Annotated in this window: 110 protein-coding genes (2 of these 110 cut by a window edge); 45 read left to right on the top strand and 65 right to left on the bottom strand. The window is 63.8% G+C overall.

Annotation, left to right across the window (positions count from 1 at the left end; all coding sequences use genetic code 11):
* The 4 genes from E1H16_RS08680 to E1H16_RS08665 form a co-directional block, all read right to left on the bottom strand.
* On the bottom strand, positions 1-8 hold the 5' end (the start) of the coding sequence (locus E1H16_RS08680) for a VWA domain-containing protein (RefSeq protein ID WP_134323293.1). The gene continues 949 nt to the left of window position 1, outside the view; the window shows 8 of its 957 coding nt (coding positions 1-8); the start codon lies at positions 6-8; its stop codon lies beyond the left edge, outside the window.
* Entirely contained in the window at positions 5-937 is a 933-nt protein-coding gene (locus E1H16_RS08675; protein ID WP_134323292.1) for a DUF58 domain-containing protein, read from the bottom strand. Before E1H16_RS08675 ends, E1H16_RS08680 begins: the two co-directional genes overlap by 4 nt.
* On the bottom strand, positions 934-2,070 hold the full coding sequence (locus tag E1H16_RS08670; protein ID WP_243837796.1) for an AAA family ATPase: 1,137 nt from the start codon (positions 2,068-2,070) through the stop codon (positions 934-936). Before E1H16_RS08670 ends, E1H16_RS08675 begins: the two co-directional genes overlap by 4 nt.
* A gap of 210 nt (positions 2,071-2,280) precedes the next feature.
* On the bottom strand, positions 2,281-3,813 hold the full coding sequence (locus E1H16_RS08665; RefSeq protein WP_134323291.1) for an AMP-binding protein: 1,533 nt from the start codon (positions 3,811-3,813) through the stop codon (positions 2,281-2,283).
* A gap of 200 nt (positions 3,814-4,013) precedes the next feature.
* On the opposite strand from E1H16_RS08665, the gene acnA reads away from it, so the two are divergent.
* Both acnA and E1H16_RS08655 read left to right on the top strand, forming a co-directional pair.
* Complete coding sequence (gene acnA / locus E1H16_RS08660; protein ID WP_134323290.1) at positions 4,014-6,794, top strand: aconitate hydratase AcnA; 2,781 nt, start codon at positions 4,014-4,016, stop codon at positions 6,792-6,794.
* A 58-nt stretch (positions 6,795-6,852) separates the two neighbouring features.
* Entirely contained in the window at positions 6,853-7,572 is a 720-nt protein-coding gene (locus E1H16_RS08655) for a sulfite exporter TauE/SafE family protein (protein ID WP_134323289.1), read from the top strand.
* Positions 7,573-7,590: 18 nt separating this feature from the next.
* Here the strand turns inward: E1H16_RS08655 and E1H16_RS08650 are convergent, their stop codons facing one another.
* On the bottom strand, positions 7,591-9,447 hold the full coding sequence (locus tag E1H16_RS08650; protein ID WP_243837795.1) for an ABC transporter ATP-binding protein: 1,857 nt from the start codon (positions 9,445-9,447) through the stop codon (positions 7,591-7,593).
* A gap of 78 nt (positions 9,448-9,525) precedes the next feature.
* Here E1H16_RS08650 and soxR point away from each other — a divergent pair, with 78 nt between their 5' ends.
* Together soxR and E1H16_RS08640 are read left to right on the top strand one after the other, a co-directional pair.
* Positions 9,526-9,990, top strand: coding sequence for a redox-sensitive transcriptional activator SoxR (gene soxR / locus E1H16_RS08645; RefSeq protein WP_134323287.1), 465 nt, complete (start codon positions 9,526-9,528; stop codon positions 9,988-9,990).
* 113 nt (positions 9,991-10,103) lie between these two features.
* The gene (locus E1H16_RS08640; RefSeq protein WP_134323286.1) at positions 10,104-11,270 is read left to right on the top strand and encodes a hypothetical protein; all 1,167 of its coding nucleotides are present in this window, start codon (positions 10,104-10,106) and stop codon (positions 11,268-11,270) included.
* Between the two features lie 58 nt (positions 11,271-11,328).
* Here E1H16_RS08640 and E1H16_RS08635 read toward each other — a convergent pair whose 3' ends face one another.
* Together E1H16_RS08635 and E1H16_RS08630 are read right to left on the bottom strand one after the other, a co-directional pair.
* Entirely contained in the window at positions 11,329-12,939 is a 1,611-nt protein-coding gene (locus E1H16_RS08635) for an ABC-F family ATP-binding cassette domain-containing protein (RefSeq protein ID WP_279586364.1), read from the bottom strand.
* Positions 12,940-13,119: 180 nt separating this feature from the next.
* Positions 13,120-13,425 (bottom strand): hypothetical protein, encoded by a 306-nt coding sequence (locus tag E1H16_RS08630; RefSeq protein WP_134323285.1) that lies wholly within the window; start codon positions 13,423-13,425, stop codon positions 13,120-13,122.
* A 42-nt stretch (positions 13,426-13,467) separates the two neighbouring features.
* On the opposite strand from E1H16_RS08630, the gene E1H16_RS08625 reads away from it, so the two are divergent.
* Entirely contained in the window at positions 13,468-13,749 is a 282-nt protein-coding gene (locus tag E1H16_RS08625; protein WP_134323284.1) for a hypothetical protein, read from the top strand.
* 47 nt (positions 13,750-13,796) lie between these two features.
* Here E1H16_RS08625 and E1H16_RS08620 read toward each other — a convergent pair whose 3' ends face one another.
* The 9 genes from E1H16_RS08620 to E1H16_RS08580 all read right to left on the bottom strand — a co-directional run bounded on the left by E1H16_RS08620 (position 13,797) and on the right by E1H16_RS08580 (position 21,738).
* Positions 13,797-14,834 (bottom strand): potassium channel family protein, encoded by a 1,038-nt coding sequence (locus E1H16_RS08620; RefSeq protein ID WP_208378937.1) that lies wholly within the window; start codon positions 14,832-14,834, stop codon positions 13,797-13,799.
* 6 nt (positions 14,835-14,840) lie between these two features.
* Positions 14,841-15,182: a metal-sulfur cluster assembly factor gene (locus E1H16_RS08615; protein WP_134323283.1), complete on the bottom strand. Its 342-nt coding sequence runs from the start codon at positions 15,180-15,182 to the stop codon at positions 14,841-14,843.
* A gap of 3 nt (positions 15,183-15,185) precedes the next feature.
* A complete protein-coding gene (sufU, locus tag E1H16_RS08610; RefSeq protein ID WP_134323282.1) occupies positions 15,186-15,644 on the bottom strand; it encodes a Fe-S cluster assembly sulfur transfer protein SufU in 459 nt (152 codons plus the stop codon).
* Positions 15,645-15,653: 9 nt separating this feature from the next.
* Entirely contained in the window at positions 15,654-16,916 is a 1,263-nt protein-coding gene (locus E1H16_RS08605) for an aminotransferase class V-fold PLP-dependent enzyme (protein ID WP_134323281.1), read from the bottom strand.
* Positions 16,913-17,677: a Fe-S cluster assembly ATPase SufC gene (sufC, locus tag E1H16_RS08600; RefSeq protein WP_134323280.1), complete on the bottom strand. Its 765-nt coding sequence runs from the start codon at positions 17,675-17,677 to the stop codon at positions 16,913-16,915. Before sufC ends, E1H16_RS08605 begins: the two co-directional genes overlap by 4 nt.
* 43 nt (positions 17,678-17,720) lie before the next feature.
* Positions 17,721-18,890 (bottom strand): Fe-S cluster assembly protein SufD, encoded by a 1,170-nt coding sequence (sufD, locus tag E1H16_RS08595; protein WP_134323279.1) that lies wholly within the window; start codon positions 18,888-18,890, stop codon positions 17,721-17,723.
* A gap of 76 nt (positions 18,891-18,966) precedes the next feature.
* Positions 18,967-20,397, bottom strand: coding sequence for a Fe-S cluster assembly protein SufB (gene sufB / locus E1H16_RS08590; protein ID WP_134323278.1), 1,431 nt, complete (start codon positions 20,395-20,397; stop codon positions 18,967-18,969).
* Positions 20,398-20,464: 67 nt separating this feature from the next.
* Complete coding sequence (locus E1H16_RS08585; protein ID WP_243837794.1) at positions 20,465-21,178, bottom strand: helix-turn-helix transcriptional regulator; 714 nt, start codon at positions 21,176-21,178, stop codon at positions 20,465-20,467.
* Between the two features lie 134 nt (positions 21,179-21,312).
* Positions 21,313-21,738: a CBS domain-containing protein gene (locus E1H16_RS08580; RefSeq protein ID WP_134323276.1), complete on the bottom strand. Its 426-nt coding sequence runs from the start codon at positions 21,736-21,738 to the stop codon at positions 21,313-21,315.
* Positions 21,739-21,833: 95 nt separating this feature from the next.
* Here E1H16_RS08580 and E1H16_RS08575 point away from each other — a divergent pair, with 95 nt between their 5' ends.
* On the top strand, positions 21,834-22,775 hold the full coding sequence (locus tag E1H16_RS08575) for a COX15/CtaA family protein (protein WP_208378936.1): 942 nt from the start codon (positions 21,834-21,836) through the stop codon (positions 22,773-22,775).
* Here the strand turns inward: E1H16_RS08575 and E1H16_RS08570 are convergent.
* The 4 genes from E1H16_RS08570 to E1H16_RS08555 form a co-directional block, all read right to left on the bottom strand.
* A complete protein-coding gene (locus tag E1H16_RS08570) occupies positions 22,772-23,209 on the bottom strand; it encodes a hypothetical protein (protein ID WP_134323275.1) in 438 nt (145 codons plus the stop codon). The two genes, E1H16_RS08575 and E1H16_RS08570, sit on opposite strands and share 4 nt — an antisense overlap.
* A 135-nt stretch (positions 23,210-23,344) precedes the next feature.
* Positions 23,345-23,692 carry a hypothetical protein gene (locus tag E1H16_RS08565; RefSeq protein ID WP_134323274.1) on the bottom strand — a complete coding sequence of 116 codons (348 nt, stop codon included), beginning with the start codon at positions 23,690-23,692 and terminating at the stop codon, positions 23,345-23,347.
* Positions 23,693-23,744: 52 nt separating this feature from the next.
* Entirely contained in the window at positions 23,745-23,960 is a 216-nt protein-coding gene (locus tag E1H16_RS08560) for a hypothetical protein (protein WP_134323273.1), read from the bottom strand.
* Positions 23,961-24,078: 118 nt separating this feature from the next.
* Positions 24,079-24,996 carry a heme o synthase gene (locus E1H16_RS08555; RefSeq protein ID WP_134323272.1) on the bottom strand — a complete coding sequence of 306 codons (918 nt, stop codon included), beginning with the start codon at positions 24,994-24,996 and terminating at the stop codon, positions 24,079-24,081.
* Between the two features lie 330 nt (positions 24,997-25,326).
* On the opposite strand from E1H16_RS08555, the gene tkt reads away from it, so the two are divergent.
* Genes tkt through pgl form a run of 6 tightly spaced genes read left to right on the top strand, consistent with a single transcriptional unit; the run spans position 25,327 to position 33,714 of the window.
* Positions 25,327-27,441 carry a transketolase gene (tkt, locus tag E1H16_RS08550; protein ID WP_243837793.1) on the top strand — a complete coding sequence of 705 codons (2,115 nt, stop codon included), beginning with the start codon at positions 25,327-25,329 and terminating at the stop codon, positions 27,439-27,441.
* A gap of 24 nt (positions 27,442-27,465) precedes the next feature.
* Positions 27,466-28,560 (top strand): transaldolase, encoded by a 1,095-nt coding sequence (tal, locus tag E1H16_RS08545; protein ID WP_134323271.1) that lies wholly within the window; start codon positions 27,466-27,468, stop codon positions 28,558-28,560.
* A 13-nt stretch (positions 28,561-28,573) separates the two neighbouring features.
* Entirely contained in the window at positions 28,574-30,181 is a 1,608-nt protein-coding gene (locus E1H16_RS08540) for a glucose-6-phosphate isomerase (protein ID WP_134323270.1), read from the top strand.
* A 32-nt stretch (positions 30,182-30,213) separates the two neighbouring features.
* A complete protein-coding gene (zwf, locus tag E1H16_RS08535) occupies positions 30,214-31,890 on the top strand; it encodes a glucose-6-phosphate dehydrogenase (RefSeq protein WP_134323269.1) in 1,677 nt (558 codons plus the stop codon).
* Between the two features lie 19 nt (positions 31,891-31,909).
* Positions 31,910-32,959 carry a glucose-6-phosphate dehydrogenase assembly protein OpcA gene (locus E1H16_RS08530; RefSeq protein ID WP_134323268.1) on the top strand — a complete coding sequence of 350 codons (1,050 nt, stop codon included), beginning with the start codon at positions 31,910-31,912 and terminating at the stop codon, positions 32,957-32,959.
* A gap of 14 nt (positions 32,960-32,973) precedes the next feature.
* Positions 32,974-33,714 (top strand): 6-phosphogluconolactonase, encoded by a 741-nt coding sequence (gene pgl, locus E1H16_RS08525; protein WP_208378935.1) that lies wholly within the window; start codon positions 32,974-32,976, stop codon positions 33,712-33,714.
* Here the strand turns inward: pgl and E1H16_RS08520 are convergent.
* The 11 genes from E1H16_RS08520 to uvrA form a co-directional block, all read right to left on the bottom strand.
* Positions 33,711-34,199: a glutathione peroxidase gene (locus E1H16_RS08520; protein ID WP_134323266.1), complete on the bottom strand. Its 489-nt coding sequence runs from the start codon at positions 34,197-34,199 to the stop codon at positions 33,711-33,713. The genes pgl and E1H16_RS08520 overlap by 4 nt on opposite strands.
* Before the next feature lie 85 nt (positions 34,200-34,284).
* Complete coding sequence (locus E1H16_RS08515) at positions 34,285-34,629, bottom strand: RNA polymerase-binding protein RbpA (RefSeq protein WP_134323265.1); 345 nt, start codon at positions 34,627-34,629, stop codon at positions 34,285-34,287.
* A 74-nt stretch (positions 34,630-34,703) separates the two neighbouring features.
* Positions 34,704-34,934 carry a preprotein translocase subunit SecG gene (gene secG, locus E1H16_RS08510; protein WP_134323264.1) on the bottom strand — a complete coding sequence of 77 codons (231 nt, stop codon included), beginning with the start codon at positions 34,932-34,934 and terminating at the stop codon, positions 34,704-34,706.
* A gap of 118 nt (positions 34,935-35,052) precedes the next feature.
* Positions 35,053-35,844, bottom strand: a complete 792-nt coding sequence (tpiA, locus tag E1H16_RS08505) for a triose-phosphate isomerase (RefSeq protein ID WP_134323263.1) — start codon at positions 35,842-35,844, stop codon at positions 35,053-35,055.
* Positions 35,841-37,043: a phosphoglycerate kinase gene (locus tag E1H16_RS08500; protein WP_134323262.1), complete on the bottom strand. Its 1,203-nt coding sequence runs from the start codon at positions 37,041-37,043 to the stop codon at positions 35,841-35,843. Before E1H16_RS08500 ends, tpiA begins: the two co-directional genes overlap by 4 nt.
* A gap of 87 nt (positions 37,044-37,130) precedes the next feature.
* Positions 37,131-38,138: a type I glyceraldehyde-3-phosphate dehydrogenase gene (gene gap / locus E1H16_RS08490; RefSeq protein WP_134323260.1), complete on the bottom strand. Its 1,008-nt coding sequence runs from the start codon at positions 38,136-38,138 to the stop codon at positions 37,131-37,133.
* Positions 38,139-38,280: 142 nt separating this feature from the next.
* On the bottom strand, positions 38,281-39,255 hold the full coding sequence (whiA, locus tag E1H16_RS08485; protein ID WP_481764298.1) for a DNA-binding protein WhiA: 975 nt from the start codon (positions 39,253-39,255) through the stop codon (positions 38,281-38,283).
* Between the two features lie 111 nt (positions 39,256-39,366).
* Complete coding sequence (locus E1H16_RS08480) at positions 39,367-40,344, bottom strand: gluconeogenesis factor YvcK family protein (protein WP_134323258.1); 978 nt, start codon at positions 40,342-40,344, stop codon at positions 39,367-39,369.
* A gap of 2 nt (positions 40,345-40,346) precedes the next feature.
* Positions 40,347-41,222, bottom strand: a complete 876-nt coding sequence (gene rapZ / locus E1H16_RS08475; RefSeq protein ID WP_134323257.1) for an RNase adapter RapZ — start codon at positions 41,220-41,222, stop codon at positions 40,347-40,349.
* Between the two features lie 37 nt (positions 41,223-41,259).
* Positions 41,260-43,251 (bottom strand): excinuclease ABC subunit UvrC, encoded by a 1,992-nt coding sequence (gene uvrC / locus E1H16_RS08470; RefSeq protein ID WP_243837812.1) that lies wholly within the window; start codon positions 43,249-43,251, stop codon positions 41,260-41,262.
* A 43-nt stretch (positions 43,252-43,294) separates the two neighbouring features.
* Positions 43,295-46,354, bottom strand: a complete 3,060-nt coding sequence (uvrA, locus tag E1H16_RS08465) for an excinuclease ABC subunit UvrA (RefSeq protein ID WP_134323256.1) — start codon at positions 46,352-46,354, stop codon at positions 43,295-43,297.
* Between the two features lie 94 nt (positions 46,355-46,448).
* Between uvrA and E1H16_RS08460 the strand changes: the two genes are divergently transcribed.
* Positions 46,449-47,108 carry an MBL fold metallo-hydrolase gene (locus tag E1H16_RS08460; protein ID WP_208378934.1) on the top strand — a complete coding sequence of 220 codons (660 nt, stop codon included), beginning with the start codon at positions 46,449-46,451 and terminating at the stop codon, positions 47,106-47,108.
* Positions 47,109-47,486: 378 nt separating this feature from the next.
* Entirely contained in the window at positions 47,487-48,497 is a 1,011-nt protein-coding gene (locus tag E1H16_RS08455) for a peptidyl-alpha-hydroxyglycine alpha-amidating lyase family protein (RefSeq protein WP_208378933.1), read from the top strand.
* A gap of 217 nt (positions 48,498-48,714) precedes the next feature.
* On the opposite strand, the gene E1H16_RS08450 is transcribed toward E1H16_RS08455, so the two are convergent.
* Positions 48,715-49,503 carry an enoyl-CoA hydratase/isomerase family protein gene (locus tag E1H16_RS08450; RefSeq protein ID WP_134323255.1) on the bottom strand — a complete coding sequence of 263 codons (789 nt, stop codon included), beginning with the start codon at positions 49,501-49,503 and terminating at the stop codon, positions 48,715-48,717.
* Between the two features lie 614 nt (positions 49,504-50,117).
* Between E1H16_RS08450 and E1H16_RS08445 the strand changes: the two genes are divergently transcribed.
* Complete coding sequence (locus E1H16_RS08445) at positions 50,118-51,554, top strand: alpha,alpha-trehalose-phosphate synthase (UDP-forming) (RefSeq protein WP_243837792.1); 1,437 nt, start codon at positions 50,118-50,120, stop codon at positions 51,552-51,554.
* On the top strand, positions 51,551-52,327 hold the full coding sequence (otsB, locus tag E1H16_RS08440) for a trehalose-phosphatase (RefSeq protein ID WP_208378932.1): 777 nt from the start codon (positions 51,551-51,553) through the stop codon (positions 52,325-52,327). Before E1H16_RS08445 ends, otsB begins: the two co-directional genes overlap by 4 nt.
* Before the next feature lie 35 nt (positions 52,328-52,362).
* Here the strand turns inward: otsB and E1H16_RS08435 are convergent, their stop codons facing one another.
* On the bottom strand, positions 52,363-53,451 hold the full coding sequence (locus E1H16_RS08435; protein WP_243837791.1) for a TerC family protein: 1,089 nt from the start codon (positions 53,449-53,451) through the stop codon (positions 52,363-52,365).
* Between the two features lie 183 nt (positions 53,452-53,634).
* Entirely contained in the window at positions 53,635-54,969 is a 1,335-nt protein-coding gene (locus tag E1H16_RS08430) for an amidase (RefSeq protein ID WP_134323253.1), read from the bottom strand.
* Between the two features lie 84 nt (positions 54,970-55,053).
* Here E1H16_RS08430 and E1H16_RS08425 point away from each other — a divergent pair, with 84 nt between their 5' ends.
* Positions 55,054-55,530, top strand: a complete 477-nt coding sequence (locus tag E1H16_RS08425) for a flavodoxin family protein (protein WP_134323252.1) — start codon at positions 55,054-55,056, stop codon at positions 55,528-55,530.
* A gap of 29 nt (positions 55,531-55,559) precedes the next feature.
* Here the strand turns inward: E1H16_RS08425 and uvrB are convergent, their stop codons facing one another.
* Positions 55,560-57,665, bottom strand: a complete 2,106-nt coding sequence (gene uvrB, locus E1H16_RS08420) for an excinuclease ABC subunit UvrB (protein ID WP_208378931.1) — start codon at positions 57,663-57,665, stop codon at positions 55,560-55,562.
* Positions 57,666-57,762: 97 nt separating this feature from the next.
* Between uvrB and glgX the strand changes: the two genes are divergently transcribed.
* Positions 57,763-59,880, top strand: a complete 2,118-nt coding sequence (gene glgX, locus E1H16_RS08415) for a glycogen debranching protein GlgX (protein WP_134323250.1) — start codon at positions 57,763-57,765, stop codon at positions 59,878-59,880.
* The gene (malQ, locus tag E1H16_RS08410) at positions 59,877-61,961 is read left to right on the top strand and encodes a 4-alpha-glucanotransferase (RefSeq protein ID WP_134323249.1); all 2,085 of its coding nucleotides are present in this window, start codon (positions 59,877-59,879) and stop codon (positions 61,959-61,961) included. Before glgX ends, malQ begins: the two co-directional genes overlap by 4 nt.
* Here the strand turns inward: malQ and E1H16_RS08405 are convergent.
* Positions 61,934-62,821, bottom strand: a complete 888-nt coding sequence (locus tag E1H16_RS08405) for a PPK2 family polyphosphate kinase (protein ID WP_134323248.1) — start codon at positions 62,819-62,821, stop codon at positions 61,934-61,936. The two genes, malQ and E1H16_RS08405, sit on opposite strands and share 28 nt — an antisense overlap.
* 107 nt (positions 62,822-62,928) lie before the next feature.
* Between E1H16_RS08405 and E1H16_RS08400 the strand changes: the two genes are divergently transcribed.
* The 15 genes from E1H16_RS08400 (at position 62,929) to E1H16_RS08330 (ending at position 76,160) form a co-directional block, all read left to right on the top strand.
* A complete protein-coding gene (locus E1H16_RS08400) occupies positions 62,929-63,600 on the top strand; it encodes an SDR family NAD(P)-dependent oxidoreductase (protein WP_134323247.1) in 672 nt (223 codons plus the stop codon).
* Between the two features lie 66 nt (positions 63,601-63,666).
* A complete protein-coding gene (locus E1H16_RS08395; protein ID WP_134323246.1) occupies positions 63,667-64,146 on the top strand; it encodes an Asp23/Gls24 family envelope stress response protein in 480 nt (159 codons plus the stop codon).
* On the top strand, positions 64,143-64,493 hold the full coding sequence (locus E1H16_RS08390) for an Asp23/Gls24 family envelope stress response protein (RefSeq protein WP_134323245.1): 351 nt from the start codon (positions 64,143-64,145) through the stop codon (positions 64,491-64,493). Before E1H16_RS08395 ends, E1H16_RS08390 begins: the two co-directional genes overlap by 4 nt.
* The gene (locus E1H16_RS08385) at positions 64,490-64,675 is read left to right on the top strand and encodes a hypothetical protein (protein ID WP_134323244.1); all 186 of its coding nucleotides are present in this window, start codon (positions 64,490-64,492) and stop codon (positions 64,673-64,675) included. Before E1H16_RS08390 ends, E1H16_RS08385 begins: the two co-directional genes overlap by 4 nt.
* Positions 64,672-65,058: an Asp23/Gls24 family envelope stress response protein gene (locus E1H16_RS08380; RefSeq protein ID WP_134323243.1), complete on the top strand. Its 387-nt coding sequence runs from the start codon at positions 64,672-64,674 to the stop codon at positions 65,056-65,058. Before E1H16_RS08385 ends, E1H16_RS08380 begins: the two co-directional genes overlap by 4 nt.
* Positions 65,055-65,696, top strand: coding sequence for a DUF6286 domain-containing protein (locus E1H16_RS08375; RefSeq protein ID WP_134323242.1), 642 nt, complete (start codon positions 65,055-65,057; stop codon positions 65,694-65,696). The genes E1H16_RS08380 and E1H16_RS08375 overlap by 4 nt, the downstream gene beginning before the upstream one ends.
* Positions 65,693-66,280: a hypothetical protein gene (locus E1H16_RS08370; protein ID WP_134323241.1), complete on the top strand. Its 588-nt coding sequence runs from the start codon at positions 65,693-65,695 to the stop codon at positions 66,278-66,280. Before E1H16_RS08375 ends, E1H16_RS08370 begins: the two co-directional genes overlap by 4 nt.
* On the top strand, positions 66,277-67,359 hold the full coding sequence (locus E1H16_RS08365; protein WP_134323240.1) for an ATP-dependent DNA ligase: 1,083 nt from the start codon (positions 66,277-66,279) through the stop codon (positions 67,357-67,359). The genes E1H16_RS08370 and E1H16_RS08365 overlap by 4 nt, the downstream gene beginning before the upstream one ends.
* 44 nt (positions 67,360-67,403) lie before the next feature.
* Complete coding sequence (locus E1H16_RS08360; protein ID WP_134323239.1) at positions 67,404-68,441, top strand: phenylacetaldoxime dehydratase family protein; 1,038 nt, start codon at positions 67,404-67,406, stop codon at positions 68,439-68,441.
* A gap of 249 nt (positions 68,442-68,690) precedes the next feature.
* Positions 68,691-69,413 carry an SCO2322 family protein gene (locus E1H16_RS08355; protein WP_134323238.1) on the top strand — a complete coding sequence of 241 codons (723 nt, stop codon included), beginning with the start codon at positions 68,691-68,693 and terminating at the stop codon, positions 69,411-69,413.
* Between the two features lie 20 nt (positions 69,414-69,433).
* On the top strand, positions 69,434-70,588 hold the full coding sequence (locus tag E1H16_RS08350; protein ID WP_134323237.1) for an energy-coupling factor transporter transmembrane component T: 1,155 nt from the start codon (positions 69,434-69,436) through the stop codon (positions 70,586-70,588).
* Positions 70,585-72,183 carry an ABC transporter ATP-binding protein gene (locus tag E1H16_RS08345; RefSeq protein ID WP_134323236.1) on the top strand — a complete coding sequence of 533 codons (1,599 nt, stop codon included), beginning with the start codon at positions 70,585-70,587 and terminating at the stop codon, positions 72,181-72,183. Before E1H16_RS08350 ends, E1H16_RS08345 begins: the two co-directional genes overlap by 4 nt.
* Positions 72,176-73,081 carry an ECF transporter S component gene (locus E1H16_RS08340; RefSeq protein WP_208378930.1) on the top strand — a complete coding sequence of 302 codons (906 nt, stop codon included), beginning with the start codon at positions 72,176-72,178 and terminating at the stop codon, positions 73,079-73,081. Before E1H16_RS08345 ends, E1H16_RS08340 begins: the two co-directional genes overlap by 8 nt.
* Positions 73,078-74,421, top strand: coding sequence for a bifunctional adenosylcobinamide kinase/adenosylcobinamide-phosphate guanylyltransferase (locus tag E1H16_RS08335; RefSeq protein WP_134323235.1), 1,344 nt, complete (start codon positions 73,078-73,080; stop codon positions 74,419-74,421). Before E1H16_RS08340 ends, E1H16_RS08335 begins: the two co-directional genes overlap by 4 nt.
* A gap of 86 nt (positions 74,422-74,507) precedes the next feature.
* Entirely contained in the window at positions 74,508-76,160 is a 1,653-nt protein-coding gene (locus E1H16_RS08330) for an HNH endonuclease signature motif containing protein (RefSeq protein WP_134323234.1), read from the top strand.
* A 50-nt stretch (positions 76,161-76,210) separates the two neighbouring features.
* Here the strand turns inward: E1H16_RS08330 and E1H16_RS08325 are convergent, their stop codons facing one another.
* Positions 76,211-77,296, bottom strand: a complete 1,086-nt coding sequence (locus tag E1H16_RS08325) for a DNA polymerase domain-containing protein (RefSeq protein ID WP_134323233.1) — start codon at positions 77,294-77,296, stop codon at positions 76,211-76,213.
* 111 nt (positions 77,297-77,407) lie between these two features.
* Here E1H16_RS08325 and msrB point away from each other — a divergent pair, with 111 nt between their 5' ends.
* On the top strand, positions 77,408-77,821 hold the full coding sequence (msrB, locus tag E1H16_RS08320) for a peptide-methionine (R)-S-oxide reductase MsrB (protein ID WP_134323232.1): 414 nt from the start codon (positions 77,408-77,410) through the stop codon (positions 77,819-77,821).
* Between the two features lie 85 nt (positions 77,822-77,906).
* Here the strand turns inward: msrB and E1H16_RS08315 are convergent, their stop codons facing one another.
* The 13 genes from E1H16_RS08315 to hemE form a co-directional block, all read right to left on the bottom strand.
* Positions 77,907-79,445, bottom strand: coding sequence for an acyl-CoA carboxylase subunit beta (locus E1H16_RS08315; RefSeq protein WP_134323231.1), 1,539 nt, complete (start codon positions 79,443-79,445; stop codon positions 77,907-77,909).
* Positions 79,442-79,651: a biotin/lipoyl-containing protein gene (locus E1H16_RS08310; RefSeq protein WP_134323230.1), complete on the bottom strand. Its 210-nt coding sequence runs from the start codon at positions 79,649-79,651 to the stop codon at positions 79,442-79,444. The genes E1H16_RS08315 and E1H16_RS08310 overlap by 4 nt, the downstream gene beginning before the upstream one ends.
* Positions 79,652-79,653: 2 nt before the next feature.
* Positions 79,654-81,021, bottom strand: coding sequence for an acetyl-CoA carboxylase biotin carboxylase subunit (locus E1H16_RS08305; RefSeq protein WP_134323229.1), 1,368 nt, complete (start codon positions 81,019-81,021; stop codon positions 79,654-79,656).
* A complete protein-coding gene (locus tag E1H16_RS08300; RefSeq protein ID WP_166741678.1) occupies positions 81,018-82,718 on the bottom strand; it encodes an AMP-binding protein in 1,701 nt (566 codons plus the stop codon). Before E1H16_RS08300 ends, E1H16_RS08305 begins: the two co-directional genes overlap by 4 nt.
* Before the next feature lie 117 nt (positions 82,719-82,835).
* On the bottom strand, positions 82,836-83,699 hold the full coding sequence (locus tag E1H16_RS08295; protein ID WP_134323227.1) for an ABC transporter permease subunit: 864 nt from the start codon (positions 83,697-83,699) through the stop codon (positions 82,836-82,838).
* On the bottom strand, positions 83,699-84,643 hold the full coding sequence (locus tag E1H16_RS08290) for an ABC transporter permease (protein WP_134323226.1): 945 nt from the start codon (positions 84,641-84,643) through the stop codon (positions 83,699-83,701). The genes E1H16_RS08295 and E1H16_RS08290 overlap by 1 nt, the downstream gene beginning before the upstream one ends.
* Positions 84,640-85,617 (bottom strand): ABC transporter ATP-binding protein, encoded by a 978-nt coding sequence (locus tag E1H16_RS08285; protein ID WP_243837790.1) that lies wholly within the window; start codon positions 85,615-85,617, stop codon positions 84,640-84,642. Before E1H16_RS08285 ends, E1H16_RS08290 begins: the two co-directional genes overlap by 4 nt.
* An 11-nt stretch (positions 85,618-85,628) precedes the next feature.
* The gene (locus E1H16_RS08280; protein ID WP_166741676.1) at positions 85,629-86,609 is read right to left on the bottom strand and encodes an ABC transporter ATP-binding protein; all 981 of its coding nucleotides are present in this window, start codon (positions 86,607-86,609) and stop codon (positions 85,629-85,631) included.
* Positions 86,610-86,624: 15 nt separating this feature from the next.
* Positions 86,625-88,136: an ABC transporter substrate-binding protein gene (locus E1H16_RS08275; protein ID WP_166741675.1), complete on the bottom strand. Its 1,512-nt coding sequence runs from the start codon at positions 88,134-88,136 to the stop codon at positions 86,625-86,627.
* Between the two features lie 323 nt (positions 88,137-88,459).
* A complete protein-coding gene (locus E1H16_RS08270; protein ID WP_166741674.1) occupies positions 88,460-89,137 on the bottom strand; it encodes a TetR/AcrR family transcriptional regulator in 678 nt (225 codons plus the stop codon).
* Positions 89,138-89,301: 164 nt separating this feature from the next.
* Positions 89,302-90,072, bottom strand: coding sequence for a hydrogen peroxide-dependent heme synthase (hemQ, locus tag E1H16_RS08265; protein ID WP_134323221.1), 771 nt, complete (start codon positions 90,070-90,072; stop codon positions 89,302-89,304).
* Complete coding sequence (gene hemG / locus E1H16_RS08260; RefSeq protein WP_134323220.1) at positions 90,065-91,495, bottom strand: protoporphyrinogen oxidase; 1,431 nt, start codon at positions 91,493-91,495, stop codon at positions 90,065-90,067. Before hemG ends, hemQ begins: the two co-directional genes overlap by 8 nt.
* A 5-nt stretch (positions 91,496-91,500) precedes the next feature.
* On the bottom strand, positions 91,501-92,544 hold the full coding sequence (gene hemE / locus E1H16_RS08255; RefSeq protein WP_134323219.1) for a uroporphyrinogen decarboxylase: 1,044 nt from the start codon (positions 92,542-92,544) through the stop codon (positions 91,501-91,503).
* 151 nt (positions 92,545-92,695) lie between these two features.
* On the opposite strand from hemE, the gene E1H16_RS08250 reads away from it, so the two are divergent.
* The 3 genes from E1H16_RS08250 (at position 92,696) to E1H16_RS08240 (ending at position 95,518) form a co-directional block, all read left to right on the top strand.
* A complete protein-coding gene (locus E1H16_RS08250) occupies positions 92,696-93,289 on the top strand; it encodes a DUF3000 domain-containing protein (protein ID WP_134323218.1) in 594 nt (197 codons plus the stop codon).
* Positions 93,290-93,375: 86 nt separating this feature from the next.
* Positions 93,376-94,554: an HRDC domain-containing protein gene (locus E1H16_RS08245; RefSeq protein WP_243837789.1), complete on the top strand. Its 1,179-nt coding sequence runs from the start codon at positions 93,376-93,378 to the stop codon at positions 94,552-94,554.
* A 97-nt stretch (positions 94,555-94,651) separates the two neighbouring features.
* Positions 94,652-95,518: a hypothetical protein gene (locus E1H16_RS08240; protein WP_134323216.1), complete on the top strand. Its 867-nt coding sequence runs from the start codon at positions 94,652-94,654 to the stop codon at positions 95,516-95,518.
* Here E1H16_RS08240 and E1H16_RS08235 read toward each other — a convergent pair.
* From E1H16_RS08235 to E1H16_RS08205, 7 genes are all read right to left on the bottom strand, one after another.
* Positions 95,483-96,142 carry a response regulator transcription factor gene (locus tag E1H16_RS08235; RefSeq protein WP_208378928.1) on the bottom strand — a complete coding sequence of 220 codons (660 nt, stop codon included), beginning with the start codon at positions 96,140-96,142 and terminating at the stop codon, positions 95,483-95,485. The two genes, E1H16_RS08240 and E1H16_RS08235, sit on opposite strands and share 36 nt — an antisense overlap.
* Before the next feature lie 65 nt (positions 96,143-96,207).
* Entirely contained in the window at positions 96,208-97,446 is a 1,239-nt protein-coding gene (locus tag E1H16_RS08230; RefSeq protein WP_208378927.1) for a sensor histidine kinase, read from the bottom strand.
* Between the two features lie 217 nt (positions 97,447-97,663).
* Positions 97,664-98,920, bottom strand: a complete 1,257-nt coding sequence (locus E1H16_RS08225; RefSeq protein ID WP_134323214.1) for a HAMP domain-containing sensor histidine kinase — start codon at positions 98,918-98,920, stop codon at positions 97,664-97,666.
* Between the two features lie 9 nt (positions 98,921-98,929).
* Entirely contained in the window at positions 98,930-99,595 is a 666-nt protein-coding gene (locus tag E1H16_RS08220) for a response regulator transcription factor (protein ID WP_134323213.1), read from the bottom strand.
* Position 99,596: 1 nt separating this feature from the next.
* Positions 99,597-101,519 (bottom strand): 1-deoxy-D-xylulose-5-phosphate synthase, encoded by a 1,923-nt coding sequence (dxs, locus tag E1H16_RS08215; protein WP_208378926.1) that lies wholly within the window; start codon positions 101,517-101,519, stop codon positions 99,597-99,599.
* A 74-nt stretch (positions 101,520-101,593) separates the two neighbouring features.
* Positions 101,594-102,808 (bottom strand): class I SAM-dependent RNA methyltransferase, encoded by a 1,215-nt coding sequence (locus tag E1H16_RS08210; protein WP_134323212.1) that lies wholly within the window; start codon positions 102,806-102,808, stop codon positions 101,594-101,596.
* On the bottom strand, positions 102,805-104,841 hold the full coding sequence (locus E1H16_RS08205; RefSeq protein WP_134323211.1) for an APC family permease: 2,037 nt from the start codon (positions 104,839-104,841) through the stop codon (positions 102,805-102,807). Before E1H16_RS08205 ends, E1H16_RS08210 begins: the two co-directional genes overlap by 4 nt.
* Positions 104,842-104,950: 109 nt before the next feature.
* Between E1H16_RS08205 and E1H16_RS08200 the strand changes: the two genes are divergently transcribed.
* Both E1H16_RS08200 and E1H16_RS08195 read left to right on the top strand, forming a co-directional pair.
* Positions 104,951-105,616, top strand: a complete 666-nt coding sequence (locus E1H16_RS08200) for a potassium channel family protein (RefSeq protein ID WP_134323210.1) — start codon at positions 104,951-104,953, stop codon at positions 105,614-105,616.
* Positions 105,616-106,284, top strand: a complete 669-nt coding sequence (locus E1H16_RS08195) for a potassium channel family protein (RefSeq protein ID WP_134323209.1) — start codon at positions 105,616-105,618, stop codon at positions 106,282-106,284. The genes E1H16_RS08200 and E1H16_RS08195 overlap by 1 nt, the downstream gene beginning before the upstream one ends.
* 13 nt (positions 106,285-106,297) lie before the next feature.
* Here E1H16_RS08195 and E1H16_RS08190 read toward each other — a convergent pair whose 3' ends face one another.
* From E1H16_RS08190 to dut, 4 genes are read right to left on the bottom strand one after another with little or no spacing between them, the layout of a single operon-like run.
* Positions 106,298-106,996 (bottom strand): DUF3159 domain-containing protein, encoded by a 699-nt coding sequence (locus tag E1H16_RS08190; RefSeq protein WP_134323208.1) that lies wholly within the window; start codon positions 106,994-106,996, stop codon positions 106,298-106,300.
* Positions 106,993-107,397, bottom strand: coding sequence for an OB-fold nucleic acid binding domain-containing protein (locus E1H16_RS08185; protein ID WP_134323207.1), 405 nt, complete (start codon positions 107,395-107,397; stop codon positions 106,993-106,995). The genes E1H16_RS08190 and E1H16_RS08185 overlap by 4 nt, the downstream gene beginning before the upstream one ends.
* Complete coding sequence (locus E1H16_RS08180; RefSeq protein WP_166741673.1) at positions 107,394-108,131, bottom strand: DUF3710 domain-containing protein; 738 nt, start codon at positions 108,129-108,131, stop codon at positions 107,394-107,396. The genes E1H16_RS08185 and E1H16_RS08180 overlap by 4 nt, the downstream gene beginning before the upstream one ends.
* 28 nt (positions 108,132-108,159) lie before the next feature.
* Positions 108,160-108,600 (bottom strand): dUTP diphosphatase, encoded by a 441-nt coding sequence (gene dut, locus E1H16_RS08175; protein ID WP_243837788.1) that lies wholly within the window; start codon positions 108,598-108,600, stop codon positions 108,160-108,162.
* A 23-nt stretch (positions 108,601-108,623) separates the two neighbouring features.
* On the opposite strand from dut, the gene E1H16_RS08170 reads away from it, so the two are divergent.
* The gene (locus tag E1H16_RS08170; protein ID WP_134323205.1) at positions 108,624-109,100 is read left to right on the top strand and encodes a DUF3093 domain-containing protein; all 477 of its coding nucleotides are present in this window, start codon (positions 108,624-108,626) and stop codon (positions 109,098-109,100) included.
* 17 nt (positions 109,101-109,117) lie between these two features.
* On the opposite strand, the gene E1H16_RS08165 is transcribed toward E1H16_RS08170, so the two are convergent.
* The gene (locus E1H16_RS08165; protein WP_134323204.1) at positions 109,118-109,417 is read right to left on the bottom strand and encodes a DUF4193 domain-containing protein; all 300 of its coding nucleotides are present in this window, start codon (positions 109,415-109,417) and stop codon (positions 109,118-109,120) included.
* A 255-nt stretch (positions 109,418-109,672) separates the two neighbouring features.
* Between E1H16_RS08165 and E1H16_RS08160 the strand changes: the two genes are divergently transcribed.
* A complete protein-coding gene (locus tag E1H16_RS08160; RefSeq protein ID WP_166741672.1) occupies positions 109,673-110,326 on the top strand; it encodes a LytR C-terminal domain-containing protein in 654 nt (217 codons plus the stop codon).
* 20 nt (positions 110,327-110,346) lie between these two features.
* On the opposite strand, the gene E1H16_RS08155 is transcribed toward E1H16_RS08160, so the two are convergent.
* Positions 110,347-111,171: an inositol monophosphatase family protein gene (locus tag E1H16_RS08155; RefSeq protein ID WP_134323202.1), complete on the bottom strand. Its 825-nt coding sequence runs from the start codon at positions 111,169-111,171 to the stop codon at positions 110,347-110,349.
* 56 nt (positions 111,172-111,227) lie between these two features.
* On the opposite strand from E1H16_RS08155, the gene ppgK reads away from it, so the two are divergent.
* Both ppgK and E1H16_RS08145 read left to right on the top strand, forming a co-directional pair.
* Positions 111,228-111,986: a polyphosphate--glucose phosphotransferase gene (gene ppgK / locus E1H16_RS08150; RefSeq protein WP_134323201.1), complete on the top strand. Its 759-nt coding sequence runs from the start codon at positions 111,228-111,230 to the stop codon at positions 111,984-111,986.
* A 212-nt stretch (positions 111,987-112,198) separates the two neighbouring features.
* Entirely contained in the window at positions 112,199-113,473 is a 1,275-nt protein-coding gene (locus E1H16_RS08145; RefSeq protein ID WP_134323200.1) for an RNA polymerase sigma factor, read from the top strand.
* Positions 113,474-113,507: 34 nt separating this feature from the next.
* Here the strand turns inward: E1H16_RS08145 and E1H16_RS08140 are convergent, their stop codons facing one another.
* The gene (locus tag E1H16_RS08140; protein WP_134323199.1) at positions 113,508-114,191 is read right to left on the bottom strand and encodes a pentapeptide repeat-containing protein; all 684 of its coding nucleotides are present in this window, start codon (positions 114,189-114,191) and stop codon (positions 113,508-113,510) included.
* Between the two features lie 219 nt (positions 114,192-114,410).
* Between E1H16_RS08140 and E1H16_RS08135 the strand changes: the two genes are divergently transcribed.
* A complete protein-coding gene (locus E1H16_RS08135) occupies positions 114,411-114,599 on the top strand; it encodes a DUF7455 domain-containing protein (RefSeq protein ID WP_134323198.1) in 189 nt (62 codons plus the stop codon).
* Between the two features lie 136 nt (positions 114,600-114,735).
* On the opposite strand, the gene E1H16_RS08130 is transcribed toward E1H16_RS08135, so the two are convergent.
* On the bottom strand, positions 114,736-115,343 hold the final stretch of the coding sequence (locus tag E1H16_RS08130) for a DEAD/DEAH box helicase (RefSeq protein ID WP_134323197.1). 1,126 nt of this gene lie beyond the right edge of the window; the window shows 608 of its 1,734 coding nt (coding positions 1,127-1,734); its start codon lies beyond the right edge, outside the window; its stop codon occupies positions 114,736-114,738.

Below are 115,343 nucleotides of genomic sequence, written 5' to 3'. Positions count from 1 at the left end.
AACTTCATCGCACTACTCCTCCGACGGCGCCTCGGCGGCGGTCCGCCACAAAACGCATGATGTCGTGCAGCCAATCTCCATCGGTGCGTAATCGCAGGTGCGCGGCGCCGGAGTGCCGCAACCCGGATGCGATCTGCGCACGTTGTGCCGCAGCTTCAGCGGCGAACTTCTCCCGGGTTCGCGCGTGCGAGGTCTGCACCTCGATCTGCTGGCTCGATTCGGGATCGGTCAGCATGACGAGACCGATATTCGGCAACTCGACCTCGCGCGGATCAAGCACCTCTACCCCGATGATGTCGTGTCGGGCCTGCAATCCGGTCAACGGACGCACCCACGAGTCGTCGCCAAGAAAGTCACTGACGACGACGATCAAGCCACGCTTACGCTCCGGACGGCGCAGCTGCTCGAGCGCCGCACCCAGGTCTCCGCGGACGCCCTGCGGCGCGCGCGGTGTAGCGATCAACTTTCGGATGATCCAGTCGCCATGGGCCTTCCCGGGCAACGCCGGAATCCGAATCACGTCCTGACCTGTGGTGATGATAGCGCCGATCCGGTTTCCGCCGTGCTGGGTCAAATACACGAACGCGGACGCTGCAGCGACAGCGAGATCTCGCTTTTCGCACAGCGCCGTGCCGAAGTCCAGCGACGCCGATAGATCAATGACCAACCACGTTTCCAACTCGCGGTCGGCGATCGTCTCTCGCACGTGCGGGGTCGTGGTGCGTGCGGTGACGAACCAATCCATGCGTCGTACGTCGTCGCCTGGGTAGTACACGCGAGATTCGCCGGCCTCGCTGCCTGGGCCGGGAACAAGACCCAGGTGATTGCCGAACAACAAGCCGTCGAGCTTGCGACGAACGGTCAACTCCAGCTTGCGTAACACGACCTCGGCCTTGTCGTCACGCAGGCTGGGCGGGGGGCTGGAGCGACGGCTCATCCGGCCGCCGGACTGCTCGGAGGCTGCGGCGCAGAGCCGCCGGGCGCGCTGAATCCTGCCGGACGAGGTGCGCCGTTACCCGGCGCCGAACCATACGTGCCACTAGCCGGAGGCCGCTGCGGACCGGCCGCGCCGGCGCGAGTGGGCCGCGCGCTGACTTGCGGCACCGGCACCGCCGACAACACTCGTCGCACGATGTGGTCGGCGGGGACGGAGTCGGCGAGTGCGTCGTACGACAGCACCAGTCGGTGCCGTAGTACGTCGCCGGAGACATCGAGGATGTCTTGCGGCAGCATGTAGTCGCGCCCACGAACCAGCGCCAGGGCGCGGCCCGCGGCGATGATTCCCAATGACGCTCGAGGGCTCGCCCCGTAGGTGATCCAACTCGCCACGTCCTTGAGGCCGAGTTCCGAGGGCGTACGCGTCGCGAACACCAGCCGCACTACGTAATCGACGAGCGCGTGATGTACGAACACCTTGCCGGCCTGCTGCTGCAGCTCGGCAAGTCGCTCAACGCTCAGCACGGGCTCAGCGACCGGCGACTCGACGCCCATCCGGTAAATGATCTCTCGTTCTTCCTCGACGCTCGGGTAATCGACGTTCACCTTCATCAAGAACCGGTCGCGTTGCGCCTCGGGAAGCGGGTACACGCCTTCGGACTCAATCGGGTTCTGCGTCGCCATCACCAGGAACGGCTGCGGCATCTCATGCGTCACGCCGCCAATCGACACCTGCTTCTCCGCCATCACTTCCAGCAGCGCCGACTGCACCTTGGCCGGAGCGCGGTTGATCTCGTCGGTCAGCACGAAGTTCGCGAAGATCGGGCCCAGTTCAGTCTGGAACTCCTCGCTGCCCGGACGATAGATCCGGGTACCGACGATGTCGGCGGGCACCAGGTCGGGGGTGAACTGCAGGCGAGCGTACGTCCCGCCCACGCTGCGTGCGAGCGATTCCACGGCGAGGGTCTTGGCCACGCCGGGAACACCCTCGAGCAAGATGTGTCCCTTGGCGAGCAGGCTGACGAGCATGCGCTCGATCAGCCTGTCCTGGCCGACGATCACCTTCTTGACCTCGAGTAAGACCCGCTCGAGGTCGGTTGTCGGGCCTTCGGTCGTGGGATGTGGGTTGCTCACCCATCCTCCTAGGAGCTGGCGGTTGCGGCCTGCGGCTGAACATGAGCCGCGACATCGAACAGTATCGCGCGTCCCGTTGGTTCACGGTGGGCGCTGTTAGGTGGACGAACGGCCGCGGTGCACGGTTCCTGTACTCGTTCACCACATGCGCATGGCAACGAATCGGGGGCGGGTCGACATTCTGCCGAACCGCCCCCGTCTACTGACCACTTAGTTCACCTGGCGGTCGCGACCCTCCCAGTACGGCTGACGAAGCTTGAACTTTTGGATCTTGCCGGTCGCCGTACGCGGGATCTCCTCGCGGAACTCCACGGAGGTCGGCGACTTGTATCCGGCGAGCTTCTCCTTGCACAGCGCAATAATCGCCTCGCTGGTTACCTCGACGCCAGGCTTTGCGACAACTAGCGCCTTGATCGTCTCTCCCCACTTCTCGTCGGGTACGCCGATCACTGCGACTTCAGCAACTCCCGGGTGGTTGAAGATGGTGTCCTCGACCTCAATCGACGACACGTTCTCACCGCCGGTGATGATGATGTCCTTCTTGCGGTCTGCGATCGTGAGGTAGCCGTGCTCGTCAATCGAGCCGCCATCACCGGTGTGGAACCAGCCGCCCTCCAGGGCTTCGCTGGTCGCATCCGGGTTGTTCCAGTACCGATCGAGTACGACGTTCGCTCGCGTCAGCACCTCGCCATCATCGTTGGTGGCGATATCGACGCCGAGCGCGGGGACGCCGGCCATCGAGAGCAACTGCGCCTTCTCCTCCGATGATTTCTCGAGGTCCTCCTTGCGCAACCGGTTGATGGTCACTAGTGGTGCAGTCTCGGTGAGGCCATAGATCTGGTTGAACTCCCAACCGAGGTCGTCATTGATTCGCTGGATCGTGCGGGTGGGAGGAGCAGCACCGGCGACGGCCAGCCGCATCGTGCCCTTACCGGGCACGTCACCGCCACGCTCACTCGCCGCATCCAACACCATGTTCCACACGGCCGGGGCACCACACGCGAGGGTGATCGAATGTTGCTCAATGCGATTGAGGATTTCGTCCCCGTCGATCTTGCGGATCATCACCTGCGGTACGCCGAACGCGGTGGTGGAGAAACCCATCCCCCAGCCGTTGCAGTGGAATAGCGGAAGCGTGTGCAGGTAACTGTCGCGGTCGTTGACGCCCATGTGCATGGCGAAGGTGGTCGCGTTCACCCACAACGCGCGGTGCGTCTGTACGACGCCCTTGGGGTTGGACGTCGTCCCCGACGTGTAGTTCAAAACAGCGGCTGCGTCTTCGTCCTGCTCCCACGGCTTCGCCTCGCGCTCGAAGCGCAGCAGCGCCTCGTCCGATTCCTTGCCGATCACGAACTTGTGCTTCGCGTATACCCCACGCAGCGACTGTTCGAGTTCTTCATCGACCAGCAGGACCGTGCACCCAGCGTGCTCGACGATGAATTGAACTTCCTCGGGACGCAACCGGAAGTTGATCGGCACGTAGATACGCCCGGACGTCGGCACCGAATAGAACAGCTCGAACATGCGCCCCGCATTGTGCGACACGATGCCAACGCGCTCACCCTGAGCAATGCCAAGCTCGTCCAATCCAGCCTTGATAGCGCGCGCACGCCGAGCTAACTCGCCATACGTGATGTTCAGCGGCGGTGCGGGCTGGTCCGGTTCGTCGATGATCGCGGGCCGGTCGTGATAGACCGCTTCGGCCCGGTCGATGAAATGTTGCAATGTCAACGGCACGCGCATGGTGATACCTCCACACCTCTGGGACTCGACGTACGACATGGGGTTTGCCCTGCGGCGATTATGTCGCTCGACACGAAACTCTTCCAGTCCGGGCATGGCACAGCGCACTAACCCGGAGTAAACCAGACACTAGCGATACGGAATGATGAGTGGTTGGACGCGCGACTGCGGCCGTCGAACTCAGATGTGAGGAGATCGGTGTGACGGACCCGAGCAAGAATAGCTTCGGCGCCAGGACAAACCTGAGCGTCGGAGGGACTGACTATGAGATTTTCGACCTCACAAAGGTCGAGGGATCGTCCAAGCTGCCATACAGCTTGAAGGTCCTGCTCGAGAACCTACTGCGCACGGAAGACGGGGCCAACGTCACCGCCGCACAGATTGAAGCCCTGGGTAAGTGGGATGCGGACGCTGAGCCGTCGACTGAAATCCAGTTCACCCCCGCCCGCGTGATTATGCAGGACTTCACCGGTGTGCCCTGCGTGGTCGACCTGGCCACGATGCGTGAGGCGATGACCAGCCTCGGCGGTGACGCGTCAAAGATCAACCCGCTCGCCCCGGCCGAGTTGGTTATCGACCACTCCGTCATCGCCGACGTATTCGGACGCGCTGACGCTTTCGAGCGCAACGTCGATATCGAGTACGAACGGAACCAGGAGCGCTACCAGTTCCTGCGCTGGGGCCAGACGGCGTTCGACGAGTTCAAGGTCGTCCCGCCGGGCACCGGCATCGTGCACCAGGTCAACATCGAGCACCTTGCTCGCGGAGTGTTCGCCCGTGGCGGCCAGGCCTACCCGGACACTCTCGTGGGCACCGATTCGCACACCACCATGGTTAACGGCCTGGGCGTGCTGGGTTGGGGTGTCGGCGGTATCGAGGCCGAAGCCGCCATGCTCGGTCAGCCCGTCTCGATGCTCATCCCGCGCGTCGTCGGCTTCAAGCTTTCCGGTGCGCTACCTGACGGCGCTACCGCAACCGACCTCGTCCTGACGATCACCGAAATGCTGCGCGATCACGGTGTCGTCGGCAAGTTCGTCGAGTTCTACGGCCAGGGCGTCGCGTCCGTGCCGTTGGCCAACCGCGCCACCATCGGCAACATGTCCCCCGAGTTCGGATCGACCGCTGCGGTCTTCCCGATCGATGAAGAGACGATCCGGTACATGCGGTTCACCGGTCGCTCCGAGGAACACATCAGCCTCGTCGAGGCGTACGCCAAGGCGCAGGGGCTGTGGCACGACCCGGCCAACGAGGCGAAGTACTCCGAGTACCTCGAACTCGACTTGGCCACCATCAAGCCGTCGATCGCCGGCCCGAAGCGCCCGCAGGATCGCATCGAACTGAGCAACGCGAAGAACGCGTTCCGCGAGGCGCTGCCGGCGTACGTCGAAGACCGCGAGGGAGAAGCCGAGCAGAACGGCTCGTTCCCCGCCTCCGATCCGCCCTCGCCCGACGACAACCACGAGATCGCCGGTGCGCCGCGCGATGGCGCACACGACAGCCGCCCCAGCCGTCCCACCAAGGTGACGCTGGCCGATGGCACCGAGACCGAGATCGATCACGGTGCGGTGGTGATCGCGTCGATCACCTCGTGCACGAACACATCGAACCCATCGGTGATGGTCGGTGCCGCTCTGCTGGCGAAGAAGGCCGTCGAACGCGGCCTTAACCGCAAGCCGTGGGTGAAGACCACCCTCGCGCCCGGGTCGAAGGTCGTCATGGACTACTACGACCGCGCGGGACTCACCCCGTATCTGGAGAAGGTCGGGTTCTACCTGGTCGGATACGGCTGCACGACCTGCATCGGAAACTCCGGTCCGCTACCCGACGAAATCTCGGCTGCTGTCAACGAGCAGGATCTGACGGCCGTATCGGTGCTGTCCGGTAACCGCAACTTCGAGGGCCGGATCAACCCGGACGTGAAGATGAACTACCTGGCATCGCCGCCGCTGGTGGTCGCGTACGCGATCGCCGGAACGATGGACTTCGACTTCGAGTCCGACTCGCTCGGCACCGACACCGACGGTAACCCGGTCTTCCTCAGCGACATCTGGCCATCGCCGCAGGAGATTGAAGAAGTCATCGACGGCGCAATGTCCTCGGAGATGTTCACCCGCGACTACGCCGACGTATTCGCCGGTGACGACCGCTGGCGCGGTCTGGATACGCCCGAGGGCAACGTCTTCGAGTGGGACGAGCAGTCGACCTACGTGCGTCGTCCTCCGTACTTCGACGGGATGCCGGCCGATCCGACACCGGTGCAGGACATCGCCGGTGCCCGCGTGCTGCTGAAGCTCGGCGACTCGGTGACCACCGACCACATCTCGCCGGCCGGCGCCATCAAGGCCGACTCCCCCGCGGGTAAGTACCTACAGGAGAACGGCGTCAAGCGGCTTGACTTCAATAGCTACGGTTCACGCCGCGGCAACCACGAGGTCATGATCCGCGGCACGTTCGCCAACATTCGGCTGCGCAATGAATTGCTGGACGGCGTCCAGGGCGGGTTCACCCGCAACTGGCTTGCGGACGGCGAACAGACCACCGTGTACGACGCATCGGTCGCGTACCAGGAAGCCGGGCTGCCGCTCGTCGTGCTGGCCGGTAAGGAATACGGTTCGGGTTCGTCGCGCGACTGGGCCGCGAAGGGTACGGCGCTGCTGGGCGTCAAGGCCGTGATTGCCGAGTCGTACGAACGGATTCACCGCTCGAACCTGATCGGCATGGGCGTACTTCCGCTGCAGTTCCCAGAGGGCGAATCGGCCGCGAGTCTGGGCCTATCGGGCACCGAAACGTTCGACATCGTCGGCATCGATGCCCTGAACGACGGCGGCATCCCCAGCACGGTGACCGTGAAGGTATCGGGCGAGGGCTCCACTGGCTCGGAATTCCAGGCAGTGGTCCGCATCGACACCCCTGGTGAGGCCGAGTACTACCGCCACGGCGGCATCATGCAGTACGTACTTCGCTCGCTGCGCGACAAGTAACCGCGCGCCGCGTGCCATCGATCGCCCAGCGGCTCATTAATCCCCCGGCGGGGACGCGATGAGTCTCTGGGCGATCATCGCTATTACCGGGACCGCGATCTTCCTCGGTTCGATCGTGCAGGGCCTGATCGGGCTCGGCGTCGGACTGGTGGCTGCGCCGGTCCTGGTCCTGGTGGACCCGCACCTCATGCCCGGTGCCATGATCCTCTGCGGAGCCGTCCTGCCGATCATGACGCTGGTGCGCGAACACGACGACATCGACTGGCGCGGATTGGCCTGGGCCTTCCCGTGGCGAATCATTGGATCGGTCGTCGGCGGATGGCTCATCGCGGTCGCCAATCCGGATTCGCTCAGCATCATGGTGGGTGTCTTCGTCCTCGTCGCGGTCGGCCTGAGCATGCTGAGTTGGCGTCCGCGACCAAGCCCAGTGGCGCTGAGTATCGGCGCACTCACCAGCGGCATCGGCGGCACGGCGACGTCGATCGGCGGGCCGCCGATGGCGCTGGTGTATCAGCACCAGCACCCGTCGATGCTGCGCAGCACCCTGGCTGTCTTCTTCTTCGTCAGCAGCACGATCTCGCTGCTCACCCTCGCCATCTACGGTGAACTCGGCTGGTACCAAATCAAGGCCGGACTGCTGTTACTGCCCTTCGTGTTCCTCGGCTTCCTATGCTCACTGTGGGTACGTCGCCACCTCGATGCCCAGAAGGTTCGTCCCGCGGTGTTGCTCGTGTCCGCGGTCTCCTCGGTCATCCTCATCATTCGCGCGCTCCTCTGACGCACGCTGGTCCGCGGATCAGATCGGCTCTGGCGCGGGTGCGTACTGAGTCCGGTACAGATCGGCGTACAGCCCGCCCTCAGCGATCAGTTCGTCGTGGCTGCCGCGCTGCACCACTCGCCCACCGTCGAGCACGACGATCAGGTCCGCCTGGCGGACCGTGGACAGACGGTGTGCGATCACCAGGGATGTCCGTCCTACTAGCGCGTGGGCCAGCGCGGCCTGGACAGCCGATTCCGACTCGCTATCCAGATGCGCGGTGGCCTCGTCTAATAGAACGACCGCCGGCGCCTTCAGCAATAGCCGTGCAATCGCGAAGCGTTGCTTTTCGCCGCCCGATAGTCGGTAGCCGCGATCACCCACGACCGTGTCGAGGCCGTTCGGTAGCGAGTTCACCAGCTGGTCGATGTGCGCCGCCCGCAGAGCGTCGTACAACTGCGCCTCGCTGGCATCCTCGCGGGCGTAAAGCAGATTCGCGCGAATCGTGTCGTGAAACAGGTGCGCGTCCTGCGAAACGACCCCGACACTGTCGCGCAGAGATCGCAACTGTAGATCGCGTACATCCATGCCACCCACGCGAACAGCGCCGCTCGAGGCGTCGTACACCCGTGGGATGAGGTGCGAGATCGTCGTCTTACCTGCACCCGATGGGCCGACGAGCGCCACGAGTTGGCCTGGTTCTACGACGAAACTGACATCGTGCAGCACTCCTTGCGCGGGCGCATCGTCATGGACGTCGACTTCCTGCAGGGAGGCGATGGAGGCCTCTCTGGCGGACGGGTATTCGAAGCCGACCGAGTCAAACTCGATGGAAAGCGGGCCGCGCGGGAGCGTAGCGGCGTCCGAGCGCTCGGTAATCGCTGGAGGCAGGTCCAGTACTTCAAACACGCGCTCAAAGGATACGAGTGCGCTCATCACGTCCACCCGCACATTCGATAACGCCGTCAAGGGGCCGTAGAGCCGGGTCAGCAGCAACGCCAGCGAGACGACCGCTCCGGCATCCAGGACACCGTCCGCAGCCAGGACGCCGCCCAACCCGTACGTGAGTGCCTGGGCGAGGGCCGCGACCAGCGTCAAGGCGACGAGGAATGCCGTGCTGTACATCGCCGATGTCACGCCGATATCGCGCACCCTACCGGCGCGAGATCGGAACTGTTCGTTCTCTCGCTCCGGACGCCCGAACAAGGTCACCAGCAGCGCACCGGCCACGTTGAACCGCTCGGTCATCGTGGTATTCATGCTCGCGTTCAGCCGGTAGCCCTCCCTTGTTAGGTCGGCGATCCGGTTGCCGACGCGACGCGCGGGCAAGACGAAGATCGGCAGCAGCACCAGCGAGAGCAGCGTGATCTGCCAGGACAGCGTGAGCATGACCGCGATCGTCAGCGCCAGGCCAATGCCGTTGGACACCACGCCTGCGAGCGTGGACGTGAATGCCTGCTGAGCGCCATTAATGTCGTTGTTCAACCGCGTGACGAGCGCGCCCGTCTGCGCGCGCGTAAAGAACGAGAGCGACATGCGCTGGATGTGCTGGAAGACCAAAGCGCGCATCGCAAAGATGATCCCCTCACCGATGCGCGCAGATAGTAATCGGCTCAGCAACGACAGTCCGGCATCGAGGATGGCGAGGACGCCGATCGCAACCGCGATCCAGACGATCGTCGTGCGGCGATGCGGGTCCTCACCGGTGATCTCGTTGACGACCTCGCCGGCGAGCAGCGGCGTCGCCACCGCGATCATCGCCGCCAGCACGGTGAGCAGCATGAACCACAGCAGGTCCCTGCGGAATGGCCGCGCGAAGCCGATGATCCGTCGCCAGGACCCGGGCCGTAATCGGGCGCCGCCCGAGGTGTCCTCGCTGCCTCGAAAGGACTGCATGGTGCGCCAACTGCTATCTGACATGGAGTGCATGACTAGACTCTCGTTCATCAAGTGGACTTGATGTCAAGGAGTGAAATGTCGAACGATTCCGCCATCACGACGTGGCTCAAGCCGGGTGAACTCGCGCACCGCGCTGGAGTGGCTGTGTCGACGCTGCACTACTACGAGGAACTGGGCCTGATTACCTCTCGCCGCACCTCAGGGAACAGACGCGAATATCGGCGCGACACGTTACGTCTGGTCGCGTTTATCCGGGCGTCGCAAACATGCGGGATTAGCCTGGCGCGGATCCGGTCGGCATTGGACGAACTGCCGCACGAGCGGCCGCCGTCGAAACGCGACTGGGCACGCCTGGCTCGGCTCTGGCGCGCCGACCTCGATGAGCGCATCGCGCGACTCGTCGGCTTACGCGACAACCTCGCCAACTGCATCGGCTGCGGTTGTCTCTCGCTGACCGCCTGCCCGTATACGAATCCTGGTGATGCGTTGGCGGCCGAGGGGGCGGGAGCGCGGCGCCTGGTGGCGCGCGGGCGTGACTGATCTGTCGCGGTCACCTACCCCCACCCGAACCGCGGCTCCCATACGATAATCGGCGCCGCCGAGCACCGCGACGACGCAAGACGCCGCGGCCGGACCAGAGAAGAGGTTGCACCATGCGCGGGCGGGTACGTGCCGATATCGTCGTGTGGTCCACCTTGCTGCTGTTTACGGTGGCCGGGCTCGTCCTACTGTCTGAGGACGCGGAGCTTTCCGCCGACGCGCTCAGGTTGGTCGGGGCCAACGGCCGACCGTGGCTCGTGCTGCCGGCGGCTGCCATCGCGTGCGGCGCGTTGGCGGCGCGCGATTGGCTGATGCGGTGTTCCTGGCCGGTTCTTCAAATCGCGTGTGCGGCCACCGCAACGACCTGGACGGCGTGCCTGCTGAGCACTCGCGGCGTGGTCTATGACGGCACCGAAGTGGGCACCTCGCTCGGCAACGCGCTCAGTACCTGGCTGCACGACGTTAACGACCTCGCCGGCTGGCTAGCCCCGCTGATTGTCGGCGCGTGTGCTGCGGCCGCATGCGTACTGTTGAACGCTGCGGTGCAGTCATTGTCCGGAGGAATTCAGGCCCGCCGCCTCGCCCCGGTCCTCGCGCTCAGTCCCGTTGCCAGCTTTGTCGCTGACGGCGCTCTCGTACTATCCGTGCTATCTGTCAGCGGCGTCCTCGCGTTGAGCGCGATGGCGAGCGAACGCGGCCGTGGATTGCTGTGGTCGACGGGACTCGGCCTGGCCTCCGGTGTATTGCTGGTTGCCAGTGCGCTCGCCGGATTCGCGGGGACAGCCGCGGGGGTCGGCATGTTGTGTGTGTACTTCTTGCGACGCAGGTCGTTGATGATTCTGGTCGCCGGACTCGGCGCATTGGCGACGCTGTTGTTGACGTGGGGCGTACTCGGCTGGTCATGGCCCCAAGAGTTCGGAGAGGCATCCGCATTCCGCTTAGATCGAAGTGAGGCACTCGCGGCGGGCGCGGTCGCGGCCGCCGTGATCGTGGCCGCGATCGGCGGCCCCAGCCTGCGTGAGTCGCTGCGAAAAGTACGCGGCACACCGTCATGGCCCATCATGATCACTGGCGTTGTCGCCGCTGTGCTGGCCATGATCACCCGGCCGGTCGCGCTCGGGATACTGCCGGCGGCCGCCGTGTGGGTTCCGCTGCTCAGTGTCGCCGCCTCAGCGCCGCCCCGTGCCGCAGAGACCCCCGACGGTCCCGCCACGGTATCGATGGTGCTCACTGCCGGGTGCGGACTCGGTGTGGCGCTGGCGGCTGCACTTCTGGTGTAGTTGCAGCGTCCCGACCGCCCTCAGCGCAGCGGCGGATGCGCGCTGGACGGTGTCCGGCCTAGGCCAGCGAGATGAGGTCCGCCAGGTCCTCGGACCAGTTGTCCTCGACGCCGTCCGGCAGCAGGATCACCTTCTCCGGGTTCAACGCGCGTACGGCCCCTTCATCGTGCGAGACCAAGATGATCGCGCCGGCATAACTGCGCAGCGCATCCAGAACCTGCTCCCGGGAAGCCGGATCCAGGTTGTTGGTCGGTTCGTCCAGCAGCAGCACGTTAGCGCCGCTGGAGACGAGGCTGGCTAGAACGAGACGAGTCTTCTCGCCGCCGGACAAGGTGCCCGCCGGTTGATCGACGGAATCGCCGGAGAAGAGGAAGGCACCGAGAATCTTGCGGAGATCGGTGCTCACGGCGTCGGGCGCGGCGCGGGTGATGTTCTCCAGCACGCTCGCCGTTGGATCCAGCGTGTCGTGCTCCTGCGCGAAGTAGCCGAGGCGCAACCCGTGACCGTGCAGCACTTCTCCGGTATCGGGTTGCTCAATTCCGAACAACAACTTCAACAGAGTCGTCTTACCGGCACCGTTCAGCCCGAGGATCACCACGCGCGCACCACGGTCGACCGCGAGGTCCACATCCGTGAAGATCTCCAGCGATCCGTAGCTTTTGGAGAGTTCCTTCGCGGTCAGCGGCGTACGACCGGCCGGTGCCGGATCGGGGAACCGGACGCGCGCAACACGATCGTGCACGATCTCATCCTCGAGCCCGGCCAGCATCGCCTCCGCACGGCGGATCATGTTCTGAGCGGCGACAGCTTTCGTCGCCTTGGCACGCATCTTGTCGGCCTGTGACAGCAGCGCACCGGCCTTCTTCTCCGCATTCGCGCGCTCGCGCTTACGACGCTTTTCGTCGACCTCGCGCTGCTTGAGGTATTCCTTCCAGCCCACGTTGTAGATATCCATCACCGCGCGGTTGGCATCCAGCAGCCATACCTTGTTCACGACGGCGTCGAGCAATTCGACATCGTGACTGATCACGATCAGCCCGCCGTCGTGCCGACGTAGAAAATCACGCAGCCAGCCGATCGAGTCAGCGTCAAGGTGGTTGGTCGGTTCGTCCAGCAGCAGGGTGTCCGCTCCGGAGAACAGGATTCGCGCGAGCTCGACGCGGCGGCGCTGACCACCGGACAGCGTGCTGAGTTCCTGTCCTAAAACCCGATCGGGCAGACCAAGGTTGGAACAGATCTGCGCGGCTTCGCTCTCAGCGGCGTATCCACCGTTGGCCGCGAACTGATCCTCGAGGCGCGAATACCGATTGATCATCCGGTCCCGCTCATCGCCGTCGGCCTCGCCCATTTTTTCGGACAACTCCGCCATCTTGCGCATGAGTTCGTCCAGGCCCCGAGCTGACAGCACCCGGTCGCGCGCGGTAACCGTCAGGTCGCCGCTCTTAGGGTCCTGCGGTAAGTAGCCCAAAGTCCCCTTGCGTTGCACCTGGCCCGCGCCGGGCAATGACTCGCCGGACAACATGCGTAGCGTCGTGGTCTTTCCCGCCCCGTTGCGTCCCACGAGCCCGATCCGGTCGCCAGGTAGCACCCGCATAGTCGCGTCCGAGATCAATACGCGTGCGCCGGCGCGCAGTTCGATCTTCTCGGCATTGATCACGGCAAGGCTCACTCATTTCGGCACCAGGGGAACCAATCCATTCTAGGTGGTTCGTCCACCGACTTTCCGGGTACGCGCGGTGCTTCGCGACACGATCCGGACGCCTGCTGCAGGACCATCCGGGCCAGTCGACAGGTCAGTCGGTCCATGGCGAGGCGCCAGGCCATTGAATTGTTGGCAAGCGCGGCGTCGTTAGTCGCGGAGGGATTTGGGCAGTCGCACCAGCGGCTGATTCAAGCCAGGGCCCACCGCGCGGGTCGCGCCCTCACGCTCGTGCGCGGCTGGAGCATCCGGATCGACTTGAGTGACGCCGCGCACCGCGATGGCCGTCAGTAGCCCAATGAGGATCGCCGCGAGCACGATGCGCACCATCAGGTTGTCCAGGAACATCCAGGTGATACCGCATGCAGCCGCCCCCGCCGCGCACAAGTGCACGAAGTACGGGTTCAGTTCATCGGGGTTCGGGTCCCCGGCAGCATACGGATCAAGGAAGGACATCGCACCGAGTGTAAAGTGCCGCACGGAGCTTAGGGAGGTGGCATGCTGATCAATCGATGGCTCGCACCGCGATCGGCCGGATTCGGACTGCTGATCGGGGTCGCGGTGTTTCTCTCGCTGCATATCGCGTATGACGCCAACCTGGCCGTCACGCTGATCACGCTCCTCGCCGGCGCCGCTGTTGCCGCGGCGTTGCTGTGGCGGGTACGTCGCACGCAATTGCTACGGACTCGTCAAGCGCAGGGTTACTTCGCCGCGGCGATGATCATCGCCGCGATAGTGCTCGTCATGTTGCCACCGGGCCTTGTGTTGAGCGCATTCTGAGACAGCGGCTCGGCGATCACCGAGCCGTCATTGGCTCTGGCCGCCCGCTATTCGGGCGGGGGCCGGTGCCGTGAACCGTCGCGGACGACGATGAGCGTGTCGTTCGGCAGCAACGAGGCGACCTCATCGTCGTAGAACCGGTATCGCTGACCGCCACGTAGGACGGCCATCACCTGATCCGAACACCACTTCGGCGAACGTCCTACCTCGTCCGGATGCACCGGGCGGCCGGTAACTTCGAGGCCTTCGCCGGGGCTGAGCAAGTCATCGAGAACATCCGCCAGGCCGGGATTTATCGACGCGATGGCCAACATCCGGCCGATCGAATCCGAGGATGTCACCACATTGTCCGCGCCGCTCTGCCGCAACAGGTGAACGTTGCTCTGCTCGCGTACAGCCGCAATGATGTGCGCGTCCGCATTGAGTTGGCGTGCGGTCAACGTGACCAGCACAGCGGTGTCGTCGCGGTTGGCGGTGATGATGATTTTCTCGGCGTCCGCTACGTGCGCACGCTCGAGTACTTCGCGCCGCGAGCCATCACCGACGATCGATGCGACACCATCGGCCTGCGCCTGACGGGTCGCTTGATCGGAAGGATCAATCACCAAGATGTGATCGGCATCCTTGCCGGTGCTCAGCAAGGTGGAGACGGCGGAGCGGCCTTTCGTGCCGTATCCGACCACGACGACGTGCTTGTGCATGTGCTTCCTCCAGCGAGCCAGACGAACACGCTCGCGTCCCTGACTAGCCAACACTTCCAACGTGGTCCCGACCAGCAGGATCAGGAACATGACGCGCAGCGGGGTAATCAGCACGATATTCACCATGCGCGCGGAGTCCGACACCGGCGTGATGTCGCCGTATCCGGTGGTCGTCATCGTCACTGTCGTGTAATACACCGCATCCAGCAGGTCCACGCCCGCATCATCGACGTCTCGATATCCATCTCGATCGATGTATACCGCGAAGACCACGATAGCCACCAACAGCAGCGCGATTCCGATGCGAACCGCGAGCGAGCGAACGGGCGACAGGATCTTCTCGGGCAGCCGAAGGAATGACCTGTCGGACGAACGGAACGCCACCTCGGGTTAGATGTTGAAACCGAGTGCGCGTAATTGCTCGCGACCATCGTCAGTGATCTTGTCCATCGACCACGGCGGCATCCAGACCCAGTTGATCTTGACGTCAGCACACAACCCAGGGCCGGGACCGCCGGTGACGGCCTGGTTGACCTGCTCTTCGATCACGTCAGTCAGCGGACAGGCAGCGGACGTCAGGGTCATATCGACCGTCGCGACGTCACTGTCGTCGATGTCCATGCCGTAGACCAGGCCGAGGTCGACCACGTTGATCCCGAGCTCAGGATCAACTACGTCGCGCAGTGCCTCTTCCAGATCGTCGAGCTTCGCTGTTTTCGTATCCTCGGACATGTCTTACTTCCCCTCTGGTACGGCAGCACCCGCGCGCGCTGCGGCGTCTTTGAAAGCCATCCAACCCAGCAACGCACATTTGATTCTGGATGGGAACTTCGCGACGCCGACGAACGCCACGCCGTCCTCCAGCACATCCTCGTCCGGTTCGGCCGCTCCCTTGCTCTGCATGAGTTCGGTAAATGCCGACATCTTCTCAAACGCATCGTCGACGGAGCGGCCGGTGACGAGTTCGTGCAGTACCGACACCGACGCTTGGCTGATGGAGCAGCCGACCCCGTCGTACGACACATCATCGACGACAGTGCCGTCATCCGATAGCTGCACACGCAACGTCACCTCGTCGCCACACGACGGGTTGACGTGATGAGCCTCGCCGCCAAAAGGCTCGCGCAGCCCTTTGCCCTGCGGGTTCTTGTAGTGATCCAGGATGATTTCCTGGTACATCGACTCAACCTGCACCAAATGCTCCTAGTAGCTCACGCGGAAGAAGGCCTTGACCTTCTCTAACCCCTCGATGAGCACATCTATTTCCGCGGTCGTCGAATAAAGATAGGGCGACACGCGATTCGACGCGGCCACACCGTATCGTTCGTGCACCGGTCGCGCGCAGTGATGCCCACCACGGATAGCGACCCCGTGTGAATCGAGGATCTGCCCGACGTCGTGCGGGTGCACCTCGGCGAGTTCGAAACTCACCGCTCCCCCACGATCTTCAGTCGTGGTCGGGCCCAGAATGCGCACGCCCTTCACCGTCTGCAGCGCATCAAGCGTGTACGCCGTCAACTCACGCTCGTGCTCAGCAACCGCGTTCATCCCCAGATTCTCGAGGTAGTCCACCGCAGCACCGAGCCCAATGATCTGCACGATCGGCGGAGTCCCCGCTTCGAATCGTGCCGGCGGAGGTGCGTACGTCGATCCGCTCATCTTCACGATTTCGATCATTTCGCCGCCGCCGAGGAACGGCGGGAGCTGATCGAGCAGGTCGTACCGGGCCCAGAGCACGCCGATACCGGTCGGTCCCAGCATCTTGTGACCAGTGAACGCGACAGCATCCGCGCCGAGCGAGGCCACGTCGTACGGCATTTGCGGTACGGCCTGCGACGCGTCAACGAACATCAGCGCACCGACGGAGTGCGCCTTGTCAGCGATCGCGCGGATCGGGTTGATCGTGCCCAACATGTTGGACACGTGAGTGATCGACACGATCTTGGTGCGCTCATTGATCAACTCGTCGATACCGCTGAGGTCAAGACGACCCTCGTCGGTGATCTCGAACCACCGCAACACCGCACCGGTACGTTCGGCCAGCAATTGCCAGGGCACGATATTCGAGTGATGTTCCATCTCGGAAATCACGATCTCATCGCCGGCGCGTAGTTCGAGATCGCCTCGCACATCGCCCATCGTGCGAGCGAGCAGGTTCAGCGCCTCGGACGCGTTCTTGGTGAACACGATTTCCTCGGGCCGCGCCGCACCGATGAACTGAGCGAGCCGCGCCCGCGCGCCTTCCATCGCCTCGGTGGACTCCGCACCGAGGCGATGCATGGCGCGCGCCACATTGGCGTTGTGATGAGCGAAATGATCACTCATCACATCGATCACCGACTGCGGCTTCTGCGAGGTGTTCGCCGAATCCAGATATACCAGCGGCACGCCGTCGTCGAAGACGCGCGAGAAGATCGGAAAATCCTTACGGACCTCCGTCACGTCGTACGACGCCGGTGTGTTCACGCCTCGGCGCCCACGTTCACGAAACGCTCGTAACCGTTGGCCTCAAGCTCTTCAGCCAGTTCCGGACCACCGGACTCGACGACCTTGCCGCCGGCAAACACGTGCACGTAGTCCGGCTTCACGTAGCGCAGGATTCGCGTGTAGTGCGTGATCAGCACGGTCGCCGTGTCACCGGCTGCGTGTACCCGATTGACTCCCTCGGACACGACACGCAGCGCGTCGATATCCAGACCCGAGTCCGTCTCGTCGAGGATCGCGACCTTCGGCTTCAGCAGTTCCATCTGCAGAATCTCGTGACGCTTCTTCTCACCGCCGGAGAAGCCTTCATTCACCGACCGCTCGCTGAACTCGGGGTCCATCTTGAGGTCAGTCATCGCTTCCTTGACTTCCTTGACCCAGGTGCGCAGCTTCGGCGCCTCACCGCGTACGGCGGTGGCTGCGGTGCGCAGGAAGTTGGCCACCGACACGCCTGGCACCTCGACCGGGTACTGCATCGCCAGGAACATGCCTGCCCGGGCACGCTCATCGACCGTCATGCCCAGGACGTCCTCTCCGTCCAGCAGCACTTCACCTGAGGTGATCGTGTACTTCGGGTGGCCCGCGACGCTGTAGGCCAGCGTCGACTTGCCCGAGCCGTTCGGGCCCATGATGGCGTGCGTTTCGCCCTGCTTAATCGTGAGATTGACGCCCTTAAGAATGGGCTTGGCACCGGTTTCGGTGTTGACACTGACGTGCAGATCGCGGATCTCAAGCGTTGCCACGGTTGCTGTTCTCCTGAAAATTTCGATGTATGGCTGGAATGTCTTAGGCGTTCGATCGGGCGAGCTCGACCTCGACGGCCTCGATGAGCTTCTCCTCGATCGACGGGATGCCGATTTTCCGAATGATGTCGGCGAAGAATCCGCGTACGACGAGTCGGCGGGCCTCCTCGGCCGGAATACCGCGCGACTGCAGGTAGAACAACTGCTCGTCGTCAAACCGGCCAGTGGTCGAGGCGTGCCCGGCGCCCTCGATCTCACCGGTCTCGATCTCCAGGTTCGGTACCGAATCGGCGCGGCATCCCTCGGTGAGCACCAGGTTGCGGTTTGCCTCGTAGGTCTCGATACCTTCGGCGACCTTGCGGATCAGAACGTCACCGATCCACACGGTGTGCGCGTCCTTACCCTGTAGTGCGCCCTTGTAGTCGACGTTGCTCTTGGTCTTTGGCGCGTCGTGATCGACGAACAGACGGTGTTCGATGTGCTGCCCGGCATCGGCGAAATAGATGCCCAGCAGTTCTGCCTGGCCACCTGGTCCGGCGTACGACACGGACGTGTTCGCGCGGACGAGATCCCCGCCGAAGGTCACCGCGATGTGCTTGAACTGGGCGTCACGACCGATCCGCGCGTGCTGCGCAGAGTGGTGGAAACCGTCGTCCGCCCAATCGTCGACAACGACGACGGTTAGTTGTGAGCCGTCCTCAACCAGGAACTCGACGGTGTCGGCCAAGGTGCTCGAGCCCTGAAAGTCGAACACGATCGTCGATTTGCTGAACTTGCCGGCGACCACGACGGTGTGCGCCGCGACCGCGGCACCGGCATCGCTGCCGGTGTGCCGCACGACTACTGGCTCATCCAGGACGACGTCGCTGGGCACGGTGATGGTGCGTACCTCGTCGGCGGCATGCCACGCGCGCGCGGTCACTCGATCTGTCGGCAGGAACCCGGTGACACCTTGCTGGTCAGTAGCCGCCGCAGAGACCTCCGCAGCAACCTCGGCAGGCTTTTCGATCGACACCTCGATCTGTCCGCCGAACGCCGCATCTTTGTGCAGATCGCGCATCCGGCGCATCGGGGTGAATCGCCAGATCTCCTCGTGCCCTGACGGAATCGCGTGATCGGCGACGTCGGTGGAGCCTTCGGGGTGCAGGTGGGACAGGACCTTGTCGGTCGTCTCGATCGCCTGCGCCACGGCAGGGATATCGGTAGCAGTCATTCTCTTCTTCTCTCGTGTGGTGGCCGCTGGTAACTACTGCTGTGCGGCGCGGCAACCCTCCGCGCCACGCGGGCAGTTAGCCCACCGCGCCTTCCATCTGCAGTTCGATGAGGCGGTTCAGCTCGAGCGCGTATTCCATCGGCAGTTCCTTCGCGATCGGCTCGACGAACCCACGCACGATCATCGCCATCGCTTCGTCCTCCTCCATGCCACGCGACATGAGGTAGAACAGCTGGTCTTCGCTGACCTTCGTCACCGTCGCCTCGTGACCCATCGACACGTCGTCGTTTCGAATATCGACGTACGGATAGGTGTCCGAACGGCTGATCTGATCGACCAGCAACGCATCACACTTCACGACCGACGACGAACCGGCCGCGCGAGCGTTGACCCGGACCAATCCGCGGTACGACGCACGACCGCCACCACGCGCGACCGACTTCGAGATGATCGAGGACGAGGTGTGCGGCGCGAGGTGCACCATCTTCGAACCGGCGTCCTGGTGCTGCCCTTCACCGGCGAACGCCACCGACAACACCTCACCGCGCGCGTGCTCGCCGAGCATGAACACGGCCGGGTACTTCATGGTGACCTTGGAGCCGATATTGCCGTCGATCCATTCCATGGTCGCCCCCTCGTGCGCGTTGGCACGCTTGGTGACGAGGTTGTACACGTTGTTCGACCAGTTCTGGATAGTCGTGTAGCGGCAGCGTGCGCCCTTCTTCACGACGATCTCCACGACCGCAGAGTGCAGCGAGTCCGACGAGTAGATCGGCGCGGTGCATCCTTCGACGTAATGCACGTAGGCGTCCTCATCGACGATGATCAAGGTCCGCTCGAACTGCCCCATGTTCTCGGTGTTGATCCGGAAGTAGGCCTGCAGCGGAATCTCGACGTGTACGCCCTTCGGCACATAGATGAACGAGCCACCGGACCATACGGCCGTGTTCAGCGCGGAGAACTTGTTATCCCCGGCGGGGATGACCGAGCCGAAGTACTCCTGGAACAGTTCTGGGTAATCGCGCAGTCCGGTGTCGGTGTCAACGAAGATGACGCCCTGCTCCTCCAGGTCCTCACGGATCTGGTGGTAGACGACCTCCGACTCGTACTGCGCCGCGACACCGGCAACGAGGCGCTGCTTTTCCGCCTCCGGGATGCCGAGCTTGTCGTAGGTGTTCTTGATGTCCTCGGGCAGGTCGTCCCAGCTCGCCGCCTGCTTCTCGGTCGAGCGGACGAAGTACTTGATGTTGTCGAAGTCGATTCCGGACAGGTCGGCGCCCCACTGTGGCATCGGCTTTTTGTCGAACAAGGACAGCGCCTTGAGCCGCGTATTCAGCATCCACTCGGGCTCATTCTTCAACGCGGAAATCTCGCGAACTACCTGCTCGGACAGTCCACGCTTCGCGATCGCGCCCGCGTCATCGGAATCGTGCCAGCCGTAGTTGTACCGACTCAGGGCCTCAATGTGCTCATCCTGAGTGATCTGCACGCCTTCGGTGGTGGTCATCAGAGAACCTCGTGTTCCTTCGCTATCGAATGCTCGAGAATTACGTGTGGATAGTTTGTTGTGCTGTTTAGGTGGTCGAGGATCGCTCACGCGCGCTAAGCGTGAGCGGCCCGGTACCTGGTACGTGTGTGGTGCAGACCCCGTCGCCGCGCGCGATGGTGGCTAGCCGTTGCACGTGACTGCCGACCAAACGCGCGATGACCTCAGTCTCGGCCTCACACAGTTCGGGGAACTCGGAGGCGACGTGCGCCACGGGGCAATGTCGTTGGCACAATTGCCCCCCAGAAGCCAGCGATTCCGCCGACGCAGCGTAGCCCTCTGCCGATAAGGCGCGCGCAAGTGCCTCCGCACGAGCGAGCGGATCGTCGCCAGCTCCGTCCATCGCGGTACGACACCGTTGTTCCAGACCCACGACCTGTTCGTCCGCGAACGCACGAACGGACTGACGACCAGCGACCGCCGCGATGTGTCGTAACGCCGATACGGCGAGATCGTCATAGGTGTGCGGTAGGTCGTCTCTCGCCGCGTCGGTGAGCGCGTAGCGCCGTGCTGGACGCCCGCGCCGACCGGCCTCGATCGACGTTTCGGCGACCAGGCCATCGTTGAGCATCACGTCCAGATGTCGCCGTACGCCGGCCGCTGTCAGTTGCAGCGCCGCCGCGAGTTCGGAGACGGTCTGCGAGCCGTGATTCAGCAGCAGCCCGATGATGCGCTCGCGCGTGCCACCATCGCCGGACGCCGGAACGGCGACGGCTTCGGTAGCGGCTGGAGCGATTTTCACAACACCCATGTTACCTAATTAGTGGGGTGTCGCGATTCCATCGACTTCGTGACCTCACCGACACAGGCATGCCTAACTAATAGCGAGGCTCGCCTTACCTAAGCGAGAGCCGGGTGCGCCGATGCCGACGTCAACTACTGACTGACGTACTTCGAGAGTTGATCGCGTTCGAACTCAAGTTCGTCGATCGACGACTTCACGACGTCACCAATGCTCACGATGCCGACCATACGGCCGTCCTCGATCACCGGGACGTGCCTCACGCGCGCATCAGTCATTTGCCGCCGCAGCCCATCGACCGAATTTCCGAGCGTGGTGGTCTGTACGACCGCGGTCATGATGGCGCGCACCGGCGTGCCCTCGAGCGACGGAATGTCGCTCAAGTGGCGCACGACGTCGCGTTCAGAAACGATGCCTTCGATTACCTCGCCGTCGGCACTGACGATGACCGCTCCGATGTTGTGCTGGGCCATCACGTCGACGAGGTCCCGAATAGTCGCATCCGGCGCCATCGTGACAACCTCGGCGCCCTTTGTGCTGAGTATCTCGCTGATCTTCATGGTGCGCTCCCAGGTCGGGGACGGTGGAGGTAATGGTAGGCCTGGCGTGGCGCGCGACACAAGATTCCACTTCACAGGCCGCATACTCTAGGGGCGTGCGCATTCCTCTTCCCGCTGCCTCCGCGACCAATGTGCGTCGGCTGGCTCTGGCCAACCTGACCGCAAACATCGTCCTCGTCATCACCGGCGGCGTCGTACGACTGACCGGCAGCGGACTCGGGTGCGCACAGTGGCCAACCTGCAACGACGGCAACATCGTGCCGCACGCCGCAGCACCGGTACATACCTACATCGAATTCCTCAATCGCACTCTCTTCTTCGTCCTGGCACTGATTGCGCTCACAGCATGGCTGGTGATCCGTCGCCTGGAGCCCCGCCGCAAGGACATGTCTCGCCTGGCATTCCTGATCGGGCTCGGCATTCCGGCGCAAGCCGTGATCGGCGGAATCACCGTGCTCACCGGCCTCAACCCGTACACGGTGATGGCGCACTTGATGGCGACGATGGTGATCATCTACTGGTGCGGCGTGCTGTACAACCGCGCCCGCAATCTCGACCGAGTGGTGCCGGAGTACGCCAGTAAACCGATGCATTGGCTGGCCCGAATCCTGCTGGGTAGCACGTACCTCACGCTCGCCGCCGGCACCGTCGTCACTGGCTCCGGTCCGCATTCCGGTGATCCCGAAGCCGGCCGTACCGGATTCGACCCGGCATTCGTATCTCAGTTGCACGCCGACGCCGTCTTCCTGCTGATCGGCATCAGCATCACGGTGCTGGTCATCAGCTACATCGTGCGAGCCGACAGGCTGCGACGCGCCGCCTGGGCAATGGTGGGTGTCGAACTAGCTCAAGGTGTCGTGGGCTATGTCCAGTACTTCACGAACCTGCCTGAAGCACTTGTAGCCATACATCTTTTGCTCGCGGCAGTGCTGATGGCCTGCGTTACCTATGTCGCCGAAGAAATTCGGTACGTCCGCCTCGGCGGCGCTCGACAGGCCGAGCGCTCCGAGATGGCGCAGCCGGCGGAGTCGCTCTAGCCGGCGATCCTCAGACGGTCGCGCGCTTCACCGATACTGCCGTCGAGCGGATGCTGCACTTCACGATCCGCCCGCGCCATCGAGTGCCGCGACGCAGTCGGTTCGTTCAGGTTTTCTGATTCGCGCCCGATAGCGGCCATCCGCGCGTGCGCGAGGGTCAGATCGACCGCGAGATCATCGAGCACCTCTGCGTTGCGCCTGGCGGACGCCGAGACGACATCGAAGCCGTCCAGCACGTCGGTTAATGCCGCCTGCGCGGCGATCGCGTCGGCGTCCGTACCGAGGTGGTGCTCGTACTCATCGACCAGCACGTCGAGCAGATCGGCCAACCGCTCCCAACCGTGCGCGGCAGCCTCGGTATCGCCTACAGCATCCGAAGCGTCGCACCACGAACTGCGGCTCGCCGTCGGTCGGACCCGGGTGTACGCGCTCACGTCGCTCTCCTAGCGTCCCGAACCCCGTGACAGGGGCTGTACTGAACAGGCTAGGCGCTGACCTGCCACTCAGAGACGGTTCGGCCAGGAGTTCACGTGGAATCCGCGATCTGTTTGCTCGCCGACTGCAGCGCCTTACTTGCCGGCGGTGCGCCCGCGGCCCATCAAGCCCCACTCGTAACCGGTGGTGCGCACCGCACCCACGGCGTCGCGATCCCATTCGCCCTCGAGAACGTCAAAACCCGCGCTCGCACATGCCGTCATCGCAGTCTCGTGCGAACCAACGACCTGATCGCCATAGCGCCCGTCCTCGGCAACGACGACGATGCGACTGCGGAAGGCCGAAATGTGCTCGACGTAGACGAACTTCGCACCGCCGTGCGCCGATGCAAACCGACCGAGCCGCTTTGCGGCCGTCGAAGCTTCCTCGGACTCGTGAGCGGGGACGATGGCCGATTCGTCGGCGGCGGTTGCGTCGGTCATAGCACCAGAATAGCGTTCGGCCTGCACGACGGGCACGCCGTGTCGAGACCCGCTAGCGGCGACGTACGCCGGTGCGAGACTCGATCGCCGCGAGCCGCTCCAGCAGTAGCTCCACCCGTCGGCGGGCCGCGAGGACGGCCTCCTCGTGTCTACTGACCAACGATGGCGCGGATGGCACGCTCGGTAACCGCATCGGCGCTGCCGACAACGCTGCGAGGGCATCGCGGATCGCCGAAATGTGTTGGGACGTCGCCTCGCCGCGCACCACACTGCCCCCTCACGTCAATTGCCGTGGCGACGATGATGCTCCTTTACGCTATGCACACGGTGAATGGCACGTGGCCGACACGTGACGGATGCGCCACGAGTGAAAGGTGCAGATCCGTCTATAGAACGGCGTCGACGGCGATCAGCACGAAGACCAAGGTCAGGTAGGTGTTCGACATGTGGAACACCCGCATAGGACGGATCTGCGCACCGCGGACAGTCTGCACGTGCAGTTTGATGGTTTCCAGCAAGAACCACGCGCCCAGCACAGTGACTGTCACGCCGTACACCGGCCCGGTAGCGATCGGCCACAGCAGCACCGAACACGCCACCATCGCGATCGCGTGCCCCAGCATCTGCGCCGTAACGGTCTGGGGCTTCGCAACAACCGGGAGCATCGGTACACCCGCGGCCGCGTAATCGTCCTTGTACTTGATCGCCAACGCCCAGAAGTGTGGCGGCGTCCAGAAGAAGATCACCAAGAACATCATGACCGGAGCTAACGCGATATCTCCAGTCACCGCGGCCCAGCCGATCAACACCGGCATACAGCCCGCCGCACCGCCCCACACGATGTTCTGCGACGTACGCCGCTTGAGAATCATGGTGTACAGGACCACGTACAGCAGGATCGCCACCACGTTGAGCACGGTGGCCATCGGCGTCGTGTAGTACCAGAAGACTGCCGTTGAGAGCACACCCAGCACGACACCGAACACCAACGCATTGCGTGGCGCCACCACGTGCCGCACCAGCGGTCGGCGGCGAGTTCGGTGCATCACCGAATCGATATCGCGATCGACGTAACAGTTCAACGAGTTGGCCGAACCGGCCGACAACATGCCGCCGACCAACGTTTGCACGATCAGCCAGACACTGCCCACTCCCCCGGCGGCCAACATCATCGCGGGCACCGTCGTAATCAACAGCTGCTCGATGATGCGTGGTTTCGTCAGCGCAACGTATGCCCGCACTACATCCAGAGCGCTCCCACGCGGTTCGGATTGGGGCGCTGCACCGATCGTCTTCGTGCTCATGCGGTCGCCTCGCATGCGAGCGCACAAGGGCGCTGCCTGGCCGAGACGATGAGTTGCACGGGGGTTCGCTCTTCTACTAGAGGTTCGTAGATCGCGCGCAACAAGAAAAATAGCGCGCCAGCGTGCAAGTCTAGCCCGTACCACTCGCCAACAGCACCGACCGGCACAGTGTGACCCCTCACGCGGAGCACATTCCTGTGAGGCGAATCGCGTTCGATTCACCGAACCGAAGCCGATCGGTTCGGGAACGCCCACGTCGCCGGACTAGGCTGGGAGCGGCGCCGCGGAAATCTGCGCCCGCTGACCAGAGATGAACAAAGGAGCCCAGCTGTGACCGACCGCAGCGTCCCGCCCATGGTCTTGCCGGAGGGCTGGTCCGACCTCGACCGGCGGGCCATTGATACCGCCCGTGCCCTCGCGATGGACGCGGTCCAGAAGGTCGGCAACGGGCACCCTGGCACCGCGATGAGCCTCGCGCCCGCCGCTTACTACCTGTTCCAGCGCGCGATGCGACACGACCCCAGCGATCCCGACTGGATGGGGCGTGACAGGTTCGTGCTCTCGGCCGGTCACTCCAGCCTCACGCTCTACGTGCAGCTCTACCTCGCGGGATTCGGCCTTGAACTGGCCGACCTTGAGGCTCTGCGCACCTGGGGTTCACTCACGCCTGGCCACCCCGAACATGGGCACACCAGCGGTGTGGAGATCACCACCGGGCCGCTCGGATCCGGGCTCGCCGCATCGGTGGGAATGGCGATGGCGGCGCGTCGCGAGCGCGGTCTGCTCGACCCCGATACCGCGCCCGGGCAAAGCCCGTTCGATCACCACATTTTCGTGATTGCCTCCGACGGCGACGTCCAGGAGGGCGTGACCAACGAGGCGTGCTCGATCGCCGGAACGCAGCGGTTGGGCAACCTCGTCGTGCTCTACGACGACAACCACATCTCGATCGAGGACGACACGTCGATCGCGTTCACCGAAGACGTCTCCGCCCGGTACGAGGCGCTGGGGTGGCACGTGCTGAACGTGGACTGGACGACCGCAGACGGGTACCAGGAAAATCTGCAATCGCTCGAGGACGCGATCAACGAGGCCAAGCGGGTCACCGATCGCCCTTCGTTCATCAAGTTACGCACGATCATCGCGTGGCCGGCACCGACGATGCAGAACACCGGCGCCTCGCACGGCGCCGCGCTGGGCGCTGAAGAGGTCGCCGCGACGAAAACCGTGCTGGGTCTGGATCCGCAAAAGTCGTTCGATGTACCGGAGGACGTGCTGGCGCACGCCCGTGGCGCCGTTGATCGCGGTCGTGCCGCACACGAGGCGTGGGAGCGCGAATTCGACGCATGGCGCACCGCGAACCCGGAACGCGCTGAACTGTTGCAGCGCCTGCGCACCCGCTCCCTACCGGCGGGCTGGAGCGATGCGCTCCCGACGTTCGATGCGGATCCCAAGGGCTTGGCCACCCGTGCCGCATCCGGCAAGGTGCTGGGCGCGCTGGCTCCCGTACTGCCCGAACTGTGGGGCGGTTCGGCCGACCTCGCGGGTTCGAACAACACCACGATGGACGGCGAACCGTCGTTCCTGCCAGAGGATCGGCAGTCCACCGCGTTCCCGGGGAATCCGTTCGGCCGTACGCTGCACTTCGGCGTCCGCGAGCACGCGATGGGCAACATCCTCAACGGCATCGCGCTACACGGCGGCACCCGTCCGTATGGCGGCACCTTCCTGGTGTTCTCCGACTACATGCGACCCGCGGTCCGCCTCGCGGCCCTGATGCAACTGCCGGTGACCTACGTGTGGACGCATGACTCGGTCGGACTCGGCGAGGACGGTCCGACCCACCAGCCGATCGAGCACCTCGCTGCGCTACGCGCGATCCCCGGGCTGGACGTCGTACGCCCCGGTGACGCTAACGAGACCGCGGCCGCATGGCGCGCAGTGCTCGAGCACACCGACCGCCCCGCGGGTCTGGCCCTATCACGCCAGGCCGTGCCAACCCTCGACCGCTCGGTCCTCGCCTCGGCAGACCTCGTCTCGCGGGGCGGCTACGTCCTGAAGGACACCGAGGGCACCCCCGATGTCATCCTGATCGGGACTGGCTCAGAGTTACACCTGGCTGTCCAGGCGGCTGAGGCACTCGCCGCCGAGGGTGTAGCCGCTCGCGTGGTCTCGATGCCCTGCCTGGAGTGGTTTGATGCGCAGGATGTCGAGTACCGCGATGCCGTATTGCCACCGGCCATCCGGGCTCGCGTCAGCGTTGAGGCCGGCACGGCGATGCCCTGGTACCGCCTGCTCGGCGAGGCCGGCCGTGCCGTCGCGATCGAGCACTTTGGTGCGTCGGCCGCCGCGGGCGTGCTGTTCGAGAAGTTCGGATTCACCACCGAAGCCGTCGTCAGCGCGGCGCGCGACAGCATTCGCGCCGCCGGCGCGGACGCATCCTAGACAGAGTTTGGAGAAGCGAGGCCGATGAGCACGAACGCGAACCTGAAAGACCTGTCCGAACGTGGGGTCGCCGTATGGTTCGACGACCTGTCGCGAGAGCGAATCACCGGAGGCGGTCTGAAGGCGCTGGCCGAGGAACGGTCAGTCGTCGGCGTGACCACGAACCCGTCGATCTTCCAGGCTGCGATCAGCGGATCTGACCAGTACGACGAACAGCTCTCCGACAGCGCCACGTTAGGGCTCACCGTCGACGAGACCGTCCGCTCCATCACCACGCGAGATGTGCGGGCGGCGTGCGATGTGCTCCGGCCGATCGCCGACGCGACGGGTGGGACAGACGGCCGCGTTTCGATCGAGGTCGATCCTCGCTCCGCACATGACGAAGCGAAAACTGTCGCAGAGGCGAAGTTGCTGTGGTGGATGGTGGACCGGCCGAACCTGTTCATCAAGATCCCGGCCACGGATGAAGGAATCCCCGCGATCACGGCGACGATCGCAGCGGGTATCAGCGTCAACGTCACGCTGATCTTCTCGATCGAGCGTTACCGGCAGGTGATCGAGGCCTACCTCGCCGGCCTGGAGCAGAGGATTGCCGCCGGCGGCTCACTCGATGGCCTGGAGTCGGTCGCGTCGTTCTTCGTCAGCCGGGTCGATACCGAGATCGACGCGCGGCTCGGTGACTCGGCTGCGGCGCTGCGGGGCAAGGCCGGTGTCGCGAACGCCCAGCTTGCCTATGAGGAGTTCGAGAAGGTGTTCACCTCAGAGCGTTGGGCCGCGCTGGAGGCCAAGGGCGCACGCAAGCAGCGCCCGCTATGGGCATCTACCGGGGTGAAGAACCCCGACTACCCCGACACGCTCTACATCGCCGAGCTCATCGCTGCGGACACCGTCAACACGATGCCCGAGAAGACCATGGAGGCGTACGCCGACCACGGTGCCCCCGGGACGGCAGTGACCGAATCCTACGAATCTGCCCGTCAGGTCCTCGCCGACGTCGTTGCCTCGGGCGTCGACCTCAACGACGTGTTCGCCGTCCTCGAGCGTGAGGGTGTCGAGAAGTTCGAGACCGCGTGGGCCGAGCTGTACCAGACCGTGACCGCCGCGTTGGAGAAGAAGTAAGGAACGAACCCGCATGCACCTCGACTGCCGAGCGCCATCCGATCTATCGACGACCATCGCCGACCTCGTTCGGGACAAGATTGCCTCGGCAGTCATGGCGCAGGATCCCACGCTGTGGGGTGCGGCCGCCGAGAGCGAGGCCGCTCAGCGCCTGGGCTGGGTGGACCTGGCGGAGACCTCACGTCCACTCCTCGCTGCGATCGAGGCCCTGGCAGCCGAGTTGCGCGAGGAGGGCCTGGACCGAATCGTGCTTTCCGGCATGGGTGGTAGTTCGCTAGCGCCCGAGGTGATCTGCGCAACCGACGGGGTACCGCTGATAACCCTCGATTCGACCGATCCGCACCAGGTCGCCGCGGCGTTCGAGGCCGATCTCGAACGCACCGTGCTGGTCGTCTCATCGAAGTCAGGCACGACGGTCGAAACCGATTCGCATCGCCGGTACGCCATCGAACGCTTCAACGAGGCCGGGATCGACCCCGCATCGCGGATCGTGATCGTGACGGATCCGGGATCGCCGCTGCAAACGCAGGCCGTAGAGTCCGGCTATCGGCGCGTGTTCGAAGCCAACCCGCACGTGGGCGGCCGCTACAGTGCGCTGACCGCGTTCGGGCTCGTCCCCGCCGGCCTCGCCGGGGCCGATATCTCCAGCTTGCTGGACGACGCGGCCGAGGTGACCGAGCTACTTGGCTCCGATAACGCCGAGAACCCGGCCGTACAGCTGGGTGCGCTGCTGGGCGCAGCCGAGCGTTCCGGGTCCGAGAAATTGGTGCTCGCCTCCCGCGGGTCGGCGAACGTCGATTTCGGGGCGTGGGCCGAACAGTTGATCGCCGAATCCACTGGAAAAGACGGACGCGGAATCCTGCCTGTCGTCGTCGAGGACGCTGCTGCGCCCGGCTTCGCGCGCGCGGGATCGGACGCCGTACTCGGCCTCCTTGGACCCGGTGAGGCGCCGGTCGCTGCCAGTGGATACGCCCTGGCCACGGACGGCCCGCTCGGCGCGCAGTTCCTGTTGTGGGAGATGGCTATCGCGATCGCCAGTCGCGTCATCGGGGTAAATCCGTTCGACCAGCCCAACGTCGAGGAGGCCAAACGAATGGCCCGCGCGCTGCTGGACGAGCCGGCGGCAGAGCAGGTTTCTCCCGCGCTGGAGCAAGATTGCCTGTCGGTGACGGTGCTGGGCGGTGCCCTAGGCACCCCGACCACGCTGACGAGCGCACTATCAGCACTGTTCAGTGCCGCCGCGGATGACGGGTACGTCGCTGTGATGGCGTACCTCGATCGGCACGCTGACGTCGCGCTGCGCGCATCGCGTCCACTGATCGCGCAACGTAGCGGCCGGCAGACGACGTTCGGGTGGGGCCCACGCTTCCTGCACTCCACCGGTCAGTACCACAAGGGTGGACACCCCAACGGCGTGTTCCTGCAGATCACCGCTGACAGCTCCGAAGATGCCGCGGTCCCCGACCGGCCGTACACCTTCGGATCGCTTCAGCGCGCGCAAGCCGCCGGAGATGCGCAGGTGCTCGCCGACCAAGGCCGGCCGGTATTGCACGTGCACCTGAGCGATCGGGCAGCGGGGATCACCGCGCTGCTCGCCGCCCTGAACGCCGAAGTCGCCTAACTCCACAGCCGCACTCGAGGAGGGAGCCGCGCATGACGCCACCTGCCGCATCCGGGAAGAAAACAGCGGGCAAATCTGCCAAGAAGGATCCGAAGCGCAAAGCGTCCCGCGCGAAGTCGGCGCCGGTGAACCTCGTTGTCCCCCCGGCTGAACCGGAGCCGGAGTACATCGCCGCCACTCCGGTCGCCACCACCCTCAATCCGCTGCGCGACCCGCGCGACCGACGTCTCCCCCGCGTCCCGGAGCCTTGTGCTCTCGTCGTATTCGGCATCACCGGCGACCTCGCCCGTAAGAAACTACTGCCGGCAATCTACGACATTGCGCACCGCGGCCTCCTGCCGGCCAACTTCGTGCTGCTGGGATTCGCACGACGCGATTGGGCGGACGGCGATTTCGCGCAACTCGCTCGCGAGGCTGCCCAGCAGCACGCCCGCACGCCGTGGGATGAAAGCGTCTGGGAGCGGTTGGCCGACAACATCAAGTTCGTGCCGGGCGAGTTCGACGACGACCGGGCCTTCGACCTACTCAGCGCCACCCTCGACGCGTTGAGTTCGACGCACGGCATCAAGGGAAACGCCGCGTTCTACCTATCCGTGCCGCCGTCCTTCTTCGAGACCGTACTGCAGCAGTTACACCGCACGGGCATGGCCGACAATGAGCGCTCCGGCGGATGGCGCCGCGTGGTCGTCGAGAAACCCTTCGGCCATGACCTGGAGTCCGGAAAGCGTCTCAACGAACTCGTCGACAGAGTCTTCGGCTGGCGCGACGTATACCGGATCGACCATTACCTCGGCAAAGAGACCGTGCAGAATCTGTTTGCCTTCCGGTTCGCAAACACCATGTTTGAGCCGATCTGGAATTCGCACTATGTCGATTCGGTCCAGATCACCATGGCCGAAGAAGTCGGCATCGCGGGCCGCGCAGCGTTCTACGATCACACCGGCGCCGCGCGCGACGTCCTGCAGAATCACCTGTTGCAGTTACTCGCACTCACGGCGATGGAAGAACCCGTCCGGTTCATTCCGTCGGCGATCCGCACCGAGAAACTCAAAGTACTGCGAGCCATCACGCTGCCGACCAACTTGGAAGGGCACGCGGTCCGCGGGCAGTACCAGCCAGGATGGCTCGCCGGTGAGCGTGCCGTCGGGTACCGCGAGGAAGACGGAATCCCGGCCGACTCCACGACCGAGACGTATGCGGCCGTGACATTGCACGTGGAGACCCGACGGTGGGCCGGAGTGCCGTTCTACCTGCGTACCGGTAAACGTCTACCCCGCCGCGTCACCGAGATCGCGCTGAACTTTAAGCGGGCCCCACACCTGCCGTTCGCGCCGACGGACACTGAGGATCTCGGGCATAACCAATTGGTCATCCGGGTGCAGCCGGACGAAGGCGTGACATTGCGATTTGGGTCGAAGGTGCCCGGAACCGTGATGGAGGTCCGCGATGTAGCGATGGACTTCTTGTACGGCGAAACCTTCACCGAGTCCAGCCCGGAAGCCTACGAACGATTGCTGCTGGACGTGCTGCTCGGCGATGCGACACTCTTCCCACTCAATGAAGAGGTGGAGGCATCCTGGGCAGTGATCGACCCGCTGGAAAAGTTCTGGGACTCAACCGAACCGGCGCCCTACCGCGCGGGTGAGTGGGGACCCGCCGAAGCCGATGACATGCTGGCCCGCGACGGACGCGTCTGGCGTCGTCCCTGATGCAGAAGGGCGTAAGTCAATGACGACATTATGGGACACCACCGGAACGGCCGTTGTGCAGGCATTGGCCGCCGAACGGCGTATGGGCGGAGCGGTCACGTCCGGAAATGCGCTCACGCTGGTCGTGATGGTCGACGAGCGCTACGTCACCGACGCCGAAAAAGCCGCCGCGAAGGCTGCGGCAATGAACCCGTGTCGGCTGCTCATCGTCGTCCGCCGCGAGTTAGATGCCCCGCAGCCGAGGCTGGACGCCGAGGTCCTGGTCGGTGGCCGGCTCGGGCCGGGCGAGGCCATCGTGATGCGGATGTACGGGCGATTGGCCCTGCACGCCGAGTCGGTCACGCTACCGCTGCTGGCGCCCGACGCGCCTGTGGTGGCGTGGTGGCACGGTCCACCGCCGAGCGTCATCGCCACCGATGCTGTCGGCGTGTACGCCGACCGTCGGATCACCGACTGCGGATGGCTACGCACTGGTACCGACGCGCTACATGACCGCGCGATCGATTACGCCCCCGGCGATACAGACCTGGGTTGGACCCGCACGACCCAGTGGCGCTCAGCGTTGGCGTCCTCGTTCGATTCGATCACCGATACGCCGACCGCGCTGAAGGTGCACGGCTCGACCGATTCCCCCGCGATGTTGCTGCTGGCCGGGTGGCTGGAGAGCCGACTCGGACTGCCGTGCAAGATCCGCCCCTCACGTCAGAATGTCGGTGCTTCCGGGATTACGGGGGTGTCGATCGCATTGGCGGGTAAGCGCCGATTGAAGTTGGTCCGCGAAGGCGGCGATTTGGTGATCACTCGCACCGGACAGCGCGAGCAGCGGATGCCTATCCGTGAGCGCGATCTGGGCGACCTGCTGACGGAGGAACTGCGCCGACAAGGAGCCGACGAAACCTACGCGGACGCCCTCTCCGCCGCCGGCGGCGTGCCAGAGCTGGCTCAGCGGCGGCACCGCCGCACGCATATCTGGATTGACCCCGAACGCCCGCGCACGAAAGCCGTCACGGCCGAAATACGCCACGCGGCAGCCGCGCAAATTCGCAATGGAACTACCACGACCACCTGAGGAGAACCATTCCGTTGACTACCAGTATCGACGTCCTCGGTGACCTGCCGACCACCGCTGCGCACGCCGCAGACCTGTTCATCGCCACGACCCGGCGCCAACCCGAGGGCCCCGTACATGTCGTGCTGACCGGTGGAAGCACAGGCATCGCCGTGTTGCGGGCCATCGGCGCACGCTCGAGCGAGATCGACTGGTCACGACTGCACGTGTGGTGGGGTGATGAACGGTTCGTCCCTGCGGCGGATGCCGATCGTAACGACCGACAGGCCGACGAAGCGCTCCTCGCACACGTGCCAATCGATGCTGCCAACATCCATCGCGTGGCGGCGGCAGATGGTCCGCTCGGCGATGATCCGGACGCAGCTGCCGCGGCGTACGCCGACGAGCTGGCCCGTCATGCACCACCGGGCGAGTCGTGTCCTCGGTTCGCCGTCCTGATGCTTGGCGTAGGCGAAGAGGGGCACACGGCGTCGATCTTCCCGCAGTCGCCAGCCGCGACGGACCCGAACGTGGCCTGCGCGGTGCGGGACTGCCCGAAACCGCCGCCAACCCGGGTGTCGTTGACGTTCCCGACGCTGTCTGCCGCCAATGAGGTGTGGCTGATGACCACCGGTGCCGGTAAGGCACCGGCGGTCGCTCAGGCGATCAACGGGGCCGATCCGCTGGACATTCCCGCGGCCGGGCCCCGCGGCCGGGTACTCACCCGCTGGCTGCTCGACGAAGCCGCAGCCTCGGCACTTCCTGCCCGCGACTAACTCAGTACGGAGTCGATCGCGGCCACCAGTCGCTCATCGTCCGGGGTGACCTTCGGGCCAAATCTGGCGACGACACTGCCATCGGCGCGGACGACGAACTTTTCAAAGTTCCACTGGATGTCACCACTCGTGCCGCGCTCGTCGGAGGAGGCAGTGAGTTCAGCATAGATAGGGTGCCGGTCATCGCCGTTGACGTCGATCTTCTCGCTCATCGGGAACGTCACGCCGTACGTCGCACTGCAGAACTCGGCGATCTCCTCGGCGCTGCCTGGCTCCTGGCCGGCGAACTGGTTGCACGGGAACCCCACGACAGTGAACCCGCGACCGGCGAAGTCCTTCTGCAGTTGTTCCAGTCCCGCGTATTGAGGTGTCAGCCCGCATTTGCTGGCGACGTTGACCAGTAGCGCGGGCGCGCCACCAGTGAGGTCAGCGAGGGTCCCTCTCGTACCGTCGAGTCGGGCTATCGATTCGTCAAGAATGCTCATACCGATAATCTACGTCGGCTTCCGCTGGTGTATTGGCAGCGGGGACCGCGCGCGCCGCAGCAGAACCGGCGGTGCGGGCAGATGCCTAGGACTCGCCTCGTCGAGCCCGAAGCTTCTGCAAGGCTTCATCGAGCAACGCGGCGCCGTCCTCGTCAGTGCGGCGCTCGCGCACGTACGCGATGTGAGTCTTGTACGGCTCGGCGGTACGGGCCCCGGGAGGATTCGCAGCATCTTGCCCGGCAGGCAATCCGCACTTGGGGCAGTCCCACTCCTCGGGTATCTCTGCTTCGATGGCGAAGGCTGGTCGACAGGTATGCCCGTTCACGCAGAAAAAATCCACGCGTACCCGTGGTACCGCCTGACCGCGCTCGTTCTCCCCGCTCGGCCCGGCGCCTACGCGGCTACCCCGGATGACATTTCCGTTCGCCATGGTTATCTCATTCTCCCGTCGATCGTCGTGACGAAACGAGACCCGGCCGTCTGGCCGGGTCTCGCGACGAAGTCCTAAGGCCTGTAGAGCAGGCCGAGTACCACAATGCAGCCGACCCAGATGATCGCGCACACGACCGTAACGTAGTTCAGGTTCTTCTCGACCACGGAAGACCCGGACAACTGGGAGGTCATCGACCCGCCGAACATGGACGACAGCCCGCCGCCGCGCCCACGATGGAACAGCACCAGGACGATGAGCGCAATGCTCGAGACGATTAGGCCGATCTCGAAGAGCAGCTTCACAGACGTCGCTCCAGACGAAGTAGGTAATGCATCAAACGCAGCCCACAGGATACCCCCGCGGGCGCGTGCGGCGCGGTGCGGCTCGCTCGGAGGTGCCCGGCGAGCCGCACTGCAGGGACTACTCGGCCGATGCTCCGAAGCCGCGGCAGATCGCAGCGAACTGCTCGCCGTCGAGGCTAGCGCCGCCCACCAGGGCGCCATCGACGTCAACCTCAGCAGCCAGCGCGGCAGCATTGTCGGGCTTGACCGAACCGCCGTACAGGATGCGGACACGGTCGGCGAGGTCACCGGAGTACAGGTCGGCGAGCTTGTCGCGGATCGCCGCACATACCTCCTGGGCATCCTGCGGCGTCGCGGTCTTACCCGTCCCGATCGCCCAGACCGGCTCGTATGCGATCACGATGTCTTTCGCCTCGTCGGCGCTGATTCCCGCCAGCGATCCTTCGACCTGCGCCACGACGTACGCGACGTGCTCGCCGGCTTCACGGACATCGAGCCCCTCACCAACACACACGATCGGTGCGATGCCGTGCTTGATGGCGGCGGCCGCCTTCGCGGCGACGGTGGCGTCGTCCTCATAGTGATACTCGCGGCGTTCAGAGTGCCCGACCGCGACATAACGGCAGCCAAGTTTCGCCAGCATTGCAGCGCTGATCTCACCGGTGTACGCGCCAGAGTCGTGCTGGGACACGTCCTGGGCGCCGTACCCGACCTCGAGCTTGTCGCCGTCGACCAGGGTCTGCACTCCACGCAGGGACACGAACGGTGGCAGGACCACGGTTTCGACCGCTTCCAGGCCACGGTCATCCACGCTGAACGCAACCTTCTGTACCAGCGCGATCGCCTCGAGGTGAGTGAGGTTCATCTTCCAGTTGCCGGCGACCAGCGGTCGACGTCCGTTGTTGCTCATGCGGACTCCTCCAGAGCGGTGATACCGGGGAGTTGCTTACCCTCGAGGAACTCCAGGGAAGCACCACCGCCGGTGGAGATGTGCGAGAACCGATCCTCGCCGATACCGAGTTGACGCACGGCAGCCGCGGAGTCGCCGCCGCCCACTACCGAATAACTGTCTCCGGCGGCGATCGCCTCAGCGACACCTCGGGTGCCGTGGGCGAACGGCGCCATCTCGAAGACGCCCATTGGCCCATTCCAGAACACAGTCTTTGCGCCATTCAGCGCTGAGGCGAACAATTCGACGGATTTCGGGCCGATGTCCAACCCCATCTGCTCGGCCGGAATCGCATCGACGGGGTGCACGCTGGCCGGTGAGTCGGCGTTGAATTCCGCCGCGCACACGACGTCGACGGGCAGCACGATCTTCGCGCCGTTCTTGGCCAACAACTCCTTGCAGGTATCGATCTGGTCCTGTTCCAGCAGCGAGGTGCCGACGGTGTGGCCTTGCGCGGCGAGGAAGGTGAAACACATCCCGCCGCCAACGACGAGGGTGTCGACCTTCGGCAATAGTGACTCGATGACAGCCAACTTGTCGCTGACCTTGCTGCCGCCAAGCACTACGCCGTACGGCCGCGCGGGGTTCTCAGTGAGCCGCTTGAGTACGCGTACCTCGGCCTCGACCAACCCGCCGGCGTACGCCGGGAGAGCCTTGGCGATGTCGTACACCGAGGTCTGGGCTCGATGTACCACGCCGAATCCGTCCGAGACGTACGCAGCGTCCTCGCCGACCAATGCGACTAACTCGGCAGCGAGCGCCGCACGTTCGGCCTCGTCCTCACTCGTCTCCCGCGGGTCGAACCGCACGTTCTGAAGCAACACGACATCGCTATCGGACATGTGCTCGACGTCCGCGTGGGCCGAGGGCCCGACGAGATCAGCGGCGAGCACGACATCGCGTCCAAGCAATTCGCCGAGTTTCTCGGCAACGGGTGCCAGTGAGTACTGCGGATCGGGAGCGCCCTTCGGGCGGCCCAAGTGAGCCATCACGATCACGCGGGCGTTGCCTTCGATCAGGGCGGTCAGCGTCGGGAGCGTCGCCTCGATACGTCCAGGATCGGTGATCCGGTCGCCATCCAGCGGCACGTTGAGGTCGGCGCGGACCAGCACATTGCGCCCCACGACCCCCTCGGCCAGCAGGTCCTGAAGGTCTTTCATCTCTCTCCTTGTGTTCCGAGCCGGTTGTGTTCCGGGCCAGTGATGAGAAAAGCCCCACCCCAATCGGGGTGAGGCATCCTCAGCGACTTAGAGGGACGCGCCGACGAGTGCGACGAGGTCGACGAGGCGGTTCGAGTAGCCCCACTCGTTGTCGTACCAGCCAACGACCTTGACCTGGTTACCGATCACCTTGGTCAGTCCGGAGTCGAAGATGCAGGAGGCCGGATCGGTCTCAATGTCCTTGGATACGATTTCGTCCTCGGTGTAGACCAGCTTGCCTGCCATCGGGCCGGACGCGGCAGCCTTCTTGATGATCTCGTTGACCTCCTCGACAGAGGTCTCACGGGCAGCCTCGAACGTCAGGTCGGTGGCCGAACCGGTGGGGGTCGGCACGCGCAGTGCGTATCCGTCCAGTTTGCCCTTGAGCTCGGGCAGTACGAGCGCGACGGCCTTGGCCGCACCAGTCGAGGTCGGAACGATGTTCAGTGCCGCGGCGCGGGCGCGACGCAGGTCCTTGTGCGGCCCGTCCTGCAGGTTCTGGTCCTGCGTGTAAGCGTGGATGGTGGTCATCAGACCTTTGACGATGCCTAGGCCGTCGTTGAGCGCCTTCGCCATCGGAGCGAGGCAGTTGGTGGTGCACGACGCGTTCGAGATGATGTTGTGCTTCGCGCCGTCGTACAGGTCGTCGTTGACGCCCATCACGATGGTGATGTCTTCGTTCTTGGCCGGGGCCGAGATGATGACCTTCTTCGCGCCACCGTCGATATGCGCCTGCGCCTTCGATGCTTCAGTGAAGATGCCGGTCGATTCCACCACGATGTCGGCGCCGAGCTCACCCCACGGGAGCGCTGCCGGATCCTTCTCCGCGAACGCCTTGAAGGTGTGGCCACCGGCGGTGATGTCCGTGTCGGTCGAGGTAACGTCGCCGTCGAAGCGTCCCAGGATCGAGTCGTACTTCAGCAGGTGCGCCAAGGTCGCGTTATCGGTGAGGTCATTCACCCCGACGATCTCGATATCGGCTCCGCTGGCGACGACGGCCCGGTAGAAGTTGCGTCCAATGCGGCCGAAGCCGTTGATGCCTACTTTGACGGTCACGTGCAGGTGCTCCTCAGTTCTGGCGTCCGGCATCGTCAGAATGGCCGCGACGCTGCGGTCCGGTAATGCCTCCCCAGCCTAGCCGTGCAACGAGTCAGATCCAGCGTGCCGCGTGTGACGTCTATCAGTTTTGCGTGAGTAGTTACGGCGCGAGCATGTCGTCGGTCACGGCAGCTTCTGTGTCTGGGATGCCCAGTTCCCGAGCCTGCTTATCCGCCAACGCAAGCAAACGTCGGATCCGGCCGGCGACCGCATCCTTGGTCATCGGCGGATCGGCGAGCTGGCCGAGTTCCTCGAGGGATGCCTGGCGATGTTCCAGACGTAGGCGCCCGGCGAAGACGAGGTGCTCAGGCACGGCATCGCCGAGAATTTCCAGGGCGCGCTCAACCCGCGCGCTGGCCGCGACCGCGGCACGCGCCGAACGACGGAGGTTCGCATCGTCGAAGTTGGCTAGGCGGTTGGCACTGGAGCGGATCTCTCGCCGCATCCGCCGTTCTTCCCACGTAAGCACCGAACGGTGCGCACCGATTCGGGTGAGCATTGCCGCGATCGAATCTCCGTCGCGGATGACCACGCGATCGGCACCGCGTACCTCCCGCGCCTTCGAGACGATGCCCAGACGCCGGGCCGCACCGACCAGGGCCAGGGCCGCCTCATGCCCCGGGGCGGTGATTTCTAACGCGGCCGAACGACCCGGCTCGGTCAGCGAACCGTGCGCCAAGAACGCGCCGCGCCACGCTGCTTCACATTCGCCGCTGCCGCCGCCGACGACCGCCGGCGGGAGCCCTCGAACCGGGCGCCCGCGCAGGTCGACGATGCCGGTCTGCCGTGCGAGGGAATCGCCGTCGCGAGAGACTCGGACGACGAAACGGCTGCCTTTGCGCAGGTTGCCGCCGCTGAGCATCTGCAGGTCGGCGCCGATGCCGAATAGATCACCGATCTCGCGATGCAGGCGCCGGGCCACCGCCCCGGTGTCCAGTTCGACCTCGATCACGATGCGACCTGCCACCAGATGTAACCCGCCGGCGAGTCGCAGGATCGTGGCGACCTCCGCCTTCCGGCAAGAGGTTTTCTTGCTTTCGACCTGACACAACTCGGCTTTTACATCGGCGGTCATCGCCATCCGAAGTGACCTTCTCCCCTCGCGGCGGGGTCCCGACTGGCCCCACCTCGGCACGCCTATTGTGCCCGTAGCGGCACTCCGTCGCTATCGGATGCGCGGATCTGCTCAATCCGATAGCGCATTTCTCAACGCTCTGGCGTACTTTTCCGCATCGTGCGTGGTGCGCGACTGGTTCGACGCCAGATCCGCCACGACCAACCTCGCACCCAGACGATCACAGGCCGCTTGAAGTCCGCAACTGCCGAGGACCGCGGCTTCATCGGCGATCACGCCGTCGATACGCATGCCCGGTGCGTGATCGGTGAACACGTTGAGCAACTCCAGCGGGGTGAAATTGTCGGTCTCCCCGGGCTGCGGCGCGAGATTCAGCGTCACGTATCGCCGGGCTGGGCTCGTCTCGATGGCTCGCCGTAGATCTGGCACGAGCAGGTGCGGCAACACCGAAGAGAACCACGAGCCCGGGCCGAAGATGATCTGATCGGCGTCCACGATTGCGGCACACGCCTGCGGGCAGGCGGGCGGGTTCGGCGGGACGAGTTCGACGGATTCGACGTGACCGGGCGTCGTCGCAACGGCGACTTGCCCCCTGATTCGGTGGATGTCGCTGGGGTGCCCGGCGTCGATCCCGGACACCTGTGCGGCGATCTCCAGCGGAGCCAGCGACATCGGTAGCACCCGCCCCACCGCGCCGATGATGCGGCCGACGGCGTCTAGGGCAGCCACCGGATTGCTGCCCATGACTTCGGTTGCGCCGGTGATCAGTAGATTGCCGACGCTGTGTCCGGCAAGTGCTCCTTGTCCACCGAACCGGTGTTGCAGCATGTCGGCGATCAGCCGGTGCCAGTCGTCGTCCGCCGCGAGGGCCGCCAAGGCCATACGAAGATCGCCAGGCGGTAGCACCGGCAGTTCGCGACGAATTCGGCCGCTGGATCCCCCGTCGTCGCCGACGGTGACCACGGCTGTGATTTGCCGGGCGATTCGGCGCAACGCGCTCAGCGAAGCTGCCAGGCCGTGCCCGCCTCCCAGGGCTACCACCTTGCCGACAGAGGCCCCGCTGATGGGATTCAGTGGCGCGTAGGTCATCGCTACTCCTTACCCAAGTCGCGGTGGCGTTCGTGCACCCCCACACCTGGGCGCACCAGGCGGGCGGCCAGCCCACGCGCCATCGCGACGGACCGGTGCTTACCACCGGTGCATCCCACAGCGATTGTGGTGTAACGCTTGCCCTCGCGACGATAACCCGGCAGGACAGTGTTCACGAGTCGTTCAAGATTATCCAGGGTGTCCACGGCCCCGTCCTGCCCGAGCACATAATCGCTGACCGCGTCGTCCTGACCGGTCAGCGCGCGCAGTTCCGGAATCCAGAACGGGTTCGGCAGGAAGCGCACGTCGAACACGAAGTCCGCGTCGAGCGGTACGCCGTACTTGAACCCGAAGGACATCACCGAAAGCCTGATCTCGTCGCCGATGGGCGTATCGAATCGGCTTTCCAGCCGCCGACGAAGGTCGTGCACCGACAGGTCAGTGGTGTCGAGGAGGAGATGGGCCAGACCGCGAAGCGGCTCGATCATCGCGCGCTCAGCCGCGATCCCTTGAGTAATGGTTCCAGTGCCCTGCAGGGGATGCGCACGTCGTACGTTTTCGAATCGGCGTACCAGCACGTCCTCGGCGGCATCGAGGAACACGACGGTCGGCGCTACGCCGTCCCGCTTCAAGGTCGCGATCATCTCGATGACACCGTGCCCAAATGCGTGGCTGCGCACATCGGTCACGATCGCGACGCGCTCGATGGCTGCCTCGTCGGCTGCGAGCTGTAACACCTGCGGGATCATCGACGGCGGCAAGTTGTCGACCACGTAGAAACCGAGGTCCTCCAAGACACGAGCGGCGGTGCTGCGTCCTGCGCCGGAGAAGCCGGTTAACAGGACGACCTCGAGTTCAGAGACGTGGCTGCTGCTCACGGGCTACTCCCTAGCTTGTCGGATCACGCTATCGAGCCTATTGCGTATCGAGCACCTCGCCGGTGCGGGGATCGATTCGCGTTGGCGGTGCTTCCTCGGCGTGGAGGGCCTGGTGAATCGAACGGGCGGTGGCCGGACCGATTCCCTCCACTGTCATCAACTCGTCGACCTCAGCCTTGCGCAGGGCACGGACGCTTCCGAATTTGCCCAGCAGAGCCTTGCGTTTAGCCTCGCCGAGCCCCCGGACTCCATCTAGTTCGGACACCAGCATCGCCTTGCCGCGCTTCTGACGGTGGAAGGTGATCGCGAATCGATGGGCCTCATCACGCAGGCGCTGGATCAGATACATCGCCTCCGAGGAACGAGGCAGGATGTACGGATCGTCTTGCCCGGGCACCCAGATCTCCTCCAATCGTTTTGCGATCCCGATGACCGCTACGTCCGTGACCCCCAGTTCAGTCAGTGCATCGGACGCCGCCGCGACCTGAGGTGCGCCACCGTCGACGACGAATAGGTTCGGTGGGTACGCAAATCGGCGCGGACGACCGTCGTCCACGGCGGGCTCGTCCTTGTCATCCAACAGTCGGCGGAAGCGACGGGTGACCACCTCGGCGATCGCTGCCGTGTCATCGACCCCCTCACCGGCGCGTGCCTGGTGTACGTCGATACTTTCGCCGTCCCGCAGCGCACCGCGAATCGTGTACCGCCGGTAGTCCGATTTCTTCGGAAGTCCATCCTCAAAGACCACCAGGCTGGCGACGACGTTGGTGCCTTGCACATGTGAAACGTCGACGCATTCGATGCGCAGCGGAGCGTCGTCGAGTTCGAGCGCCTCCTGCAATTCGTTCAGCGCCTGCGATCGGGCGGTCAGATCACTGGCACGCTTGAGGCGGTGCTGATTGAACGCCTCGAGCGCGTTGCGTTCAACGGTCTGCAGCAGGTCCTTCTTCGCGCCACGTTGCGGTACACGCACGGCGACGCGCCCCTGGCGCAACTCGCTGAGCCGCTCAGTGACCGCGTCGACATCCGGCGGCAGTTCGGGCACCAGCACAGTCGCGGGCACGACCAGTGCGGTCTCCTCTGCGCCGTACACCTGCAAGAGATATTGCTCGACCAACTCGGCGGTAGTCACCGCTTCGACCTTGTCGACAACCCAGCCATGCCGCCCGCGGACTCGTCCGCCACGGACGTGGAAAACCTGCACCGACGCCTCAAGGTCGTCCTGGGCGAAGGCGACGACATCACAGTCGGTGCCGTCGGGAAGCACGATCGCGTTCTTCTCGGTCGCCTTCGACAGGGCGGTGAGGTCATCGCGCAGGCGTGCGGCTTTCTCAAACTCGAGGTTCTCCGAGGCCTGCAGCATCCGGCGGCGTAGCCGTCGTTCGATCGCGTCGGACCGGCCGGCCATGAACTCACAAAATTCGTCCACGATCTCGCGATGCTGCTCAGCATCGACACGCCCAATGCACGGCGCCGAGCACTTATCGAGATAGCCCAGCAGGCAGGGGCGTCCCATCTGTCCGTGTCGCTTGAACACGCCGTTACTGCACGTCCGGGCGGGAAACACGCGGGTCAACAGATCCAGCGTCTCGCGGATCGCCCAGGCATGGGCATACGGTCCGAAGTACCGCACACCGCGCTTCTTCGGACCACGCATCACCTGCAGCCGCGGGAACTCCTCGTTCAACGTGACTGCGAGACTGGGATAACTCTTGTCATCGCGATATCGGACGTTGAAACGCGGGTCGAACTCCTTGATCCAGGAGTACTCCAGCGCCAGCGCCTCGACCTCGGTGCCGACTACGGTCCAATCGACGCGAGTGCCGGTAGTCACCATCTGCGCCGTGCGCGGATGCAGTGCCGTGATGTCCTGAAAATACGACGACAGCCGACTGCGTAAGCTCTTCGCCTTGCCGACATAGATCACGCGATCGTACCGGTCGTAGAAGCGGTAGACGCCCGGTTCATCCGGGATGGTCCCCGGTGCGGGTCGATAGTCCGACGGGTTACTCACACCGGCCGGTCTCATCACTCCTCCACTGTATGTCTGAGGATGTATCTCTGATGCTCAACTAGCCTTTCGCCGCCTTCGCCGGGCGCTTTACCGCTTTCTTGGCGGTCTTCTTGGCAGCGCGCGCCGTGGTTGCCTTGCTCTGTGCGGGTTTGCGCGCGGATGCCTTTGGCGCGGTGACTTTCGCGGATGCGGCAGTGCCGTTCGCCTTCGCTGCCGCCACCATGGCGCGGGTGAGTGTCTTAGGTTCCGTGATCGGGACGAGGGTCGGTTCCGCGCGGCCGTCCAGCATCTCGGCGAGGAACCGTCCGGTATGGCTGCGCTCGTTGCGGGCGAGTTCCTCCGGCGTCCCCTGCCCCACGACGGTGCCACCACCGGCGCCGCCCTCCGGGCCCATATCGATCAGCCAGTCGGCGGTCTTGATGACGTCCAGGTTGTGCTCGATCGTGATCACGGTATTGCCCTTGTCCACCAGGCCCTGGATCACCAGCAACAACTTACGAATGTCCTCGAAGTGCAACCCTGTGGTCGGCTCGTCGAGGACATAAACCGTACGGCCGGTTGATCGCTTCTGTAGCTCGGAAGCGAGCTTCACGCGCTGGGCTTCCCCACCGGATAACGTCGGCGCGGGCTGACCGAGACGGACGTACCCCAATCCGACCTCCACCAGGGTGTCCAGGTGACGCGCGATCGCTGGTATAGCTGCGAAGAACTCCGCGCCTTCCTCAATCGGCATGTCGAGTACTTGCGCGATGGTCTTGCCTTTGTAATGCACTTCGAGCGTCTCGCGGTTGTACCGGGCGCCTTTGCAGACCTCGCACGGCACGTAGACGTCGGGCAGGAAGTTCATCTCGATCTTGATGGTGCCGTCGCCTTGGCAGTTCTCACAACGCCCGCCTTTGACGTTGAACGAGAACCTGCCTTGCTGATAGCCGCGGACCTTGGCTTCGCTCGTCGCGGCGAAAAGTTTGCGTACGTGATCGAATACGCCCGTGTAAGTAGCCGGGTTCGATCGCGGAGTACGGCCGATGGGCGACTGATCGACACCGACGACCTTGTCGATCTCTTCGAGGCCGTTGACGCGGGTATGTCTGCCGGGAACGAGCCTGGCGCGATTGGCGTAGTTCGCCATCGTGGCGTAGAGAATGTCATTGACCAAGGTCGACTTCCCAGACCCGGAGACGCCGGTGACTGCTACCAGACAGCCCAGCGGGAATGACACGTCGACGTTCTTCAGGTTGTTCTCCCGCGCCCCCTTAACGGTCAGTACGCGGTCCGGGTTGGGCGTGCGACGCGAGGCGGGGACCTCGAGTTCACGGCGCCCGGACAGGTACGCGCCGGTGAGCGATTTCTTGGAGCGCAGTAGATCTTTCACCGGACCGGACACCACGACCTCACCGCCATGCTCCCCCGCGCCAGGACCGATGTCGACCACCCAGTCGCTGGCGCGGATGGTGTCCTCGTCATGCTCAACGACAATGAGGGTGTTGCCGAGGTCGCGTAACCGCACGAGAGTTTCGATGAGGCGATGATTATCGCGCTGATGCAACCCGATAGACGGCTCGTCGAGTACGTACAGGACGCCGACGAGGCCGGATCCAATCTGAGTGGCGAGCCGAATCCGTTGTGCCTCGCCGCCGGCGAGGGTCGCTGCGGCGCGCGACAACGACAGGTAGTCGAGACCGACGTCCACCAGGAACCCGAGACGGGCGTGTACTTCCTTGAGCACCCGTGCGGCGATCATCGCCTGGCGGTTGTCGAGTTCTAGGGCACCTAGGAACTCCGCGCATTCGCCGATCGACAGATCGGTCACTTCAGCGATGGACCGGCCACCGAGTCGGACGGCGAGAATCTCCGGCTTGAGGCGCGTTCCCTTACATACTGGACAAGGCACGTCACGCATGAAGCCTTCGTAACGGTCCTTCGCCCAGTCGCTGTCAGTTTCCTCATGGCGGCGTCCGAGGAATGGCAACACGCCTTCGAAGTTCGCCCAGTACGACCGCTGCCGCCCGTAACGACTGCGGAACTTCACGTGCACCTGGTCCTTGGACCCGTTCAAGATGGTCTTCTGGACCTTTGGCGATAGCGCTCGCCACGGTGTGTCGAGGTCGAATCCGAGCTGATCGCCGAGGGAGCCCAGTAAGTGGACAAAGTAATCGGTCAGTTTGCCGGCCGTGGTCCAGGGCGCGATCGCACCCTCCATGAGCGTCTTATCAGGATCCGGGACGATGAGTTCGGGATCCGCTTCCTTACGGAAGCCGAGGCCGGTGCACTCCGGGCAGGCGCCGTACGGCGCGTTGAAGGAGAACGATCTCGGCTCTAGTTCGGTGACACCAAGTTGGTGGCCGTTCGGGCAGGCGAGTTTCTCACTGAACCGACGCTCACGCTCGGGGTCGCTCTCATCGAGGTCGACCTGCTCGATCACAACGATGCCCGAGGCTAGACCGAGTGCGGTCTCAATCGAGTCAGTCATTCGGCGCTTGGCCGATTCCTTGACGCTGAGGCGATCGATCACCACGTCGATATCGTGGCGCTCCTGCTTCTTCAGCTCCGGAGCGTCGGTCAGCGGATACACGACACCATCGACTCGCGCGCGGCTGAATCCCTGCGACTGCAACGACGAGAACAGGTCGAGGTACTCCCCCTTGCGACCGCGAACGACGGGTGCGAGCACCTGGAAGCGGGTGCCTTCGGGGAGTTCAAGTATCTGATCAACGATCTGCTGCGGCGATTGCCGCGCTATCACCGCGCCGCATTCCGGACAATGCGGCACCCCCGCACGGGCGAACAACAGCCGCAGGTAGTCGTACACCTCGGTGATCGTGCCGACCGTCGAACGCGGGTTGCGGTTGGTCGACTTCTGATCGATCGAGACGGCCGGTGAGAGGCCCTCGATGAAGTCGACGTCCGGCTTGTCCATCTGGCCCAAGAACTGACGCGCGTACGCCGACAAGGATTCGACGTACCGCCGTTGGCCCTCGGCGAAGATCGTGTCGAACGCCAGCGACGACTTACCCGAGCCAGACAGGCCGGTGAAGCAGATCAGTGCATCGCGGGGTAGATCGAGGCTGACGTCCCTGAGGTTGTGCTCACGGGCGCCGCGGATGACAAGTCGGTCCATGCGCACCAGAGTAATGAGCGGGCCGGACAAGATTTTGTCGTGGCCGCGACCTATGGTGAACGGCACAACCCCACGAACGGTATGGAGGCATGCGGTGACCTACAACGGCCACATCGATTCCGGGACCACGTCTGAGCCGATCAACACCAGCGCGCTGGAGATCACCAAGGCGAGCGTCGGGCCGATGGACAACAATGCATACCTTCTGCGGTGCACGGCCACCGGGAACGGGCTGCTGATTGACGCAGCGAACGAACCCGAACGGCTGGTAGAACTTGTCCGCGAACGCCTCGGGGACGGAATCCTGGAGACGATCGTGACCACCCACCGCCATCAGGACCACTGGCTGGGTCTGGAAATGCTGATGGGCGTGGTCGGCGCCGTGGCGTACGCACACCCCGAGGACGCGCCCGAACTCCCGATCCCCACCGACCCGCTGGTACACGGCGACAAGGTCAAGTGCGGGGACGTCGAACTGGACGTCATTCACCTGCGCGGGCACACCCCGGGTTCGATTGCGCTGTACTGGCGGGACCCGAACGGTAGCGGCCACCTGTTCAGCGGCGACTCACTCTTCCCCGGCGGCGTCGGCAAAACGTGGGAGCCCGGAGACTTCGAGCAGTTGCTGTCGGATGTAGAGGAGCGCATCTTCTCGCTGCCTGAGGACACCGTCGTATATCCGGGGCACGGTGACGACACGACGCTCGCGGCTGAACGCGGTTCGCTCGATGAATGGCGCGCCCGCGGCTGGTAGCCGGCACCGGCAGGCCCACCGCACATGCACCATCTGACCCCATCTGCGGGAGAGTGACGCACGATAACGGGCGATTATCGTGCGTCACTCTCCCGCAGATCGCTTCAGGTCGGCGCTCGCGCGGTTGGCACGTCGGTCAATCGCCGCAGTGGGGTCGTTCGTCATGGGCGTGAATGTACCGTCCTCCACCCGAACGCCCCTGCTGTAGACGGCTTACCGGCCTCGAACCGCGCGACCCCGAGTTGAGCTGGTCATGAGCCGCCGAGGCAGAGCGGTTGGTCCGGACCGTTGACACCGTCGGCCGGTTGGCCGATTGTGAACTAGTGGGTGACGGTCGGGAGGTCGACGACGTGACCTTTCGCAGTGATGGAGGCAGCCGTGCCGGCTGAAAAGATGAACGCGAGACTCGTCGATGACTGGGAGCAGCTGCCCGCCGGCTGGTCGCACCCCGACGTCGTGGACGTCGACATCGACGCGCACGGACGGGCATTCGTGTTCAACCGCGGCGAGCACCCCGTCATCGTCTATGACCGCGACGGATCCTTTGTGACCTCCTGGGGTGAGGGCTTGTTCACGCATCCGCACAGCCTCACCTTCGGCCCCGACGGAACCGTCTACTGCACCGACGATTTCGACCACACACTGCGGCGGTTCACCCCCGAAGGCGAACTGCTCATGATGATCGGGACGCCGGGTGTGCCTGGCGACTCCCGCGTGGACGACAGCGAGAATCACCGCCTCGACATGATGAGCACGGCCGTGCCCAAGGAGCGCAAGCACGCCGGAAGCCCATTCAACGGAGTGACGGATTGCGCCATTCTCAGCGACGGCCAGATCTACGTCTCAGATGGGTACGGCAACGCTCGTGTGCATGTCTTTGACCTCGATGGCAACCACGAGTTCTCCTGGGGCGAGGCGGGAGAGGCGCCCGGGGAGTTCACCCTGCCGCACGGGATCGCAGCCTCGCCTGACGAACAGCATCTGTACGTTGCCGACCGCGAAAACAGTCGTATCCAGATTTTCGACCGTAACGGCAAGTTCGTGGACCTGATCGCGGGTGTGAATCGGCCCTGTGCGCTCGCGTTCGGACCGGACGAACTGCTCTACGTAGCCGAACTCGGCATGCGCGCGGGCCTCGGCCCGTGGATTACCAGCACAGGACCGGACGCCCCGGGCGGCAGTTGCTCGGTATGGACCGCTACCGGCGAGATGCTGTCCCGCTGGGGATCGCCCGATCCAGCCGCAGCGGGCTCATTCTTCGCCCCGCACGGCATCGCGGTAGACGCGAATGGCGACGTGTACGTCGGCGAAGTCACCTGGTCGGCGGGCGGCCGTACCGGAGCGGTCCCGGCCGACTGCCACACTCTGCAAAAGTTCACCTGGGCCTAGGCCCACTGGCCGACCACACACTAGGTGGTGGGCTCGCGCCCACCCCAAGAAGTCCGGCGAGGATCCGCCGTGCCGTATCCACGGGCGCCCTATGCACACGTCACGCCCGATGTCGCACCGTAGTCGGTGCAACATCGGGCGCAATATGATCCGTAACCACAACCTTCGGCGCGACCGTCCTGCCCGAGATCAGGCTGACCTCCGCGGTCCTGACTCGCTATCGGAAGACTGGCGGACGTTTCTCCATGAACGCCGCGATCGCCTCGGCGTGATCCGGAGTCTTGTACGACTTCTCCAACAGGTCATGCTCGCGCTGCTGAATCAGGTTCAAATCGGTCTCGACCGCGTTCGCAGTCAGCAGTTCCTTCACAAACCGCAACTGGGCCGGCGGATTGCCGGACAGTTCGGTCGCCATATCCATCGCAACCTCAAGCACACGTTCTGGCTCGACAGCGCGGTCGACCAGGCCAAGCTGCGCCGCCTCATCACCAAGAATCGTCGTACCGCTCAGCGCAAGCCAGCTGCCCGCGCCCCAGCCGCACCGCGAAATCAGGTAGTGGGACGACGCCAGTTCCGTAACCAGCCCCATCTTCACGAAGCGCGCGGACAGTTTCGCCGTACTCGATGCGACGATCTGATCGAACGGCAGAATCATCGTCAACCCGACACCGATCGACGGGCCGTTCACGGCGGCGATCAACGGCTTCGAGCGGCGGCACAGCGCGACCCAGTCCCCCACCTGCGGCTTCTCAGGCTCCTTGTCGGCCGACTCCTCGAGGTTCTTCTCGAAGACCGCGCCAATGTCGGCGCCTGCGCAGAAACCGCGCCCGGCACCCGTGACAACGATCGCGCCGATGCTGTCGTCGGCGTTCGCGGCCTCGATCGCATCGGACATCTCCGCGCTCATCGCCGGTGTCCATGCATTCATCCGGTCGGGCCGGTTCAGCGTGATCAGCAGGACAGCGTCCCGCTGCTCGGTGAGAATCAGTTCGTACTGTTTGCTCATTCATTTTCCCTTCGTGCGAACACGCCAACGCTGTACGTGTAAGTCTCGAATCCACCTTAGCGGTCGTTCAGTCCAGGAACGAGGGTCGTGAGGTCCGTCGTGGCGACTAGGAGAACCAACACTGAGGTCCTACGGAGGTCCCCGCTACGTGGACCTCGTTCCTCTCTACTCTGGTCGATACCCGCCAGTTCGGCACGAGACCAGGCGGCACTAGAGCAGGCGACCAGCGATCGAGATGTGCGAAGTCGGTCCCAGCACGGTCCAGCGTTGCTCGAGGTGCTGAGACCGAAGGCGAACTGGCGAGTCCGATCGAGCGAACGGCCTGGAAAGAGGAAGGCACGAAGCCCGGGGTGGGTCCTGGTCCTTCGACCGATGCGGGGACGCTCTTGTGGGTCCTGATCCGCCGTTCGACAACCACCGAGGGCTTCGTGCCTGTAAGGGTTACACCGCTGTCCGGTTCGTCCTCACATGTCTGAGGGTACGACTGAAAATCCCACTCCACCAGTCTTGTTCTACGCGAGTTTGCGGCGCATGCTGGGGAGTTGGGGCCACCGAACCTCAGACCGTCCCGAGGCCGAGTCCCGCATCGTGTGAACCTAGGTAATCTCTATTACGTGTCCTCCCTGAGCGATTTCGTCGTCGTAGCAAACCGACTCCCCGTCGACCGCGTCGTCGCGCACGACGGCCAAAAGTCCTGGCGTCGGTCACCTGGTGGTCTAGTCACCGCCGTCGAGCCGCTGATGCGTAAGCAGGCCGGTTCGGCAGCGTGGATCGGATGGACCGGAGACGCATCGGAGAGTTCTGACGAGCAGTTGCCGTCCTTTGAGAATGACGGACTGATACTGCACCCCGTTCCGCTGACTGAGGACGATATCGAGGAGTACTACGAAGGCTTCTCGAACACGTCATTGTGGCCGCTGTATCACGACGCCATCGTTCCGGCCGAGTATCACCGACATTGGTGGAATGCCTACGTACGCGTCAATCGACGGTTCGCTGAGGCTGCCGCGCGCGTCGCGGCACCCGGCGCATTCGTGTGGGTGCACGATTACCAGTTACAACTCGTACCGGCGATGCTGCGTGAACTGCGACGGGACCTGCGCATCGGGTTCTTCCTCCATATCCCATTTCCACCGAACGAGTTGTTCAGCCAACTCCCGTGGCGGACTCAGATCATCGAAGGGCTGCTTGGCGCGGATCTGGTCGGTTTTCAGACCCCCGGCGGTTCCGGAAACTTCCTGCGGCTTACGCGCAGTCTGCTCGGCCTCAAACCCGCTCGGGGCGCGGTTCCGGTCGACACACGCGTGGTTCGTGCGCACAGCTTCCCGATCTCGATCGACGTCGATAGTTTCGCCGAACTCGCGGCCACTGAGTCGGTACAGCGACGTGCCGCGCAGATCCGCGCCGAGCTTGGCAATCCCGACCACATCCTGCTCGGCATTGACCGGTTGGACTACACCAAGGGAATTGGCACCCGATTAGAGGCATTCGAGGAATTGCTGCTCGAGCGCAAGGTGGACCCTGACAGCACGGTGATGATCCAGGTTGCAACGCCAAGTCGAGAACGCGTCGAGGCGTACCGGTTGCTGCGCGAGAACGTCGAACGCACCGTCGGCCGCATCAATGGTGCCTACGGCAGCGTTGGCCGCCCGGCAGTCGTCTACATTCACCGCTCGCTGCCACGCGAAGAGATTGTCGCGTTGTATCTCGCAGCCGACCTGATGCTCGTCACACCGTTCCGCGATGGGATGAATCTGGTGGCCAAGGAGTACGTCGTATGCCGATTGGACGGCACTGGCGCATTGGTGCTGTCAGAGTTTGCCGGGTCTGCGCTGGAACTGCGACAAGCATTTCGCGTGAACCCGTACGACATCGAAGGGCTCAAGAACACCTACCTCGCCGCGCTGCAGGCCGACGATGAAGAAAAGCGTAGACGGATACGGACATTGCAACGCCAGATTCACCGAAACGACGTCGCCTCCTGGGCACGCACGTACGTCGATTACATGGACGACGCCCATCAGCGCAGCCGAAAGGACTCTGGAGCGTGAACGTAGCGCGCACTGTGTTGCCGGCAGAGGCGCTACGCGCCATTGGCGACCTCGCGGCCGCCGAGATCCTGCTCGTGGCCTCCGATTTCGATGGCACCATGGCACAGATCGTGCCGGTGCCCGCCGACGCCCGTCCCGAACCGGAGTCCGTTGCGGCGCTGCGCGATCTCGCGGCCCAGCCGCACACCGATACCGCCGTCATTTCTGGCCGCGCATTGGATGTGTTGCGTGAGCTCACCGGGCTCTATGGAACGACGAATCTGGTTGGATCACACGGGCTGGAATTCGAGTCGGGACTCGAATCCACACTCTCCGCCACGGACACCGAGCGTCTCGCGCACATCAACCGGGCCGCGGACCTCGTTGCCAATGCGCACCATGGCGTCGAGGTCGAGCGCAAACCGGTGAGTACGGCGATTCACTATCGGCACGCCACAGACTCGAACATCGCCGCGATTCTCACCGACATCGAAGCCGGACCGGCCTCGATCGAGGGCGTACACGTCACCGAGGGCAAGAAGGTCGTTGAGGTCGCCGCGGTACATACCGGCAAGGGCGCCGCTCTGGACCAGTTGCGCGATCGACTCGGTGCGACGGTCGTGGTGTTCCTTGGCGACGACGTCACCGACGAGGACGCCTTCGCACGCTTGCGCGGCAGAGATGTAGGGGTCAAGGTTGGACCCGGCCCGACCTGCGCCACACTGCGAATTGCCGACACCGCCGCCGTCGCACAGTTCCTCACCGCGTTGGCCGACGCCCGTCGCGTGCGCTGACCCCGAGAGAAACGGCGGGGCCAGCAGCACGCGTGCTAGGCGTTTCCGGTCGTACCGTCGCCGTCCAACCGCGCCGCGACTTCGGCTTCGTCTCGAGCCAGCAGTTCCTTGTCCTTGTTCGACTTGCGCAGACTGAGCACGGTGGTCAGCAACAGCACCCCGACTATCACGCCCAGCGAAATCTCAATGCCAATGTGCGGCGCCCAGTCGATGCCCACCGCAGCCATTGCCTCGAAGATCAGCTTGACGCCGATAAAGCCGAGGATGATGGCCAGACCGTGTGAGAGGTACACCAAGCGGTCGAGCAGGCCACCGATCAGGAAGTAGAGTTGACGTAGGCCCATGAGTGCGAACGCGTTCGCGGTGAAGACGATGTACGGCTCCTTGGTAAGCCCGAAGATCGCCGGAATCGAGTCGAGCGCGAACAGCAGATCGGTAGATCCGATCGCCAGCATCACGATGAACATCGGCGTCAGCCACCGCTTGCCGTTGATCTTCACGATGGACTTCGACCCGTGATAATCGTCGGTCACCGGGTAGATCTTGCGGACCGTGCGGATCAGCTTGCTTTCTTGGTACTCTTCGTCCTCATCTTCCTTCTTGAAGGCGAGCTTCCATGCGGTGTACAGCAGGAAGCCGCCGAAGATGAAGAAGACCCACTGGAAACTGGAGATGATCGCAGACCCCGCCGCGATAAAGATGGTGCGCAGCACCAGCGCGATCAAAATGCCGATCAGTAGCACCCGATGCTGGTGAATCTTCGGCACCGCGAACGAGCTCATGATCAGTACGAACACGAACAGGTTGTCGACGCTCAGCGAATATTCGGTGATCCAGCCCGAGAAGAACTCAATGGAATGTTGACCGTCCACCAAGGCCCACATCCCTAGCCCGAATACGACTGCTAGCGAGATGTAGAAGATCACCCACCGGCCGGCCTCTTTTGGGCCTACCTCATGCGGGTCGCGGTCCACCACGAACAGGTCCACGGCCATCACGGCGAGCACGGCGACGATCGTGATCGCCCAGACCCACCAGGGGAAATACGGCTGGCCGGTTTCCGGGTTAGTGGACGCGAGGATCTCGCTGGTTTGGTTCAGCAATGCAGGTACCTTCCGGCTCACGGCACGCCGCTCGTGGGCAGGACTGTCCTGCGCGCGGCGTTGCTGTCGATCCGGAGGTCTCTTCCACCGCCGTCATGGGCGGCCACCAACCCGGGTCGGCGCGAACCGACCGTGGTGACGAGTGTGGTGTGCGGGAATACTCCCCTCCAACTGGACTAGGACATTATGCCCCCACGTCCTGGATCAGTCGCCGCGAGGTGCCACAACGTCGCGCACCCGAGCGATCGCCGCCCGCAGCGCGCCCTCCTGCCCAGGCGTGGTGATGATTTGCAGGCCCACCGGGAGCCCGTCAATCTCACCCGCCGGAACACTCGCACCGGGAAAGCCCGCCAGGTTCCACCGCACCGTCAGGTTGGCGGCAATCTGCGAACTGTTCCCGTTGTGGCCGCCAACGGTCATATCCCGCTCACCTATCCGCGGCGCCGTTACCCCGACCGTCGGCGACACCAGGACTTGATTCGGCTCCAGAAAATCGATCAGCGACTGCCGCCAGGCGGCCTGCTGCGCCCGGGCGGCGGCGTACTGCTCATCGCTCACGCGTCGTCCCGCGTCGATACGCGCCCACGTCGAAGGCTCGTAATCATCGCGACGCTCATCAAGCTGATGGGCGTGTACGTCGTACGCTTCGCGATTCATCACCGATGCCGCCACGCTGCGCATCTCGGGCCAGTTACCCAGCGACACCTCTGCCGTGGCATCGTCGCTGGCCGCATCGAACACCTCACGCACCAACGCCGCGACCGCGGGGTCGATGAGTGGGACTCGATCAATATTCAGCCAGGACCACGTTGGCGCGACAGCCTCGGGAACCGGTTTCCCGGTCAGTACCGACCATCCCGCCCACGCGACGTCCGCGTCGCCGGCGAGTACGCCGATCGTGTCCAAGTTCGGCGCAAGATCCTGGCTGCCCGTCGAGGGGACGTCGCCGTACGCGGTCTTGATCCCCACCGCCCCGCAGAACGCTGACGGAATGCGCACCGACCCACCGGTGTCCGTACCCAAGGCCAATGGGACCAGACCGGCCGCACTGACCGCTCCGCTGCCGGCGCTCGAGCCGCCGGTCATCCGCCCGAGATCGTGCGGATTTCGGGCGGCGCCGTCTTTGCTGACGTCCCCGGTCCCGCCGAACGCAAACTCATGCGTCAAGGTCATGCCGACGATCAACGCTCCCGCCGCGCGCAGGCTCGTCACCACCTCCGCGTCAGTCTGCGCAATGCGTCGGGCCAGCAGGCGCGACCCGGATGTCACCGGCCATCCGGCTACGTCGATAAGGTCTTTGATCCCGACGGGGACGCCGTGCAGGGGGCCGCGCTGACCCGTCGTGGCATCGAGTGCGGCCGCATCGGCCAGCACCCGCTCGCGATCAACATGCACGAACGCATTCAGATCGGGCTGGGTGCGCTCGATCGCATCCAGTGTTTCGACGGCGACGGCGAGAACGGATCGCTCATCGACCATTGCTCGGATGTCGGTCAGGCTCTTACCGTAGAACGGACCGCGTAGGGACTGCTCGATCATGTTCCGCACTCTAACCGTGGCATGGTGGGCGGCAGAAATGAGCCCAGGGCGGGTGCGCCAGCTGAACAGGAGCGTGGAACTGTCATGACCCAGGAAGCCGAAGCGGGCCGGGTGCTCGTCGTACACCACACGGTGTCGATCGGTACGGCGGCCGTCGCCGAGTCCGTCGCCGACGGACTGGCTATTGACGAGCTCGCTGGCCTGGAGGTAACGACACTGCCGGCGCTGACGGCGGGAGCGCACGACACGCTCAGCGCCAACGGGGTGATCTTGCTGTGCCCGGTGAACATCGGCTATCTCGCCGGCGCCATGAAGCATTACTTCGACCAGATCTATTACCCGTGTCTGGAAGCCACGAAGTCATTGCCGTACGCCGCGGTTCTGCACTCCAACAGCGATGCGTCAGGTGCATTGCGGGCGCTGGAGGCGATCACCACCGGAATGCAGTGGCGCCCGGTCGCCGATCCGATCGTGGTCTGTGGTGATCCCGATGCTGACACCCGCGCCGAGATCAGCGAGTTGGCCAGCACACTCGGGGCGTACGCCGCCGGCCTGATGTAACTGCCTGCCACCTCGATTCCGTGTCCGGATCAGACGCCGGCGCGGTCCATATTTCGCAGTTCCTTCTTCAGGTCGGCGATCTCATCACGCAGTCGCGCGGCAAGCTCGAACTGCAACTCTCGGGCTGCGGTCAACATCTGCTCTTGCAGTTTCGCGATCAGGTCCGCCAACTCTGCCCGCGGCAGCGACTGCACATCCTGCGGAATTACCCCGGACATCTCCCCACCGGACCCACCCGGCACGCTCTTCTTGCCGCGGGACTGTGATCGACCGCTACCGCCTACCGGAAGTTCCTCGTCCGCCTCTTGATAAATGCCGTCCAGGATGTCGACGATCTTCTTGCGCAGCGGTTGCGGGTCGATCCCATTTTCTTCGTTGTACCGTCGCTGCTTCTCGCGACGTCGCGCCGTCTCGTCGATCGCCTGCGCCATCGAGGGCGTGATCGTGTCGGCGTACATGTGCACCTGCCCGGACACGTTGCGCGCCGCGCGGCCGATCGTTTGGATCAGCGACGTACCGCTGCGCAGGAACCCTTCCTTGTCGGCATCCAGGATGGACACCAGCGACACTTCCGGCAGATCGAGCCCCTCACGCAGCAAGTTGATACCGACGAGCACGTCGAATTCGCCTTTGCGAAGTTCCTTCAGCAGTTCAACGCGGCGCAACGTGTCGACCTCGGAATGCAGGTAGCGCACCCGTATTCCTAACTCCAACAGGTAATCCGTGAGGTCCTCGGCCATCTTTTTGGTCAGCGTGGTGACCAAGACGCGTTCGTTCTTCTCGCTGCGAGTGCGGATCTCATGCACGAGGTCGTCGATCTGACCCTTCGTCGGTTTGACGACGATTTCCGGATCGATGAGGCCGGTGGGTCGGATCACCTGCTCGACGTACTCCCCTTTCGCCAGATCCAACTCGTACCGCGCCGGCGTCGCCGACAGGTAGACGGTCTGCCCGATCCGTTCGGTGAACTCCTCAAACTTCAACGGCCGGTTGTCGACCGCACTCGGTAGCCGGAACCCGTGGTCGACGAGGGTGCGCTTGCGGGACATGTCTCCCTCGTACATCGCGCCGATTTGCGGCACCGTCTGATGCGACTCGTCGATGACCAGCAGGAAATCCTCCGGGAAGTAATCAAGCAGGCACGATGGCGCCGAACCCGGCTCTCGACCATCCAGGTGCCGCGAATAGTTCTCGATCCCGGAACAGAACCCGACCTGCCGGATCATCTCGACGTCGTACTGAGTGCGCATGCGTAACCGCTGCGCCTCGAGCATCTTGTTCTGTCGTTCGAGTTCGGCCAAGCGCTGCTCAAGCTCGGATTCGATTCCCTTGACCGCGCGCTCGACCGCCTCCGGTCCGGCGGCGTAGTGGGTGGCGGGGAAGATGAAGATCTCGTCAGTCTCAGACACCACTTCGCCGGTGAGCGGATTCAGCCGATACAGGTGCTCGACCTCGTCGCCGAACATCTCGATCCGCACGGCGAGTTCCTCGTAGGCAGGAATTACCTCGATCGTGTCGCCACGCACGCGGAACGTACCGCGGCTGAACGCGATGTCATTGCGGGTGTACTGCATGTCCACCAGGCGCCGCAACAACTGCTCTCGGTCGTACTCCTCGCCCACCCGCAGCCGCGCCGACGCGTCGATGTACTCCTGTGGCGTGCCGAGACCGTAAATGCACGACACGGTAGCCACCACGACCACGTCCCGTCTGGTCAACAAGGACATGGTCGCCTTGTGCCGCAACCGTTCGACCTCTTCATTGACCGACGAATCCTTCTCGATATACGTATCGGTCTGCGGAACGTAAGCCTCAGGCTGGTAGTAGTCGTAGTACGACACGAAGTACTCGACGGCGTTGTTCGGCAGCAACTCGCGGAACTCGTTCGCCAGCTGCGCGGCAAGGGTCTTGTTATGCGCCATGACCAACGTCGGGCGCTGCAACTTCTCGATCAGCCACGCGGTGGTCGCGGACTTACCGGTTCCCGTGGCGCCCAGCAGCACCACGTTCTGTTCGCCCGCCTTGATCCGACGTTCCAGATCGCGAATAGCGGTCGGTTGGTCACCGGACGGTTCGTACTCGCTGATCACCTCGAAGGTGCCATGGGTCGGTATCAAATCTGTCTTCGCTCGCACGGGACCAGCGTACGACGACCCACGGACAGATTCCGACCTGTGAACCTGGGAGAATGATTTGCCGTGGTCGTATCCGCGGCCGTGGAGGGAATCACGCATGGAGATCTGGCCCGGAACGGCCTATCCGCTCGGCTCGACATACGACGGCAGCGGCACGAATTTCTCATTGTTCAGCGAGGTCGCCGAACAGGTCGCTCTCGTCCTATTCGCCGAGGATGGTACCGAGCAGGCCGTGACGCTACCCGAGGTCGACGGTTTCGTGTGGCACTGCTACCTCCCCGGGGTAGAACCAGGACAGAAGTACGGCTACCGGGTGCACGGTCCGGGCGATATCACGCTCGGCGAACGGACGAACCCGAGCAAGCTGCTGCTTGATCCGTATGCGAAGGCCATCTCCGGCGAGGTCGATTGGCACCCCGCTGTGTTCGGCTACGACGCCGAGGCCCCGGACCAGCCCAACAACGACGATTCGGCGCCGTACACAATGCGGTCAGTCGTGATCAATCCCTTCTTCGATTGGGGAAACGACTACCCTCCGAAGACCGCCTATCACAACACCGTGATCTACGAGGCGCATGTCAAGGGACTGACCCAATTACACCCGGACATCCCGGAGGAACAGCGCGGTACGTATGCCGCTATTGGGCACCCGGCGATCGTCGAGCACCTTCGGCGGATGGGTATCACCGCAATCGAATTGATGCCGGTGCATCAGTTCGTTCATGATCACCGGCTTCGTGAGGCCGGGATGTGGAACTACTGGGGCTATAATACGATCGGCTTCTTCGCGCCGCACAATGCGTACTCCTCGGCCGGTGACGCCGGCCAGCAGGTTCAGGAGTTCAAGGCGATGGTCAAGGCATTGCATCGCGCCGGCATCGAAGTGATCCTCGACGTCGTTTACAACCACACCGCCGAGGGCAATCATCTAGGACCAACCCTGTCGTTTCGCGGCATCGACAACGCGGCGTACTACCGACTCGATGAATCCGACCCGCGCCATTACGTGGATTACACCGGCACCGGGAACTCGCTGAACGTGCGCCAGCCGCATTCGCTGCAATTGATCATGGACTCGCTGCGGTACTGGGTAACGGAGATGCATGTCGACGGCTTTCGGTTCGATCTGGCCTCGACGCTGGCTCGCGAGTTACATGATGTCGATCGGCTCTCGGCGTTCTTCGACCTCGTGCAGCAGGACCCCATCGTGAGCCAGGTCAAACTGATCGCCGAACCGTGGGATATCGGCGATGGCGGCTATCAGGTGGGCAACTTTCCGCCTTTATGGACCGAATGGAACGGCAAGTACCGCGATACCGTGCGCGACTTCTGGCGCGGCGAGCCATCAACATTGGGCGAATTTGCCTCCAGGCTTACCGGATCCTCAGACCTGTACGCACATAACGGACGGCGCCCCGCCGCATCCATCAACTTCGTCACCGCGCACGACGGATTCACAATGCGCGATCTTGTCTCGTACAACGAAAAACACAACGAGGCCAACGGTGAGGACAATCGCGACGGCGAAAGTCATAATCGATCGTGGAACTCCGGTGTGGAGGGAAGCACCGACGACCCAGAGACCAACGAACTACGCAATCGGCGGGTACGCAACTTCCTCACCACCCTCCTGGTCTCCCAGGGCGTTCCGATGATTCTGTACGGCGACGAGTTCGGGCGCACCCAACACGGCAACAACAACGCGTACTGCCAAGACAACGAACTGACCTGGGTCGACTGGGGCACGGTCGATGAGAATCTCGCCGAGTTCACCGCCGCACTCACGCACCTGCGTCACGAGCACCCGGTCTTTCGGCGGCGCCGGTTCTTCGACGGTCACCCAGAGCCTTACGCCAAGGGCAACGCCGAACGCGACATAGCCTGGCTCACGCCGTCCGGCGACGAGATGACGCCCGAGGACTGGAACGCCGGTTTCGGCAAGGCGATCATGGTGTTCCTCAATGGCCACGGCATCAAGGGGATGAACTACCGCGGGCAGCCGATCGTGGACGACTCGTTCTTATTGCTCTTCAACGCGCACGAGGGCGACCTCGATTTCGTGCTGCCTGATCAAGACTACGAGTTCGGCTGGAATCTGGTCGTCGACACCGCTCGGGGCCAATGCGAGCGCCGCACCGACACCCTCACGGCCGGGACCCAGATCAATGTCACGGCGCGTTCGGTGATTGTGCTGCAGCAAGCCGAACCGGAATGACTCAGGTTGAGCCCGCACTGCGGGAATTGGCTGAGGCCTACGGCATCGCGGTGGCGTACGTCGGGAACGATGGCGTACGGCGGGAGGTGTCGCGCGCTACGGTAATCGCGGCGTTGGCTGCATTCGAAGTATATGTAGATTCTACCGATGACATCGCGAATGCGTTCGACGCGCGCCGTGCGCGGGACCGCGACAATCCGCTGCCCGCGTGCATCGTCGTGCGCGAGGGCGAACCCCGACGAATCGCCGCCCCCGCTGGGTCTGACGCGCTGCTGGAATTGGAGGACGGCACAGCTCTCACGCTGAACCGCGCGCGGGACGACTCGTTGGTTGTTGAAGTACCGCCCACGGTGCCATGCGGCTATCACACCCTCACGCTGAGGACATCGGAGGGCAGCATCACTAGCTCGTTGATTGTCGTCCCACGTTTCCTCGGTATGCCCGCCGGTGTCGGCAGCCGACGTGAATGGGGTTTCGCGGTTCAGATCTACAGCGTGCGCTCGCAGGACAGTTGGGCGATCGGCGATTTCGCCGACCTGGCGGCGATCGCCGAGTGGTCGGCTGCGTTGGGCGCCGGGTATGTCTTGACAAATCCGCTGCACGCAGCCGAACCGACGCCACCGATGTCACCGTCGCCGTACTCGCCGACGAGTCGCCGATTCCTGAATCCGATATATATCAGGCCAGAGTCTCTCGATGAGTACGTCGCGGCTCCAACTGAACTACGTGCGCAGATAGATCGGCTACGCACCGACCTGCTCGCGGGCATCGGAGATGCCGACACCATCGATCGTGACGCAGTGTGGACCGCAAAGAGTCGCGCGCTGAGGCTGCTGTTCGCCAACCGGACCCGCGATGGCATAGACACGCCGGATCCCGATCTCGAGGAGTTCGCAACCTGGTGCGCCATCGTCGAGGTGTGCGGACACGATTCGACAGGCTGGCCAACGGGCCTGCACGATGCCTGTGCGAATGCGGTCGACGACTTCGCGCGCACTCATCGAGGGCTGATCGACTTCTACCGCTGGCTCCAAAACGTGGCAGCCCGGCAACTCGCCGCTGCGCAGTCAACCGCACGCGAGGCCGGTATGCGGGTCGGTATCGTCACCGACCTCGCCGTAGGGGTCGGCACGGCGAGTGCCGAGGTGTGGGCCGATCCAATGACGTACGCCGCCGGCGTCACCATCGGTGCTCCTGGCGACGCCTATAACAGTCTGGGACAAGGTTGGGGCCTGGCCGCGTGGCGTCCGGATCGCCTGGAACAAACGGCATACCGCCCGTTTCGTAACCTCGTACGTGCGATGCTGCGGGGGTGCGGCGGAATCCGAATCGACCACATTATGGGGCTGTTCCGATTGTGGTGGATCCCGCCTGGCGGTGCGCCGAACGAGGGTACCTATGTGTCCTACGACCAGGACGCGATGGTCGGCGTCCTAATGCTCGAAGCGCAGCGCGCCGACGCGCTGATCGTCGGCGAAGATCTCGGTACGGTCGAAGTTTGGGTCCGCGACTATCTCGCCGACCGCGGCATTCTCGGTACGTCGGTGCTGTGGTTTGAGAACGTCGATGGCGCGCCGCTACCTCCGGAGCGGTATCGCGAGTACTGCATGGCCTCGGTCACGACACACGATCTGGCACCCACCGGCGGGTACTTGAAGGGCGCACATATCGCCGTACGCGACCAACTCGGACTGCTCGCGCGACCCGCGACCGAGGAGTACGCCGACCTCGACGTCGTGCTGCAAGGCTGGAGGGACGACCTGAGGGCGCGGGGGCTACTGACCTCTGACGACCCACCGAACGCCGACGATGGCGAGCAGAAGATCCTCGCTTTGCATCGGTATCTGGTGGCCAGCCCATCCCGGGTGCTGTGCGCAGCGCTCGGCGATGCGGTCGGCGACCTGCGCTTACAAAATCAACCGGGCACCAGCGATGAGTACCCCAATTGGCGTGTCCCGCTCACCGACGCCGACGAGCAACCGGTGCGGGTGGAAGACCTACGGGTCAGCGCTAGGGCTGCCCGCCTAGCCGCGGTCCTGCAGGCAGCGCAGGATCAGGCGGACTCGTCCAGCAGTCGCTGACGCTGCTCGGCAACATCAAAGGTGGTCGGCGGATACTCGAGGTCCATATCTCGCAGCGATTCCAGTAGTAGTCGACCAACCGCCCAGTTGCGGTACCACTTTCGGTCGGCCGGCACGGCGTACCACCGCGCATTCGAGGTGCTGCACCGTGTGAGGGCGGCTAAGTACGCGTCCTGATAGTCGTCCCAGTGCTGCCGCTCGTCGATATCGGCCGGGTTGAACTTCCAGTGTTTGTCCGGGTTATCGAGCCGCTCCAGCAGACGCTCTTTTTGCTGATCTTTCGAGACATTCAGAAAACACTTCAGGATCGTATATCCGTCGCCGACCAGGTCCTGCTCGAACGCATTGATGTCGTCGTACCGCGACTCGATCGTTTCGGTGTCCGCCATCGCGTGGACTTTCTGAATCAACACGTCTTCGTAATGAGATCGATCGAAGATACCTATTTGTCCGGGATAAGGCAGGTTATTGCGTACTCGCCACAGAAAGTGGTGTTTGCGCTCTTCGGCGGTCGGTGCCTTGAACGAATGTAAGGCGAGCGCGGATGGGTCCAACAGCCCTATGGTCTTCTTAATCACCCCGCCCTTGCCAGCTGTATCCATACCCTGCAGCACCAGCAGAATCCGGCGGTGCCGAGAATTCTCCGCATTGGCTCGCAGCCGTACCTGAAGTTCTTGCAATTCGGTGGCGTACCGATCAGTGCGCGCGACCGCCTCTTCTTTGTTCTCCGGACCGCCGGGTGTGGAGCGTGGATCGATATCGGCGAGCTTCTCGCGTGCCTCAGCTGGATCCGTCGGCACGACGAGCAATGAACGAAGATCCAGTTCTGTCGGCGCCGCTTTGTCCTTGTCCTTGCCCATGCCCGCTCCTCGGTCACCGATACTCTGGTGAGTATTGACGATAGCGATTCGCCTCATCCGCCGCTCGCTGAACATGCACCAGTAGGCACACGACGTATCGGAGAACCATGTCCCTGCCAAGATCGGATGTGCTCGTCGTGGGCGCCACAGGCGGCGTCGGCCGGGAACTCTGCGCGCGGTACGCCGCCGACGGTATCCGGGTACATGCGGTCGGTCGCGATCCGCGCCGACTCGACGCGCTAGCCGCGGCCACCGGCGCCCTCACCTACCGCGTGGACCTGACCGACGCTGACGCCGCCGGCGTGCTGGCGTCCGAACTGCGCGACTTTGGTATTCCGCTGGCGATCGCGGCGATCGGCGGGTGGTACGTCGCAGAGCCTGGCCTCGCGCTCCCTATGTCTCGATGGCAGCGCACCATCGATAGCAACCTGACAGCTCATTTCATCGCGGCGCGAACCTTCGCGCCGGTTCTGCGCGGCCCGCGGCCGGTATACCTCGCACTCAATGGCATAGCCAGCCACTATCCCTGCGAAGGATCGCTCGCAATCAGTGTTGCCGGCGTCGGACAACGAATGATGCTCGATGTGCTCGCCGCCGAAGGACGCGCCGAGGCGCTCACGTTCGCCGAACTAGTCATCGACACACCTGTGGTGCTACCCGGTGAAGACGACGATGATGACCAGCCGACTCACACCATTGCGCAGGTCCACGAAGCCATCGAGGCGCTGCGTTCCCGAGGGCCTGAGGCCGGCCTCGTCTTGCGCGCCCATCTGGGGTAATCAGTCCACCTCATCGGCGCGACACGCAACTCGCCCCGGTCGACACCACTGGATTAAGCAGGAAAGATGGGCCAGGTGACTATCTCGGACGAACCGCAGGCAAGCGCACCCACGACCGCGCAACCGCCGACGAATCCGCCGGCCGCCGCCCCGAGCGGCCTCGCGCTCGACGATGGCACGATCACCGTGTCCGAGATCGTCGTTGCCAAGATCGCCGCGCTCGCCGCCCGGGAAGTCGCCGGCGTGCACGCACTCGGCGTGGGTGCCGCTCGCTCGGTGACATCCGTGCGCGATCGGATTCCGGGCGCCGCACCATCGCCAACCGTGGGCGTGTCAGTGGAGGTCGGGCGGACGCAGGCCGCGGTCGACCTGGACATCGTGGTGGAGTACGGCACTCCGATCACACAGATCGCGCGAGACGTACGCCGACGAGTCATCAGTTCCGTCGAGCAAATGACCGGCCTACAGGTCGTCGAGGTCAACATCACCGTCGACGATGTGAACCTCCCAGCGCTCACCGATTCACGCGGCGAGCGGCTGCAGTGAGCACGCCCGAAGTGTTCCGCGATGCCGCACTAGCCGTCCCTGGCGTCCTCGGTATGCACGCCGGGCCGCATGGCACCGCAGCGACGTTCTCGACCAGTGGGCGCGTCTGGGGTGTGCGCGTCGGCCCGGACCAACTCGATGTGCACGTGATCACCGAATCCGGACGACACCTCGGCGAACTCGGCCGTGAGATCCAGTCCGCCGTCCGCGCGGTCGGCCACGACTACGCTGGTCAAATAGTCGTGCACATCGAAGACATCACCGTCCCACAACAGAATCCGCAGCCGGACGAGGCAGGCACGTCGGCGTCCCGGACCGACACCGAAGAACCACGGAGGACCCCATGAGTTCAGCGCACATCGGACTGCTGGCCGGGATGCTCATCGGCCTCGCCGCGATCATCGGCGGGTTTGCCGGATTCCTGCTGGTCACGGCCCTTGGCGCGATCGGCCTGGTGCTCGGCCGGGTCGTTGATGGCGAGCTAGACCTCGGCGGCATGACGCGCGGCAAGGGCCGCGACCGAGCATGACGTCGTCGGTCGTGTCCGCCGCACCCGAGGGCACCCCAGCCGATGCTGACCCGGCAGCTCGTGGGCTCACCCGCATTTCGCCCAACGTCGTGGAACGGATCGCTGCACACGCCTGTCACCGCGCTGATGGCGCCATCACCCCGCAGTTGCACCCGGCGGCACCCCGAGGTTCGGCACCGCGCGCCCGCGCCGAGATCAACGGCAAAATCGCGCGACTGACCGTAACCGTCGGTGTGCAGTACCCGATGCCGGTCGCGGCGTTCGCCGCCACCCTGCGCGATGTCGTGGCCGCTGATGTCGAGCGGCTGTGCGGCTTACACGTGGTCGCGATCGACGTTGAAGCGGCACCGGTCAACCTTCGACGCAGGACACGAGTGTTATGAACACAGCCCAGCGAATCATGCTGCGGGTGGTGAGCGCGCTCGTCGCTTTGGCGCTCGTCGTCGGCGGCTGCCTCGTCATTGGACAGGTCGTGGTCGGGATGACCAGCGGTAGTGACTTCCTGATCCCCACCGATGACTGGTACGACGCGCTGCGCACCACGCCCTGGGACGATTCATCGCCTGTGTACGTCGCCGTCGCGCTCATCATCGTGGGCTTCCTGTTGCTGCTCGTGGCGGCACTCGCCAAAGGGCGCCTGTTCACCCTCGCTCCCCCTGCAGACGACGTAGATGTCGTCATCCCACCTCGCGCTATCGCCCAAATGCTGCGCCGGCAGGCCGAGGCCGTGCCGGGCGTCGGGTCCGCCAGCGCAGAGTTTAGTCGCGACCTCGCCAGGATCAGCGTGACCGCACCCCTCGCCGCCATCGAGACCGTCGAGCAGGACCTAGCCCAAGCACTCAGCCACGGCCTCAAGCAACTGCCGTGGGTTCGCGTACCCCGGCTGGAGATCGAGGTCATCGGCCCACGCGAGCGCCCCCTCGTGCCTGGCGACACACCGCCGTCGGGACGCGTTGACGCACCGTCGGGCCGCGTCGATGCGACGTCTGTCGAGGCGTCGTCTGGGGGCGAGAGCCGATGAGAAGTGATCGCACCGACCGGGTGAATCGCGTCGTCCTGGGCGTGATCGGCATTGTGCTGGTGTTGTTGGGAATCGGCGGATTACTGCACAGCACCGGCGCTTTCGGCAGCGCTCGACGCGCCAGCCCCGTCGTCTCCTCCCCCACGGCTGCCTGGTACGCCGCGAACGGTTCCTGGGTGTGGCCGACCACCGCAGGAGTCGCACTCATCGTGGTTATCCTCGCGGTGTGGTGGGCATCGGCGCAGATCCGGATGCCCGGATCAAGCCGGATCGAACTCGAACGTGCCGCCGCCGGCACCGTGTCCGTCACGGGAAACTATCTGGCGGAGTGCATCGAGCAGGACGCCGCGACCCTGGACGATATCGAGCGCGCCCGCGCGCGCGTGAGTACGACCGAGTCCGAGGTGCACGTGTGGCTGACTATCTGGGTCGGACCGCCGTACGACGTGGGCCGTGCGGTCGCCCGAGTGACCAAGTCCCTACTTCCGAACGTGCGCGCCGCGCTCGATGGCCAGGCGCCACCAAGGATCCGATCACATGTGACGGTCGAGACCGCAGAATCAACCGTCTCGAGGTTGGCATGAGCGCGCTTGACCGTCCGCTGAAACCAGCGCTCGCGAAGCCGTCGAAGGTTCTGCCGACATCGGGTGATTGGGTCTTTGAGCCGAAATGGGATGGCTTCCGCGCGATTGTGCACCGCAACGGCCCAGAGATCGGCATCGACAGCCGTAGCGGCACCGACCTCACCCGCTACTTCCCGGAGTTGGTCGCCGTCCTACTCGAACAACTCCCCGAACGCTGCGTCATCGACGGCGAGATCGTGATCGAGACAGACGGCCGACTCGACTTCGATGCCCTTCAGTTGCGATTGCACCCGGCGCAATCGCGAATTGACCTGCTGGCTCAGCAAAGCCCTGCATCTCTCGTCGTGTTCGACCTGCTTGCCGTGAATGGCGAGGTCCTGCTGGACGAGCCGCTCAGCGTCCGGCGAGGGCTATTGGAGTCGCATTTGCGCGAGGTCCACGCACCGATCTTCCGCACCCCGTCCACGACGGATCCCGACGCGGCGCAGGCATGGTTCACCGATCTCGAAGGTGCCGGGCTCGACGGTCTGATCGCCAAAGATCTCACCAGTACCTACCAGCCCGGGGTACGCAGTTACCTGAAACTCAAGCACCGGCGCGATCTGGACGCCGTGGTGTGCGGATTTCGATGGCACAAGTCCGGCGACGTCGTCGGCTCACTCATGCTCGGGTTGTACGACGACACGGGAGCGTTGCACTACGTCGGCGCCTGCTCCTCGTTCACCGCGAAACGGCGTGCCGAACTCGCTGACTTCCTCGCCCCATACCGATGCGCCCCGCAGGAGCATCCGTGGCATGCCTGGCTCTCACCCGAAGACTCCACCGAACGACTGCCAGGTGGGCAAAGCCGCTGGAGCGCCGGCAAAGATCTGAGCTGGAACCCGGTGCGCCCCGAGTTGGTGGCCGAGGTCGCGTACGACCAATTCCAAGGGGCTCGGCTACGTCACCTCGCCACCTTCGTGCGTTGGCGCCATGACCGTGAACCCGCCTCGTGCACATTCGAGCAACTGCCGCAGATCGATCCGTACCCACTGGCGGGCGTGTTGGAGGCGCGCCCGGACGATACGCCGACCGACTAGAGTGGCTCACGTCACCGACGCGCCATCGTTGCAGGAGGAATGACATGGAATCGGCCGTTCCCGCACACCTGAGGGTCAAACGCACTGAGCCCGCCCGAATGCGCGACGATTGGAATCCTCCATCCCCCGCATTCAGCCCTCGGCTCTCGCCGGAGGTGACGGGCACGGTCATGGGTTATTACGGACTCCAGTACCGCGGCGAGCGGCCGACCGCCGCAGACCTGGCGCACGCGACGCTGACTGAGCGCATCGAGTCGGCCGATGGGCCGGTGTACCGCGACACCGCCGTCGTGAGGGACCCCGCGGGCTACACGAACGAGGTCTCGGTGCTGTACTGGCTCGATCAGGAACAGTTCCGGCGCTGGGAGCTCAACCACCCCTCGTGGACGGCGGCGGACCGCCCGGCCGATGGGCTGGGCTACTTTCAGGAGATCGCGCTTCCGGGCGCGAACGACTTCGAAATGATTACCGGCGGTCGCCGCCAGGAGGGCGTCGCGACGCAATCCGAAAGCATCAGTGAGCCGATCGCGGAACACGCCTATTGGGGGAGCATGCGCGATCGACTACCCTCCAGCCAGACCTCCGCTCTCGAGGCGCATGGGGAGTTAACTTTTGATGACGACGGCGACCTCGTCGTCGTCAAGCCGCACGACGGCATGGCGCTGATTCGATCCGGACAAGACTGGGTCGACACCGAGGACGAAGCACGTGCGTGGTGGCTGGAGAGGATCCAGCCGGTACTGCGCGAGGGAATGGATTTCCTGACGACACAGGGACGCCCGATCGGCTGTTACTCCAACCGGCTGATGCAGTTGAGCGCCGACGGGCAACCTATCGAGAAGACCTACGGGCACAGTTGGTGGCATTCGCTATCAGAACTCGAAGACTGGTCACGATCGCACCAGACCCACCTCAAGATATTCGGCTCCTTCGGCCAGTTCATCAAGCACTTCAAGGGTGCTGCCGGGCTGCGCCTCTATCACGAGGTTGCCGTACTCGACGCGGATCAGTTGCGCTTCGAGTACCTCCACTGCCATCCGGAAACGGGCTTGCTCGGCGCCCGGCCGAACGCGCATTTGTAGTCGTCCTGAAGCTGCTCATGAGGCCCGGCTGAGACGAACGGCCAACGAGGTGGGATTCTGGATACTGGTCTCCCCGTGGAGACCGCACATTCCGTCTCGGGAAAGCCGGTGCGATTCCGGCGCTGACCCGCAGCCGTACAGCCGGATATCCAGGCGGAATCGTGGCTCCCACCGTCGAGGTCTACGGATCAGGAGCCGGACGCGGTCCGGCTACCCCGTGGTGCCGCACCCGAAGAAAGAAGCCGGACAATGCGTTCGCTCAGAGCTCTACTCGCCACAGCTTTCGCCGTGCTCATCGGTGCCGCTGGGTCGATCATGTTGGCGGTCAGCCCCGCACACGCCGACGACATCTATAGGTACTGGGCATACTTCACCGTCCAGGACGGCGCATTCGTGCCCGCCGACACCGGTCCCGCTGACGCGACACCCGCCGACGGCTCAATCGAGGGATATCGGTACGCCGCCCCCGCCGACTTCACCAACCCGAATCTGCCACGCGCCGATCTCAGCACCGTGTCCTTCGACGAGGTGTGCGCCGGCGTGGACGCCGCCGACGGGCAGAAGCGAGTCGCCGTGCTCATCGACTACGGCGTGCAGCAGGATGCCCCCAGTGACGCCGCGCCGCCGGAGCCGCAGGCGTATTGCGCCCAGGTACCTGAGGACGCGAACGGCCTACAGGTCCTCGAATCGGCGGCGTCCGCGGTACGCACGGAGCCAGGCGGCATCGCACCTCTGCTCTGCGGCATCAACGACTACCCCACCACCGGCTGCGCGGACGAGATCGCCGAATCGGGTACCCCCGCGGATGACACCGTCGAATTCGCGATCGCTGGTTCGGATGATGACGACGCTGTGGCCAGCGAGTCCGCGTCGGACGATGGCACCAACACGCCGCTGTTGATCGGTGCTGTCGTGGTCGTGCTTTTAGTCGCTGGCGGCGGTTTCTACCTCAGCCGCCGTCGAGCCGCATAGTCCGGTTCCGTACAACGCCCATGCGCCCCCAGCACCTCGTCACCTATCCCCGCGCCCTGCATCCCGTGGCGTGGTGGTTGTGGGCGCTGGGACTCATCGCCGCCGCTAGCCGAACCACGAACCCCATCCCGCTGCTGTTCATCATCGCGGTGACCTGGTTCGTCACCTCGGCCCGCCGCCCAAACACACCCTGGGCATCTTCGTACGCGATGTTCTTCCGGCTCGCGCTCCTGGTCATCGCGATCCATCTGATCTTCCAGATGCTGTTCGCCGGCAATACTCAAGGAACCCGGCTGCTGTTCACACTCCCGGAAGTTCCGCTACCCGAATCGACTGGGCTGCGGATCGGCGGGGCGATCACGCTCGAGGCAGTGCTGACCGCGTTGTACGTCGCCCTCCAACTCGCGGCCATCTTTTGTTGTATCGGCGCGGCCAATGCCCTCGGTAGCGCCCGTCAGCTCCTGCGGTACGTCCCTGGGGCGCTGTACGAAATCGGCGTCGCCTGCATCATCGCGCTGACCTTCGCCCCCCAGCTGCTTACCGACGCGCGCCGGGTTCGCGATGCGGCTCGCTTGCGCGGCGGCCCGCACGGCCGGTTCAGGCGGCTGGGACGGCTCGCGATGCCCATGCTGGAAGGGGTATTGGAACGCTCGGTCGATCTCGCGGCAGCGATGGACGCTCGGGGCTATGGCCGCACGACGGTGCACAACCCGCGCGCGCGGCGGCTCACCATCGCGATGGTGCTCGGCGGCGCGCTCGGCTGCTGTATCGGCTTGTATGGCCTGCTCAGTGGCGCGGACGGCGCCTGGACGGGTCTGCCGATGCTGTTGGTCGGTGCTGCACTGGCGCTCGCCGGGCTGGTGCGCGGCGGACGACGCACCGGTCGTACGCGGTATCGACCTGATCCGTGGGCCCTGCCGGAATTCCTGGTGTCCGGGGCCGGTATTGCTGCAGCGACGCTGATGTTCGTCCAGGTCGGCGTGGCGCCGGAAGACCTCGTGCTGGGCTCGATCACTACAGTGCCGCCTGTCCCCGTGCTAGCTCTACTCGGCATCCTGATTGCGGCGCTCCCGGCGTTCGTGGCGCCGCCGCCACCGCGCAACGGATCCCGGTTCGGTGAGCGTCGGGGCCCCGACCCGGCCGCGGCTGTGGATCATGCCGGGACCGCGTCATGATTCGCTTCGATCGGGTGACTGTCGCCTACGCCGACGCGTCAGGCCCCGCGTTGAGCAAAGTCGAGTTCGAGATCGACGAAGGCGAGATGACCCTCGTGATGGGCCGCACCGGCAGCGGCAAGTCCACGCTGCTGCGCGCGATCAACGGCTTGGTTCCGCACTTCTCCGGCGGCACCATGGCCGGTCAGGTCACCGTGGACGGACGATCGACGCAGACGCACCGGCCCCGGGATCTAGCCGACGTCGTCGGGTTCGTGGGACAAGATCCCCTGTCCGGCTTCATTACCGACAACGTCGAGGATGAACTCGCGTACTCGATGGAATCGCTCGGGATTGCCCCGTCGGTGATGCGACGCCGCGTGGAAGAAACGCTCGATCTTCTTGGGCTCGCGGATCTGCGTGGGCGTCCGCTCGCGCATCTGTCCGGTGGCCAGCAGCAGCGAGTGGCAATCGGCGCTGTGCTCACTCCCCATCCGCGCGTACTGGTGCTCGATGAGCCGACGTCCGCACTGGATCCGCTCGGCGCCGAAGACGTGCTCGCGACGCTGCAGCGGCTCGTGCACGACCTGGGCATGACGGTGGTGCTCGCCGAACATCGACTCGAACGGGTCGTACCGCACGTGGACCGCGTGATTTACGTGCCCGGGAACGGATCGGAGGTCGAACTCGGCGTACCGCACGACATCATGTCGCGAGCTCCGATCGTGCCGCCGGTAGTTCAACTCGGGCGTATCGCCGGGTGGAGCCCGCTGCCCTTGACGGTGCGCGATGCCCGCCGACGGGCGCACGATCTGCGTGCGGGTCTCGCCGGCATTCCGGCACCCGAACACGCACCGGCGGCGCTTGGCGACGTCGTACTGGCGGTGTCCGACCTGGTGGCTGGGTTCGCTCGCCAGCCGGTGCTCAACGGCGTGGACTGCAGCGTCCGTGGCGGCGAAGTGGTAGCACTCATGGGGCGAAACGGCGCCGGGAAGTCCACCTTGTTGCGCTCGATTGCGGGACTCCATAAAGCCTCACACGGTACGGTCGCCGCCACCAACGTCGGGCTCGTGCCGCAGGTCCCCGCCGACTTGCTCTACGCACCGACCGTCGGCAAGGAATGCGCGATGTCGGATCGGGACGCACAGGCGGCGACGGGAACAACACGTGGGCTGCTGGATCGACTCGCGCCTGGAATCGCCGACGCACACCACCCCCGGGACCTGTCGGAGGGCCAAAAGCTGTGCCTCGCGCTGGCGATCGTGTTGGCCTCCGAACCGCGAGTGATACTGCTGGATGAGCCGACGCGCGGCCTGGACTACGACGCCAAGCAACAATTGGTGCGTATCTTGCGGTCGTTAGCGGCCGAGGGAAACGCGGTGCTGTTGGCGACACATGATGTCGAACTCGTGGCGGAGGTCGCCTCGCGCGTACTCCTGCTTGGCGACGGCGAGATCGTGGCTGACGGGCCCGTCGCGCAGATCGTGAGTTCCTCACCGGCGTTCGCCCCACAAACGGTGAAGGTGCTCGCACCGCAGCAATGGCTTACCCCAGGTGATGTCGCCGTCGCGCTCGCGGCAGCCCCAGCGAACAGAACGGGTGAGTCTGATGGCTGATATGCGGCTGATCCGCATCCGATGGCCGGCGGCTCTGCTGCTCACCCTCGCGAGCATCATTACCCTCGCTGCGTTCGGTTGGCCGTTCGTCTTCGAGACCGCCGAGCTCGCGCGCGCCAGTTCGCACAGTACCGACGCACCCTGGATCTTCGCCGCGGTGCTTCCGCTGATGGCAGCGATCCTGCTGGCCGAACTTAATGCGGGTCACATCGATGCCAAGGCGATAGCGCTGCTGGCGTTGCTGTCCGCGGTCGGCGGCGCGCTGCGGGTGTTCGCGCCAGGGGTTGCCGGGCTCGAGCCAAGTTTCGCCTTGATCCTGCTCGGGGGCTGCGTTTTTGGTCGCGGGTTCGGCTTCGTTCAAGGCGCGCTTTCGCTGTTTCTCGGGGCGCTCCTCACCGGCGGCGTTGGGCCGTGGCTGCCGTTCCAAATGATGGCGGCGGGCTGGGTCGGCTTCCTCGCCGGCTGTTTGCCTCGCATGCGTCCGCGCGTGGAGATCTGGTCTCTTGGTGCATTGGGATTCGTACTCGGATTGTTCTACGGGGCGCTGATGAACCTGTGGTTCTGGCCCTTCGGTTACTACGGTGATGCGCTGAGTTTCGTCGCCGGCGCGACCCCGATGGAGAATCTAGTCAACTACGGCCGCTATTACCTGACGACGTCAGCGATCTGGGACGTCGCGCGGGCGAGTTTCACACTCGTACTCATCGTGTTGGTCGGTGCGCAGATTTTACGTGCGCTGCGACGCGTATCGCGGCGCGCCGCGTTCGATGCGCCCGTCCGGTTCGAGCCCGCCGAGCCTGTGCGCCGAGTCGAGGCGATCGGCGTAGTGCGGGAATCCTTGGCCCTGAATGACACGCCGCATACTGAGCGGAGCCACGAGTTACGGAGGCACCAATGATTCAGGTCCTGGGCACGGGATCGGCCGATGGCTGGCCCAACCCGTTCTGCCGGTGCGCGTCCTGTTCGTCGGCGCGGGCGTTGGGTGTCATTCGCGCGCAGACCTCGGTACTTCTCGACGACTTCATGCTGGACTTCGGTCCTGATACCGCTCGCAGCGCCGAACGTGCCGGCGTATCGCTGGATCGGGTTCGGCACGTACTACTCACGCACAATCATCCGGATCACACAGCACCGGCGTTCTTGCTGTACCGATCCTGGGTCACCGGCGACGCCACGCTCGACGTGATTGGTCCCCCATCGGTCATTGCACACGCCCGTATGTGGCTGCCACCGGACACGCCGGTCACCTTCTATGAGGTCGTCCCGGGCGATGTACTCGACCTCGCCGGCGGACGGGTACGCGTCCTGGAGGCTGCGCACGATGACGACGCGGTGCTGTACGACGTAGCCGCTCCCAGTGGCCGGGTCTTCTACGCCACGGACACCGGTCCGCTGCCGTCCTCGACAGTGGCCGCCACCACGGGAGCGGCGTACGACGTGGTCTTTCTCGAGCAGACGTTCGGACACTTCACCGCGCACGGCACGGCTCACTTGGACCTGCCGAGTTTCGCCGATCAGCTCCGTCGGTTGCGCGCCGTACGCGCCGTCGTCGACTCAACGGAGGTGATCGCGGTGCATTTGTCTCATCACAACCCGCCACTGCCAGAACTTGAGCGCCAGCTGGCGTCGTACGGCGCGCGCGTCGTCCCTGATGGCTCGGTGATTTCGTCAGGGGCGGCGCAGACGACCCCTGTAACGCCCGAGGTGCTGCGCACACTGGTCATCGGTGGCGCACGCAGCGGGAAATCGCTCGAGGCGGAGCGAATGCTCGCAGCAGAGGACGACGTGACCTATGTGGCGACGTCGTACCCACGCTCGGACGATCCCGAGTGGGTCGAGCGCGTGACGCTCCATCAGCGACAGCGACCGGCGCACTGGACAACGCTCGAAACGCTGGACCTGACCAGCGTGCTCAGTGCGGACGGCGGCCCGCTCCTCATTGACTGCCTTACCTTGTGGCTCACTCGAATACTGGATCGGCACAACGGTTGGGACGACCACGCATGGGAATCTGGCGCCGCCGACGCGGTTGCAGCCGAAGTCAACGAACTCGTCCATGCCTGGCGCAGTACCCGGCGACGCGTCGTCGCGGTAACAAACGAGGTCGGTCAAGGATTGGTGCCGGCCGAACGATCGTTGCGCAGATTTCGCGACGAGATGGGCCGGCTCAATGCCGCTATCGCAGCGGTCAGCGACGAGGTGCGCTTCTGCGTCGCCGGCCGCGTCATTCCCGTTTGACGCTGACTCCACGCGGTTGACGAGGAGCCCCTGACCTGCGACAGGACAGCTGACGCGCGGCCCGCTGACCGCCTATAATCGAACACATGATCGAAGGACACGCAGAATGGGTGGTCCCGGGTGTGACTACCGCCGCGGATCGTTCTCCCGATCACTGTGCGCGCGAGGTCGAGACCACGGAACCTCCCGCGAGCGTGCAGGCTGCACTCCGATTGATCAACTCGGGGGTCGATGCGCTGTTAGCCCTCAATGATCACGAGGAGCTCGGGTGTCTCGACTTGCCGTCTCTCGCCGCGTCAATCCGCGCGTTCGAGAAGACCCGCAACCGTCTCGTCAGTGTGGATCATGCACTGCTCCATGCGGCCGCACGCGGTCACCTCGAGCAGTTCACTGGCGCGCGTAGCACCGCGCACGCGCTTGCCCAGATCACCCGCGTCACCCGGGCCGAGGCCAAGGAGCGGTTGCAAGCGGCCGGCATGGTGGCTCCGATTATCACGCTTGGCGGCGAGCGCCTCCCTAGCCGACTACCGGCGACTGCCGATGCTCAACGCCTCGGTGACGTGTCGGCAGCACAGGCGCGAGTCATTGGAGCGTGCATTCGTGACCTCGATGTCGCCACCGTGCAGGACGACGCCTGCCGCGATGCCGAGGCCGCGCTGGTGCAATACTGCGCGGCATTCAACCCAGCCGAACTCCGCACGATCGCCAACACGATCCTGGACGTCCTAGTGCCGGATGGCAAACCACCCCGCGACGCCTTGGTCCGGGCACGTCGCGGCGTCACTCTGGGCACCGAACGTTCCGACGGCTCGTGCACGATCAGCGGGGTCCTCACCAAGACCTTGCGGGCGAAACTGCACGCCACTCTCAGCCCGTTGGCTGCGCCGAAGCCGGCTCACGACGGTATCGGCGACGACCGTACGCACGTACAGCGCATGCATGATGCGCTCGAAGACCTCTGCGACCGCCACATTCGAACCGGTGAGTTACCCGGCAGCAACGGCGCGCGCGCCGGCGTCATGATCATCGCGCAGCTCGACGACCTAATGACGCACCTCGATCAACATGCGCAAGGCCTCGAGTTCCCTGTCACCCGATCGACTGACTCCCCTTCCTTCCGTACGAGCGACGGACGCGTCCTGAGCTTCGCTGAATTCCTCAAGCTCGCCGACAACGCCGAGGTGATTCAGACGTTCATGAGCAAAGCCGACGGAATCGTGGCGTACGGCCGCGATCGTCGTTACGCGACTCCACGGCAGTGGAACGCGCTCATCGCGCGTGATCGCGGATGCAGCTTCCCGGGTTGTGATGCACCGCCGCAATGGTGCGAAGCACATCATGTCGTTCCATGGCTGCTCGGCGGGAACACCGATCTGGACAACCTCGCTCTTGTGTGCGGTTATCACCATCGAGAGTTCGAATCGCAGGGCTGGGAGTGTCGAATGATCCGTGGGATGCCGCACTGGCTCCCACCGTCCTGGATCGATCGCGAGCGCGCCCCACTCCAGAACCATGAGCATGCCACCCGCCCGTTGCACCCTCAGCAGGTGACAAGCGCGTTGAACGACGCCTACCGCGTAGCCCAACAGGATGACGAACTCCAAGAACGCGCCTCAGGGGCGACGGCACGGCTGGGCCCGCAGCGCGTTCACATCATCACAGCGCTGCACGACCGTCAGATCAACAATGCCATCACCAGTTGGATCGAACACGCGCTGACCACCCGGCTAAACCAGTAGGTCAGCCGGCCGTCGGTCATCGACCTCGCCGAACCCGACCCTTCGAACTCCTAGGGTTCTATCCGGTTGCCGTCGGCGTCCCAATGTTCGGCAACCTTCTTACTCGGCTGAACCCGCGGAGGCTCGCCCGGCATCTTGGGATAGTCCGGCGGAAAGTTCAGCTCTCCGCCTGGATGCTTCTCCCACAGCTCCAGTAGTGGCTCAAGTGGATACGCCACCTCATCCATGTCCTGCCACGGGTCGCCGTCCGCCAGGTACTCGGGAATGTTCGCGAGCGTGTATTGCGCGGGGTCGTTCACCTCTGCGAGTCGATCCCAACTCAGCGGCGTGCTCACAGGAGCACCTGGACGCGCGCGCAGACTCCAGGCGCCGGCGATGCTTCGATCTCGATTGTTTTGATTGAAATCGAGGAACACCCGCTCGCCACGTTCCTCTTTCCACCACGCGGTCGTCACGCCGCCGTCGCGGAGTTCCAATTCACGCCCAATCCCAATTGCGGCGTGCCTAACCTGCTCGAAGGTGTACTGAGCTCGAATACGGACGTAGATATGTACGCCGCGGCTACCGCTCGTTTTCACGTAGCCACGCATCCCGAGCTCGTCCAGGAGCTCTCGAGTCACGGACGCAATCCGTTTAATATCCGTGAACGACGTGCCCGGCTGCGGATCAAGATCGAGCCTGAGCTCGTCCGGGCGGTCGACGTCCCGTCGGCGTACCGGCCACGGATGAAAAGTCAGCGTACCCATCTGTGCTGCCCACACCAATGCCGCTGGTTCGCTCGGACACAATTCGTCGGCTTGGCGACCACTCGGGAAGGTGACCTTAACGGTCTCGATAAAGTCAGGCGCACCCCGCGGGAGTCGTTTTTGGTAGAAGCCATCGGCGCCGGCGTCCTTGGGGCCGACTGCGAGGCGCATCCCCTCCCGCCAACCATCTGGCCATCGCTCCATCGCCGTCGGTCGCTGACCGATCGACCGCATCATGACGTCCCCGACAGCGGCGTAGTACTTGCACACGTCGAGCTTGGTGATCTGCGCGGTTGTCCGAGTTGCCTCGTACACGACACGATCGGGGCTGGAGACCCGCACCTCGCGTTGTCCGGCAGACACGAATGCCGCTGTCGTCTTCTTTGCCATGACGTCACGGTAGCGGGCAGGGCAGTGTATTGCGCGCGGACGTGGCCCTGAATTGCGGCGGCCGTATTGCGACGGGTGCATCTTTCGTGGCGTTCGTCGTACCGTAGAGATATGACCGAGACTCAGCAGCCAGCCGTCACCAAGTCCGAGCAGCAGTGGCGCGAACAGCTCACGCCCGCCGAGTACGCCGTACTGCGGCAGGCCGGCACCGAGCGTCCCTTCACCGGGGAGTACACCGATACCGAAACTGAAGGCGTCTACAGTTGCCGCGCCTGCGGCGCCGAACTGTTCCGCAGCGATACCAAGTTCCACAGCCACTGCGGCTGGCCCAGTTTCTTCGCGCCGTCCGACACCGACGCCGTCATCCTCAAGGAGGACGACTCCCTCGGTATGCGTCGCGTCGAGGTGCTGTGCACCTCGTGCCACTCACACCTCGGACACGTGTTCCACGGCGAGGGCTACGACACCCCCACCGACGACCGCTACTGCATCAACTCGATCTCGCTGACCCTCGAGCCCAAGTAGCGCCCGCGCAGGTCTGCGGTGGTTCAGGCCTGGATATTTCGCGCCGAACCAGGCCCAATCCACCGCAGGTGAGCCGGGTATTCCGTTAGCCTCGGAATCCCCAAGAACTCCTCCCGGGACGCCGAAGTGGTGCCGCCAGATTCGCGAACTCACACAGCAGGGCGCGGGTGTCTCTCGGATCGATAATCTCCTCCACGCCGAAATCTTCAGCGGTTAACATCGGGCTGCGCACGGCGTCCATCTCCGCGATGAGCCTGGCCCGCTCAGCTGCCGGGTCATCGCTGTTCTCGATATGCGAGCGGAACGCCGCATCAACGCCACCCTCATTCGGAAGTGACCCCCACTCTGCCGACGGCCATGCGTAGCGAATCTGCACCCGTTCCGCGTTGCTGTGCGCCGCGCCGCCGACCCCGAATGCCCGACGAATAATGATCGAGCACCACGGCACTGATGCTTGGTAGACCGCGGACGTGGCTCGAACTGCGTATCTCATGGTGCCGGCACGCTCGGCCTCGGACCCAATCGGAAGCCCTGGTTGATCGACGAGATGGACAACAGGGAGGTGGAAAGTCTCTGCCAGATCCGCGAACCATTCGGTCTTGCGAGCACCGTCCGCGGTGAATGCGGCCCCGTATCTGGCGTCGGTCGACAGAACAGCCACTGGCCAGCCGTCGAGACGAGCGAGGCCGGTAACAATGGACCTTCCCCAATTCTTACCCATCTCGAAGAACGAACCTTTATCCACGATGGTCTCGATAATCGGACGGATCGCGTGCGGTTTGCGACGATTACGCGGAATGGCAGATAACAGCGATTCGTCGCGACGACGTGGGTCGTCCGTGAGTTCAGCGCGGGGTGGCAATTCGTACACCGAACTAGGCAGATAGGACAAGAAGCGGCGAGCTTGCTCGAACGCCTCCGACTCAGAGTCCACAGCGTCCAGCACCGTGCCATTACGAGTCTGGATCGCTGCGCCGCCAAGCGACTCTTTATCGATCGTCTCGCCCTGACGCGCAACTAGCGGGGGCCCGCCGGCAAAAGCTTGGGACGTCCCCCTCACCATCACCGAGTAGTGGCTCGCAGACACACGTGCGGCGGCGATACCACCACACGGCCCCATGGCAAGTGCGACTACCGGAACAGTGGACAGGTTCGACACCAGATAGTCCCAGCCCGGATTCGCCGGTACGTAGGTGCGCCCGATCGCTTCCAGTGTCTTGATCGATCCCCCACCGCTTTCGACGAGCCGAACCAACGGGAGGCGATACTCATTAGCCAGCTTCTCCGGGTAGATCGTCTTGCCGGACTCGGTAATCTCCACCGAACCGCCACGAACCGTGAAATCATCACCCACGACGACCACTGGTCGACCATCGATCGTGCCGCGGCCACAGACCGTATTAGCCGGGACGAATGACGATCCGTCCCGTCGTCCGGCGATCGAACCCGTTTCTCTAAAGCTTTCCGGGTCGAAAAGTTGCGAGATCCGTTCACGAACGGTCTGGCGGCCTCGGTCGTGCTGTTTCTGCACGGCGTCCTCGCCGCCCATCTTTGCCGCGATCCGTTGACGTTCACGAAGATCGGCGACCTCTGCCGCCCACGAGGTTGCCTCCACGTCGGTCATCGGAGTACCGCCACGGTGTCACCCTCGTCAACCAGGTCGCCGACGGCGACGCCGACGCTCTCGATTGTCCCCGCCGACGTCGACTCGATAGGAACCTCCATCTTCATCGACTCCAAGGTGACCAGCACCGTGCCACTTGCCACCTCGGCTCCGACCGCGACGTGCACCTCCACCACACTGCCGCTGACGTCAGCTTCGACCTTCATATCTACTTCCCTTCCTTAATCAGTTTCATCAGATCCTCGACGATCCGTGTGTCATAGCCGCCGCGTTGAAACTGCGGGGAACTCAACAAGGTCTCGAGGAAGGCATGATTGGTCTTTGGACCTTCAATCCGGAACCGCTCGAGTGCGCTCGACGCTCGCTCGATAGCGCACGATCGGGTATCGGCGTGCACACACAGCTTCGCGAGCAGTGGGTCGAATACTGGCGTCACGGTGTTCCCGCTTTGGTAGGCCGACTCCACGCGAATCCCCGCACCGCTCGGCTCCTGCCAGCTGACTATCTGCCCCGGACTCGGTCTGAAGGTCAGCGGGTCTTCGGCATTGATGCGCAATTCGATTGCATGGCCCGACAGTGAAACCTCGCCGAGAACGAAGCCGGGCTCGTCGCCGCAAGCCACCCGCAGTTGCTCGGCAACGAGATCGATGCCGGTAATGAGTTCGGTGACTGGATGCTCCACCTGCAAACGCGTGTTCATCTCACAGAACACGAACGTGCCCTGCACAGTGTCGATCAGGAACTCAACGGTTCCGGCGCCGCGATACTCGATGGCCTGTCCGACGGTGCGTGCTGCTTCGTGCAGAGCCGAACGCTGTTGCACAGTGAGTCCAGTTGCGGGCGCCTCTTCAACGACCTTCTGATGACGGCGCTGTACCGAACAGTCACGATCGCCGAGCACGATGACCGATCCGTCGTTCAGACCAAGTACCTGCACCTCGATGTGGCGGGCATTCTGAATGAACTGCTCGATGACGACCCCACCGCCGCCAAAGAGCCGGTCGGCGTGAGAGTTCGCGGCGGCGTACGCCGAGCGAACACCCTCGAATGTGGTCGCTACCTGCATTCCGATTCCACCACCGCCCAATGCCGGCTTCACCATCACCGGCAGCCCGGCCGACGCCGCGACCTGCACGGCGATGTCCTCGTTATCCACTCGGCGGTAGCTTCCAGCGGCAACGGGAACCCCCATACCGGAGACGACCTCACGCGCCGCCGACTTATCTCCCATCATCGCGATGAGCTCGGGTGTCGGGCCGATCCAGACCGCCGAAGATTGGGTGATCGCCCTGGCGAAGTCAGCACTCTCAGACAGAAACCCGTAGCCTGGATGCACCGCGGATGCATCGAGCCGCGTAGCGATATCGGTGATCTTCGGCCCGTTCAGGTACGTGTCCGTGATGCGTCCGCTACCCAATGAGACCGACTCATCGGCCTCGGCCACGAACGGGAGCTCTCGATCGATCTCGTCGAAAATCGCGATCGACCGGACGCCTAACTCCTTGCAGGTCCGAATAACACGACGGGCGATCTCGCCACGATTAGCGATCAGTACAGAATCGAACAACACGCTCACCGGCCGTCATGGAACATGTTGCGAAGCTTGAATCGCTGTATTTTCCCTGTCGGGGTTGTGGGCACCTCGGGCACGACTACGACACGCTGTGGCCGCATGAACCGAGGCAGATTCTGCTCGCACCACTGGAATACCTCGACCGAGGTGAGAGATTCGGCCCCGGTGACGCAAAGCCCGATATCGTCCTCAGCGGCATCGGCGCTCGGGTAGGGAACAGCAACGGCATCACCAACGCCCGGGCAACCAGACACCAGGTCCTCCAAGTGCTGAGTAGACACATTCTCACCGCGGCGTCGAATCCGATCCCCCATCCGGTCGACGAAGTACCACAAACCGTCCTCATCGACGTACACGGCATCGCCTGTGTGGAACCACAGATTCCGCCACGACTCCATAGTCGCATCGGCCTTCCCCAGATAGCCGTCAGCGAGCAAGGACGGTGCACGAGGGCGCAGGACCAATTGACCGATCTCGCCCACGGCGCATTCCTCGTCCTCGACGTCGTGCACTCGCGCATCGAAAAATGACGTCGGCCGACCCATGAATCCTGTCTGTGTAATACCGGCGCCTGAGAACACCGGCGCTCCGAGTCTCTCGAGCGTTGACGCCATCTCGGCGTGGGTACGTCCGACATACAGTTCGTGCGGGGTTCCCTCACCTTGCGCACATTCTTCCAACAGTCCAAACATCGCGAGTCCGGCCTCGGTCTGTCCGAACCCGGTCGTCACGAAATCGAACCCGAACCGCGAAGCCACGTCCCGATGATTCCCCGGCAACGGCTGCATATGAACCTTGTTGAGGGAGTTTCGTCGATCCTCATCGCGTGGGTCCGATGCCATGAGCCACGGCACCATTACGCCCACGAGCGTTGCCGCCGTGGCTCCGGATTGGTCGATTCGATCCCAGAACTGGGAACTGCTGAACTTGCGCCAGAGCGCGACCGCAGCGCCCGCCCACACCGCTCGTGCCACATTGAAGAATGCCGCACCCACGTGGAACATGGGCAGGTCGCTGTACACGACGTCATCCTCAGTGAGGATGTGGCTTGGGTAGTACGCGTACTGGTACATCCAGCGATAACTCTCCACCACGCCCTTCGAGCGGCCCGTCGTACCCGAGGTGTAGATGATGTTCGCCGTATCCGCGTAATGCACTTTGAGGTTACGAGGCTCCGCCTGCTCGAGGAACCTTCCGCCGTCCAACGCCTCCAACGAGGCCAACTCCTGTGGCACAGCCGTGTTACGCGCCTTCGGCCAACTGGCGGCGTCGTGCAGAACAGTGACGAACGATGACGCGAGTTGATCCTTAACGTCCACGATCGCCCGAGCGAGCGACTCTTCAGTAACAAGCATTTTCGGATCTGTGTCGTCGATCTGGTACGTCAGCAAGTCGCCGAAGTACATCGTGTTGATCGGACAATACACACCGCCGGCCTTCCAGATGCCGAACATCCAGACTGCTGCGATTGCAGGATCTTCCACCAACAGACTTACCCTGTCACCTTTGGTGATCCCGGCGTCGATGAGCCGCGACGCCAGCGAGTCAGTGGTGCGCGCGAACTCGCCGTAGGTCCACCGCGTGTCTCGTTCTCCGTCGTAGAGGAACAACTTCTCGGGGTGACTAGCTGCCCACCTGTCAAGCACCTCGGTAACGATCTCGTCATCTCGCGATATCAGGTCATCGATGCTCGCTGACATGTCGTACTCCATTTCGTTAGGTCATTTATCGGGGTAAATAAACGCCGGCGTCTCGGCCTGCTTGTGCGCTATATCTAGAGATCTGCGCACCTAACCCGGTGCGGTACGGCGAGATAATCACTTACGCTTCGGATCAAGTACTCGCTGGATATCGTCACCGACAATGTTCAGCGCAAACACGGTGAGCGCGATCGCGATGCCTGGCACAAAGATCTGTAACGGCGCTTGCTCCAGGAACGTATACGAGCGGGCTAACACCGAGCCCCATGATGCAGTTGGTGGCTGAACGCCGAGCTGCAGAAAGCTCAGGCTCGCCTCCGCGATGAGCGCGAACCCCATGAGAATGGCAATCTGCACCAGAACTGGCTGAATGACGTTGGGCAGGACGTGCGGCAGGATCATGCGACGTACGCCGCGCGCTCCGAAGGACCGTGCCGCCTCTATGAATGTCTCCCCTTTTATCGCCATCGTCTGCGCCCGCGCGAGCCGAAGGATCGTCGGGGCAATCACCACCCCGACGGCTGCCATCGCAGTGATCACGTTCGGTCCGAGCGCCGCGGTAATACCGATCGCCAGGACGATCGCGGGAAATGACATGACGGCGTCAACTACACGCATGATGACCGAGTCGGTCATTCCCCCGACGTACCCCGCGAGTATGCCGAGCGGTAAGCCGATCACCACGGCAATCGACACCGCTAGCAGTGATGCCAGGATCGATACTCGGGCGCCGTAGATCATCCGGCTGAGTACGTCGCGGCCAAGGTCGTCGGTGCCCAGCGGATGGCTGCCGCTCGGTGAGAGCAGAACTGCATCCAGGTCCTGATAGTTGGGCGAATGCGGAGCCAATAGCCCGGCGAAGACTACGAGAATGGCCATCGCCGCGAGGATCGCGTAGCTGGCCCAGATCAAGGTCCGGCCCCGGCGCCTTATCTTGGTAGGTTGGGTCGGGGCAGCAGGTGCTGTATCCAGTATCGACATCAGGCAATCCTTGGATCGAGCAGCCGATACGAAATATCGACTACCAGGTTGACGAGAAGGACCACGATCGCCGCGACAAACACGATCGCCTGGATGACCGGGTAGTCCCGTTGACTAGTTGCCTCGACCACAAGGGTTCCTATTCCAGATAATCCGAAGACTGCCTCGACCACGACCGCACTGCCAAGGAGCCTGGACACCTGCAGCCCAATGATCGTCGCGAGCGGAATACCCGAGTTCTTCAATGCGTAACGCCAGATAATGACGCCTTGCGGAACCCCTTTCGCACGATGCGTCCGGATGTAATCCGCCGAGAGGTTCTCGATCATTGCGCTGCGAACCTGCCTGGCGATCTCCGCGCCGCCTACCAAGCCGAGCGCGATCGCTGGCAGTACCAGACCGTACAACGCTGCGGCGGGATCTTCGGCCAAACTAACCCCGCCCGGGCCGGGGAACCAGCCCAGCCCCAGCGCAAACACCATGATCAGCATCATGCCGAGCCAGAAGTTCGGAATCGCGATGCCCAGCGTCGATCCCGTCGTCAGGAAACGATCCAGCCGAGAATCAGGTTTGGACGCCGCGACGACGCCGCTTGGTAGGCCTACGCAAATCGCAACGACAAGCGCGAACAAGGCGAGGATCAGCGTGAGTGGCAGACGATCGAAAACGACATTAGCAACGGGCTCACCCGTTCTCAACGAGGTACCCAAATCCCCGGAGAATGCATTGATCGTCCAACTGAGGTACTGCGCTGGCAGCGATCGATCGAGCCCGAGTTCCTGCCGAATTTCGGCAATGCGCTCCGGCGTAGCGTATTCACCCGCCAAGGACACGGCTGGATCGCCAGGAATGAGCCGCTGCAACAGGAAGATGATCAGCGTTGCCAACAGCAGCGTTGGGATAGCGGATAACAGGCGCAGGCCAATGAGCCGAGAGATCCTCATGACACCACGCCATCAACAAGCGATGAGTCGTCCCCGTACAGCGCCGCGGTCCGCAGGCATGCGGACGCGTGAGCTGGCGCCACCTCGCCGAGTTTGGGCACGTCCACGGCACAGAGTTCGAGAGCATGTGGGCAGCGAGTTCGGAAACGGCATCCGGACGGCGGCGACATAGGACTCGGAATGTCACCGTCCAGGATGATCCTGTGCCGCGACGTGCCCGTTACATCTAGTTGCGCTGACAGTAACGCTTCACTGTAGGGGTGGCGCGGCCGCTCAAAGATTTCATCTGTCGGCGCCTGCTCCACAAGTTTTCCTACGTACATGACATTGACGCGATCCGCGACGTGGCCGACGACCGCGAGGTCGTGGCTAATGAACACGATCGTGAGGTGACGCTCGACCTTGAGATCCTGTAAGAGATTGAGAATCTCAGCTTGTAGCGCGACGTCGAGCGCCGCGACCGACTCGTCGCAGATCAGCATCTCAGGCTCAGATACCAGCGCACGGGCGATGTTGGCTCGCTGCTTCTGCCCGCCACTCAATTGATGTGGATATCGAGCAGCGTGCGACTCGGTCAACCCGACGTCGGCAAGCGCCGTCATCACCACGTCCGAACGCCGACGCTTATCACCGATGTTCAGCACATCCAACGGCTCACGCACGCTACTTCCGATGGTTCGACGCGGATCAAGTGCGCTGTGTGGATCTTGGAATATCATCTGAACGGAGCTGGTGAACGTTCTGCGCTGAGCGCGGGAGAACGAGGCTGTATCGTCGCCTCGCCACCGGACACTGCCGCTACTGACCGGAACCAAGCCCGTGAGCGCACGCGCCAATGTCGACTTGCCGGATCCGCTTTCCCCGATAAGACCGAGGGTTTCACCTGCGATGATGTCGACGGATACGTCGTCAACTGCTGTCACGAACTTGCGCCTGCCCACGGGAAAGCGAACGGAGACCCCGTCCAGGCTCATCAACGTTTCCATCACCGAGCACCCGCAAGCTCTAGTTCTTGCGCTCGCACGCAGCGCACGTGTCGTCGGGAATCGAGGTAGGAACGCAATGTCTGCGGTTCACCACAGACCGACTCGGCATGACTGCATCGCTCAGCGAACACGCACCCGGCGATCTCTTCTCCTGGTGGTGGCACGCGGCCAGGAATGGTCGGAAGCCGCTTGCCGCGCGAATCAGCGGATGGCAAGGCCGCCAACAGACCCGCCGTATACGGATGCGCCGGAACGGCCAGCACCTCTCGGACCGGACCTTGCTCGACGACTCTTCCTGCATACATCGTCACCATTCGGTCGCAGGTCTCGGACACGACCCCTAGATCATGCGTCACAAACAGCACGGCCATTCCTCGTTCTCGCGCCAGCCCCTTGATCAGCTCTAGAAGTTGAGCCTGAATCGTGACGTCCACAGCCGTGGTGGGTTCGTCGGCTATCAGCAGCTTCGGCGCACACGCCAACGCGATGGCGATGACCACCCGTTGGCGCATTCCGCCGGACATCTCATGTGGATACGAGCGCATCCGAGCCTGCGGATCCGGAATCCCGACCTGGTCCAAAAGGCGCACAGCCTCCTCGGCCGCTTGATGTTTGGCCATCTGCTGCCGCAACCTCAGCGTTGCGCTCAGCTGATGACCGATCGAGAACACAGGATCGAGCGCGGTCATGGGCTCCTGGAAGATCATCGCGAGTTGCGGAGTCTGCCCGGAAGGCCGACGGCCCTTCTCATTCCATAACGACGAGCCATCGAACGACGCTTTGCCATCGACCCGCGCGTTTCGCGGATCAAGCAACCCCATGAGCGCCAGCGAAGTTACCGTCTTGCCGCTGCCGCTCTCACCGACCAACCCGACAATCTCACCGTGGTCAATCTCCAGAGAAACCCCGTGTAGCGCCTGAACGCTGTCGGCTCCCTGACCGAAATGTACAACTAGGTCGTCAACTTTCAGTAGTGACACTGTCCCCACCAATCCTCAGCCGATCGTCACGCCGATGAGCTTGGGTTTGCCCAGCAGATTCGAAGTCAGTCCTGTTACGTCGTCGCTGTGGCCGATGAGTAGGTCTGAGAATGCAAGCGGCAATGCCGAGGTGTTCTCAAAGACCGATTCCGCAGCCCCGTCCAAGCCAGGTTTGCGCTTCTCCGGCTCAAGTGACTCATCCGATGCAGCCAGCGCGTCTGACATACCAGGTGTGCCAGCGCCGGCGTTATAGAACGAGTCTTCGGTAAACAGCGACCGATAGGTCATGGCAGGATCCGGCCGCCCCGTCCACACCGACAAGTAGCCTTGCGCGAGCTTGTCCACGAAGAAATCGTTCGTGGCCTGCACGAGTTCGCGCGGCATGAGGTTCACGGTGACCCCGACGTTTTCCCATTGCTGTTGGAGCACCTCGGCGGTACGTACGGTAGCCGAATCGGCGTTGGTGATGATGTCGAACTGCAGGTCGCTCACACCGGCCTCCGCCAAGAGCGACTTAGCCTTGTCTGGATCGAAATCCGCCTTCACGCTGCTCGGCGGCGTCGCCCAGTAGTCCTCGGGGACTATCCCAGCCGCAGGTGTACCGCGATCGAAGAATGCGCCCGAGAGTAAGGAATCACGATTGATGGCCAGGCTCAACGCACGCCGCACGTTCGGGTCGCTGAGTTCTTCCGAGGAGGTATTGAGGAACACGATGTTCAGCAGCATGCTGGGCGCCTGAAACAGTTCGACACCAGATGCGGCTTCGACTGTGGCCGCGTCAGATGCCGCGATCGCGAGTGCGAGGTCCTGCTGGCCCGACTTAAGTGACGTGACCCGGGTGGTCGGGTCGGTCAGCACATTGAAGTCGATGTTCTCGACCCGCACAGCTTCGCTGTCCCAGTAATCCGCAAAGCGCTTAACCTTCAGCGCCTCGCCGCGCTTCCAGTCCACATATTCCCAACCACCGGTGCCGATGGGATTCGCGCTCACGTCATCCTCGCCGGCCTTAGCGGCCGTCGGCGAGACCATCATGCCTGCGCGATCCGCAAGCACCATCAGGATGCTGGCATCCGGATCCGAAAGCTTGATCGTGACGGTCTGTGGATCGGTTACCTCGACCTCGGAGATTGACGAGAGATCGGCCGCCACGTTTGATCCTTCGCCACGACCACGCTCGAGGTTGTACTTCACTGCTTCCGCATCGAAATCGGTGCCGTCGTGAAACTTGACGCCGGTACGCAGATCCAATCGAAGTTCGGTTGGCGACACGAGCTCCCACGCCTCGGCAAGACCCGGCTGCGGCTGCATCTCAGCGTCGAACGAGATCAAGGTGTCGTAGATCGTGTACAGCATCACGTGGTCCAGCCCGGAATTTCCCTTGATCGGATCAAGAGATGAGATGTCGGCGCTGACGGCGATGCGCAACGTATCCGAGTCGCCACCCGACCCTCCGCTGCCGCATGCCGTGAGCAGCGCGAGCAGCGCGGCGATGGCCACGGCTCCTAGTCGCTTGCCTAGATTCCGCATCCTGTAGCTCCTTCGTTCGGCGCGCAGCGCGATGACCTGCGCCACATGCCGAGTTATACTGACAGGAATAAACCGACGCGTCAATAATGATCTGAAACGACGTTGAACCTTCGTCGCCGCGCTTGCGAACATGACAGTTCGCCAATATGTCGGAAGAGTATGAAGACAAGAATCGTCGACACCCCATGGTGTCGACGATTCTTCACAATTTCTGAAGACGAGACTTCTGACGACCGCTCAACTTCGACGGTTCTGTCGAGGAGGCGGCTGAGGAGTTGCGAACGCCGGTCTCGCGCCCCGTCACCGGTCGGTAGGCGTCGCGCTTAACTGCGTTTAGGTCTCTTCTTCGTACGCGTATCCGAGATCGTCGAAGACGAACCGATGAGACTTCGCATCAGTTGCTCAGTAAGCCCCTCGACGACATCCTGCTGCGATAGGCTTCCACCCTCTCGGAACCAGAACGCGGGCGATGCACACGCCTTAATCAAGGTAAAGACCGTCAAGCGCACCGGAGCCTCAACGAACGCGCCGCTGGTGATGCCTTCTTGCACCAGCTCGCTAAGGAGCTCCTCGTACCGCCGCTCGAGTTCGCGTACTTCCCGCGCACTACTGTCATCGAGGCCAACTATTCGCGGCAGCAGGATGACGTGCCGGCTGAGTTCCTCGAAATTTGTCTGAACGTGTGCCCGCAGAGCCTCGCGCATCCTCTCGGCGACCGGGACGGGCCTGGCGATGATTTCTGCGAGAGTCGCAGTCGCCTGGCCGACGGACTGAATTCGCGTGGCGACGATCAATTCAGCCTTACTCTGAAACTGGTAATACAACACGCCCTTGCTGACGCCCATTTCGCGCGCAACATCGGTCATCGTCGCATTTTCGTATCCAGTACGCGCAAATACGCGCGCCGCCGCAGCGATGATGTCTCGGCGTTGTTGCTCACGTTTCGCCGGGTTGCGGACCACGCCGCCTCGAAGTCCAACCTCCGCTTTCGATTTCGTCATGATTTCCTCCCGCCACTTGAGGCCACACCCTAACGTGCTCGCGGCCATCTACCGGTTCGCATGTATCGATGGCCCAAGTAGCACCCACGCAGATCTGCGGTGGTTCAGGCCTGGATACTTCGCTCGGGACCAGTCCCAAACCACCGCAGAATAAGGAATCCCGCCTACGGCAGGCGCGTGATGAGTTCGTTCAGTGACAGTTGCCGACCGGTGTAGAACGGTACTTCCTCACGAACGTGTCGGCGCGCTTCCGAGGCGCGCAGATCGCGCATCAAGTCAACGATCTGATGTAGTTCGTCGCACTCGAAAGCCAGGATCCATTCGTAGTCGCCCAGCGCGAACGCCGGCACCGTGTTAGCGCGAACGTCACCGTACGGCCGGGCCATCTGCCCATGCTCGCGCAGCATGTTGCGCCGTTCGTCGTCGGGCAGCAAATACCAGTCGTACGAGCGGATGAACGGATACACGCAGACATACCCGCGCGAGACCTCATCAGCCAAGAATGCGGGGAGGTGACTCTTGTTGAATTCCGCGGGGCGATGCAGCGCCATCTGTGACCACACCGGCACCAGGTGCTCACCTAGGTCGCTATTGCGAACCCGCTGATAAAGGTCCTGCAGCGCATCACTGGACGGTGCGTGCGACCAGATCATGAACTCCGCGTCCGCGCGGAAGCCGGATACGTCGTACACGCCACGCACCTTCACATCGTCATCGCGCAGCGCTTCGGCAAAGATCTCCTCGATCTGCTGCGCCGCGGACTCGCGCGAGCCGCGCAGGCCTCGCAACGACGGATCGACCTTGAACACCGACCACATCGTGTAGCGCGTAGTCGCGTTCAGTTCCTTGATCCGTTGTGCCTTCAGGTTTCCGGCATGCTCCGGCTGACCGTCAGCGCCTAGGCGATCCGCGACGTTTTCCGACAACTCATTCATCTCCCTCGATATGCTGCAGCACGCGTTGCGCTGCGGCGTCTGCGCTGTTGATACATCCAGGAATTCCGACACCGTCGTACGTCGCTCCGGCGACGGCGAGCCCGGAGACTGTCGCCACGTCAGCGCGGATCCGCGCCACCCGCGCCACATGCCCGACGTCGTACTGAGGCAGTCCACCGCCCCAACGCTGCACCAGCGAATCGATCGGCTCACCGGAGATATCACCGAGTACGGCGAGGTCGCGCCGTGCGAGGGTCACCAGATCCTCATCCGAGCGCTGCAGGACGCCCTCGTCGCCCACTCGACCGATCGACGCCCGCACGATAAACAGATCTTCGGAGGTCCTCACGTGCGGCCATTTGTTCGTCACGTATGTCGCGGCCTTAACCGTGGTTCCCTCACTGACCGGCACCAGCATCCCGCTTGTCGTCGGCGGCGGGTTGGCCAGATCGCCCACACGGTAGGCAAGTAGCACCACAGCCATACTCGCCGTAGCGACCTGAGACAGTTCCGCGGAGGCACGAGGCGCCAGATCGGTGAGCAGACGAGCCGCCTTCGGCGCCGACGTCGCCACCACCACCGATCGCGCGCGCACGAAATGAGGATCCGGGGCGGCGCCGGTCTCCACTACGAACTCATTGCCGTCGCGACGAATCTTGCGAGCCGGGCAGCGCAGGGTCACCGATAAGTCGCCAGCTGAAATGAGCCGATCCGGAATAACCCCAACGCCTCCGGTGACGGTCGCGAACACCGGCGCGTCGGAGCGAGGCGCAGCGGCTTTCGCTGCTTGCGCCGCCGCCATCAGCGACTCACTGGATCCCACCTGAGCCCACAACGCGGGAATCGTGGCCTTCAGTGATAGTCGGTCAGCACGACCCGCGTACACGCCAGCGAGCAGAGGTTCGACGAGCCGGTCGACCACCTCGGGCCCGAACTCCCCCGCTATCGCATCGCCTACGGACACATCCTCGTCGACCTCCAACGGTGCGCCACCGGCAGAAAGCCTCGCAATTCCAGCAGCACTGAGCAGACCGCTGTTCGCGATTGCCGTTACGTCAGTCGGGACGCCCATCAGCGTCTCGGCGGGAATCGGGTACCGCCCGCCTGCGGTGGCGATCTGTGATGCGGCAACGCCAGGATGGTGCACCTCACCGCTCAACCCGAGTTCTTCGATTAAGCGCATTCCCTCGTGGCGACGCGCTATGACGGCCTCGGCACCTACGTCGACCTGTACGCCGGCCAACGAACGCGCACGCAACTTGCCGCCGGCGTACGACGCGATATCGATGACGTGGACGTCGAGGTCGCCTCGGGCGCGGCGCAGGCGATATGCGGTCACCAGACCCGCGATACCGGCGCCGATGACCAGCACATCGCAGGATTTCGGCGGCTCCGCCAGCGGACGTTCGCGATCGATGCCCATCTGGGCTAGGCCGCCGTCAACTCATGTACGAGCGCAACGACTCGAGTCAGGACGTCGGGGTCGGTATCAGGCAGCACGCCGTGCCCAAGGTTGAAGATATGACCGGGGGCAGCGGCGCCCTCGGACAGGATTCGCCGCACCTCGGCCTCGATCACGGACCAATCCGCGAACAGTACGGCCGGGTCCAGATTTCCTTGGATCGCGTAACGGTCCCCCAAAAGGGCAGTCGCGGCGTCCAGCGGCGTACGCCAGTCGACGCCGACGACGTCAGCTCCTGTGGCAGCCATCGATTCGAGCAGTAAAGCGGTTCCGACGCCGAAATGGATCTTCGGCACCTCGTCTCCGACTGCGCTCATGATCCGCTGCGAATACGGAGCGACGTACCGCTCATAGTTGGCGCGCGATAGCGCCCCGGCCCACGAATCGAATAGTTGCACGGCGCTCGCGCCCGCGGCTACCTGCGCCTTGAGGAAGACCGTGGAGATATCGGACAAGCGGCTCAGCAGTAGGTCCCATGCCTGCGGGTCAGACATCATGAACGCCTTCGTCCGCTCATGATTACGCGACGGTCCGCCTTCTATGAGGTACGAGGCCAACGTGAATGGCGCGCCCGCGAAACCGATCAACGGCGTGTCGCCCAACTCAGCGGTGATCAGCCCGATCGCCTCTGAGATGAAGCCGATGTGCTCGTTGGTGAGTACCTCGATGGCTTCGACATCTGCACGGCTGCGGATAGGTTGCGCAATCACCGGGCCTACGCCCGGCTTGATGTCCAGGTCCATACCGAGGGCCTTGAGCGGCAGCACAATGTCCGAGAACAGGATCGCCGCGTCGACGTTGTGCCGCCGAACGGGCTGCAACGTGATCTCCGCCACCAGATCGGGTCGCATGCACGATTCGAGCATGTCGACGCCCTCACGGATCTGTCGGTACTCGGGCAGCGATCGACCTGCCTGGCGCATGAACCAGACGGGGACGTAAGCAGGCGTATGGCGTCTCGCGGCCGCGAGCAATGGCGCGGACGGCGAGGCCGAAGAATTCTCAGACATATCTCTGACATGATCCCACGTACCCCTGCGCGGCGCCCGTCGCCTCGGGCAACCCGAGCGTCATTGTCACGCCGCTGTCGTCGCCGGTTCGTTATCACAGCACCGCGCGTGCTCACCGAAAAATGCAAACAACAGTCTTACGCTTATCGACGTGACCAGCCCACAGACGAACCCGTCAGATGGCGGCCCCGAGGAGTTTCGTGAGGCCGTAGCCAGCCTGAACTCGGTGAGCATCCGCCCCGAGGTGACGCTTGAGCCCATCCGCGCGCCGCAGCGGCTAGCGCCCTATTCGTACGCTCTCGGCGCGGAAGTCCTGATTGATCCCGAAGGCGACATCCCCGAAGCAAACGGGCGCCTCGTGCTGCTGCATGACCCCGATGGCGACGAGGCTTGGCACGGAACGCTACGGCTCGTGTCGTACGTCTCGGCAACGATCGAGCAAGACATGGCTACCGACCCGGCGCTCAGCGACGCCTCATGGACGTGGCTGACCGACGCGCTGGCGCAGACCGGCGCCGAGTACGCGGCGCTGGGCGGAACGGTCACCAAGACCGCTTCGCAGCGGTACGGCGACCTCGCCGGCCCGGAAGCCACGAATGACCTAGAAATGCGCGCCTCCTGGACTGCGCTCACCTCCGATCTCAGCGGGCACCTGCGCGCCTGGGTAGACCTGCTGGCATCTGCCGCCGGCGCTCCACCACCCGGGGTCAGTCTGATTGCACGGCGCGACTCCACGTCGGCGTGAACGATCGCACAGCAGCCGAAGGCCCCACGACCGACGCAAGCCCAGATACCCCTGAGCCCACGCCGCTACTCGAGCCACGAGGTGGCGTGCCGGAGGTAATCAAGTCGCCGTCCGGCATACGCGAACTCGCCGATCGGCTTGCTGCTGGCACCGGCCCGGTGGCCATCGACGCCGAACGAGCATCGGGGTTTCGCTACAGTGCGCGAGCTCAACTCGTCCAGCTCAACCGCTCAGGCGCCGGCATAGCGCTGGTCGACCCCATCGCCGCTGGCGACCTATCGCCACTGAACGACGCGCTCCGGGGAGTCGAGTGGGTGGTGCATGCTGCCGTCGCAGACCTGACCTGCCTCGCCGAGGTAGGGATGCGACCGGACTCGTTGTTCGACACCGAATTGGGCGGACGGATTGCCGGATTTGAGCGGGTATCGCTCGGTCTGATGACCGAGCGGTTATTGGGCGTCCGCCTAGCGAAGGGGCATTCGGCCGCCGATTGGAGTCTGCGACCACTGCCGCGCGATTATCTGGTGTACGCCGCTTTGGACGTCGACGTTCTGCTGGAACTGCGTGACGAGGTTGAGCGCGAACTGATCGCCCAACAGAAACTCGACTGGGCGCACCAGGAGTTTGAGGCCGTGCGGGTCGCTCCGGTACCGCCGCCGCGTCCGGATCCGTGGCGACGTACCAGTGGCATCCAGAAGGTGCGCGATCGCCGGGGCATGGCCATCGTTCAGGCGTTGTGGGAATCCCGCGACGAACTCGCCCGCCAGAAGGATCTCGCTCCGGGCAAACTCCTGCCCGACCGTGTCATCGTTGCGGCCGCGATCGGCGGACCGACCACGCTGCAGCAGATGCTCGAGATCAACGGTTTCACCCGGCGCGCGGCAATTCGACACCGGCAGCGATGGTGGACTGCGATACAACGCGCACATGCGCTGCCCGAACGATCGCTACCGCGCAAAGCCCCGCCACACGACCCGAATGCGGGCCCGTCGCGCCACATGGGAAAAGACAACGACGTCGCCGATCGGTACGCACTCGCCCGCACTGTTGTCCTCGAACTCAGCGAGGCATTGTCCATTCCGCCGGAAAACCTGGTTCCACCGGCCGCGGTGCGCTCGTTGGCCTGGGCACCACCGAACGTCGTCGGCCCCGATTCCGTCGCTCAACAGCTTGCAGCACACGGCGCGCGCCCGTGGCAAATCGCCCAGTTGAGCAAGCCACTAGCTGGCGCACTGCGGGCGTTTACACCTCGGGATGCACGCTAACAACCACGTATCACGTGCAATGCCAACGTGTGATTCTGCCCCTGTTGGGGGTCACAAATGTCGTCGGCCGTTATTACGATGGCCTCGAGGTGACCTCATGACTGATCCGGAGACCGACTCGGCGACGGAATTACGCTGGCTACACGGATTCGGCGGCACGTCGGTGTACCGAGCGCGGCACAATCTGATTGGGCTTGCGAATAGACCGGCCGATGCAGGCCTGCTGATCAACTCCCCCGGCATCGAGCGGATGCTCGAAGTGTGCGAGGTGCGCGGGCGCGCAGTGAACCAGGCTCATAACAATCGCCGCCGGTTCGCCTCGGACGTGCTGTCTCTGATGGCCCGCAACGTGTGGGCACGCACCGATTTCAACATGACCGCCCGGCAGATGGCGAAGGACGAGATCGCGACCGTACTCGACGGCCTTGCAACGGCGACCGACCGGTTCCAAGTCGCGCGCACAGTACTCCGCAAGACCATCGGCGACAGCTTCCGGCAGTCAGCGAACACGCCAGCATTCCTGACGTTCCTGCAGTTGTCGTTAGTCCCGGTCACCTTGGCCAACCGGATCGACAGTGAGCAAGTGCGTCGCGCCCTGGACACCGCCGAAAATGAACTGGCCGGCAAGCGGGCCACCGGGTACCTCAACGCGATACGGCTATTTGGGCTGCGCTTTCGACACCCCTCAGCCACGGTCGAGGACTTCACTCTCGTAGTTTCGGGTGCGATGCTGGGAATGTCGTTGCGCCATTTGATATCGCCGGAACGACTCGACAAGGTGCTGGACTGGGACGGTCAACGATGGCACCTGGCCGCGCTGGGCGTCACCGGGATTATCGACGAATGGCTCGAGCCGGATCCGGACTACGACGCCGCGAACGCACTGAGTTTGTACTTGCGAGACGAGGTCCGCACCAGGAACGAACCGTCACAGGTTATTGAGATCCCCCGCGGCGATTCCTAGGTGTCGCTCGAGGTCTGCCGCCGAGTGGGTCGACAGGTATTCGCAGAAAACCTCGTTCACCTTGTTCATGTGGTCTTGCGCGGTGCGTTCGGAGATGAACAGTCGTCGGCCAATACTCTTGAACGACTCTCCGCGCGCTCGGGCCTCGAGAATCTCGCGCTGACGGCGGGTGAGCCGCTGCATCCGGCCATGCTCACGCACGGCCTCGGCAAGGCCAGTGAGCGCGACTGTGATGACGGTGCCGCCGCGCCGCACCTCCTCGATCGCCTCCTGCAGCGCCGCCACCGGCTCCGCCTTGTGCACGATCGCTTTGGCACCAGCCCCCAAACAACTCGCGAGGACGAGCAAACGGCGCTCATTGGTGTAAATGAGGACCTTGTAACCGGCTTTCGACACTGCATTGACACCGGCAGCACCATGCGTCCGAGGCGTACCTGTTCCGTGCAAGTTGAGATCGAGCAGGACGACGTCCACATCAGGGCGATCGCTGAGAAACTCCTCGACGTTCTCGTAACAGGCGACTACGTCCGACTCGGACAGCAGCACGCGGGCGCCGTCCCGAATAATGGTGTCATCATCAATGACCACTACTCGAGGACTCGTCTCGGGCAACGCGATCGTCATCGATTCAGCGTAACCAACGGGCCGCGGAAGAAGTACCCGTACTAGCGCGGATTACGAATTCGCGCTTACTTGCGCACGTCAGCACTGCGGCGACTTTCTCGCCAATGGCGCAAGAACACCCCACGCGTCCGGGGCACGGAAGACTGCTTCGGTTGTTGCGCACCGCCAAAGCCGCTGCCTGCCAGCCGTACCTCGGTACCTTCGCCCGGGAACGAGTCCAGCGTTACGGCGATACCTGCCAAGGCACACTGTGATTCGACCTGATCCCGCAGGCCAAAGCCCTTCCGGACTTTTGCGGGGTCGAACCCGACACCATCGTCACGCACCGTCACTTCCCAGCCACTGGCCGTCGCGCGAGCATGGATCGTGACACTGCGCGCGTGTGCGTGCACCCGGATGTTGTCCAGCAGAGTCCGCAATGCGGACTCGGTGGCCTGGATTGCATCGCCGGACAGGAACACGTTCTTAGCCAGGAGCGTGTTCTGGTCGATCGGCAGATCGCGAAACTCTGCTGCGATCCGCTCCAGGACCTGATCCAAGGGCCGCGTCGGTCCCGCTTCATTCTGTCGTTCCTGATAGACGTATGCGCGCAGTTCCTTACTGGTAGAGCGCGCACGTTCGCGCAACACCGCACTCAGTTCCGGATCCTCGGTGTTGGCGATCATCGCCAACAGCCCCGCCGTATCGTGCAAGAAGACCCGCTGCGTAGCACGTTCATTCGCGACCGCCACCCGAGCCGCCAGTTTCACGTTCGACTCGACCAGGGTTTCCATCCGGTCCCCGAGGGCAATGAGATGCCGCGACGAGGCCGCACCCACCGCGAAGACCATAGACACTGTGAACGCGCTCGCCACCGCTACCGCAGGCGATGCCCATGCCGACTGCGCGTATCGCCCTACGAGGTACGTCGCGGTAAGCAGAACGACGATGACGGTCGTCCACCTCACCGAAGCAGTCCGCATTGCGACCAGGCAGATGCTCGTGAACACCAGCGCGAAGTGCCACGGAAGCATCGGGTCGCCCACCTCTGGGTATTGGAACGCCGGGGTGAGGGAGACGACGGCGGACAGGGTGGCGTCCACGCCTACCAATGCATAACTGGGTAGCGCTCGGGTACGGACCAGGACGACAAACATCACGACGGTCTCGACAGCGACCAACGTCAGCAGCAGCCAGGAGATGAATCGTTCCGATGACATGGACAGCGAGGGGATCTCGACCATCGCCTTGCCAAGAACCGCCACGCGGAATGCACACCAGGCGACCAGGATGAGGTGGGCGGTGGTCACGGTCGCGGTGGTCAACGAACCAGGCCGACGAAAACGTGGCCTCATGCGGTAGAAATTCATCCGGAACACATCCAGATCCATCCCCCGCCGTTCACGCCGGAAACACACGTCAGCCACGAGACTACGTCAGTGACATAGCCCATTACAATGCTTCACGCGCATCCGCGCGCTCCCGATGAGTTACCGCCAAACGGCGTGCGCCCGCTAATGACGGAATTGGGCCTTGGGTTCGCTAGATGTCGGCTCCGTCGACCTTCGAATCAGTGCTGCGGTCGCGCAAGATGCGAAACTGTCCCGTCCAGCCGCTCCGCGCAGGCGGAGGTTCGGCCGCAGCAAGCGTGCGCGGCAGCACGACGTCCACCGCAAGTCCGCCACCTGGACGCGCGGTCAAGCGCACGGTGCCATGGTGTGCGCGGACGATCGCGCGCACGATCGACAGCCCGAGCCCTGTGCCACGGCTGGCCGTACGATCGCTGGCGCGCTTGAACGGCGTGAATAACTCCTCCACCGTCTCCGCATCGAGTACGTCGCCGGTATTAGACACGTGCAACGCGCAGTTACCATCGACCGTGCGCGTCGCAATCCAGATCTCGCCGCCTGGCTGGTTGTGGCGTACGGCGTTGGTGACCAGATTTGCAACCAGTTGCTCCAGCAGGTGAACGTCTCCGACGGTGGGCGCGGGCTGCGCGTCCTGATGCACCACCAGGTTCATCTCACCGGATTCTTCACGCACCGCCAGGAGCGCGAGCGGAACCGCATCCGCGAGGTCCATGGGACCCATCTCTGCCAGGCCGTTCTCGACCTGCGCGTCGATCTTCGCCAAGGTCAGCAAGGAACCTACCAAGGCATCGGCGCGCACGGTCGCATCGATCACCGTGGCACTCATCTCGCGGAAATCCTGCGCCGTCGCATTCGGATCGGCCAACGTCACGTCGACCTCGGTGCGGATCACTGCCAACGGAGTGCGTAGCTCATGACTGGCGTTGGAGACAAAACGGCGTTGCGCCACGAATGACCGGTCCAGGCGATCGAGCATTGCGTCAAACGTGTCGGCGAGGTCCCGCAACTCGTCCTGCGCGCCACCGAGCCCGATCCGCTCGGCCATCTGCCCTTCAGAGATGCGGCGCGCTGTCGCTGTCACCTCGGCCACGGGTCCGAGCGCCCGCGCCGCGATGATGTAGCCGGCGGCACCGCCGAGGATCCCAGCGATGATCGCCATCATCAGGCCACGCGCCAGCAGCGTGTCGTTAGCGTTGCTGCGAATAGCGTCGACAACCAGCGAGCCCTCGAGCTGCGACCGCGTCTCGCCCGGCAACATCACCTCGATGAGGTTTCCGTCGGGAAACGTCAGCGCGTTTTGGATCGAATGGTCGACCACCATGAGCGATATCAGCAGGACAATGACCGATACCGCCGCAGACAGGAACGCGCACGCCAGCGCTAATCGCTGCCGTAGACCCAGCCGAAAACCCTGGGGCCAACGGACCACCGCAGAAACTTACTGGTCAGACTTGATGCGGTAACCGGAGCCGACGACCGTTTCGATCAGCGGCGGATCACCTAGTTTGCGCCGCAGCGTCATCATCGTGACCCGCACCGTCGTCGTGAACGGATCGGCATTCTCGTCCCACACCCGATCAAGCAAGCCCTCGCTGGAGACCACCGCGCCATCGGACTGCAGCAATACCTCCAGGACGCCGAACTCCTTACGGGTCAAGTCGATCTCCCGGCCCGAACGTCGTACGACGCGGCGAGCCGAATCAAGCTCGAGATCGCCTGCCGACAAGACCGGCGGTGCCGCTGGGTTGGAACGGCGTCCGAGCGCGCGTACGCGCGCGATCAACTCGGCGAAGGCAAATGGCTTAGACATGTAGTCGTCCGCGCCGAGCGAGAGCCCTTCCACGCGGTCGGCCACGGCCCCGCTCGCCGTCAGCATGATCACGCGCGAATTCGACCCGGCATTGCCGAGTTCTTTCATGATCGCGTCACCGGACATACCAGGCAGATCGCGGTCCAGAATGATCACGTCGTACGCCGTGATGACGGCCTTCTCGTGACCTTCCTTGCCGTCGTACGCCACGTCGACGGCCATCCCCTCGCGGCGAAGACCCCGGGCCACCGCGTCGGCAAGCTGCCGCTCGTCTTCGACTACCAGTACTCGCACGTCATTCTCCTTCTGAGGCTGCTCGATCGATCTGGATTGGTGCCGCGTCCCGGGGGCCGCGGATAGCGGAGAACCAGGTCACGACGTGGTGAGTAACTCCATCAGCGTCCAGACCGAGATCGGTCAGGATCTGTGATCGGGATGCGTGCTCGGGGAACACGGACGGCACGCCGAGTTCCCTGCACGGGACATCGATACCGGCCGCGCGCATCGCTTGCGAGATACGCGAGCCGATGCCACCGGAGACCAGGCCGTCCTCCAGGGTGACGACGAGCCGGTATCGGCTCAGTTCTTCGACGAGCGCCGGGCTCACCGGAATGGCCCAGCGCGGATCGAACACGCTCACCCCGATCCCCTGGGCCGCCAGCCGCGCGGCCGCGTCTGCTGCCTCGTGCGCCAGCGAACCGATGGCTACGAGCGCGACATCTCGTCGCTCGGCCCGCACCAGGAGGTCATAGCCATCGGTGTGCTGCACGCTCGGTAGATTCGCCGGCAGCGCACCCTTGTCCCACCGCAACACGGTCGGACCGTCGTCGACGTTCACCGCTTCGCACAGCAACTCCCGCAATCTGCTGCCGTCGCGCGGCGCCCCGATCCTGATTCCAGGAACACCGCTGAGCAGGGCCAGATCCCAGACACCGTTGTGACTTGGTCCATCACTGCCGGTGATCCCGGCGCGATCCAGGCAGATCGTGACGGGCTGCTGATGTAACGCGATATCCATCACGAGTTGGTCGAAAGCGCGGTTCAGAAAGGTCGAGTACAACGCGACGACCGGGTGCATGCCACCCATCGCCAGACCAGCAGCAGAGGTCAATGCGTGCTGTTCAGCAATTCCCACGTCGAAGGTGCGCGTCGGGAACCGCTCGGCGAACGCCGCGAGCCCCGTCGGGTGCAGCATCGCTGCGGTGATCGCGACCAGGTCCTCGTGGGTGGAGCCTAGTTCGACCATCAAGTCCGAGAACGCGCCGGTCCAGGTCGCACCCGACTTCGCGACCGACTTGCCGGTCTCGCGATCGAATGCGGACACACCGTGCAGGCGGTCCTCCTCGTCGGTCTCCGCGGGCTCGTATCCGGCGCCCTTTCGGGTCACGCAGTGCACGATGACCGGAGCACCGAAGTCCTTTGCCAGGCGCAATGCGCGCTCGACCGCGCCGATATCGTGACCGTCGACCGGGCCGACGTACTTGAAGTCCAGGTCGGCGAACATTCCCTGCGGAGAAATCATGTCCTTGATCCCGGTTTTGACGCCGTGCAGCGCGTCGTACACCACCGGACCGACGACCGGAGTGCCGCTGATGCGCTCCTTCATTCGGCCCAGGGTCCGCTCGTAGTTCGGCTTCAGCCGCAACGCCGCCAACCGGCTGGCCAACCCGCCTATCGTCGGCGAGTAGGACCACCCGTTGTCGTTCACGACAATCACGACGGGGCGGTCGCTCTCAGCAATGTTGTTCAGCGCCTCCCAGGCCATACCGCCGGTCAGCGCGCCATCGCCGATGACACCGACGACAGGGCGTGGATCAGCAGCTATATCGAATGCCTTGGATAACCCGTCGACATACGACAACGATGCCGAGGCATGCGAACTCTCAGACCAATCGTGCTCGGACTCGGCGCGACTGGGGTATCCGGACAGGCCACCGCGTTGCTTGAGCGCGTCAAAGCCACCCTGCCGACCGGTGAGCATCTTGTGGACGTACGACTGATGGCCGGTATCCCACACGATCGGTTCGCGGGGTGAGTCGAAGACGCGGTGCAATGCGATCGTGAGTTCGACAACGCCGAGATTCGGCCCGAGGTGCCCACCCAACTTGGAGATCTTGGTGATCAGGAACTCGCGAATCTCCGCCGACAATTCGACGAGTTCTTCGCTCGTCAACTCGCGCAGGGCGGCGGGGCCGTTGATCCGAGTCAGCAGGCTCACGTACCGACCATTCCTTTCCACCCGATTACCGAGTTCCTCATCCTAGGCGAGGATACGCCGAGACGGCGGCCAATTCAGGCGACCTGGCCGTTGTGCGCCGTAGGAAGCAGTAGCGCGACACATTCGATGTGGTGCGTCATCGGGAACAGGTCGAACGCGCGAACTTCGGCCAGTCGCCACCCGTGTTCGGCGAAGAACCCGACGTCGCGTCCCAGTGCCGCCGGGTCGCACGCGACATAGACAACCGCACGCGGCTGCCTATCGCACACGGCCGCGACGAGTTCACGCTTTGCCCCCGCGCGCGGCGGGTCCAGGACGACGACGTCGATCGAACCCGGGACGGCTGCCACCGTCTGCGCGGTGATCGCGGCGCGCTCGATGCTGCATTGCGGCAGGTCCGCCACATTGCGTTGACCGTCGCGGACCGCGCTCGCAGCGCCCTCGTAACCAAGCACCCGACCGGTAGTACCCACCGCCTCAGCCAACCCCGCGGTGAACAGACCGGCACCGCAGAACAGGTCGAGCACTGTCTCACCCGGCTGAACGGCGGCGTACTGCAATACCGCGTCGCTGAGCGTGCGCGCAGCGCCGGAGTGGACCTGCCAGAACCCACCGGGGTTGACTGTGAAGCGTCGCGTACCTACCTGGTGCCGCTGGACGCCGCCGGCGACGGTGCGTCGGCGGCGGCGTTGATCGACGAGCGTCACGGCGCTTCGCGCGCCCGCGCTCGTCTCCACCTCGATGCTGCGCGCGCCGGGACGAAACCGGTCGCGCGCCAACTGCACGTCGGCGCCAGGCGCCGCGATCGCACAGCTATCGATCTCAATGACCAGGTCACTGCGGTGTGAATGCAGACCGACGACGTCGCCGGCAACGGCGTACTGCATGCGGGTGCGCCAGCCCAGCGGGGACGGCGCGACCTCTTCGACCTGGACCTCGATCTCTACGCCGGCGAGCCGTTCGAGCTGTTCTGCCACGACGTCGCCCTTGAGGCGGCGCGACGCGGCCGGATCTACATGCTGCCAATCACACCCGCCGCAGCCGCCGGGATGCGCGTAGTCGCAGGCCGGTTCGACCCGCTCGGCGGAGGCTCGCAGGACCTCGATCGCATCGGCTCGGCAGAACGAACCGCCGCGATCTTCGGTGACCTCCACCAGTACGCGTTCGCCGGGGATCGTGTGCCGTACGAACACGACTCGACCGAGATGTCGCGCGACGCAATGTCCCCCATGGGCGACTCGCTCGACGTCGACTTCGAAGTGCTGTCCGTACCAGTTGGGCTTAGTCATCGTGCCCCTGAGTCATCGCGCACCTGAGCCATTGGGCGGCCTGCGGAATCGAACCCTTGCCGCAGGCTCCCCGGCCGCGACCACAGCGGCTCCTCCGGGTTCAGGTGCTGCGCGGAATGCAGCTGCCACGGCACGCTGGTTGTCATCACGTTCGGCATGAACAGCAGCCGACTCTTCAGTCGGTACGCGCTGCGGTTGTGCAGCAACTTCTCCCACCAGCGCCCCACGACGTACTCCGGGATGAAGATCATCACCAGGTCGCGGGGTCCCTCCAGGCGTACCCGTTTGATGTAGTCGATGACCGGTTTGGTGATGTCTCGGAACGGCGATTCGAGGGTCACCAGTGGCATCTGGATGTCCAACTGATCCCACTTCTCCTGTAACTTGCGGGTCTCGGTGGCGTCCACGCTGACGGTGAGCGCGACCAGTGTGTCCGGTCGCGTTGCTCGGGCGAACGCGAGCGCACGCAGCGCGGGCTTGTGCACATTGGAGACCAATACAATGCTGTGCACCCTGCTCGGCAACACCCGTCCTTCGTCGGGTTGCACGCGCAGTTCCTCGGCGACGTGTCGATAATGCCGCCGGATTCCCTTCATCACGAGGAACAGCGCACCCATGGCCAATACGGCGATATAGGCGCCGTGGGTGAACTTTGTCAAGATCACCACGACGAGTACGGTCGCCGTAGCTGCGAAGCCGATCGTATTAATCGCTCGTGAACGACGCATCTGACGGCGTACGGCCGGGTCACGTTCGGTTCGCAGGTGGCGCCGCCAATGCCGGATCATGCCGAACTGGCTGATCGTGAACGAGACGAATACCCCGACGATGTACAACTGAATCAGTCGCGACACGTCCGCGTTGAAGGCAATCACCAGCACGATCGCTGCGCCGGTGAGCACGATGATGCCGTTACTGAACGCTAACCGGTCGCCACGTGCGTACAGCTGTCGCGGCAGGTATCGGTCCTTCGCGAGCACCGAACCCAGCACGGGGAATCCGTTGAACGCGGTATTCGCGGCCAGCACGAGAATGATGGTGGTCAGGAACGTGACCACGTAGAAACCGATACCGCGACCGAATACGGCCTCGGCAACCTGGGCGACCACGGTGTTCTGGCCGGTGACCACCGTGCCGTCCGAGGCGATCAGGGTGCCCGACTCGGGATCGACTACCCGAACCCCCGTGGTCATCGCCAGCGTGGTCAGGGTCGCGAACATCGCGACACCGATCACGCCCATCATCGCCAGCGTTGCGGCCGCATTCTTCGGTTTCGGTTTCTCAAACGCGGGCACGCCATTGGCGATCGCCTCCGTACCGGTCAGCGCCGTGCATCCAGCCGCGAACGCGCGCAGTACCAGGAACACCAGCAACAGTCCCGTCGGCGACGGTTCGTCCACGCGCACCACGTACGACGCCGACTCCGCGGTGAGCTCATCGCCGTTGAGACTGCGCACCAGCGCCCACACGCCCATGCCCAGGATGGCGATCACGAACCCGTATACCGGGATCGCAAACGTGCGACCGGACTCCCTCGCTCCGCGGAGGTTGATGATCGCGATGAGCAGGATGAACCCGATCACGATCTCCAACTTGTATGGGCGCAACGCATTGAATGCGGACGTGAGCTGATCCGCGCCGGAGGAAATCGACACGGCGACGGTCAGCACGTAATCAACGGCGAGTGCACTAGCGACCGTGAGCCCAGCGTTCTTGCCCACATTGACGGTCGCGACCTCATAGTCGCCACCGCCGCTGGGGTAGGCGCGGACATTCTGGCGGTACGACGCGACGACCACGGCCATCACGAGGATGACACCGGCCGCGGCCCACCACGTGAGGTGATAGAGCGCGAGTCCCCCGATGGCCAGCACCAGCATGATTTCTTGGGTGGCGTATGCGACCGAAGACATCGCGTCGCTGGCGAAAATCGGCAGGGCGAGACGTTTGGGTAAGAGCGTGTCGCTTATCGCGTCACTGCGAAACGGTCTGCCCAGCAGGACCCGTTTCGCGATCGAACCAGCGTTAGGCACAGGCACACAGTACTCGCGCCGCGGCCTTGGTTACGCCATCTGCATAGCGTGCGTTCGCACACGCGCTACCGTTACCTGATTACCGCATCGGCGTTGATGGGAGCGTGGCGTGCACATCGTCATCATGGGCTGCGGCCGGGTGGGCACAGCCCTCGCGCGCAGGCTGGACGAACTCGGGCATTCGGTCGCAGTGATCGATCAGAATGCGGAGGCGTTCCGCAGGCTTGGTGGTCGGTTCCGCGGCACGCAGATCAAGGGAAACGGGTACGACCGTCGCACCCTCACCGAGGCCGGGATCGCGAAGGCTGACGCGTTCGCTGCGGTCTCCTCCGGCGACAACTCCAACATCATTTCCGCACGGGTCGCCCGCGAGATATTCGGCGTCCGACACGTCGTTGCCCGTATCTACGATTCGAAGCGCGCCGAGGTGTACGCGCGGCTGGGAATCCCCACGGTCGCCACGGTCCCGTGGACCGCCGACCGGCTCTTCAGCGAGCTCATGGCACAGTCCAGCGAGCAGGTGTGGCGGGACCCCACCGGAGGCGTGGGGCTGTCGCGTATCGCGTTCGACGATGGTTGGGTCGGGCGTCGGGTGACCGAGTTCGAAGACCAGACAAACGTCCGCGCGGCGTTCATCACGCGATTCGGAAAAGCGTTCGTACCGACCCGATCGACGGTCCTGCAGCATGAGGACACGCTCTACGGGCTGATCAACAACGAGAACCAGCGTCAAGCTCTTCAGGCCGCGCTGAGTGCACCGGAGGCGAACGAATAATGCGGGTGGCTATCGCCGGCGCCGGCGCGGTTGGACGCTCGATCGCGCTGGAGTTGACTGGATACGGGCACAAGGTCTTGCTGATTGAGCGCGATGCATCGCGTATCGATCCGGAGCAGGTACCGGACGCCGAATGGGTACACGCTGATGCCTGCGAATTATCGGTACTCGAGGAGATCGAGGTGCAGCGCTGCCCTGTCGTGATCGCCGCAACCGGTGACGACAAGGTCAACCTCGTCGTTTCGCTGCTGTCGAAGACCGAGTTCGGTGTCGGCCGCGTGGTCGCCCGAATCAACGATCCAACCAACGAGTGGCTGTTCAACGAGGCGTGGGGCGTCGACATCGCGGTATCGACGCCGCGCGTGCTCGCCGCGCTGGTCGAAGAAGCGGTCACCGTCGGCGACCTGGTGCGCATCATGCGCTTCCGCTCGGGCGAGACGAACCTCGTCGAGATCACCCTCGGCTCTGATCACCCGCTGGTCGGCAGTGCGGTTCGCAGTGTGCAGTTACCGCGCGATACGGCGCTGGTGACCATTCTGCGCGGCGATCGAGTGATCGTGCCGGTGCCGGACGAGCCGTTAGAGGCCGACGACGAGCTCCTATTCGTTGCCAACGAGTCAGCCGAGGATGACCTGCGGGCGCTGATGGCACAGCGCCGTCGCGGATAACGCCCCTCTGGCGTTACCGTTCCTTACGGCCAGCAGCCGATCGGTTGGCGAGCGCACTGAGCTTGGGCAGGCCCTTCTGACCGGTCGCCTTGGACGCAATGAGATAGGTCATCACGACGAGGACCGCGGTGAGTGGGTAACCCATCGCGATGCGTACAGCCCCCAGCCCGGACGTGCTATCGGACAGGTAGAGCCAGCCTTCGATGATGAAACGCAGTACGAAAGCGCCGGCCCAGGCTGCGGTGAGCCAACCGAAAATTCGGACCAAGTAGTTGTTCTGGCGCCAGGACCCATCAATGGGGCTGAAGAAATTCCACACGTAGCCCGCCAACGGTCGACGCAGCGCGATAGTCACCAGCAACGCCAGCGCAACGACCCCCGAGCGGATGATCCCGAACAGGAAGAAGTCCTTCGCCTCACCGGTCTGCTTGGCGATGAAAATGCAGATCGCTAGCCCGATCAGTCCCGAGAACGCCTGCTGCAGCCCTTTCCGGGTAACCAGCCGGATCCCGAACACCAACACACCGGCGGCGACGCCCGCCCAGATTGCCGGGTTCAGGCCACCGATTGCGTTGGCGATAATGAACGCCAAAGATGGCAGTGCGGCATCAGCAAAGCCGCGCCATCCGCCGAGGGATTCCAGCACCATGTCCCGGATGGTTGGGTCTTCTGCCGGCCCGTTCGCTGCGGGCACGGTGTCCTCGGTTGTCATCCGCGCTGCAGTTCGTACCACGGGTTATAAATCGTCCGCTCACCGTCACGCAGCGCGACCCGACCCTGGACCTTCACCGAGCGCCCGGGCTCGATTCCCGGGATCCGGCGCCGGCCCAACCACACCAGTTGCAGAGCGCCGCTGCCGTCGTACAGCTCGGCGGTCAACGCGGGCGCGTTCTCACTCGGGGTATAGATGACCGATCGCAGCCGGCCTGCGGCGAGCACCCGCTCCCCGGGCTCGGCTCGCGAGCAGGAGCAGGCGCCCTGCCGTGCACTGTTGAGCGCCAGGACTTCCGCGTCAAGTTCATCGTCGTCGCTGGTGATCCGCCGCAACAACTTTGCGATGAACGAACGCGATTTCGCGTTGTGCCGCGAATCGGTCGATAGCGAACTCGTCATGTGTCACCAGCCTGCTGACCGGTCTTCTGTCCGGTGTTCTGCGCGGCGGCCCTGGCCTGTGCCGCGGCCTGGGCCTGTGCAACAGCCTTGGCCCGCGCATCAGCGGACGCCTGCTCGACCTGGGCAGCGAGTGCGGCAGGCAAGCGCAACGTGATGGGCTCGCGCACCGGCTTCGGGTCGGTACCGCGATCGACGACAATGCCACGAAACACGTCGAGGAACGGCGCACACGCCTCATCGTCATGGGCAACGCCTCCGGCGATCAACGCGCGCAGGAACCACCGCGGGCCATCGACTCCGATAAACCGCGCGGCTTGCTTCCCATTCGGTGTCTTCAGCGTCGCGATCAGCGTCGGACCGAACTCGTCCTCGCGTTCACTCACCTCACCGCCGCTGCGTTCGATCTCGCCGACGATGTCACCACGGATCATCTCCCATGCGCCGCCCGAGCGCGGCGCAGCGAAGACACCGAGTTGCATGATCGTGCCGGCGCGCAATAACGACACTCCGTTCAACTCGCCAGACTTCGCCATTTCCAGGCGGACTTCGAACCCTGGGGTGACCTTGATTTTGAGCGCGCCAAAGTCCATGTAGGACCCGAGATCGCCAGGCGCGTCGACGATGTCGTACGGCCCATCGGTCACCTCGTCAGCAACGGACTCTTGTGCGGCGACCTCGGGCGGAACGCCACGTTCACGCAACGCGCGGTCGATCTTGTTTCGACGTCCGAACATTTTCGCCAAGGTGCTCCTGTCGTGGTGGTCAGCGGCCGGTCGAGCCGTGACCGGCCTCTGCGCGGTCCGTGTCGTCGAGTGCATCGACAACCTCGAAGCGAACTCGTTCCACCCGCTGCACCAGCAGTTGGGCGGCTCGCTCCCCCTGCTTCAAGGTTACGGCGTGCACGGGGTCGGTGTTGATGAGGTTGAGCATGATTTCGCCTCGGTAGCCAGCATCGATGACACCCGGCGCGTTCACGATACTCAGCCCATGGCGGTGCGCGAGTCCGGAGCGTGGGTGCACGAGCCCTACGAACCCGTCCGGAATCGCCAGCGCGACTCCCGTGCCGACCAACGCCCGTTGTCCTGGGGCCAGGGTGACGTCGGTGCGCACGCACAGGTCAGCTCCCGCATCTGAAGAATGCGCGTAGCTCGGCGGGGTGGCCTGCTCATCAAGCAATCGGATTGGCACTCGCAGTTCGGACACCCGACGGAGGCTACCCTTGACTAATGTCCGCCGCATCATCGCCCACCGATACTCCGACGTACTCCGAGCGCCTCTACATGCCGATCGGCTGGTGGGCGGGCGCCCTGGTGATGACGGTGGTGCTGGAACTACAGGTGTGGATGTACCTGCCGATCCACCCGGCGATCACGCTCTCCGTTCCGGTCTTGCTGGTCTCTGCATTGCTCGCATCGGCGGGACTTACCAAGATCGAAGTAACTGCGGACCTCGTGCACATCGGTAAGTTTTCGGTGCCGTGCCGCCAGGTCGCTAGCGTGGAAGAACTCGATCAACGCAATACGCGTCGAGCAGCGGGGGTCGGCGGCGACCCAGCCGCGGTCACTCTCCTGCGACCGTGGATCCAGTCGGCGTCCAAGGTGGTGTGCGTCGGCAACGAACCGCCGTACGCGCTGGTCAGCACCCGCCACCCGGAGAAGTTTTCAGCCGCCGTCGTCGCGTGTGCGACAGCGGCGGCTGAGTAGGTCGGCAGCTTCGGCTGTTATGCCGCGCAATCGCGGCAGATCAGCTGGTTCTTCTTCTCGACAGCGAGACGTGAGCGGTGCTGTACGAGGAAGCAGCTGCTGCAAGTGAACTCGTCGGACTGCTTCGGGACGACGGTGACTGTCAACTCTTCGGCAGACAAGTCGGCGCCGGGTAGTTCGACCGGCTCGAGATCGGAATCATCGACATCGATTGACGATGACTGATTCTCAGCGCGGCGGGCTTTGAGCTCCTCGAGCGAATCTTCTCCGAGATCGTCGGATTCGTTGCGTCGAGGGGCGTCGTAGTCAGTTGCCATTTCTGGGAGACATCTCCTGGTGGTTGTGGGGGCGCGGTGTTGGCTACGCGAGGTCACAGCATGTCGCGAAGTCGGAGCGGGTCGGTCAGGCACCGGTCGGCTTCAGAAACAGGCTCTGACCGCGCGAGGGTACACCACCGATTCCCAGTCCGCCAGCGCATGGTGCGATAACGCGTGTCGGTCGCTACTTGTTCCCGCTGAGCGGGCAGAATAAGACGGCACCAGAACGCGCGCGCCAATCAGTCAGGAGAACTAGTGAGCGAGTCCAAGGCACCCCGTCGCCCGGGCGGTCGTAGGCCTATTCCCCCGCTCATTTTCTTGATTGTGCTAGCCGTTCTGGCCGTCGGCGTCTGGTGGCAGGTTATTCGCAAGAACGATGAAGAAGTCGCGAAACAGGCCGCACCGTGCACCAAGAGCGCTTCTGAGGAAGAGTTGGCGGAGCTGAAAGATCTCGGCAAGATTCAGGTCGTCGTCCTCAACGGTACCGACCAGACCGGGTTGGCGGCGTCGATCGAGGCCGACCTGACAGGCCGTGGTTTCACTGTCACGGAGGTCGGAAATGCCGACGATGGCACGTACAGCACTGCTGGGACTATCCAGTACGGAACCGGCAGCGAATTCCAGGCAGATCTAGTCGCGGCGAACTTTCCCGACTTCGACGTTGACCGCTCCAACCACATCACCGACGGGACGATCCATGTGATCGCTGGTACTGCGTACAACGGTATCGCCGACGCCAACCAGTCGACCCAAACGATCGACAAACTGGTCGCCGCTGAAGGCAAAGTCCAGGCCGGTTGTCCTGAATCTGACGGCGCCGAGGCCGACACCTCCCAGGAGGGAGCGGACGGTTCCGGGGACGCCCCGGAGCCCTCTGACGGTGAACAGCCGGCCGATGACGGCAGTTAACTCTGTTACGGACGTCGCCGCTAGTGCGGTACCTGCCATTCGGGCTTGATTCGGCTGCGGATCGCGTCGTTCAGCGCGCTCGATACCGATGGCGCGCAGGCAACGACGAGGCCCTCGTCATCCTCCGGTAGGCGGACGTCGACGCCGGCCTCGCGGCAAATGACCGCGCCGGCGGCCCAGTCCCAAATATGGGTGCCCCACTCGTAATACGCATCGACGCGTCCGGCCGCCACATTGCACAGATCCAGCGCGGCCGACCCCATCCGACGAATATCGCGTACCTCCGCTAACAGCGCGCCGACCACGGCGCCTTGAGCCGCGCGGCGGGACGGAAGGTACCCGAAGCCGGTCGCCAACAGTGTCAAGCTCAGATCCGTGGGGGCCGAACAGCCGATCGGCCAATCGTCGAGGAAGGCGCCACCGCCGCGCACCGCATGGAACTGTTCACCGGTCGCCGGTTTGGTAACCACACCTACGACCAGGTCGCCGTCCACCTCGACTGCGATGGAAATCGAGTAGTTCTCGAGTCCGTAGAGGTAGTTCACGGTTCCGTCGATGGGATCGATAATCCACCGGACGCCCGTGCGGCCCTCGGACTCCGTGTGCTCCTCCCCGTGCACGCCATCGCCAGGTCGCAGCTCGGCTAGTCGTTCGCGCAGCAACGCTTCGCAGGCGCGATCCATCGCGGTGACCACATCAGTCGGGTCGGACTTGGTGTCGATATCGACCACGGCCGCGGTCCGACCGGCCTTAACGAGGTCAGCGGCCTGGCGGCCGAGCGTGCGCGCGAGCGAGCAGAGGTGGTCGAGGTCGACGGTCGCGACGGTGCGATCGGGGCTGGTCATGGCTCTATCCTAAGTGTGCGCGACTCACCCCTCGGATCGGCTCAACGGGAGACATCATGACGGCAGGTCCCCACCTCGGACTGGGTATCGACATCGGTGGCACGGGGATCAAAGGAGCGCTGGTAAATCTCGCCGACGGCACGCTCACGACCGAACGGATCCGGATCCCGACGCCAACGAAGTCGACTCCGCAAAACGTTGCGGAGGTCGTCGCACAGATCGTGGAGCAAAGTGGCTATCACGGCGAGGTGGGCATCACCGTTCCGTCGGTGATTCAACGCGGCGTCGCGCGCACCGCTGCCAATATCGATCAATCCTGGATCGGCAGTGACGTCACTGCGCTGATGTCCGAGCGGCTTTCGATGCCCGCCGAAGTGCTCAACGATGCGGACGCCGCCGGACTCGCTGAGGTGCGCTACGGCGCCGGGCGCGGCGTCGCCGGAACCGTCCTGATGCTGACATTTGGCACCGGAATCGGCTCGGCGCTGATCGTCAATGGGGTGTTGGTCCCCAACACTGAGCTCGGCCACATCGAAGTCGACGGGAAGGACGGCGAGCATCGCGCGGCAGGTTCGGTCAAGGACCGTAAGGGACTCAGTTACCCGCAGTGGGCCGCACGGGTCAGCCACTACCTCCAGGTGCTTGAGCGCGGGCTGTGGCCGGATCTGATCATCGTTGGTGGCGGGATCAGCAAGAAGGCGGAAAAATGGGTGCCGTTGTTGGAGTGCCGCACCCCGGTCGCGGTCGCGCACATGCTCAATAACGCGGGCATCGTCGGTGCCGCGTACGCGGCGCGCGAGAACCTATCAACATAGCCGCATCGATACCGCGATCGCCCACGTGACGCGGTTCTCGGCGCCACCGACCGCTCAGATCGGTCCCCTTGGCGACCGGGTTATTTCGGAGCGCGGTTACAATGGAACAGACGCTGGCCGTCAAGACCTACGGCCGATCCAGACCAGGTAGTTCTCTATTGGTGTGCTCACACACCGTGAGCTCCTGACGCTCACGCTGCGAAAGGAACCGCGTGCATTCAACTTCAGTTGGCTCTCAGGAGAGCGGCGCGAGAGAGACGAGCACTCGGGCGGTAGCTGCAGTCGCGAAGAAGACCGCCGCATCCGCAACGGCTACGGTAACGAAGAAGGCACCTGCCAAGAAGGGTCCGGCGAAGAAGACCGCAGCGAAGAAGACGGCGGCGAAGAAATCAACGGCCAAGTCCGCCGGTGCCGCCGCCGAATCAGACGCTCCCGAGCAGGACGACCCGCAGTCGGACAAGGTCGAGGTAAAGACCATTGAGTCGGCGGACGCGCAGGACGACGATGACGAGGAAGAAGAGGAGTCCGAGGCGCTCAAGCAGGCTCGTAAAGACGCCGAGCTAACTGCCTCCGCCGATTCAGTTCGCGCCTATCTCAAGCAGATCGGCAAGGTCGCCTTGCTGAACGCCGAGGAAGAAGTCGACCTCGCCAAGCGAATCGAGGCCGGACTGTACGCCGTAGAGCGTAAGCGGCAGATCGAAGAGCAGAAGGAAAAGATCACCACGCAGATGCGCCGTGATCTGAATTGGATCGTGCGCGACGGCGAACGCGCCAAGAACCACCTGCTCGAGGCTAACCTCCGACTCGTGGTGTCGTTGGCCAAGCGTTACACGGGCCGCGGGATGGCCTTTCTCGACCTCATTCAAGAAGGCAACCTTGGCCTGATCCGTGCGGTCGAGAAGTTCGACTACACCAAGGGCTACAAGTTCTCGACGTACGCGACGTGGTGGATTCGCCAGGCGATCACCCGCGCGATGGCCGATCAGGCCCGCACCATCCGCATCCCGGTCCACATGGTTGAGGTCATCAACAAGTTGGGCCGTATCCAGCGCGAGTTGCTGCAGGACCTAGGCCGCGAGCCGACTCCTGAAGAACTCGCCAAGGAAATGGACATCACGCCCGAGAAGGTGCTGGAGATCCAGCAGTACGCGCGGGAGCCGATCTCGCTCGACCAGACCATCGGCGACGAGGGCGACAGTCAGCTCGGTGACTTCATCGAGGACTCCGAAGCCGTCGTCGCGGTCGACGCGGTGTCATTCACCCTGTTGCAGGATCAGTTGCAGTCGGTGCTGCAGACGCTCTCCGAGCGCGAGGCAGGCGTCGTCCGGCTACGGTTCGGACTCACTGACGGGCAGCCACGCACCCTCGATGAAATCGGTCAGGTGTACGGCGTGACCCGCGAGCGGATCCGGCAGATCGAATCCAAAACGATGAGCAAACTGCGCCACCCGTCGCGTTCCCAAGTCCTACGCGACTACCTGGACTAGCGAGTCTGTGTTCTACCGCTGAAGATCCCGCTCCTTATGGAGCGGGATCTTCTGCTATGTCGATGCCGAGGTGCGCCGCTATCGCGGGCAGCAGGACCCGAAGGTGGAACTCGGTGAGCGTCGCGCCGCGCAACGCAGTGATATCGGTGATGGCGGGCGTTCCGCTCCCCCGCAGGTCAAGATCGACCGCACGAAGCCGACGCGTGTCAATTTCGCCGAGGCTGCTGCTGACGACGGCACCGCGGTGGATATCGGCCTCCGGCAGGTCCATCGTCCCGACAGTGCAGTCCACGATCAGCAGGTCACGCACGCGAGCACCGTCCAGCCGCAGATAATCAATCCTCGCTCCACGTACCTCAACGCCGGACACGTCGGCATCGCTGAGGTCCAGGACACCAATCCGCCCGCCGATGACCGCCGAGCGGCGCAACGTGGCACCCGAGGCGTTCAGCGCCGTGATCTGCGCTTCCTGGATGAGCACATCGACGAGCCTCGCCCCAGAAAACTCAAGGACGTCCAACCGCAGATCGCTCATCGAACTGTGTTCGATTTCCGATCCGGGCGCGACCACGTCACCAGTGAGCCCGGTGATTCTGGCCCGGGAAATCGCTGCGTCCGCACTCAGCGTCGCCTCTTCCAGCGCGTCGATCGGTACCTGTGTCGGGCGGATTACCGGCGGGGCCGGTCGCTGCCGATCGGCACCGCGACGACGGCTCATCGCCCCTGCGCGCGTGGCGCGCGCCCGGGACGACTCGTCGGGTGGTTCGCCCACAGCGGACAGAACCAGAGGAATGCAAACGTCGTCATAGTCGTTGTTCTCCATAGGCGAAACAAAGATCGCCCGAGGATCCCACCTTCACGGGGGTGAACCGCATAGAGTGAGCGCCAACGCGCTGAAGCCAAGTGGCTCTCGGCGCGCCGACGTAAGGAGCGAGCGATGAACGCAACATACACCGACGTGACCGATACCCAGACCGAGCTGAAGGCGACGGACCGTTGCGACCGTTGCGGTGCTCGCGCGACCAACCGCGCTGTGCTCGCGAATGGTCTTGAGTTGCTGTTCTGCGGGCACCACGCCCGCGAGTATGGCAGCGCCCTGAAGGCCAAGGACATCGCGCTCACCTGATTAACTCACATACCGAAACGGCGCAGCGGCGATCCTGTACGGGATCGCCGCTGCGCCTTTCACATGGTGCGTGATGCAGCGGGCCTCGGCAGCTCAAGTCAACAGCGGCAATATCCGTAGTTCGACGTGCCCGATCTCAGCTCCGGTTCTGGCGGAGATAGTCGATCCGCGCTTGCAACTGCTCGGCGGTCGCTAGTGGCGTCGGTGGGCCACCACACACTCGGCGCAGCTCAGCATGGATGAGGGCGTGCTTACGCCCAGTGCGCGCGTACCGCAGGGACACCAGGCTGGTGAGTTCCTTGCGCAGCGTGGCGAGCACATCGTGATGCGATTGCGGCGCTGCGGGCACTGGCTCCGGTTGCGGTTCGCTGCGACGAGTCACCTGCCGCTGCTGGCGATCACGTAGCAACATCGTGACCTGATCCGGTTCGAGCAGCCCGGGAATGCCGAGGAACTCCTGTTCATCGTCGAGCTCGGCCTGACTGCCCCACGCGTTACCGTCGAAGATGACGTCCTCGAAGTCAGCCGAGGCGCCCAGGCGCTCGTACGACGACTCGCGATCGTCCTGGTCGGTGTCCGTAGCGGCGGCCGGCTCGTCCGCCGGGAGGTCGTCCCATTCGTCTGCATACTTGGGCGCACCCAGGACGTGGTCGCGCGTCGTCTCCATATCGTGCGCGAGCGCGCGCAACCGCGGGACGGACGGCAGAAATACTGTCGCGGACTCGCCGCTCGCACGCGCTCGGA

This window comes from Cumulibacter soli, assembly GCF_004382795.1.
Taxonomy (GTDB): Bacteria; Actinomycetota; Actinomycetes; order Mycobacteriales; family Antricoccaceae; genus Cumulibacter; species Cumulibacter soli.
This window is presented reverse-complemented; position numbering and strand designations above follow the sequence as displayed.

Excerpts from the sequence above, each read along its gene's own strand:
- E1H16_RS08315 (WP_134323231.1), bottom strand. The coding sequence starts at position 79,445 with ATGACCGACGTGGAGGCAACCTCGTGGGCGGCAGAGGTCGCCGATCTT.
- E1H16_RS08190 (WP_134323208.1), bottom strand. The coding sequence starts at position 106,996 with ATGACAACCGAGGACACCGTGCCCGCAGCGAACGGGCCGGCAGAAGAC.
- zwf (WP_134323269.1), top strand. The coding sequence starts at position 30,214 with ATGACGCCACCTGCCGCATCCGGGAAGAAAACAGCGGGCAAATCTGCC.
- malQ (WP_134323249.1), top strand. The coding sequence starts at position 59,877 with ATGACTCAGGTTGAGCCCGCACTGCGGGAATTGGCTGAGGCCTACGGC.
- E1H16_RS08165 (WP_134323204.1), bottom strand. The coding sequence starts at position 109,417 with ATGGCAACTGACTACGACGCCCCTCGACGCAACGAATCCGACGATCTC.
- E1H16_RS08555 (WP_134323272.1), bottom strand. The coding sequence starts at position 24,996 with ATGAGCACGAAGACGATCGGTGCAGCGCCCCAATCCGAACCGCGTGGG.
- E1H16_RS08450 (WP_134323255.1), bottom strand. The coding sequence starts at position 49,503 with ATGAGCAAACAGTACGAACTGATTCTCACCGAGCAGCGGGACGCTGTC.
- E1H16_RS08500 (WP_134323262.1), bottom strand. The coding sequence starts at position 37,043 with ATGAAAGACCTTCAGGACCTGCTGGCCGAGGGGGTCGTGGGGCGCAAT.
- E1H16_RS08180 (WP_166741673.1), bottom strand. The coding sequence starts at position 108,131 with ATGTTCGGACGTCGAAACAAGATCGACCGCGCGTTGCGTGAACGTGGC.
- E1H16_RS08425 (WP_134323252.1), top strand. The coding sequence starts at position 55,054 with ATGACCCAGGAAGCCGAAGCGGGCCGGGTGCTCGTCGTACACCACACG.
- E1H16_RS08350 (WP_134323237.1), top strand. The coding sequence starts at position 69,434 with ATGCGCCCCCAGCACCTCGTCACCTATCCCCGCGCCCTGCATCCCGTG.
- E1H16_RS08335 (WP_134323235.1), top strand. The coding sequence starts at position 73,078 with ATGATTCAGGTCCTGGGCACGGGATCGGCCGATGGCTGGCCCAACCCG.
- E1H16_RS08355 (WP_134323238.1), top strand. The coding sequence starts at position 68,691 with ATGCGTTCGCTCAGAGCTCTACTCGCCACAGCTTTCGCCGTGCTCATC.
- E1H16_RS08480 (WP_134323258.1), bottom strand. The coding sequence starts at position 40,344 with ATGACCTACGCGCCACTGAATCCCATCAGCGGGGCCTCTGTCGGCAAG.
- uvrC (WP_243837812.1), bottom strand. The coding sequence starts at position 43,251 with ATGAGACCGGCCGGTGTGAGTAACCCGTCGGACTATCGACCCGCACCG.
- E1H16_RS08210 (WP_134323212.1), bottom strand. The coding sequence starts at position 102,808 with ATGACTAAGCCCAACTGGTACGGACAGCACTTCGAAGTCGACGTCGAG.
- E1H16_RS08185 (WP_134323207.1), bottom strand. The coding sequence starts at position 107,397 with ATGACGAGTTCGCTATCGACCGATTCGCGGCACAACGCGAAATCGCGT.
- E1H16_RS08630 (WP_134323285.1), bottom strand. The coding sequence starts at position 13,425 with ATGTCCTTCCTTGATCCGTATGCTGCCGGGGACCCGAACCCCGATGAA.
- tpiA (WP_134323263.1), bottom strand. The coding sequence starts at position 35,844 with ATGAGCAACAACGGACGTCGACCGCTGGTCGCCGGCAACTGGAAGATG.
- E1H16_RS08140 (WP_134323199.1), bottom strand. The coding sequence starts at position 114,191 with ATGAGCCGTCGTCGCGGTGCCGATCGGCAGCGACCGGCCCCGCCGGTA.
- sufB (WP_134323278.1), bottom strand. The coding sequence starts at position 20,397 with ATGACCACCACCGAAGGCGTGCAGATCACTCAGGATGAGCACATTGAG.
- msrB (WP_134323232.1), top strand. The coding sequence starts at position 77,408 with ATGACCGAGACTCAGCAGCCAGCCGTCACCAAGTCCGAGCAGCAGTGG.
- E1H16_RS08565 (WP_134323274.1), bottom strand. The coding sequence starts at position 23,692 with ATGACCGACGCAACCGCCGCCGACGAATCGGCCATCGTCCCCGCTCAC.
- E1H16_RS08650 (WP_243837795.1), bottom strand. The coding sequence starts at position 9,447 with ATGCAGTCCTTTCGAGGCAGCGAGGACACCTCGGGCGGCGCCCGATTA.
- hemG (WP_134323220.1), bottom strand. The coding sequence starts at position 91,495 with ATGGGCATCGATCGCGAACGTCCGCTGGCGGAGCCGCCGAAATCCTGC.
- E1H16_RS08540 (WP_134323270.1), top strand. The coding sequence starts at position 28,574 with ATGCACCTCGACTGCCGAGCGCCATCCGATCTATCGACGACCATCGCC.
- E1H16_RS08345 (WP_134323236.1), top strand. The coding sequence starts at position 70,585 with ATGATTCGCTTCGATCGGGTGACTGTCGCCTACGCCGACGCGTCAGGC.
- hemQ (WP_134323221.1), bottom strand. The coding sequence starts at position 90,072 with ATGAATGAGTTGTCGGAAAACGTCGCGGATCGCCTAGGCGCTGACGGT.
- E1H16_RS08195 (WP_134323209.1), top strand. The coding sequence starts at position 105,616 with ATGCGGGTGGCTATCGCCGGCGCCGGCGCGGTTGGACGCTCGATCGCG.
- E1H16_RS08155 (WP_134323202.1), bottom strand. The coding sequence starts at position 111,171 with ATGACCAGCCCCGATCGCACCGTCGCGACCGTCGACCTCGACCACCTC.
- E1H16_RS08640 (WP_134323286.1), top strand. The coding sequence starts at position 10,104 with ATGCGCGGGCGGGTACGTGCCGATATCGTCGTGTGGTCCACCTTGCTG.
- E1H16_RS08515 (WP_134323265.1), bottom strand. The coding sequence starts at position 34,629 with ATGGCGAACGGAAATGTCATCCGGGGTAGCCGCGTAGGCGCCGGGCCG.
- E1H16_RS08285 (WP_243837790.1), bottom strand. The coding sequence starts at position 85,617 with ATGAGCCTGGACGGGGTCTCCGTTCGCTTTCCCGTGGGCAGGCGCAAG.
- E1H16_RS08240 (WP_134323216.1), top strand. The coding sequence starts at position 94,652 with ATGACTGATCCGGAGACCGACTCGGCGACGGAATTACGCTGGCTACAC.
- E1H16_RS08395 (WP_134323246.1), top strand. The coding sequence starts at position 63,667 with ATGGGCCAGGTGACTATCTCGGACGAACCGCAGGCAAGCGCACCCACG.
- E1H16_RS08665 (WP_134323291.1), bottom strand. The coding sequence starts at position 3,813 with ATGCGCGTGCCGTTGACATTGCAACATTTCATCGACCGGGCCGAAGCG.
- E1H16_RS08625 (WP_134323284.1), top strand. The coding sequence starts at position 13,468 with ATGCTGATCAATCGATGGCTCGCACCGCGATCGGCCGGATTCGGACTG.
- E1H16_RS08370 (WP_134323241.1), top strand. The coding sequence starts at position 65,693 with ATGAGAAGTGATCGCACCGACCGGGTGAATCGCGTCGTCCTGGGCGTG.
- E1H16_RS08530 (WP_134323268.1), top strand. The coding sequence starts at position 31,910 with ATGACGACATTATGGGACACCACCGGAACGGCCGTTGTGCAGGCATTG.
- E1H16_RS08300 (WP_166741678.1), bottom strand. The coding sequence starts at position 82,718 with ATGTCAGCGAGCATCGATGACCTGATATCGCGAGATGACGAGATCGTT.
- sufD (WP_134323279.1), bottom strand. The coding sequence starts at position 18,890 with ATGACTGCTACCGATATCCCTGCCGTGGCGCAGGCGATCGAGACGACC.
- E1H16_RS08430 (WP_134323253.1), bottom strand. The coding sequence starts at position 54,969 with ATGATCGAGCAGTCCCTACGCGGTCCGTTCTACGGTAAGAGCCTGACC.
- E1H16_RS08290 (WP_134323226.1), bottom strand. The coding sequence starts at position 84,643 with ATGAGGATCTCTCGGCTCATTGGCCTGCGCCTGTTATCCGCTATCCCA.
- E1H16_RS08520 (WP_134323266.1), bottom strand. The coding sequence starts at position 34,199 with ATGAGCATTCTTGACGAATCGATAGCCCGACTCGACGGTACGAGAGGG.
- E1H16_RS08375 (WP_134323242.1), top strand. The coding sequence starts at position 65,055 with ATGAACACAGCCCAGCGAATCATGCTGCGGGTGGTGAGCGCGCTCGTC.
- E1H16_RS08325 (WP_134323233.1), bottom strand. The coding sequence starts at position 77,296 with ATGGCAAAGAAGACGACAGCGGCATTCGTGTCTGCCGGACAACGCGAG.
- E1H16_RS08270 (WP_166741674.1), bottom strand. The coding sequence starts at position 89,137 with ATGACGAAATCGAAAGCGGAGGTTGGACTTCGAGGCGGCGTGGTCCGC.
- E1H16_RS08170 (WP_134323205.1), top strand. The coding sequence starts at position 108,624 with ATGTCCGCCGCATCATCGCCCACCGATACTCCGACGTACTCCGAGCGC.
- whiA (WP_481764298.1), bottom strand. The coding sequence starts at position 39,255 with ATGACCGCCGATGTAAAAGCCGAGTTGTGTCAGGTCGAAAGCAAGAAA.
- E1H16_RS08385 (WP_134323244.1), top strand. The coding sequence starts at position 64,490 with ATGAGTTCAGCGCACATCGGACTGCTGGCCGGGATGCTCATCGGCCTC.
- E1H16_RS08135 (WP_134323198.1), top strand. The coding sequence starts at position 114,411 with ATGAACGCAACATACACCGACGTGACCGATACCCAGACCGAGCTGAAG.
- E1H16_RS08295 (WP_134323227.1), bottom strand. The coding sequence starts at position 83,699 with ATGTCGATACTGGATACAGCACCTGCTGCCCCGACCCAACCTACCAAG.
- E1H16_RS08405 (WP_134323248.1), bottom strand. The coding sequence starts at position 62,821 with ATGGGCAAGGACAAGGACAAAGCGGCGCCGACAGAACTGGATCTTCGT.
- soxR (WP_134323287.1), top strand. The coding sequence starts at position 9,526 with ATGTCGAACGATTCCGCCATCACGACGTGGCTCAAGCCGGGTGAACTC.
- E1H16_RS08675 (WP_134323292.1), bottom strand. The coding sequence starts at position 937 with ATGAGCCGTCGCTCCAGCCCCCCGCCCAGCCTGCGTGACGACAAGGCC.
- tal (WP_134323271.1), top strand. The coding sequence starts at position 27,466 with ATGAGCACGAACGCGAACCTGAAAGACCTGTCCGAACGTGGGGTCGCC.
- E1H16_RS08360 (WP_134323239.1), top strand. The coding sequence starts at position 67,404 with ATGGAATCGGCCGTTCCCGCACACCTGAGGGTCAAACGCACTGAGCCC.
- ppgK (WP_134323201.1), top strand. The coding sequence starts at position 111,228 with ATGACGGCAGGTCCCCACCTCGGACTGGGTATCGACATCGGTGGCACG.
- E1H16_RS08235 (WP_208378928.1), bottom strand. The coding sequence starts at position 96,142 with ATGACGATCGCGTTGCCCGAGACGAGTCCTCGAGTAGTGGTCATTGAT.
- E1H16_RS08275 (WP_166741675.1), bottom strand. The coding sequence starts at position 88,136 with ATGCGGAATCTAGGCAAGCGACTAGGAGCCGTGGCCATCGCCGCGCTG.
- E1H16_RS08580 (WP_134323276.1), bottom strand. The coding sequence starts at position 21,738 with ATGAAGATCAGCGAGATACTCAGCACAAAGGGCGCCGAGGTTGTCACG.
- uvrA (WP_134323256.1), bottom strand. The coding sequence starts at position 46,354 with ATGGACCGACTTGTCATCCGCGGCGCCCGTGAGCACAACCTCAGGGAC.
- E1H16_RS08400 (WP_134323247.1), top strand. The coding sequence starts at position 62,929 with ATGTCCCTGCCAAGATCGGATGTGCTCGTCGTGGGCGCCACAGGCGGC.
- E1H16_RS08380 (WP_134323243.1), top strand. The coding sequence starts at position 64,672 with ATGACGTCGTCGGTCGTGTCCGCCGCACCCGAGGGCACCCCAGCCGAT.
- E1H16_RS08330 (WP_134323234.1), top strand. The coding sequence starts at position 74,508 with ATGATCGAAGGACACGCAGAATGGGTGGTCCCGGGTGTGACTACCGCC.
- E1H16_RS08340 (WP_208378930.1), top strand. The coding sequence starts at position 72,176 with ATGGCTGATATGCGGCTGATCCGCATCCGATGGCCGGCGGCTCTGCTG.
- E1H16_RS08615 (WP_134323283.1), bottom strand. The coding sequence starts at position 15,182 with ATGTCCGAGGATACGAAAACAGCGAAGCTCGACGATCTGGAAGAGGCA.
- E1H16_RS08655 (WP_134323289.1), top strand. The coding sequence starts at position 6,853 with ATGAGTCTCTGGGCGATCATCGCTATTACCGGGACCGCGATCTTCCTC.
- glgX (WP_134323250.1), top strand. The coding sequence starts at position 57,763 with ATGGAGATCTGGCCCGGAACGGCCTATCCGCTCGGCTCGACATACGAC.
- E1H16_RS08310 (WP_134323230.1), bottom strand. The coding sequence starts at position 79,651 with ATGAAGGTCGAAGCTGACGTCAGCGGCAGTGTGGTGGAGGTGCACGTC.
- E1H16_RS08365 (WP_134323240.1), top strand. The coding sequence starts at position 66,277 with ATGAGCGCGCTTGACCGTCCGCTGAAACCAGCGCTCGCGAAGCCGTCG.
- hemE (WP_134323219.1), bottom strand. The coding sequence starts at position 92,544 with ATGTCTGAGAATTCTTCGGCCTCGCCGTCCGCGCCATTGCTCGCGGCC.